This is a genomic window from Streptomyces sp. NPDC086787 (assembly GCF_044745865.1).
GTDB lineage: Bacteria > Actinomycetota > Actinomycetes > Streptomycetales > Streptomycetaceae > Streptomyces.
This window is the reverse complement of the sequence record NZ_JBIVBC010000002.1, coordinates 1-112,994: the sequence shown is the minus strand read 5'-3', so window position 1 is coordinate 112,994 and position 112,994 is coordinate 1. Positions and strand designations below refer to the sequence as shown.

At 71.3% G+C, this 112,994-nt stretch carries 100 protein-coding genes, 1 tRNA gene, 2 pseudogenes and 1 riboswitch (1 of these 104 running past the window's edge); of the genes and pseudogenes, 40 read left to right on the top strand and 63 right to left on the bottom strand.

What is annotated here, in order from left to right:
• The 6 genes from ACIPK3_RS06635 to ACIPK3_RS06610 all read left to right on the top strand — a co-directional run.
• Nucleotides 1-601, top strand: partial view of a lysophospholipase gene (locus tag ACIPK3_RS06635; RefSeq protein WP_402566964.1) — the 3' portion only. Its footprint begins 209 nt before the window's first position; only the last 601 of its 810 coding nucleotides appear in the window; its start codon lies beyond the left edge, outside the window; its stop codon occupies nucleotides 599-601.
• Nucleotides 602-798: 197 nt separating this feature from the next.
• Complete coding sequence (locus ACIPK3_RS06630; RefSeq protein ID WP_402566963.1) at nucleotides 799-1,605, top strand: SAM-dependent methyltransferase; 807 nt, start codon at nucleotides 799-801, stop codon at nucleotides 1,603-1,605.
• Nucleotides 1,606-1,695: 90 nt separating this feature from the next.
• Nucleotides 1,696-2,508: an SAM-dependent methyltransferase gene (locus ACIPK3_RS06625; protein WP_402566962.1), complete on the top strand. Its 813-nt coding sequence runs from the start codon at nucleotides 1,696-1,698 to the stop codon at nucleotides 2,506-2,508.
• Between the two features lie 37 nt (nucleotides 2,509-2,545).
• Nucleotides 2,546-3,949, top strand: a complete 1,404-nt coding sequence (locus tag ACIPK3_RS06620; RefSeq protein WP_402566961.1) for a glutamine synthetase — start codon at nucleotides 2,546-2,548, stop codon at nucleotides 3,947-3,949.
• A gap of 2 nt (nucleotides 3,950-3,951) precedes the next feature.
• The gene (locus ACIPK3_RS06615) at nucleotides 3,952-5,097 is read left to right on the top strand and encodes an amidohydrolase family protein (RefSeq protein ID WP_402566960.1); all 1,146 of its coding nucleotides are present in this window, start codon (nucleotides 3,952-3,954) and stop codon (nucleotides 5,095-5,097) included.
• Nucleotides 5,098-5,139: 42 nt separating this feature from the next.
• Nucleotides 5,140-5,667, top strand: a complete 528-nt coding sequence (locus ACIPK3_RS06610; RefSeq protein WP_402566959.1) for an NUDIX hydrolase family protein — start codon at nucleotides 5,140-5,142, stop codon at nucleotides 5,665-5,667.
• Between the two features lie 55 nt (nucleotides 5,668-5,722).
• Here ACIPK3_RS06610 and ACIPK3_RS06605 read toward each other — a convergent pair whose 3' ends face one another.
• The 3 genes from ACIPK3_RS06605 to ACIPK3_RS06595 form a co-directional block, all read right to left on the bottom strand.
• Nucleotides 5,723-6,523 (bottom strand): polysaccharide deacetylase family protein, encoded by an 801-nt coding sequence (locus tag ACIPK3_RS06605; protein ID WP_402566958.1) that lies wholly within the window; start codon nucleotides 6,521-6,523, stop codon nucleotides 5,723-5,725.
• A gap of 119 nt (nucleotides 6,524-6,642) precedes the next feature.
• A complete protein-coding gene (locus ACIPK3_RS06600) occupies nucleotides 6,643-9,324 on the bottom strand; it encodes a SpoIIE family protein phosphatase (protein WP_402566957.1) in 2,682 nt (893 codons plus the stop codon).
• 157 nt (nucleotides 9,325-9,481) lie between these two features.
• Complete coding sequence (locus ACIPK3_RS06595) at nucleotides 9,482-10,192, bottom strand: response regulator transcription factor (protein WP_402566956.1); 711 nt, start codon at nucleotides 10,190-10,192, stop codon at nucleotides 9,482-9,484.
• A 108-nt stretch (nucleotides 10,193-10,300) separates the two neighbouring features.
• Between ACIPK3_RS06595 and ACIPK3_RS06590 the strand changes: the two genes are divergently transcribed.
• Together ACIPK3_RS06590 and ACIPK3_RS06585 are read left to right on the top strand one after the other, a co-directional pair.
• The gene (locus ACIPK3_RS06590; RefSeq protein ID WP_402566955.1) at nucleotides 10,301-11,698 is read left to right on the top strand and encodes an ATP-binding protein; all 1,398 of its coding nucleotides are present in this window, start codon (nucleotides 10,301-10,303) and stop codon (nucleotides 11,696-11,698) included.
• Nucleotides 11,699-11,774: 76 nt separating this feature from the next.
• Nucleotides 11,775-12,560 (top strand): alpha/beta fold hydrolase, encoded by a 786-nt coding sequence (locus tag ACIPK3_RS06585; RefSeq protein ID WP_402566954.1) that lies wholly within the window; start codon nucleotides 11,775-11,777, stop codon nucleotides 12,558-12,560.
• A 114-nt stretch (nucleotides 12,561-12,674) separates the two neighbouring features.
• Here the strand turns inward: ACIPK3_RS06585 and ACIPK3_RS06580 are convergent, their stop codons facing one another.
• Both ACIPK3_RS06580 and ACIPK3_RS06575 read right to left on the bottom strand, forming a co-directional pair.
• Nucleotides 12,675-13,535, bottom strand: coding sequence for a hypothetical protein (locus tag ACIPK3_RS06580; protein WP_402566953.1), 861 nt, complete (start codon nucleotides 13,533-13,535; stop codon nucleotides 12,675-12,677).
• A gap of 472 nt (nucleotides 13,536-14,007) precedes the next feature.
• Nucleotides 14,008-14,081: transfer RNA gene (locus tag ACIPK3_RS06575), tRNA-Pro, on the bottom strand.
• Nucleotides 14,082-14,218: 137 nt separating this feature from the next.
• Here ACIPK3_RS06575 and ACIPK3_RS06570 point away from each other — a divergent pair.
• Nucleotides 14,219-14,932 (top strand): transketolase, encoded by a 714-nt coding sequence (locus ACIPK3_RS06570; protein WP_402566952.1) that lies wholly within the window; start codon nucleotides 14,219-14,221, stop codon nucleotides 14,930-14,932.
• A 52-nt stretch (nucleotides 14,933-14,984) separates the two neighbouring features.
• Nucleotides 14,985-15,896, top strand: a complete 912-nt coding sequence (locus ACIPK3_RS06565) for a transketolase family protein (RefSeq protein WP_402566951.1) — start codon at nucleotides 14,985-14,987, stop codon at nucleotides 15,894-15,896.
• 10 nt (nucleotides 15,897-15,906) lie between these two features.
• On the opposite strand, the gene ACIPK3_RS06560 is transcribed toward ACIPK3_RS06565, so the two are convergent.
• The 10 genes from ACIPK3_RS06560 to ACIPK3_RS06515 all read right to left on the bottom strand — a co-directional run bounded on the left by ACIPK3_RS06560 (nucleotide 15,907) and on the right by ACIPK3_RS06515 (nucleotide 25,343).
• Entirely contained in the window at nucleotides 15,907-16,266 is a 360-nt protein-coding gene (locus ACIPK3_RS06560; RefSeq protein WP_402566950.1) for an MmcQ/YjbR family DNA-binding protein, read from the bottom strand.
• A gap of 30 nt (nucleotides 16,267-16,296) precedes the next feature.
• A complete protein-coding gene (locus tag ACIPK3_RS06555; protein ID WP_402566949.1) occupies nucleotides 16,297-17,205 on the bottom strand; it encodes a LysR family transcriptional regulator in 909 nt (302 codons plus the stop codon).
• Nucleotides 17,206-17,271: 66 nt separating this feature from the next.
• Nucleotides 17,272-18,465: a glycine C-acetyltransferase gene (locus ACIPK3_RS06550; RefSeq protein WP_402566948.1), complete on the bottom strand. Its 1,194-nt coding sequence runs from the start codon at nucleotides 18,463-18,465 to the stop codon at nucleotides 17,272-17,274.
• Nucleotides 18,466-18,522: 57 nt separating this feature from the next.
• Nucleotides 18,523-19,551 carry an L-threonine 3-dehydrogenase gene (gene tdh, locus ACIPK3_RS06545; protein WP_402566947.1) on the bottom strand — a complete coding sequence of 343 codons (1,029 nt, stop codon included), beginning with the start codon at nucleotides 19,549-19,551 and terminating at the stop codon, nucleotides 18,523-18,525.
• A 251-nt stretch (nucleotides 19,552-19,802) separates the two neighbouring features.
• A complete protein-coding gene (locus ACIPK3_RS06540) occupies nucleotides 19,803-20,381 on the bottom strand; it encodes a GAF domain-containing protein (protein WP_402566946.1) in 579 nt (192 codons plus the stop codon).
• On the bottom strand, nucleotides 20,378-20,971 hold the full coding sequence (locus ACIPK3_RS06535; protein ID WP_402566945.1) for a GTP-binding protein: 594 nt from the start codon (nucleotides 20,969-20,971) through the stop codon (nucleotides 20,378-20,380). The genes ACIPK3_RS06540 and ACIPK3_RS06535 overlap by 4 nt, the downstream gene beginning before the upstream one ends.
• Nucleotides 20,949-21,320 carry a DUF742 domain-containing protein gene (locus tag ACIPK3_RS06530; RefSeq protein ID WP_402566944.1) on the bottom strand — a complete coding sequence of 124 codons (372 nt, stop codon included), beginning with the start codon at nucleotides 21,318-21,320 and terminating at the stop codon, nucleotides 20,949-20,951. The genes ACIPK3_RS06535 and ACIPK3_RS06530 overlap by 23 nt, the downstream gene beginning before the upstream one ends.
• 2 nt (nucleotides 21,321-21,322) lie before the next feature.
• Nucleotides 21,323-21,757, bottom strand: coding sequence for a roadblock/LC7 domain-containing protein (locus ACIPK3_RS06525; RefSeq protein WP_402566943.1), 435 nt, complete (start codon nucleotides 21,755-21,757; stop codon nucleotides 21,323-21,325).
• Nucleotides 21,758-21,861: 104 nt separating this feature from the next.
• On the bottom strand, nucleotides 21,862-23,799 hold the full coding sequence (locus ACIPK3_RS06520) for an ATP-binding protein (RefSeq protein ID WP_402566942.1): 1,938 nt from the start codon (nucleotides 23,797-23,799) through the stop codon (nucleotides 21,862-21,864).
• A 314-nt stretch (nucleotides 23,800-24,113) separates the two neighbouring features.
• Nucleotides 24,114-25,343, bottom strand: coding sequence for an MBL fold metallo-hydrolase (locus ACIPK3_RS06515; protein WP_402566941.1), 1,230 nt, complete (start codon nucleotides 25,341-25,343; stop codon nucleotides 24,114-24,116).
• A 138-nt stretch (nucleotides 25,344-25,481) separates the two neighbouring features.
• On the opposite strand from ACIPK3_RS06515, the gene ACIPK3_RS06510 reads away from it, so the two are divergent.
• Together ACIPK3_RS06510 and ACIPK3_RS06505 are read left to right on the top strand one after the other, a co-directional pair.
• On the top strand, nucleotides 25,482-26,660 hold the full coding sequence (locus tag ACIPK3_RS06510) for a Glu/Leu/Phe/Val dehydrogenase dimerization domain-containing protein (RefSeq protein ID WP_402566940.1): 1,179 nt from the start codon (nucleotides 25,482-25,484) through the stop codon (nucleotides 26,658-26,660).
• 103 nt (nucleotides 26,661-26,763) lie between these two features.
• A complete protein-coding gene (locus tag ACIPK3_RS06505; protein ID WP_402566939.1) occupies nucleotides 26,764-27,366 on the top strand; it encodes a TetR family transcriptional regulator C-terminal domain-containing protein in 603 nt (200 codons plus the stop codon).
• A gap of 54 nt (nucleotides 27,367-27,420) precedes the next feature.
• Here ACIPK3_RS06505 and ACIPK3_RS06500 read toward each other — a convergent pair whose 3' ends face one another.
• The 3 genes from ACIPK3_RS06500 to ACIPK3_RS06490 form a co-directional block, all read right to left on the bottom strand.
• Nucleotides 27,421-28,206, bottom strand: a complete 786-nt coding sequence (locus tag ACIPK3_RS06500) for an SGNH/GDSL hydrolase family protein (RefSeq protein ID WP_402567808.1) — start codon at nucleotides 28,204-28,206, stop codon at nucleotides 27,421-27,423.
• Nucleotides 28,207-28,447: 241 nt separating this feature from the next.
• On the bottom strand, nucleotides 28,448-29,380 hold the full coding sequence (locus ACIPK3_RS06495) for a peptidoglycan DD-metalloendopeptidase family protein (protein ID WP_402566938.1): 933 nt from the start codon (nucleotides 29,378-29,380) through the stop codon (nucleotides 28,448-28,450).
• A 4-nt stretch (nucleotides 29,381-29,384) separates the two neighbouring features.
• A riboswitch (cyclic di-AMP (ydaO/yuaA leader) is annotated at nucleotides 29,385-29,545 on the bottom strand.
• Nucleotides 29,546-29,811: 266 nt separating this feature from the next.
• On the bottom strand, nucleotides 29,812-31,902 hold the full coding sequence (locus ACIPK3_RS06490) for an alpha-galactosidase (RefSeq protein ID WP_402567806.1): 2,091 nt from the start codon (nucleotides 31,900-31,902) through the stop codon (nucleotides 29,812-29,814).
• 227 nt (nucleotides 31,903-32,129) lie between these two features.
• On the opposite strand from ACIPK3_RS06490, the gene ACIPK3_RS06485 reads away from it, so the two are divergent.
• Entirely contained in the window at nucleotides 32,130-32,927 is a 798-nt protein-coding gene (locus ACIPK3_RS06485) for a tyrosine-protein phosphatase (protein ID WP_402566937.1), read from the top strand.
• A 35-nt stretch (nucleotides 32,928-32,962) separates the two neighbouring features.
• Here ACIPK3_RS06485 and ACIPK3_RS06480 read toward each other — a convergent pair whose 3' ends face one another.
• The 20 genes from ACIPK3_RS06480 to ACIPK3_RS06385 all read right to left on the bottom strand — a co-directional run bounded on the left by ACIPK3_RS06480 (nucleotide 32,963) and on the right by ACIPK3_RS06385 (nucleotide 54,080).
• On the bottom strand, nucleotides 32,963-33,085 hold the full coding sequence (locus ACIPK3_RS06480; RefSeq protein ID WP_402566936.1) for a DUF6126 family protein: 123 nt from the start codon (nucleotides 33,083-33,085) through the stop codon (nucleotides 32,963-32,965).
• Entirely contained in the window at nucleotides 33,082-33,705 is a 624-nt protein-coding gene (locus tag ACIPK3_RS06475) for a helix-turn-helix domain-containing protein (protein WP_402566935.1), read from the bottom strand. The genes ACIPK3_RS06480 and ACIPK3_RS06475 overlap by 4 nt, the downstream gene beginning before the upstream one ends.
• 75 nt (nucleotides 33,706-33,780) lie before the next feature.
• The gene (locus ACIPK3_RS06470) at nucleotides 33,781-35,166 is read right to left on the bottom strand and encodes an aspartate aminotransferase family protein (RefSeq protein ID WP_402566934.1); all 1,386 of its coding nucleotides are present in this window, start codon (nucleotides 35,164-35,166) and stop codon (nucleotides 33,781-33,783) included.
• Nucleotides 35,163-37,085: a 1-deoxy-D-xylulose-5-phosphate synthase gene (gene dxs, locus ACIPK3_RS06465; protein WP_402566933.1), complete on the bottom strand. Its 1,923-nt coding sequence runs from the start codon at nucleotides 37,083-37,085 to the stop codon at nucleotides 35,163-35,165. The genes ACIPK3_RS06470 and dxs overlap by 4 nt, the downstream gene beginning before the upstream one ends.
• 35 nt (nucleotides 37,086-37,120) lie before the next feature.
• A complete protein-coding gene (gene ispG, locus ACIPK3_RS06460; RefSeq protein ID WP_402566932.1) occupies nucleotides 37,121-38,236 on the bottom strand; it encodes a flavodoxin-dependent (E)-4-hydroxy-3-methylbut-2-enyl-diphosphate synthase in 1,116 nt (371 codons plus the stop codon).
• 4 nt (nucleotides 38,237-38,240) lie between these two features.
• Nucleotides 38,241-39,266, bottom strand: coding sequence for an adenosyl-hopene transferase HpnH (hpnH, locus tag ACIPK3_RS06455; RefSeq protein WP_402566931.1), 1,026 nt, complete (start codon nucleotides 39,264-39,266; stop codon nucleotides 38,241-38,243).
• 5 nt (nucleotides 39,267-39,271) lie between these two features.
• A complete protein-coding gene (locus ACIPK3_RS06450) occupies nucleotides 39,272-39,913 on the bottom strand; it encodes a 1-hydroxy-2-methyl-2-butenyl 4-diphosphate reductase (RefSeq protein ID WP_402566930.1) in 642 nt (213 codons plus the stop codon).
• Nucleotides 39,913-41,958, bottom strand: a complete 2,046-nt coding sequence (gene shc / locus ACIPK3_RS06445) for a squalene--hopene cyclase (protein WP_402566929.1) — start codon at nucleotides 41,956-41,958, stop codon at nucleotides 39,913-39,915. Before shc ends, ACIPK3_RS06450 begins: the two co-directional genes overlap by 1 nt.
• 119 nt (nucleotides 41,959-42,077) lie before the next feature.
• The gene (locus ACIPK3_RS06440) at nucleotides 42,078-43,142 is read right to left on the bottom strand and encodes a polyprenyl synthetase family protein (RefSeq protein WP_402567805.1); all 1,065 of its coding nucleotides are present in this window, start codon (nucleotides 43,140-43,142) and stop codon (nucleotides 42,078-42,080) included.
• 68 nt (nucleotides 43,143-43,210) lie between these two features.
• Nucleotides 43,211-44,638, bottom strand: coding sequence for a hydroxysqualene dehydroxylase HpnE (gene hpnE / locus ACIPK3_RS06435; protein ID WP_402566928.1), 1,428 nt, complete (start codon nucleotides 44,636-44,638; stop codon nucleotides 43,211-43,213).
• Nucleotides 44,635-44,772 carry a DUF6380 family protein gene (locus tag ACIPK3_RS06430; RefSeq protein ID WP_402566927.1) on the bottom strand — a complete coding sequence of 46 codons (138 nt, stop codon included), beginning with the start codon at nucleotides 44,770-44,772 and terminating at the stop codon, nucleotides 44,635-44,637. Before ACIPK3_RS06430 ends, hpnE begins: the two co-directional genes overlap by 4 nt.
• Nucleotides 44,772-45,725, bottom strand: a complete 954-nt coding sequence (hpnD, locus tag ACIPK3_RS06425; RefSeq protein WP_402566926.1) for a presqualene diphosphate synthase HpnD — start codon at nucleotides 45,723-45,725, stop codon at nucleotides 44,772-44,774. Before hpnD ends, ACIPK3_RS06430 begins: the two co-directional genes overlap by 1 nt.
• Nucleotides 45,722-46,624, bottom strand: coding sequence for a squalene synthase HpnC (hpnC, locus tag ACIPK3_RS06420; protein ID WP_402566925.1), 903 nt, complete (start codon nucleotides 46,622-46,624; stop codon nucleotides 45,722-45,724). The genes hpnD and hpnC overlap by 4 nt, the downstream gene beginning before the upstream one ends.
• A 370-nt stretch (nucleotides 46,625-46,994) precedes the next feature.
• The gene (locus tag ACIPK3_RS06415; RefSeq protein WP_402567804.1) at nucleotides 46,995-47,789 is read right to left on the bottom strand and encodes an ABC transporter ATP-binding protein; all 795 of its coding nucleotides are present in this window, start codon (nucleotides 47,787-47,789) and stop codon (nucleotides 46,995-46,997) included.
• A 19-nt stretch (nucleotides 47,790-47,808) separates the two neighbouring features.
• Nucleotides 47,809-48,738 (bottom strand): ABC transporter permease, encoded by a 930-nt coding sequence (locus ACIPK3_RS06410; RefSeq protein WP_402566924.1) that lies wholly within the window; start codon nucleotides 48,736-48,738, stop codon nucleotides 47,809-47,811.
• An 82-nt stretch (nucleotides 48,739-48,820) separates the two neighbouring features.
• The gene (locus tag ACIPK3_RS06405; RefSeq protein WP_402566923.1) at nucleotides 48,821-49,705 is read right to left on the bottom strand and encodes a glycosyltransferase family 2 protein; all 885 of its coding nucleotides are present in this window, start codon (nucleotides 49,703-49,705) and stop codon (nucleotides 48,821-48,823) included.
• Nucleotides 49,702-50,481 (bottom strand): CDP-alcohol phosphatidyltransferase family protein, encoded by a 780-nt coding sequence (locus ACIPK3_RS06400; protein ID WP_402566922.1) that lies wholly within the window; start codon nucleotides 50,479-50,481, stop codon nucleotides 49,702-49,704. The genes ACIPK3_RS06405 and ACIPK3_RS06400 overlap by 4 nt, the downstream gene beginning before the upstream one ends.
• The gene (locus ACIPK3_RS06395) at nucleotides 50,459-51,520 is read right to left on the bottom strand and encodes an iron-containing alcohol dehydrogenase family protein (RefSeq protein WP_402566921.1); all 1,062 of its coding nucleotides are present in this window, start codon (nucleotides 51,518-51,520) and stop codon (nucleotides 50,459-50,461) included. Before ACIPK3_RS06395 ends, ACIPK3_RS06400 begins: the two co-directional genes overlap by 23 nt.
• Entirely contained in the window at nucleotides 51,508-52,260 is a 753-nt protein-coding gene (locus ACIPK3_RS06390) for a sugar phosphate nucleotidyltransferase (RefSeq protein WP_402566920.1), read from the bottom strand. Before ACIPK3_RS06390 ends, ACIPK3_RS06395 begins: the two co-directional genes overlap by 13 nt.
• Nucleotides 52,257-54,080 (bottom strand): DUF5941 domain-containing protein, encoded by a 1,824-nt coding sequence (locus ACIPK3_RS06385; RefSeq protein ID WP_402566919.1) that lies wholly within the window; start codon nucleotides 54,078-54,080, stop codon nucleotides 52,257-52,259. The genes ACIPK3_RS06390 and ACIPK3_RS06385 overlap by 4 nt, the downstream gene beginning before the upstream one ends.
• Nucleotides 54,081-54,357: 277 nt before the next feature.
• Between ACIPK3_RS06385 and galE the strand changes: the two genes are divergently transcribed.
• From galE to idi, 3 genes are all read left to right on the top strand, one after another.
• A complete protein-coding gene (galE, locus tag ACIPK3_RS06380; protein WP_402566918.1) occupies nucleotides 54,358-55,347 on the top strand; it encodes a UDP-glucose 4-epimerase GalE in 990 nt (329 codons plus the stop codon).
• A gap of 137 nt (nucleotides 55,348-55,484) precedes the next feature.
• Nucleotides 55,485-56,426, top strand: coding sequence for a cation diffusion facilitator family transporter (locus ACIPK3_RS06375; RefSeq protein WP_402566917.1), 942 nt, complete (start codon nucleotides 55,485-55,487; stop codon nucleotides 56,424-56,426).
• A 166-nt stretch (nucleotides 56,427-56,592) separates the two neighbouring features.
• A complete protein-coding gene (gene idi / locus ACIPK3_RS06370; protein WP_402566916.1) occupies nucleotides 56,593-57,186 on the top strand; it encodes an isopentenyl-diphosphate Delta-isomerase in 594 nt (197 codons plus the stop codon).
• 41 nt (nucleotides 57,187-57,227) lie between these two features.
• Here idi and ACIPK3_RS06365 read toward each other — a convergent pair whose 3' ends face one another.
• Entirely contained in the window at nucleotides 57,228-57,722 is a 495-nt protein-coding gene (locus ACIPK3_RS06365; RefSeq protein WP_402567802.1) for an ATP-binding protein, read from the bottom strand.
• Between the two features lie 267 nt (nucleotides 57,723-57,989).
• Between ACIPK3_RS06365 and ACIPK3_RS06360 the strand changes: the two genes are divergently transcribed.
• Nucleotides 57,990-58,745: an enoyl-CoA hydratase/isomerase family protein gene (locus tag ACIPK3_RS06360; protein WP_402566915.1), complete on the top strand. Its 756-nt coding sequence runs from the start codon at nucleotides 57,990-57,992 to the stop codon at nucleotides 58,743-58,745.
• Here the strand turns inward: ACIPK3_RS06360 and ACIPK3_RS06355 are convergent.
• Nucleotides 58,732-59,367: a DJ-1/PfpI family protein gene (locus ACIPK3_RS06355; RefSeq protein ID WP_402566914.1), complete on the bottom strand. Its 636-nt coding sequence runs from the start codon at nucleotides 59,365-59,367 to the stop codon at nucleotides 58,732-58,734. The genes ACIPK3_RS06360 and ACIPK3_RS06355 overlap by 14 nt on opposite strands.
• A gap of 205 nt (nucleotides 59,368-59,572) precedes the next feature.
• On the opposite strand from ACIPK3_RS06355, the gene ACIPK3_RS06350 reads away from it, so the two are divergent.
• Entirely contained in the window at nucleotides 59,573-62,032 is a 2,460-nt protein-coding gene (locus ACIPK3_RS06350; RefSeq protein WP_402566913.1) for a Tex family protein, read from the top strand.
• Nucleotides 62,033-62,082: 50 nt separating this feature from the next.
• Here ACIPK3_RS06350 and ACIPK3_RS06345 read toward each other — a convergent pair whose 3' ends face one another.
• Nucleotides 62,083-63,723, bottom strand: a complete 1,641-nt coding sequence (locus tag ACIPK3_RS06345) for an ABC-F family ATP-binding cassette domain-containing protein (RefSeq protein ID WP_402566912.1) — start codon at nucleotides 63,721-63,723, stop codon at nucleotides 62,083-62,085.
• Nucleotides 63,724-63,875: 152 nt separating this feature from the next.
• On the opposite strand from ACIPK3_RS06345, the gene ACIPK3_RS06340 reads away from it, so the two are divergent.
• Nucleotides 63,876-64,790 (top strand): FAD-dependent oxidoreductase, encoded by a 915-nt coding sequence (locus tag ACIPK3_RS06340; RefSeq protein WP_402567801.1) that lies wholly within the window; start codon nucleotides 63,876-63,878, stop codon nucleotides 64,788-64,790.
• 72 nt (nucleotides 64,791-64,862) lie between these two features.
• Here the strand turns inward: ACIPK3_RS06340 and ACIPK3_RS06335 are convergent, their stop codons facing one another.
• Nucleotides 64,863-66,818: a Xaa-Pro dipeptidyl-peptidase gene (locus ACIPK3_RS06335; protein ID WP_402566911.1), complete on the bottom strand. Its 1,956-nt coding sequence runs from the start codon at nucleotides 66,816-66,818 to the stop codon at nucleotides 64,863-64,865.
• 182 nt (nucleotides 66,819-67,000) lie between these two features.
• Here ACIPK3_RS06335 and ACIPK3_RS06330 point away from each other — a divergent pair, with 182 nt between their 5' ends.
• A complete protein-coding gene (locus tag ACIPK3_RS06330) occupies nucleotides 67,001-68,494 on the top strand; it encodes a M1 family metallopeptidase (protein WP_402566910.1) in 1,494 nt (497 codons plus the stop codon).
• A gap of 314 nt (nucleotides 68,495-68,808) precedes the next feature.
• Here ACIPK3_RS06330 and ACIPK3_RS06325 read toward each other — a convergent pair whose 3' ends face one another.
• Nucleotides 68,809-68,985: a hypothetical protein gene (locus ACIPK3_RS06325; RefSeq protein ID WP_402566909.1), complete on the bottom strand. Its 177-nt coding sequence runs from the start codon at nucleotides 68,983-68,985 to the stop codon at nucleotides 68,809-68,811.
• Nucleotides 68,986-69,027: 42 nt separating this feature from the next.
• On the bottom strand, nucleotides 69,028-70,494 hold the full coding sequence (locus ACIPK3_RS06320) for an amino acid permease (RefSeq protein WP_402566908.1): 1,467 nt from the start codon (nucleotides 70,492-70,494) through the stop codon (nucleotides 69,028-69,030).
• A gap of 256 nt (nucleotides 70,495-70,750) precedes the next feature.
• Between ACIPK3_RS06320 and ACIPK3_RS06315 the strand changes: the two genes are divergently transcribed.
• Nucleotides 70,751-71,473, top strand: coding sequence for a MerR family transcriptional regulator (locus ACIPK3_RS06315; protein WP_402566907.1), 723 nt, complete (start codon nucleotides 70,751-70,753; stop codon nucleotides 71,471-71,473).
• A 70-nt stretch (nucleotides 71,474-71,543) separates the two neighbouring features.
• Here ACIPK3_RS06315 and ACIPK3_RS06310 read toward each other — a convergent pair whose 3' ends face one another.
• From ACIPK3_RS06310 to ACIPK3_RS06295, 4 genes are read right to left on the bottom strand one after another with little or no spacing between them, the layout of a single operon-like run.
• Complete coding sequence (locus ACIPK3_RS06310) at nucleotides 71,544-73,721, bottom strand: 3-hydroxyacyl-CoA dehydrogenase NAD-binding domain-containing protein (RefSeq protein WP_402566906.1); 2,178 nt, start codon at nucleotides 73,719-73,721, stop codon at nucleotides 71,544-71,546.
• 46 nt (nucleotides 73,722-73,767) lie between these two features.
• Nucleotides 73,768-74,982 carry an acetyl-CoA C-acetyltransferase gene (locus ACIPK3_RS06305; protein WP_402566905.1) on the bottom strand — a complete coding sequence of 405 codons (1,215 nt, stop codon included), beginning with the start codon at nucleotides 74,980-74,982 and terminating at the stop codon, nucleotides 73,768-73,770.
• Nucleotides 74,983-75,010: 28 nt separating this feature from the next.
• Entirely contained in the window at nucleotides 75,011-76,024 is a 1,014-nt protein-coding gene (locus ACIPK3_RS06300; RefSeq protein WP_402566904.1) for an LLM class F420-dependent oxidoreductase, read from the bottom strand.
• A complete protein-coding gene (locus ACIPK3_RS06295) occupies nucleotides 76,024-77,238 on the bottom strand; it encodes a CaiB/BaiF CoA transferase family protein (RefSeq protein ID WP_402566903.1) in 1,215 nt (404 codons plus the stop codon). The genes ACIPK3_RS06300 and ACIPK3_RS06295 overlap by 1 nt, the downstream gene beginning before the upstream one ends.
• A gap of 222 nt (nucleotides 77,239-77,460) precedes the next feature.
• On the opposite strand from ACIPK3_RS06295, the gene ACIPK3_RS06290 reads away from it, so the two are divergent.
• Nucleotides 77,461-78,639: a saccharopine dehydrogenase family protein gene (locus ACIPK3_RS06290; protein WP_402566902.1), complete on the top strand. Its 1,179-nt coding sequence runs from the start codon at nucleotides 77,461-77,463 to the stop codon at nucleotides 78,637-78,639.
• 318 nt (nucleotides 78,640-78,957) lie between these two features.
• On the opposite strand, the gene ACIPK3_RS06285 is transcribed toward ACIPK3_RS06290, so the two are convergent.
• Entirely contained in the window at nucleotides 78,958-79,695 is a 738-nt protein-coding gene (locus tag ACIPK3_RS06285; protein ID WP_402566901.1) for an endonuclease V, read from the bottom strand.
• Between the two features lie 62 nt (nucleotides 79,696-79,757).
• On the opposite strand from ACIPK3_RS06285, the gene ACIPK3_RS06280 reads away from it, so the two are divergent.
• Complete coding sequence (locus tag ACIPK3_RS06280) at nucleotides 79,758-80,054, top strand: YciI family protein (RefSeq protein ID WP_402566900.1); 297 nt, start codon at nucleotides 79,758-79,760, stop codon at nucleotides 80,052-80,054.
• Nucleotides 80,055-80,149: 95 nt separating this feature from the next.
• Here the strand turns inward: ACIPK3_RS06280 and ACIPK3_RS06275 are convergent, their stop codons facing one another.
• On the bottom strand, nucleotides 80,150-81,265 hold the full coding sequence (locus ACIPK3_RS06275; RefSeq protein ID WP_402566899.1) for a WD40/YVTN/BNR-like repeat-containing protein: 1,116 nt from the start codon (nucleotides 81,263-81,265) through the stop codon (nucleotides 80,150-80,152).
• A gap of 207 nt (nucleotides 81,266-81,472) precedes the next feature.
• Between ACIPK3_RS06275 and ACIPK3_RS06270 the strand changes: the two genes are divergently transcribed.
• Nucleotides 81,473-81,889, top strand: coding sequence for an SsgA family sporulation/cell division regulator (locus tag ACIPK3_RS06270; RefSeq protein ID WP_402566898.1), 417 nt, complete (start codon nucleotides 81,473-81,475; stop codon nucleotides 81,887-81,889).
• 1 nt (nucleotide 81,890) lies between these two features.
• On the opposite strand, the pseudogene ACIPK3_RS06265 reads toward ACIPK3_RS06270, so the two are convergent.
• Nucleotides 81,891-82,729, bottom strand: a pseudogene (locus ACIPK3_RS06265) (isocitrate lyase/phosphoenolpyruvate mutase family protein).
• A 364-nt stretch (nucleotides 82,730-83,093) separates the two neighbouring features.
• On the opposite strand from ACIPK3_RS06265, the gene ACIPK3_RS06260 reads away from it, so the two are divergent.
• The 4 genes from ACIPK3_RS06260 to ACIPK3_RS06245 all read left to right on the top strand — a co-directional run bounded on the left by ACIPK3_RS06260 (nucleotide 83,094) and on the right by ACIPK3_RS06245 (nucleotide 87,317).
• Nucleotides 83,094-84,719: an ABC-F family ATP-binding cassette domain-containing protein gene (locus ACIPK3_RS06260; RefSeq protein ID WP_402566897.1), complete on the top strand. Its 1,626-nt coding sequence runs from the start codon at nucleotides 83,094-83,096 to the stop codon at nucleotides 84,717-84,719.
• Nucleotides 84,720-84,851: 132 nt separating this feature from the next.
• The gene (gene ddaH / locus ACIPK3_RS06255) at nucleotides 84,852-85,628 is read left to right on the top strand and encodes a dimethylargininase (protein ID WP_402566896.1); all 777 of its coding nucleotides are present in this window, start codon (nucleotides 84,852-84,854) and stop codon (nucleotides 85,626-85,628) included.
• A gap of 161 nt (nucleotides 85,629-85,789) precedes the next feature.
• On the top strand, nucleotides 85,790-86,764 hold the full coding sequence (locus ACIPK3_RS06250; RefSeq protein WP_402566895.1) for an acyl-ACP desaturase: 975 nt from the start codon (nucleotides 85,790-85,792) through the stop codon (nucleotides 86,762-86,764).
• Nucleotides 86,765-86,951: 187 nt separating this feature from the next.
• Nucleotides 86,952-87,317 (top strand): cupin domain-containing protein, encoded by a 366-nt coding sequence (locus ACIPK3_RS06245; RefSeq protein WP_402567799.1) that lies wholly within the window; start codon nucleotides 86,952-86,954, stop codon nucleotides 87,315-87,317.
• A gap of 91 nt (nucleotides 87,318-87,408) precedes the next feature.
• On the opposite strand, the gene ACIPK3_RS06240 is transcribed toward ACIPK3_RS06245, so the two are convergent.
• A complete protein-coding gene (locus tag ACIPK3_RS06240) occupies nucleotides 87,409-87,654 on the bottom strand; it encodes a WhiB family transcriptional regulator (RefSeq protein ID WP_402566894.1) in 246 nt (81 codons plus the stop codon).
• 213 nt (nucleotides 87,655-87,867) lie between these two features.
• On the opposite strand from ACIPK3_RS06240, the gene ACIPK3_RS06235 reads away from it, so the two are divergent.
• Nucleotides 87,868-88,656, top strand: coding sequence for a VOC family protein (locus tag ACIPK3_RS06235; RefSeq protein WP_402566893.1), 789 nt, complete (start codon nucleotides 87,868-87,870; stop codon nucleotides 88,654-88,656).
• 40 nt (nucleotides 88,657-88,696) lie between these two features.
• Here the strand turns inward: ACIPK3_RS06235 and ACIPK3_RS06230 are convergent, their stop codons facing one another.
• Together ACIPK3_RS06230 and ligD are read right to left on the bottom strand one after the other, a co-directional pair.
• A complete protein-coding gene (locus tag ACIPK3_RS06230) occupies nucleotides 88,697-89,761 on the bottom strand; it encodes a LacI family DNA-binding transcriptional regulator (RefSeq protein WP_402566892.1) in 1,065 nt (354 codons plus the stop codon).
• Between the two features lie 105 nt (nucleotides 89,762-89,866).
• Entirely contained in the window at nucleotides 89,867-90,880 is a 1,014-nt protein-coding gene (gene ligD / locus ACIPK3_RS06225) for a non-homologous end-joining DNA ligase (protein ID WP_402566891.1), read from the bottom strand.
• 73 nt (nucleotides 90,881-90,953) lie between these two features.
• On the opposite strand from ligD, the gene ACIPK3_RS06220 reads away from it, so the two are divergent.
• A complete protein-coding gene (locus tag ACIPK3_RS06220; RefSeq protein ID WP_402566890.1) occupies nucleotides 90,954-92,024 on the top strand; it encodes an ATP-dependent DNA ligase in 1,071 nt (356 codons plus the stop codon).
• A 29-nt stretch (nucleotides 92,025-92,053) separates the two neighbouring features.
• Here the strand turns inward: ACIPK3_RS06220 and ACIPK3_RS06215 are convergent, their stop codons facing one another.
• Complete coding sequence (locus ACIPK3_RS06215; RefSeq protein WP_402566889.1) at nucleotides 92,054-94,735, bottom strand: ATP-binding protein; 2,682 nt, start codon at nucleotides 94,733-94,735, stop codon at nucleotides 92,054-92,056.
• Nucleotides 94,736-94,988: 253 nt separating this feature from the next.
• Between ACIPK3_RS06215 and ACIPK3_RS06210 the strand changes: the two genes are divergently transcribed.
• Nucleotides 94,989-95,960 (top strand): DUF2510 domain-containing protein, encoded by a 972-nt coding sequence (locus tag ACIPK3_RS06210; RefSeq protein WP_402566888.1) that lies wholly within the window; start codon nucleotides 94,989-94,991, stop codon nucleotides 95,958-95,960.
• Between the two features lie 150 nt (nucleotides 95,961-96,110).
• On the opposite strand, the gene ACIPK3_RS06205 is transcribed toward ACIPK3_RS06210, so the two are convergent.
• On the bottom strand, nucleotides 96,111-96,725 hold the full coding sequence (locus ACIPK3_RS06205) for a TetR/AcrR family transcriptional regulator C-terminal ligand-binding domain-containing protein (protein ID WP_402566887.1): 615 nt from the start codon (nucleotides 96,723-96,725) through the stop codon (nucleotides 96,111-96,113).
• Nucleotides 96,726-96,974: 249 nt separating this feature from the next.
• On the opposite strand from ACIPK3_RS06205, the gene ACIPK3_RS06200 reads away from it, so the two are divergent.
• Both ACIPK3_RS06200 and ACIPK3_RS06195 read left to right on the top strand, forming a co-directional pair.
• Nucleotides 96,975-97,775, top strand: a complete 801-nt coding sequence (locus tag ACIPK3_RS06200) for a phosphatase PAP2 family protein (RefSeq protein WP_402566886.1) — start codon at nucleotides 96,975-96,977, stop codon at nucleotides 97,773-97,775.
• Nucleotides 97,772-98,725: a hypothetical protein gene (locus ACIPK3_RS06195; RefSeq protein ID WP_402566885.1), complete on the top strand. Its 954-nt coding sequence runs from the start codon at nucleotides 97,772-97,774 to the stop codon at nucleotides 98,723-98,725. The genes ACIPK3_RS06200 and ACIPK3_RS06195 overlap by 4 nt, the downstream gene beginning before the upstream one ends.
• A 121-nt stretch (nucleotides 98,726-98,846) precedes the next feature.
• On the opposite strand, the gene ACIPK3_RS06190 is transcribed toward ACIPK3_RS06195, so the two are convergent.
• The 3 genes from ACIPK3_RS06190 to ACIPK3_RS06180 all read right to left on the bottom strand — a co-directional run bounded on the left by ACIPK3_RS06190 (nucleotide 98,847) and on the right by ACIPK3_RS06180 (nucleotide 102,702).
• The gene (locus ACIPK3_RS06190; protein ID WP_402566884.1) at nucleotides 98,847-99,674 is read right to left on the bottom strand and encodes a phospholipid scramblase-related protein; all 828 of its coding nucleotides are present in this window, start codon (nucleotides 99,672-99,674) and stop codon (nucleotides 98,847-98,849) included.
• 66 nt (nucleotides 99,675-99,740) lie between these two features.
• Nucleotides 99,741-101,792, bottom strand: coding sequence for a phosphocholine-specific phospholipase C (locus tag ACIPK3_RS06185; protein ID WP_402566883.1), 2,052 nt, complete (start codon nucleotides 101,790-101,792; stop codon nucleotides 99,741-99,743).
• 238 nt (nucleotides 101,793-102,030) lie between these two features.
• Complete coding sequence (locus ACIPK3_RS06180) at nucleotides 102,031-102,702, bottom strand: hypothetical protein (protein WP_402566882.1); 672 nt, start codon at nucleotides 102,700-102,702, stop codon at nucleotides 102,031-102,033.
• Nucleotides 102,703-102,934: 232 nt separating this feature from the next.
• Here ACIPK3_RS06180 and ACIPK3_RS06175 point away from each other — a divergent pair, with 232 nt between their 5' ends.
• The 3 genes from ACIPK3_RS06175 to ACIPK3_RS06165 all read left to right on the top strand — a co-directional run bounded on the left by ACIPK3_RS06175 (nucleotide 102,935) and on the right by ACIPK3_RS06165 (nucleotide 104,495).
• A complete protein-coding gene (locus ACIPK3_RS06175) occupies nucleotides 102,935-103,591 on the top strand; it encodes a helix-turn-helix domain-containing protein (RefSeq protein ID WP_402566881.1) in 657 nt (218 codons plus the stop codon).
• Between the two features lie 14 nt (nucleotides 103,592-103,605).
• Nucleotides 103,606-104,169 carry a toxin-antitoxin system, toxin component gene (locus ACIPK3_RS06170; RefSeq protein WP_402566880.1) on the top strand — a complete coding sequence of 188 codons (564 nt, stop codon included), beginning with the start codon at nucleotides 103,606-103,608 and terminating at the stop codon, nucleotides 104,167-104,169.
• A 98-nt stretch (nucleotides 104,170-104,267) separates the two neighbouring features.
• On the top strand, nucleotides 104,268-104,495 hold the full coding sequence (locus ACIPK3_RS06165) for a hypothetical protein (protein ID WP_402566879.1): 228 nt from the start codon (nucleotides 104,268-104,270) through the stop codon (nucleotides 104,493-104,495).
• 5 nt (nucleotides 104,496-104,500) lie between these two features.
• Here the strand turns inward: ACIPK3_RS06165 and ACIPK3_RS06160 are convergent, their stop codons facing one another.
• A complete protein-coding gene (locus ACIPK3_RS06160; RefSeq protein WP_402566878.1) occupies nucleotides 104,501-105,187 on the bottom strand; it encodes a 4'-phosphopantetheinyl transferase in 687 nt (228 codons plus the stop codon).
• Nucleotides 105,135-106,043, bottom strand: coding sequence for a metallophosphoesterase family protein (locus ACIPK3_RS06155; protein ID WP_402566877.1), 909 nt, complete (start codon nucleotides 106,041-106,043; stop codon nucleotides 105,135-105,137). Before ACIPK3_RS06155 ends, ACIPK3_RS06160 begins: the two co-directional genes overlap by 53 nt.
• 314 nt (nucleotides 106,044-106,357) lie before the next feature.
• Here ACIPK3_RS06155 and ACIPK3_RS06150 point away from each other — a divergent pair, with 314 nt between their 5' ends.
• Nucleotides 106,358-107,479, top strand: coding sequence for an ATP-grasp domain-containing protein (locus ACIPK3_RS06150; RefSeq protein WP_402566876.1), 1,122 nt, complete (start codon nucleotides 106,358-106,360; stop codon nucleotides 107,477-107,479).
• A 142-nt stretch (nucleotides 107,480-107,621) separates the two neighbouring features.
• Nucleotides 107,622-109,304, top strand: a complete 1,683-nt coding sequence (locus ACIPK3_RS06145) for a carbohydrate binding domain-containing protein (RefSeq protein WP_402566875.1) — start codon at nucleotides 107,622-107,624, stop codon at nucleotides 109,302-109,304.
• 167 nt (nucleotides 109,305-109,471) lie between these two features.
• Here ACIPK3_RS06145 and ACIPK3_RS06140 read toward each other — a convergent pair whose 3' ends face one another.
• The gene (locus ACIPK3_RS06140; protein ID WP_402566874.1) at nucleotides 109,472-110,809 is read right to left on the bottom strand and encodes a 6-phospho-beta-glucosidase; all 1,338 of its coding nucleotides are present in this window, start codon (nucleotides 110,807-110,809) and stop codon (nucleotides 109,472-109,474) included.
• Between the two features lie 19 nt (nucleotides 110,810-110,828).
• On the opposite strand from ACIPK3_RS06140, the pseudogene ACIPK3_RS06135 reads away from it, so the two are divergent.
• Together ACIPK3_RS06135 and ACIPK3_RS06130 are read left to right on the top strand one after the other, a co-directional pair.
• A pseudogene (locus ACIPK3_RS06135) lies at nucleotides 110,829-111,281 on the top strand (DUF4981 domain-containing protein); the annotation flags it as partial.
• Nucleotides 111,282-111,495: 214 nt separating this feature from the next.
• Nucleotides 111,496-112,473 (top strand): IS481 family transposase, encoded by a 978-nt coding sequence (locus ACIPK3_RS06130; protein WP_402567798.1) that lies wholly within the window; start codon nucleotides 111,496-111,498, stop codon nucleotides 112,471-112,473.
• Here ACIPK3_RS06130 and ACIPK3_RS06125 read toward each other — a convergent pair.
• Nucleotides 112,462-112,994 (bottom strand): transposase family protein (locus ACIPK3_RS06125; RefSeq protein ID WP_402566873.1); only part of this gene is annotated, 533 nt, incomplete at its 5' end. The genes ACIPK3_RS06130 and ACIPK3_RS06125 overlap by 12 nt on opposite strands.

The following is a 112,994-nucleotide window of genomic DNA, read 5'->3' as shown; positions in this document are numbered from 1 at the left end:
CGAGCGCGTGCTGATCGAGGACTTCGAGGACGTGGTCACCGACGTGCACACCGTGGCGGGTCTGGCCCGTTCCGCCCACCCCGGTCTGCCGGTGGTGGTGATCGGCCATTCCATGGGCGGCCTGATCGCGGCCCGCCTTGCCCAGCGGTACGGCGGGGAACTCGCCGCGCTCGTGCTGTCCGGCCCGGTGATCGGAGTCTGGGAGCTGCCGGGGCGGCTGCTGGCCCTGGACGAGATCCCGGACGTCCCGGTCAGCCCGGCCGCACTCTCCCGCGACCCGGCGGTGGGCGCGGCGTACGCCGCCGATCCGCTGGTGTGGCACGGGCCGATGAAACGCCCGACGCTCGAGGCGTTCGTACGGACGCTGGGGACCGTCGCCGAGAGCGGCGGCACCGGCCCGCTCCCGGTGCTGTGGCTGCACGGCGACGACGACCGGCTGGTGCCGCTGCCCGGCAGCCGCGTCGGCGTGGCACGGCTCGGCGCCGGCCGCGCGGTCGAGCGGATCTACGCCGGGGCCCGCCACGAGGTGTTCAACGAGACGAACCGGGCGGAGGTCTTCGCGGACGTGACCCGCTTCCTCGACGGCGTACTGCCCGGCTGACCATACGGCGCCCACGACAACGGCTCGCACGCCGTTCGGGGCGGCGCGCCTGCCGACGCCCCTCGGTCACGACCGGCTCCGGCCGCGGGTGGCCGAGAAACAGGTGGCCGAAGTCCGTCTCTGCCGCGGTCCATGATCGTGCCAGACTGCTCGCACGCCCCGTACCGGGGCGGCGTCCGTCGAGCGGAGGAGCGTCTGTGACCGGGAGCGAGCCGGCCGTCCACGGGATCGACACGACGAAGCCGCACCCGGCCCGGGTGTACGACTGGTTCCTCGGCGGCAAGGACAACTACCCGGTGGACGAGGAACTCGCCCGCCGGATCACGGCGATCGACGGCGGGGCCCCGCGCGCGGCCCGCGCCAACCGCGCGTTCATGCGGCGCGCGACGCACCGGCTGGCCAAGGAGACGGGGATCCGCCAGTTCCTGGACATAGGCACCGGCATTCCGACCGAGCCCAACCTGCACCAGATAGCCCAGTCCACCGCGCCGGACGCCCGGGTCGTCTACGTCGACAACGATCCGATCGTCCTGGCCCACGCGGGCGCCCTGCTGCGGGGCACCCCGGAGGGCGTCACCGAGTACCTCCAGGCGGACGCCCGCGAACCCCGTACGATCCTCGAACAAGCTTCCCGGGTACTGGACTTCGGCCGGCCCGTCGCCCTGTCCCTGATCGCTCTCCTGCACTTCGTCGCGGACGACGACGGCGCCCACGACCTGGTCGCGACCCTGGTCGACGCGCTCGCCCCGGGCAGTTGCCTCGTGCTGTCCGCGCTGACCGCCGACTTCGACCCGGGGAACGTCCAGCGGGGCGTCCGTGACTACCGGGCCGGAGGCGTGACGCTGGTGGCCCGCTCGCACGCCGAGTTCTCCGCCTTCTTCAAGGGCCTCGACCTGCTGCCCCCGGGTGTCGTCCCGGTGACGGACTGGCACCCCGAGGAGGCTCCCGACGGCACGGATCCGGTCTCGCTGTACGGCGCGGTGGGCCGCAAGGCCGCCGCCTGAGCGCGTCCGAGTCGGTGTCGATTCCCGGGACATGACGATCGACGGACGGCACAATGGCGGCGGACGGCGCACGTGAGGAAGGGCAGTGACGTGAGCGAGAGCGACCCCGCGACGGGCGGACCCGCGCGACTCAACACCGCCGTGGCGCACAACGCACGGGTCTGGAACTACTGGATCGGCGGCAAGGACCACTACGAGGTCGACCAGCGGGTCGGCGAGCACATCGCCGGCATGTTCCCGGTGATCAGGGCCGTGGCGCGGGCGGACCGCGCCTTCCTGGGACGCGCGGTCCACCACCTGGCGGCGGAGCAGGGGGTACGGCAGTTCCTGGACATCGGTACCGGGCTGCCGACCGTCGACAACACCCATGAGATCGCGCAGCGGATCGCGCCCGAGTCACGGATCGTGTACGTCGACAACGACCCGATCGTGCTGCTGCACGCCCGCGCCCTGCTCACCAGCACACCCGAGGGCGTCACGGACTACATCGACGCCGATGTGCACGACCCGGACGCCATCGTCCGGCGGGCCGCCGAGACCCTCGATCCCGGCAGACCAGTCGCGGTGATCATGCTGGGCATCCTCAACTTCGTGCTCGACACCGGAAAGGCACGGGACGTCGTGCGCCGGGTCATGGCGGCGGTGCCCTCCGGCAGCTTCCTGGTCCTGACACACCCCACCTTCGACGCCGAGCTGGGCGGCGAGGGCAACGTCGCCGCGATGGACTTCTGGAACGAGAACGCCACTCCGGCGATCACCGCCCGCGGCCGCGCCGAGATCGCCACCTTCTTCGAGGGCCTGGAACTGCTGGAGCCGGGCCTGGTGCCGTGCTCGCAGTGGCGCGCCGAAGCAGGTGTTCCGGCCGTGGTACCGCAGTTCGGCGCGGTGGCCGTGAAACCCTGACCCCGAACGGCCGTACCGAGCCCGTCAAGGAGGACGTATGACCACCCTTGCCGACCCCGTGCCCGGCGGACGTCCGGGTGACGTTCCACGGGCCGACGCGTTCGTCACCGAGCTGTCGGCGCGAGGCGTGCGTGGCATCGTCCTGGCCCATGTCGACACGGCGGGTATCGGCCGGGTGAAGACGATCCCGGCGGAACGGCTGCCCGTCGCGGTCGCCTGGGGCGTGGGCATGTCCCCCGTCTTCGACACGTTCCTGGCGGACGACTCCATCGTCACCACCGACGTCCTCGGCTCCCCGGACGGCGATCTGCGCATGTACCCGGACCTGGACCGGCTGGTGGACCTGGCGGGACAGCCGGGCTGGGCCTGGGCTCCCGTCGACCGGATCACCCAGGAGGGCGCGCCGCACCCGGGGTGCGGCCGCACCTTCCTGCGCCGGGTCGTCAGCGACGCCCGGGAGCGGCTCGGGATCACCTTCCGGGCGGGCATCGAGATCGAGTGGTCCGTGGGACTCGACTCGGCGCCCGCCGGCGAGTTCGTCCCGGCGGCGGTCGGTCCGGCGTACGGCGCGATCCGGCAGGTGGAGCTGAGCGACTACGCCGCCGACCTGCTCGCGGCCTGCGCGGCACAGCGTGTGGAGGTCGAGCAGTTCCACCCCGAGTACGCGCCGGGACAGTTCGAGCTGTCGGCGGCCGCGCTGGACCCGGTGGCGGCGGCCGACCGGAGCGTGCTGCTGCGGCAGACGATCCGCGCGGTGGCCCAGCGGCACGGCCTGCGGGTGTCCTTCTCACCCGCGGTGACCGCCGAGGGGGTCGGAAACGGCGGCCATATCCACCTCTCCTGCCACCGCGACGGCACCAACCTGCACGCCGAGGGCAGCGGGCGGTACGGCATGACGCCGGACGCCGAGTCGTTCGCGGCCGGAGTTCTCGCGCACCTGCCCGCGCTGACCGCCGTGACCGCGCCCAGCCCGGCCAGCTATCTGCGGCTGAAGCCCTCCCAGTGGGCCGGGGTGTTCACCGCCTGGGGCCGGGAGACCCGGGAGGCCGCGGTGCGGGTGGTCACCGGCATGGCCGGGAACCGGGAAGCGTCGGCGAACCTGGAGGTGAAGCCGGTCGACCTGGCCGCCAACCCGTATCTGGCGCTCGGCTGTGTCATCGCCGCGGGACTCGACGGGCTGGAGTCGGCCATGCCGCTGCCCGAGGAAATCACCGGGGATCCGGCACGGTTCGCCGCCGAGGAGGCGGCGGCGCGGGGTGTGCACCCGCTGCCGACGTCGCTGCTGGAGGCCGTCGAGTGGTTCCGCGCGGACGAGGTGCTGCGCGCCGCGCTCGGCCCGGTACTCGCCGACGCGGTCATCGCCGTACGCCTCGGGGAGGACACGGCGGCTCACGGTCTGGACGACGCCCGGGTGGCGGCGGCCTACCGCTGGAAGTACTGACGATGGCGGGAGCGCTGCGCGCGGAACTGGACGGGCTGGCGCTGATCGACCACCACTGCCACGGTGCCGTCACCGCCGACCTCACACCCGGCGAGTTCGAGTCACTGATCACCGAGGGCGACGCCTGGCCCGGCGTGTCGTCGTTCGACAGTCCCGTCGGCGTGGCCGTACGGCGGCACTGCGCCCCCGTACTGGATCTGCCCCGGCACGCGCCCGCCGACCGGTATCTGGCCCGGCGTACCGAGCTGGGCTGGCGGGAGGTCAACCGGCGTTTCCTGGCCGCCGCCGGAGCCGAGGCGTTCTGTGTGGACACCGGCTACGCCCCGCACCGGCTGACCGGCCCGGCGGAACTGGCCGAGGCTGCGGGCGCGCGGGCCTACGAGGTCGTCCGGCTGGAGAGCGTGGCCGAGGCCGTGCTGGCCGGGGGCGTCGAACCGGGCGAGTACGCGGGTGTGTTCCGGTCGGCGGCACAGGCCGCGGTACGGCGGCCCAGCGTGGTGGGGGTCAAGTCGGTGGCCGCCTACCGCACCGGATTCGCGCTGGACCCGGCGCGGCCCACGGACGCCGAGGTGACGGCGGCGGTACGACGCCTGCTCGCGTCCGGCGGCGGCCGGCTGGCGGACCCGGTCCTGGTACGGCACCTGCTGTGGACCGCCGTGGACCTCGGGCTCCCGCTGCAACTGCACGTCGGGCTCGGCGACAACGACCTGCGGCTGCACCGCTCCGACCCCGCCCTGCTGACGGACTGGCTGCACGCGACGAGCGGCACCGTCCCGGTGCTGCTGCTGCACTGCTGGCCGTACCAGCGTCAGGCCGGCTATCTGGCCGCCGTGTTCGAGCAGGTGTACCTCGACGTGGGACTGGCCCTGCACTACACGGGTCCGGCCCGGTCCCGGGCGATTCTGGAGGAGGCCCTGGAGATCACACCGTTCCGAAAACTCCTGTACAGCTCCGACGCCTACGGTGTGGCCGAATTCCACCACCTCGGCGCGCTGTCCTTCCGGCAGGGGCTGGCCGCCCTGCTCCAGGAACGGGTGGACGCGGACGAGTTGAGCCTGCCCGACGCCCTGCGGATCGCCGCCTGGACGGGACGTGACAACGCCCGTCGGCTGTACGGGCTGCCCGTATCCGACCACGGCCGCGACTGAGCGCGCGCCCCGCCCGGAAAGTATGATCAAGCAATGTCAGACATGACCGAAACCACGCCCGGCTGGCTGTCCACGGACGAGCTGGAAATGGCCCGTGCCCGTATGCCGATTCTGTACGTCGAGGCGGTTCCCGTGCGGGTCGACGACAGCGGTGAGGTCACCAGCATCGGGCTGCTGCTGCGCATCGGGCCGGACGGAACGGTCAACCGGACCCTGGTCTCCGGCCGCGTCCTGCATCACGAGCGGGTGCGTGACGCGCTGCTGCGCCATCTGGAGAAGGATCTCGGCCCGGTGGCCCTGCCCAGGGTCCCGTCCTCGCTCCAGCCCTTCACGGTGGCCGAGTACTTCCCGACCCTCGGGGTCACGCCGTATCACGACCCGCGGCAGCACGCGGTGTCCCTCGCCTACATCGTCCCGGTGACCGGCGACTGCCGCCCCCGCCAGGATGCCCTGGACCTGGTGTGGTTCACCCCGCAGGAAGCCGTGTCCGAGGCGTTGCAGAACGAGATGCCGGGCGGCCACGGGGTGCTGCTGAAGCAGGCCCTCGCACACGTGGGGTACGTGGGCTGAGCAGGACACGACGGAGAGGCCCGGCCCGGTGGTCGGGTCTCCGTCGGCGCTGCCGCTACCCGGCTTTCGGAAAGCTGAAGGCGTACCCCTCCTCGGTCAGCCAGGGGAGCAGACCCCGGAGGGCCTCCAGCGTCTGGGAACGGTCTCCTCCGCCGTCGTGCAGCAGCACGGTCGGGCCCTGGCCTCTGGAGAGCTGGCTCTTCACCGCGGTCATGATGGTGTCCGCGCCCGGTTTCGCGTAGTCGCCGGGGTCGACGTTCCAGCCCAGGTTCCGCATGCCGTGGCTTGCGGCTATCCGGCGGCTCTCCGGGGTGAAGGCGCCGCCCGGTGCCCGGTAGTAGTGCACGCGGGCGTTGCCGGCCGCCCGCTCGATCAGGCGTTTCGCCTCGTCTATCTCCTTCTTCTGATACTCGACAGGCTTCTTGTCCATGGCGGTGTCATGGCTCATCGAGTGGTTGCACAGCCGGTGTCCGTCACTGACGATCTTCTTCACCAGGTCGGGGTGGGCGGCGGCGTTCGGTCCGGTCAGACAGAAGACGGCCTTGGCATGGAACCGCTTCAGCGTCTTCAACGCCTCCGGTGTCCAGCGAGGGTGCGGGCCGTCGTCCAGGGTGATGTTCACGGTCTTTCCCTCGTCCTCCGACGCCCTGACGATTCCCATGTCGACCCGAGGTGACTGCAGGGCGGGATCCGCGGGCGGATTCGAGGCCGCCCGACCGCTGCCGGTCGATTCGCGGCTGTCCGTGCTCCAGGGCACGGTGAGAGCCCAGACCGCACAGAGGGAGAGAGCCGTCGCCGGCCACAACCACCGGACCCTGCCCACCCGGACGCCACGCGGCCTTCTCTCGTCACGCATGGCTCGCACCTCCACTGGCTCAGGAAACCGGACTCCTGTCAAGCCTCCGGTACAGGTGCAAGAGGGAAACGAGAGCCGCATGTGATTTCCACAAGAAGCGCCGTCGGCCGCGTCGCTCACTACGGAACGAGCGACTGCTCCGTCCAGATGACCTTGCCCTCTCCTCCGTACCGGGTCCCCCAGCGATCGACGAGTTGAGAGACGAGGAACAGTCCTCGGCCGCCCTCCTCGCTGGACCGCGCGTAGCGAAGATGAGGCGACGTGGGACTGGCGTCCGCGACCTCACAGATGAGCGAGTCCCCGTTGCGGATCAGCTTCACCGAGATCGGATCGCGTCCGTAGCGGACCGCGTTCGTGGCCAGCTCGCTGACCACCAGCTCCGACACGGTGACCGTCTCCTCCAGCCCCCAGGACGTCAACTGCTCCCGCACCGCCGCTCTCAGCCCGCTGAGGGCGGCGGGCTCCGACGGAAGGTCCCAGGAGGACACCCGGTCCGCGCCCAGGGCGCTCGTGCGTGCGACAAGCACCGCGATGTCGTCCGTCGGGCTCTCGGACACGAGAGCGCTTCTGACCGACTCGCATATCTCCGCCGGGGAGGGCCGCGAACCGGCGAGCACGGCGGCGAGTCTGTCGAGCCCCGCTTCGATCGGCTCCTCACGGCTCTCGACCAGACCGTCCGTGTAGAGCACGATGTGGCTGCCCTCCGCCACGGTGAAGTCCACGGTGTCCATGGGAGCGGCGCCCATCCACATGCCCAGCGGTGGGTTCACGGGCACGTCGAGGAAGCGCACGTCTCCTGCGGGGTCCATCAGGGCGGGAGGCAGATGCCCGGCACTCGCCATCGCGCACTGCCGGGTGAGCGGGTCATAGACCGCGTACACGCAGGTCGCTCCCACCACCGCACGGTTGGATGCCGGGTCCATCTCGGAATCGATCCGTGAGACGAGATCGTCCAACCGCAGCAGCAGTTCGTCCGGCGGAAGATCGAGGCTGGCGAAGTTGTGGACGGCGGTGCGCAGGCGGCCCATGGTGACGGCGGCGTGGAGGCCGTGGCCCGTCACGTCTCCGACCACCAACCCGACCCGTGCGCCGGAGATCGGGATCACGTCGAACCAGTCTCCGCCCACTCCGCTGTGGGCGGGCAGATAGAGGCTCGCCCCCTCGACCGCCTGCTGTCTCGGCAGTGACTGCGGAAGGAGACTCCGTTGCAGGGCAAGCGAGGTCGCCTGTTCACGAGCGTACTGAGCGGCGTTGTTGAGGCACACCGCGGCCCTGCGGCAGATGTGCTCCAGCAGGGTGACGTCCTCCGGCTTGAAGCGTTCCGCCCTCGTGAAGGTCGCCGTTCCGATGAGGGTTTCCTGTGAGACCAGAGGGATCACCAGCAGGAAGTACCGGTCGCTTCGCCTGCCGAGGTCACGGGAAAGCCATGGATCAGCGGCCAGGTCCACATCCGTGCTTGCCGCGAGGAAGGGCTTCCTCGTCTCCCCGACATGGGCGAGGACCCTCGAATCGCCGCGATCGACCGATTCACCCGAAGCGACGGGGTGTTCCCACTCATGGTCGAACGCCACGGTTCGGCGCATCTCCCCCAGGGCCGCGTCATCACCGGAGACGAGGGAGCTGCGGACCTCGATGTCGATGAAGTCGGCCAGATCGGGCACCGTCGCACACGCCAGTTCCTTCGCGGTCTGTGTCAGGTCGAGCGAGTTCCCGACGGTGTGGCTCGCCTCGTGCAGGAGACTCAGGTTCCGCTGCGCCGCCTCCGACCGGTTCACCAGATGCAGCAGATCGGTCGAGTCGCGCAACGTGGCCACGGTCCCCAGGACGCGGTCTTCGCTGACCGCGACCTGTTGGTTGATCACGAGGAGCCGGTCCCCCGCGATGGCGACCTGGTCGCGTACGCATCGGCCGGAGCCCACGAGTTCGGCGATCGTCGCGGGCAGTCCGAGGCTTCGCAGCTCCTGACCTTCGCCGTGGCCGCTCAAGCCCAGCAGCCGCTGTCCCTCGTCGTTGATCAGAACCACCTTCCCCTGGCGGTCCACGATGACGATTCCCTCCCGGACCGCGTGAAGCATGGCGTCGTGATGCTCGTACAGCTTGGTTATCTCTATGGGCCCCAGGCCATGCGTTCTGGCTCTCAGCCGGCACTGGACGAGCTTCGCGCCGCCCGTGCCCAGGAGAAGCGCCCCTGCGGTCAGGCCGGTGAGTTCGGGAAGATCGTGCCGAAACGCCCGAGCGGCTTCCTCCGTCGTCACCGCCACCGAGACGAGCCCGGCGATCTCGCCCTCGACCTCGATGGGCGCCACTGTGCGCACCACCGGTCCATAGGCGCCGACACCGGTCTCCGTGAACGTCTCACCGGCGAGAGCCGGCTCCACCGCCCCCGAATATCTGGTGCCGACAAGGGACTTGTCGGGGTGGGTGAAGCGTGTGCCCTCGGCATCCATCACGGTGACCGAGGTGACGCTGTTCCGCCTGCTGACTTCCTCCGCTATGGGTTGCAGCGACTCACTCGGGTCCGCCGAGAGCAGCGCTCTTCTGACCGCGGGTGTACTGGCGATGGTCTCCGCGATGGCGAGGGTCCTGGCACGTGAACGCTCCGTGTTGAGTTCTCTGTTCTGCAGCATCAGCACGCAGGCGACGGCCACTACGAGAAGCGTGATGACGACCATCGTCATGAGCAGTACTTCCCCGGCGATGCTGCGGGGAACAAACCGCGCCGAGGCCACCCGCAACCGTGCGGTGAGGGAGGTGGTGACTGCGACGACTCTTGTGGTGACGGCTCTCGATATGGTGCCCATTACTTCACACAAGCACAGCCGTATTGATCACTTGGGGAATCTCGCGGGGGACTGCGAGGAGAGTCTTACGTTACCCGGCCGCATGTCCCGTGCTGCCCGGCGGATACCGACGGATGCCGAAGACAGGCTCTTGGACGTTTCTTGCAGAGCCCGCATCTCACAGCGCCTCGGCCGGATTCCTCAGGGTGTATCCGACGCCGCGCACCGTATGGATGAGCGGCAGCATGTGATCGGCTTCCAGTTTCCGACGGAGGTAGCCGATGTAGACGGCCAGGTTCCTCGACCCGTCACCGAAATCGAAGCCCCAGATTTCCGAGTAGATTATCGAGTGGGTGAGTACCACCCCTTGCCTGCTGGCCAGGAGGTAGAGGAGATCGAATTCGGTTCGGGTCAGCGTGATTTCCCGGCCGGCCCGCCAGCAGCGCCGACCGGCCGGATCGAGAACGAGGTCGGCAACCTGGACGACGTCTCCCTGGGCACGTACCGCCGCCCCCGTGGCGTCCGTTCGGCGAAGGAGCGCCCGAAGCCGGGCCAGTACTTCTTCCATTCCGAACGGCTTTGTGACGTAGTCATCGGCTCCCGCATCCAGTCCCGCCACTCTGTCGTCTATCTCGACATGTGCGGAGATAATCAGGATGGGAACCCTGTCCTCTTTGGCCCGGAGCACTTCGCACACCTGAAGACCGGTGAGCCGGGGCATTGCGACATCCAAAAGGATCGCATGGGGGCGTTCACGCTCGGCAAGCGTAAGTGCGGTCACTCCGTCGGCGGCCTCCGAAACCTGGTAGCCCTCCAATGACAGTGCGATGGATACGGATTCTCGGACGGCACGATCGTCCTCAGCGAGCAGCACTCGATAGGAACCCATATCATCGAGTATGCCACACAGGCCATTCGGCGGTCTGACCCGGTGCACCGCTTACATGATTCTCATGCAGTTCTTGCATGTCTCTTGCATATCAGAGGAACCTGCGCCATGCCCACGCTTCCCGTACCGCGCAGACTGAGGCGCTTCAGTCTGCGCACGACTCTTATTATTTCTTTCGTCGTGATGGCGGTATTCGTGTCCGTGGCGACCGATCGACTGGCCAACGATGCCGCGGCCGCGGCGATGCGCGACCATCAGCGAAGAGCCTTCGGTTCCATGGTGCAAAGCCTGCGCTCGCACGTCATGAAGCAGAAATGGTCGGCTGCGGACTATATTTCCGAGGGAAAGATGAGGGCCGGTTCTCCGGGTCTGGCCGATTCCACCCTCCAGGTGCTCTCACCCGACGGCACTACCACCGTCCTGCCGATTACCGGACTCAGCCCTCAATTGGATCCGGCCGACTGGCGGCTGGTGGCCGAAGAGAAGGCCGGAGAGACCCGGACGAAAGAAGCGGTTGTCCTCGGACAGACTCATCGAGTCGCCACCATCTCACTCGGCCGGCACCAAGGCGCCCTGCGGGTGATTCAGCAGTCCAGTGAATCCGAGAGAATGCTGAACGACTTGCAGCGCAGAAGTATGATCTCGGCGGCAGCCGTCGCCGTTCTGGCCGCCGCGATCGGTATTCTTCTGGCACGCTGGGCCACGCGCCAGCTGATCCTGTTGACGCGTACCGTGGAAACTGTTCCGTCCGAAGAGGCACTGGCCGCCCGCATTCCCGCCGACGGTCCCGACGAAGTATTTCGCCTGGGCCGGGCCTTCGACGGTCTGCTCGGCCGGCTCGCGCTCTCGCTGGAGGAACAGCGGCGACTCGTACAGGACGCCGGACACGATCTGCGAACGCCTATCACTTCGCTCCGGGTGAGCGTCTTCCTGGCGCGGCGCATTTCCGAGCTCTCACCCGAGAAACGTGCGATTCTGCTGCGCAACCTCGAGGCGGAGACCACTGAACTCGGGAACCTGGTCGACGAACTGGTCGACCTGGCCGCCGGCCAGCCGACGGGATACTTCCGGACGGACATCCGTCTCGGAAAGCTCGTTGAGAGTGCGGCCAGAACAGTGGAACGCCGCAGCGGGCATCCCGTGCGGGTGACAAGCGATCAGGCCATGGTGAGCGCGAACCCTGCGGCGCTCCAGCGGGCGGTGCAGAACATCCTGGAGAACGCGGTCAAATATGACGACGGCGGCCAACCCATCGAGGTCACGGTGGCCGACGGGCGGGTCGCGATCCGTGATCACGGCCCGGGAGTCCAGGACGACGACCTGCCGCACATCTTCGAGCGTTCCTACAGAGCCGACGCGACGGCCCATGTCCCGGGGTCCGGCCTGGGACTGGCCATCGTGGGACAGATCGTCAGGGACCACGGCGGCTCGGTCTTCGCCAGTCGGCATCCCGGTGGCGGGCTGATCGTGGGATTCGTGCTGTCACCGCTCCCGGAGACAGGGTGACGCCCTGCGGCTTCGGCCCAGGTCCTGATCCACAACTCTGTTGGCTCAGGCGTAGCCGCTCTGCGACCATCCAGGCATGCTCACGCTCAAAGACGACTTTGGATGTCTCGCCTACGACACGGCCGGTGAAGGGTCGCCCGTCGTGCTCGTGCACGCCGGTGTCGCCGACCACCGCATGTGGGACGCGATCGTGCCCGCCCTCGCGGAACGGCACACCGTGATCCGCTACGACCTGCGCGGTTTTGGCGAGTCCGCACCCCCCGGTGGCCCGTTCCGCGAGACCGACGACCTGCGCCGGCTCCTGGACCACCTCGGCTGCGAACGTGTCCGGCTCGTGGGCGCGTCCTGGGGTGGCCGGGTGGCCCTGGACTTCACGCTGACCCACCCGGACCGGGTGCACTCCTTGGCCATGCTCGCCGCGCCGTGGCCGCGCTACCACTGGTCCGCGGACATGATCGCGTACGACGAGGCCGAGACCGCGGCCCTGGAGGCGGGCGACCTGGACGCCGCCGTACGGATCAACCTGGACATGTGGCTGCGCGGACCCTCCCGCGGCTGGGACGAGGTGGCCGACGGACCGGCCGACCGGCTCCGTGGCGCGGTGCGGACATCGCTGGTGAACCAGGACATCGTCGGTCGGCACTCCCAAGGTCCCGCGACCGGCGACCTGGCTGACATCGCCGTTCCCACGCTGGTGGGCGTCGGCAAGCTGGACGTCACCGACTTCCAGGACATCGCCCGCCGCTATGTCGCCGAGATCCCCGGCTCCACCCTTGTCGAGTTCGCAGCCGCCGCGCATCTCATCGCCATGGACTCACCCGCCGAACTCAGCGCCGTACTGGGTCCGTTCCTCGCCCGTTAGGGCGTGTACCGAATCCGGTCGACCGTTTCGAAGCGCTTCCGCACTCACGGACGCCGTCGCCGGGGACAAGGCGTACTCGTCCCGCGGCAACCGCGCCCACCTGAGTGTCTCGCCCTAGAAGAGGGGTAGTGCCCGTCCTCGCTGAACCCACGTCACCGGGCTGGTGTTCTTCTCCGACTTGAAGAACACCTTGGCGGGCATGACCTGCCAGCCGCCGTCCGGGTCGGAGTTGTAGGTCACGCCATCGGAGTAGGCGATCCAGCCCACGTAGTAGCCGCCGTTCGGATAGCCCTCCATCCAGCCCGACGCCTTCTCGGGAATCTTCTGCACCTTCGCGTCCTGCGAGGAGGTCTGCACGGCCGTGGAGTCGGAGGACATCGTGCTGAAGGAGTAGGAGGCTTCGACCGAGGAACCCAGCCCCAGATCAGGAATTCCAAGACTCACCGACACCTTGGCTCCCGCGGTGTGGGTCGTCGACGACGTTGTCGTGTCCGTCACCTGATGGCCTGTGCTGTACGTGCGTTCCGCCTCCCCCGTATAGCCGTCGGAGGCCGCGATCGGCTTGAACTTCTTGTCCCAGACGCCGAAGAACTTCACTTCTCCCCGGTCCGCGGTGTTCGAGATCGCGCCCGCGTTGTGCCTTCGGGTGTCCTCACTGTTCATGAAGTGCTGGTCGCGGTACTTCTCGGCGTTGGGCGCATAGATCTGCTTCTTGAGCTCTTCCGCCGGATACAGACTCTCCAACTCCTCCTTGGTGAGGGAGAAGTCGATGGACTGGACGTTCACCATCTTCTCTTCACGCAGCTCGGCCGGCAGGTCCATCGCGGCGCCCAGGACGATCGGCACCTCGTCGTCCTCGTAGAGATTGCCTATCTTGGCCGAAGCCGGATTGGCGGTCAGGAGCAGAGAAGCGGTCACCACCGACACGGACGTGGCGACCAGCACCCCCCTGCGCATCACTTTACGAACTCCCACTGGGAAACCTCTTTCCGGTACGACCCGCGTTGCGGTTTCACTTGCGTGACCACCATGCATGGCCCCGGTTTGGATCCTCCACGGGAAGAGCACGAGGACTCGGCAAGATTCCCTTGCGGCAATCCAAGGTCTCTTGCACACGGTGGCCGTAGGGGAGGAACGACCGCGAGCCGCGCCCAGGTTGTGCTGGGACACCGCTGCATGTGCTGTTGGCATGAGGCACGACGAGCAGGCCGTGCAAGGGTTTCTGACCGACAGTGAGCCGGGCGCCATCGCTTGGCCGGAACCGGACGACGTGCGGAGCCACGTGGAGCAGACCGCGACGGGGCGCTTCCCCGGCTTGAGCGGACCAGTCATGGGGCGTGGTGGTGGACACCAGGTCCGGACACTGGTCCGCGGCCGGTGCCCGAAAATGATCGAGGGCCGGTTCCGGATTTCTCCGGAACCGGCCCTGATCTCCGACTTCCACAAGTCGGGACGACAGGATTTGAACCTGCGACCCCTTGACCCCCAGTCAAGTGCGCTACCAAGCTGCGCCACGTCCCGATGCCGTTTGACCTGGGATTTCCCCGGTCGAAACGCGCAGGGAAACAATACCGCACTCGGGTCCATGGTCGCGCACGCCTTTTCCGCCTCGGCTCGTGCTTGACCTCAACTTTGGTTGAGGTCGCAGGATCATCGGCATGACGATCACCGAGGAACACGGACGCGTCTCCGCGTACGGCTTCGCGGACCTGCCCGCGCTGATGGGCCGGATGACCGGCGACGAGAAGCACGGTCCGGCCGCCACTTCCACCCTCGACGTGCTGTGGGTGCTCTACGACCGGGTGCTCCGCGTGCGGCCCGAGACGCTGGACACCCCGGACCGGGACCGGTTCCTGCTCAGCAAGGGCCACGGGCCGATGGCCTACTACGCGGTACTGGCCGCGAAGGGTTTCGTACCGGTGGACTGGCTGCCCGGCTTCGGTTCGTACGACTCCCCGCTCGGCCACCATCCCGACCGGGTGCTGGTGCCGGGGGCCGAGATCGGCAGCGGGTCGCTCGGACACGGGCTGCCGATCGCGGTGGGCACCGCGCTGGGCCTGCGCGCCCAGGGGCTCACCGAACCGGCGGTCTGGGTGCTGATCGGGGACGCCGAACTGGACGAGGGCAGCAACCACGAGGCGATCGCCTTCGCGGGTCCCGCCGGACTGGAGCGACTGCACACCGTCGTCATCGACAACTCGTCCGCGAGCCATGCCCGTCCCGGTGGGATCGCCGCGCGGTTCGAGGCCGCGGGCTGGTCCGCGGTGAGCGTCGACGGCCGCGACCACGAGGCGCTGTACGCGGCCTTCACGGCCCCGCATCCGGGCCGGCCGCACGTGGTCGTGGCCCGCGTCGAGCCCAAGTACGCCTGACCCCGTTCACCGAACCCACCGAACCCCCGAACCCACCGAGGACGTGACCTCCATGGACACCATGCGTGACCGCTTCGCCCCCGTCGTCTCCCGGCTCCTGGACGAGGACCCACGGGTCGCGGTCGTCCTCGCCGAGATCGGCACCGACGGCTTCGCCGGAGCCCTGCGCCGGCATCCGGACCGGGTGATCAACGTCGGCATCCGCGAGCAGCTGCTGATCGGGGCGGCGGCGGGGCTGGCACTCACCGGGCTGCGGCCGGTCGTGCACACCTTCGCCAGCTTTCTGGTCGAGCGGCCCTTCGAGCAGGTCAAGCTGGATCTGGGGCACCAGGACGCGGGGGCCGTGCTGGTCAGCGCGGCCGCCTCCTTCGACTGGCCCGCCGGCGGCTACACGCACATGGCGCCCGGTGATGTGGCGCTGCTCGACACCCTGGACGGCTGGACCGTGCATGTGCCGGGCCACCCCGACGAGGCCGAGACACTGCTGCGGCATGCCGTGGCGGCGGGCGACGACAAGGTGTACGTACGCCTGTCGGCCCAGGCCAACCGGCAGGGGCTCGCGGTTGACGGGGCGCGCTTCCGTACCGCCCACGAGGGCCGCTCCGGGGTGGTCGTCGCGGTCGGCCCCGTGCTGGACGCGGTGCTCGCCGCCACCGAGGGCCTGGATGTGACCGTGCTGTACGCGACGACGGTACGGCCCTTCGACGGGGCCGCGCTGCGCCGGGCCACCGAGGCGGCGGGCACGGACGTGGTTCTCGTCGAGCCGTATCTCGCCGGAACGTCGACGCGTGCCGTGAGCGAGGCGCTCGCCGATGTGCCGCATCGGGTGCTCGGGCTGGGCGTGGGACGGCGCGAACTGCGGCGGTACGGAACCCCGGAGGAGCATGTCGCCGCCCACGGGCTCGACGCGCCGAGCCTGCGGGAGCGGATCGCGGCCTTCACCGGGGCCGGCGTCCGCGGGTGACCGCGGCGGTTCACGCGCCGCCCGGCAGCCCCAGCCGGGGGTGGGCCTCCAGCAGCCGGGTCGGGGCGGCCTGCCGCCAGGAGTCGGCGAGGATGTCATGCAGTTCGGCCTCGCCCTCCAGCGCCGAGAGCCTCACCCGCACCCAGGCGAACTGCGCCTCGTGACCGGCGGTCCAGAACTTCTCCGGCTCCGCGAGCACCAGTTCGTCGCGCTCCTCCTTGGGGCAGCGCACGGCGATGGAGGTCTCCTCCTCCGGCAGCGTGGCGAACATCTTGCCCGCCACCCGGAAGGTGGGCATGCTCCAGGCGATCTTCTCGGTGGTGTCCGGCAGGGACAGGGCGATACGGCGTACGTCTTCGGCATCCGGCATGCCACGCACGCTAGCCCGTGCCACTGACACTCAGCCGGCCGCCCGTGCGGCCTCCCCCAGCGCGGTCAGTACCGGGCGGATCAGGGGGTGGTCCTCGGCTCCCCGGCGCACCGCCGCGAAGACCCGCCGGGTGGGTGCCACGCCGTCCACGGGGCGGACGACCACACCGGTCAGGTCCATGCCGCGCAGGGCGGAGCGGGGGACGAGCGCGACGCCCGCCTCGGCCGAGGCGAGGGCCACTACGGCGCGGAAGTCGTCGGAGGAGTGCTCGAAGCGGGGCTGGAATCCGGCGTTCTCACAGGCCAGGACGACGACATCGTGGCAGGGATTGCCGGGATAGGGGCTGATCCAGGCGTCCTTGGCCAGCTCGGCCAGGGGCACCTCCGTGGCGTCGGCCAGCCGGTGGGTGACGGGCACGACGGCGTCGAAGGGCTCCGCGTACAGCGGCACATGGGTCAGGCGCGGGTCGTCGGCCGACGGGCCGCCCCGGTACTCCACGGCGACCGCGACATCGACCTGCCGGTCCAGGACCATGGGGAGGCTGGCGTCGCCCTCGGCGTCCTGGACCCGGATCCGGATCCCCGGCGCGGAGGCCGCGAGGCGGGCCACGGCGGGCGCGACGACCTGGGCGATCCCGGTCGCGAAGGCCGCGACCGTGACCGTTCCGGCCTCACCGGAACCGTAGGCGGCGAGTTCCGCCTCGGCCCGCTCCAGCTGGGCGAGGACCGCGTTGGTGTGCCCGAGGAGGATCTCGCCGGCCGGCGTGAGCCGTACACCCTTCGCGCTGCGCTCGACCAGCCGGTGCCCGGTCTCCTGCTCCAGCGCCGCCAGCTGCTGCGAGACGGCCGACGGGGTGAGATACAGCGCGGCGGCCGCCGCCGTCACCGTCCGGTGGTCCGCCACCGCGCGGAGAATGTGCAGCCGCCGTGCCTCGATCATGCGATTGATTATCGCAATATGTCGGGGACCCGCGGGCCCTCCCCCCCGGAAGGCCCGCCCCGGCCGTCAGCCGTCCAGCTCGGCCCGCGCCGCGACGAACGCGTCGACCGCGCGGTTCACGTCCTCCGTGGAGTGGGCGGCGGAGAGCTGGACGCGGATCCGGGCCTGCCCCTGGGGGACGACGGGGTAGGAGAAGCCGATCACATAGACGCCGCGTTCCAGAAGGAGCTCGGCCATACGGCCGGCGCGGGCCGCGTCGCCGATCATGACCGGGGCGATGGCGTGGTCGCCGGGGAGGATGTCGAAGCCCTCCTCGGTCATCCGGCGGCGGAACAGGGCGGTGTTCTCGGTGAGCCGGACCCGCAGTTCGTCGGCGGATTCCAGCAGGTCGAGGACCTTGAGGGAGGCCGCGGCGATGACCGGGGCGAGGGTGTTGGAGAAGAGGTACGGGCGGGAGCGCTGGCGCAGCAGGGCGACGATCTCGGCGCGGGCGGCGACATAGCCGCCGGAGGCGCCGCCGAGGGCCTTGCCGAGGGTGCCGGTGATGATGTCGACGCGGTCCATGACGCCGTGCAGCTCGGGGGTGCCGCGGCCGGTCGGTCCGACGAAGCCGACGGCGTGCGAGTCGTCGACCATGACCATCGCGTCGTAGCGGTCGGCGAGGTCGCAGATCTCGCGGAGCGGGGCCAGGTAGCCGTCCATGGAGAAGACGCCGTCGGTGACGATCAGGCGGCGGCGCGCCGACTGCGCCTCCTTGAGCTGCCGCTCCAGGTCGTCCAGGTCGCGGTTGGCGTAGCGGAAGCGGCGGGCCTTGGACAGGCGGATGCCGTCGATGATCGAGGCGTGGTTCAGCGCGTCGGAGATGACCGCGTCCTCCTCGCCGAGGAGTGTCTCGAAGACACCGCCGTTGGCGTCGAAGCACGAGGAGTAGAGGATCGTGTCCTCCTGGCCGAGGAACGCGGACAGCCGTGCCTCGAGCTCCTTGTGCACCTCCTGGGTTCCGCAGATGAAGCGCACGGATGCCATGCCGTAGCCCCAGCGGTCCAGGGCCGCGTGGGCCGCGGTGATCACCTCGGGGTGGTCGGCGAGGCCGAGGTAGTTGTTGGCGCAGAAGTTGAGCACCTCGCCGGCGCGGGCGCCCGCGCTGACGTTGACGGTCGCGGACTGCGGGGTGTCGATGACGCGCTCGGGCTTGTGCAGCCCGGCGGCACGGATCTCGTCGAGGGTGGCGCGCAGGTCGTCGCGCACGGAGTCGAACATCGGAAAGCTCCTAGAAACGTCCTGGAAGAGCGGGTGGCAGGGACCCCTGAGGTGGCCCTACGCGGTCCAGTCGAGGATGACCTTGCCGCCGCGGCCGCCGGCCGCGTCGGCGAACGCCGCCTCGTGGTCGCGGTAGTCGTACCGCCCGGTGATCACGGGGTTGAGGTCGAGGCCGCCCTCCAGCAGCACCGACATCGCGTACCAGGTCTCGAACATCTCACGGCCGTAGATGCCCTTGATGGTGATCATGGAGGTGACGATCCGGGCCCAGTCGACCGGGAACTCCTGGGTCGGCAGGCCGAGCATGGCGATACGGCCGCCGTGCGTCATGTTGCCGATCATGTCGCGCATGGCCTCGGGGCGGCCGGACATCTCCAGGCCGACGTCGAAGCCCTCACGCAGGCCGAGTTCGCGCTGTCCGTCGGCGATCGTCGCCTGGGACACGTCGAGCGCGAGGCTCACGCCGATCTTGCGCGCCAGCTGGAGGCGCTCCTCGCTGACGTCGGTGATCATGACGTGGCGGGCGCCCGCGTGCCGGGCCACCGCGGCGGCCATCAGGCCGATCGGCCCGGCGCCGGTGATCAGGACGTCCTCGCCGACCAGCGGGAAGGACAGCGCGGTGTGCACGGCGTTGCCGAACGGGTCGAAGATCGCGGCGATGTCGAGGTCGACGGGGATCCGGTGCACCCACACGTTGGCGGCGGGCAGCGCCACGTACTCGGCGAACGCCCCGTCGCGGCCCACGCCGAGCCCGACCGTGGCCCGGCACAGGTGGCGGCGGCCGGCCAGACAGTTGCGGCACCTGCCGCACACCAGGTGGCCCTCGCCACTGACCCGGTCGCCCACGTTGATGTCGGTGACGTCCCGGCCGGTCTCGACGACCTCGCCGACGAACTCGTGGCCGAGCACGAGCGGGGTGCGGATCGTCTGCTGCGCCCAGCCGTCCCACGACCGGATGTGCAGGTCGGTGCCGCAGATGCCGGTCCGCTGCACCTTGATCAGTACGTCACCGGGGCCGATGGCGGGCTCGGGGACGTCCAGGAGCCACAGTCCGGGCTCCGCCTTCTCCTTGACCAGCGCCTTCAACGGTACGGCTCCTGTGGGTGAGGTCCCGGGTCCTGGGACCCCGAAGGAGCCCTGCACCGGGGAAGCGGGGTGGAAAGAGGGGAAATCTGATCTGCAATCTGCCGCATTCGCGGGGCCCGGTCCATCGAGCTTTTCTTAACCGCCGCCTCAGCTTTCCTTCACGCCCCACGGATCCCTGCCGTCACGGGCGTGCGTTCACCCGCTCGCCCGTCACCCGGTTGCCCGTCACCCGAACGCCGCTTCCACGGGTCTCAGAGGGGCAGTCCGTCGTCCGTCCGCCGCTCCAGCCGTGCGGCGAGCTCCGCGGCCGTCGACTTGATCGTCTCCAGGCCGGCCCTCCCCCAGGGCCGCGGCGCGACGTCGGCGACACACACCGTGCCCAGGGCCATCCCCGTACTGTCGATCAGCGGGGCGCCGAGGTAGGAGCGGATGCCGTGCTCGTCGACGACCGGGTTGCCCGCGAACCTCGGGTAGTCGCACACGTCCTCCAGCACCAGCGCCTTGTGCCGGACCACCACATGGGGGCAGAAGCCGTGTTCGCGCGGCAGGGTACGGCCGAGTTCCGTCCGCCGTGTGCCGTCGGCCCGCGCCGGTGGTCCTTCGGCCGGGACGCGCAGGCCCGCGAAGAACTGCCGCTCCTCACCCACGAAGTTGACCATGGCGTACGGCGCGCCGGTGAGCCGGGCGAGGTGGTCCGCGAAGGCGTCCAGGGCGGGTTCCGCCCGTTCCCCCAGGCCCAGTGAGCACAGTCTGCGGGCGCGGGCGGGGGCCTCTCTGTCCTCGGGTGTGAGCAGCAGGCCCCTGATCGGCCTCGGCGGCTCGTAGCTCATGGCCGGGCTCCGGCGCTCTGGACCGGGGCGTGGGCGATGAGGTGGCGTACGAGGGTGAGCAGGGTCTGCACGCTCGAACTGGAGATACGGGCGTCGCAGCGGACGACCGGGATCTCGGGCGCGAGGTCGATGGCGGCGCGCACCTCCTCGGGGTCGTAGCGGTAGGACCCGTCGAACTCGTTGATGGCGACGATGAAGCCGAGTCCGCGCTCCTCGAAGAAGTCGACGGCGGCGAAGCACTCCTCCAGGCGGCGGGTGTCGGCGAGGATGACCGCGCCGAGCGCGCCCTCGGACAGTTCGTCCCACATGAACCAGAACCGCTCCTGTCCGGGGGTGCCGAACAAGTAGAGGACGTGTTCCGCGTCGAGCGTTATCCGGCCGAAGTCCATCGCCACCGTGGTCTCGACCTTGTTCTCGATGCCGTCGAGGTTGTCGGTGGCGGCGCTGACCGTGGTCAGCAGTTCCTCCGTGCTGAGCGGCGCGATCTCGCTGACCGCGCCCACGAAGGTGGTCTTGCCGACCCCGAAACCGCCCGCCACGAGGATCTTGAGCGCGGTGGGGAACGGGTCAGAGCTGTCGTCGTAGTCCATCGAGCACTGCCTCCAGAAGGGACCGGTCTGTCGGAATGTGGCGGTAGGCGGGGGGCTTGGCGGCCAGCGCCCCGCAGTCGACGAGGTCCGAGAGCAGTACCTTCGTGACCACCGCGGGCAGCTTCAGGTGCGCGGCGACCTCGGCGACCGGGACGGGCCCGGGGCACAGGTCGAGTGCCTGGGTGTGCTCGGGACCGAGATAGCCGAGCGGGGTGACCCCGGTGGCCATCACCTGTGACATCAGGTCGAGGGCGATGGTGGGCCGGGTGCGACCGTTGCTGACGGTGAAGGGGCGCACCAGCCGTCCGGCCGCGTCGTCGAGCCAGGGCTCGTCGCCGGCCGTCGGCATGCTCAAGGCCTCATCGCCGGGGGTTCGATGCCGTGCTGCCGGGGCGCGGTGGCCAGGTAGGGGCGCACGCTCTTGACCAGCATGGCCATCTCGTAGCCGAGGACGGCCGCGTCGGCCTCGCGGCCCGCGAGCACGGCGAGGCAGGTGCCGGAGCCTGCGGTGGTGACGAACAGCAGGGTCGAGTCGAGTTCGACGACGACCTGGCGGACGTCCCCGCCGTCGCCGAACCGGATGCCCGCGCTGCGGCCGAGGGAGTACAGGCCGGAGGCCAGGGCCGCCATGTGGTCGGCGCTGTCCGGGTCGAGGCCGTGGACGGACTTCACCAGTCCGTCGCAGGACAGGAGCACCGCGCTGGTGGTGTGCGGTACGCGCTGTACGAGGCCGCTCATCAGCCAGTCGAGGTCGGAGGCCTGGGCGGTCGGGACATCGCTCGCCATGGTGGATCGACTCCTTGGGGTAAGAAGGTCCGCTGGAGCGCGGGGCGTTGGGGTGGGCGGGAGGGTGCGGCTGGTGGTGGGGGTGGGGCCGGGGGTGGGGGTGGTCATCCGGCGGTTGCGCTCCCGTCGGGCCGGGCGGCGCCGGGTCCGTGCGGAGGGGTCCTGCGGGCGGGCGGCGTCGGCCCGGGGTGCTCCGGTTCGAGGTGCTGCTGCGCCTCGGCCAGGCCGACTCCGCGCTGGAAGGCGGCCATCAGGCCGGGGTCGTGGGCGGCGGGGGGCCCGTTGTCCGGGCGGGGCGCCGGGCCGCCCCGGAGCTGGGGCACGATGTGCTCCTGGGCACGGCGCCTCGGCAGTCCGGGCTTGTTCATGGTGCCGCGTACGGGGCCGGTGCGGGGGGTCGGCGGGGCGGTCGTGTTCCGCGCGACCGTCGGCCGCTCGTCGGGCCGGATCCCGGGCATGGCGGAGGCGGGGTTGGGCCGCGCCCCACGGGCCCCGCGCACTGGCAGCGGAGCGGGCGGCCCGCCGTGCGCCGCACCGGGAATCGCGGACTCGGCCCGTTCGTGACCGCCCGTCGGCTCCCCGGCACCGGTCCATTCTTCTCCCGCCGGAAACCCGACGCGGGGCATGGCACCGGTGTCCCCGAAGGGTGCCGCTCCTCGGTCCTCGCCGGGGGCCGGGCGCTGGGCGGCGGGTTCGGGCCGTTGGTGTCGTCCGGGTCGGGGCCCCGCTGCCGTCGGCGCCCCGGCGCGGGCCGCCGCGTCCCCGGGGGATGCGACCGGGCTGGCACCGGTAGGGTGCGCGTCGCCCGGCAGCGCTACGGCTCCGGGGACGGCCGGTGCGCTGCCGAGGAGTTCCTGCGGTACGACGAGTACGGCCTGCACGCCGCCGTAGATGTTGCCCTGGAGGCGGACGTCGATGCCGTGCCGTTTGGCGAGCTGGGAGACGACGAACAGACCGATCCGGCCGTCGGCCAGCAGGCTGGCGACGTTGACCTGGTCGGGGTCGGCGAGCAGGGCGTTCATCCGGGTCTGCTCGATGACGGGCATGCCGAGTCCGCGGTCCTCCACCTCGACGGCGAGCCCCGAGGTGACGAGGTTGGCGCGGAGCAGGACCTGGGTGTGCGGGGCGGAGAACACGGTGGCGTTCTCGACGAGTTCGGCCAGCAGGTGGATGACGTCGGCCACGGCGTGTCCGCGCAGTTCCCCGTCGACCGGGGGCACGAGCCTGACCCGGGAGTACTGCTCGACCTCGGCGATGGCCGACCGCAGCACTTCGGTCATGGGCACGGGGTTGCTCCACTGCCGCCGGGAGACGGCCCCGCCGAGCACGGCGAGGTTCTCGGCGTGCCGTCGGATACGGGTGGCGAGGTGGTCCACGTTGAAGAGGCCCTTGAGCAGGTCGGGGTCCTCGATCTCGTGCTCCAGCTCGTCCAGGATCGAGATCTCCCGGTGCACGAGGGACTGAAGCCGGCGGGCCAGGTTGAGGAAGACTTCGAGTTTCTGTTCGCTGCCCGTCTGGCTGGAGAGCTGTGCGGCCTGGACGACGGCGGCGGCGGCGCCGTCGTGGGCGCGGGCCAGGTCGGCGGCGAGCAGTTCGAACTCGTCGGCGTCCTCGGGCGGCCCGCCGCGCGGCTTGCGCTGCGGGGCCGACTCCCCGCGGCGCAGCGCCTCCACGAGGGAGCGCAGGTCGGCTTCGCCGCGCGCGGTGTTGCGCCGCAGGGCGCCGACGCGGTCGCGCACCGAGCGGGCGGCGCGGCCGGCGGCCACGGCGGCGATCACGATGCCGGCGGCCGTCACGCAGAACGCCCCGGCGATCACGGCCCACAGGGTGATGCCGGGCCGTGCTCCGGTGGAGCGGACGGTGAACAGGACGACCGCGCAGGCGCTGAGCGCGACCGCGGTGGGCGGCAGCACGGCGAGGCGCATCAGCTGAGGCCGTATGTGGGTCTCGGGCAGCGCGGGAACGGGGCGGGCGACCGGCCGGCCGTGCCGGCCGCCCTCGCGGCGGTCGGCGCGTGGGGCCGGTGCGCGGAGGTGAGACATCGGTGTCCTCGTACTGGTCCGTCGGGTCCGTCGGGCCTGGTTCCGCGCGCGTGGAGGCGCGTGGAGCGCGATGTGGCGGACACTCACCGTAGTCGTCCGTGCCACATGTGCGGTGGGCACTTGACGAACTCCCCCGGGCAGCGTCCCGCTCTGGTATGAGCGCTCGTACGACAGACCGATACTCGTCCCGGATCCACGCATCAGAATCGAAGCGAATCAATCCGACCTGCTCAGAAGCGGTCACGAACAAAAGGCGAGGGCCGGGGAGCCTCAGCTCCCCGGCCCTCGCCTCGCGTCGGACGCCCGGTCTCCGGTCAGCCCGCGGGGACGCTCTCGGCGTCTCCCTCGTCCTCGGTCACGGCGACACCGGCGTCACCGGCCGTGTGGGGCGGGGTGGTGACGGCCGGCCGCAACGCCGGCCAGCCGGCCGCGGGGGCGAGGGCCACACCGCGCCACCACGGCTCGGCCGGAACGGTCTCGCCGGTCGGTTCGAAGGGCTCCCCGGGCCGGGGCAGCGCGACCGGCGCACCGGCCGCGGCGGCGGCCTCCAACGTCCCCTCGCCGGGGTCGGACCAGGCGTGGGTGGCCAGGTTGAAGGTGGCCCAGTGGATGGGGAGCAGCACACCGTGCGGGCGGCCGCCCTGGAGGTCGAGGTGGGCGCGCACGCCCTCCTCGGGGGTCATGTGGATGTCCGGCCAGAACTCGCTGTAGGCGCCGATCTGGATCATCGTGGCGTCGAAGGGGCCGTGGTCGGCGCCTATGCGCTTGAATCCCTCGAAGTACCCGGTGTCGCCGCTGTGGTAGATCCGGTGCCGCTCCCCGGCGACGACCCAGGAGGCCCAGAGCGTGTGCTGGGTGTTGCGCAGGCCGCGGCCGCAGAAGTGGCGGGCCGGGGTGGCGGTCAGGGTGAGGCCGCCGACCTCGGTCGACTCGTTCCAGTCCAGTTCGCGCAGCCGGCTCTCGGCCACGCCCCAGTGCTCCAGGTGGGCACCGACGCCCAGCGGGACGGCGAAGAGGGTGTCCGTGCCGGCCAGCGCCTTGATCGTGGGCATGTCGAGGTGGTCGTAGTGGTCGTGCGAGATGACGACGACGTCGACCGGGCCGAGCGCCGCCAGCGGTACCGGGGCCGGGTGCAGCCGCTTGGGCCCGGCGAACGGGAACGGGGAACAGCGCTCGCCCCAGACCGGGTCGAAGAGCACGCGCTTTCCGTCGATCTCGGCGAGCACGCTGGAGTGTCCCATCCAGGTCAGCCGCAGCCCGGTGGCCGGCGGCCGGGCGATGTCGGCGAGCGTGGTGGCGTGTACCGGAACGGTGCCCCGCGGGGCACGCCTGGGGCGCTCCTCACGGTCGAAGAAGACCTTCGCGAAGTCCAGCGTGGAGCCGGACGGGCGGGTGCGCGCGAGGCCCCCCGGGTTCTGGAAGACACCGTCCTTGAAGTGCGGTGACCTGCGGATGCGCGCCATGCGCTCACCGCTCGGGTCCACGCCGAAGGCAGCGGGCTGCAGCGCGCGGAGCCCGGAGCTCAGGGAACGCAAACCGGTCACGGTACCTCCAGATGGACTCGCCGGGGGCATCCATTATGGTCGGCCCCTCCGGCAACCCTTCCGGCAGCCCCCACGACAGTCCGCCCCGCACACTTCGGACCGCCGCCGGGAGCCCGCGCACCGAGGAGAACCAACCCCATGACCGCCCCCCTCGTCTCGCTCGTGTGGACCGACCACGTCACCGGCCGCCAGGGCTTCCTGGTCGTCGACCGGCTGGTGCGCGGGGTGGCCAGCGGCGGTCTGCGCATGCGTCCCGGATGCACCCTCGACGAGGTGGCCGGACTCGCCCGCGGCATGACCATGAAGGAGGCCCTCCACTACGACCCCGAGAGCCGCTATGTGCCCCTGGGCGGTGCCAAGGGCGGCATCGACTGCGACCCCCGGGCGCCCGAGGCGTACGGGCTGCTGGTGCGCTACCTGCGCGCGATGCGGCCGTACGTCGAGAGTTGCTGGACCACGGGCGAGGATCTCGGCCTGACCCAGGACCTGGTCGACCGCGCCGCCGCCGAGGCGGGTCTGGTGTCGTCGATCCAGGCGGTGTATCCGCTGCTCGACGACGAGACCGCGGCGCGGCGCAGGCTCGCGGACGCCTTCGCGGTCGAGGTGGACGGCATCGGTCTGGGCGAGCTGGCCGGCGGCTGCGGGGTCGCCGAGTCGGTGCTCACCGCCCTGGACCGGGCCGGGGTGCCGCACGCCGGGACGCGGGTCTGTGTGCAGGGGCTCGGCACCATGGGCGGGGCGACCGCCCGCTTCCTGGCGCGGGCGGGCCTGACCGTCGTGGCCGTCGCCGATGTCAGGGGCACCATCGCCAACCCGGCGGGTCTCGACGTCGAGGCGCTGCTCACCGCGCGGGACGCGTACGGCGCCGTCGACCGGGCCGTGCTGCGTCCCGGCGACCGCGAACTGCCGGGTGACGCCTGGCTGTCCGCCGAGGCCGACGTGCTGGTGCCGGCGGCCGTGTCGTACGTGGTCGACGCCGCCGCCCAGCATCGGATCCGGGCACGCTGGGTCGTGGAGGCGGCCAATATGCCGGTGCTGCCCGAGGCGGAGGAGCTGCTGTCCGCGCGCGGGGTGACCGTGCTGCCGGACGTGGTGGTCAACTCCGGGACGAACGCCTGGTGGTGGTGGACGCTGTTCGGTGACATCGGCCCCGACGCGGACGAGGCGTTCACCCACATACGGCGCTCGATGCGGGCCCTGGTCGAACTGATGCTGGCGCGCGCCGAGGCCGACGCCACGACCCCGCGCGCGGCCGCCCACGCCATCGTGGCGGACCGGCTGCCGGTGATCGCCGAGCGGTTCGGGTGGTACCGGTAGGTCCACGGATCCGGGTGGTGGGCGGACGTTTGGACCAGGTCCTGTCACAAGGCATACGGGAGTTCGCATAGGGGAGTTCGACGACAAGCCCTAGGGTGACCGCGTGACGAGACGGCGGCTGAGTGTGGCGGAGCGGCGGGAGGAGCTGTTGCGGGCCGCCGTGGAGCAGATCGAGGCGCGGGGTGTGGCGGCGGTCAGGATCTCCGACGTGGCCTCGTCCCTCGGGGTGAGCAACGCGCTTGTGCTGTACCACTTCTCGACCAAGGAGAAGCTGGTCGCCGCCGCGTTCGCGTTCGCGGCCGAGGACGATCTGACGCGGCTGCGGGCACTGCTGGGCCGCCGTACGACCGCGCTGCGCCGACTGCGGGCCGCGATGCGGTGGTACGCGCCGACCGGGCCGGCCAAGGGGTGGCGGCTGTGGATCGAGGGCTGGGCGGTGGCACTGCGCGAACCGGCGCTGCGCGAGGTCGCCCGGGGCCTGGACAGGCAGTGGAAGGCGGCCATCGCCGGAGTCATCGCGGAAGGCGTGGCGGCGGGCGAGTTCGAGTGCCCGGACCCGGAGGGGGCGGCGCTCAGGCTGACGGCCCTGCTGGACGGGCTCGCCGTGCAGCTGACGTCGTACGCGGGCGCGGTTCCCCGATCCCGGGCGCGCCAGTGGGTGGACGAGGCTCTCGCCCGTGAACTGGGGCCCGTCCGGCAACGGTGAGCGGCGGCGCCCGGTCGAAGCGCCGCCGTTCGGTCACCGGTCGTCGTCGGGCCGTCAGGCCACCGAGGCGATCCGCGTTCTGATGTCATCGGGGGACAACGCCCCCTTGGCCGTCACATGGTCGCCCGACGACTCCCCGCGCAGCCGTCGTCCGATCCACGGCACCAGGTACTCGCGGGCCCAGTGGACGTCGTCGCGGCGCACGTCGAGCGTGCTGCGCGGCGGCAGCGGTGGCCAGGGCTGGTCCGGGTCGGCCGGGACCTCGAGGCCCAGGACCTGCCCGGCGCGCAGCGCCACCCGGGTGTGTCCCTCGGGTGAGAGGTGGAGCCGGTCGCCGTCCCAGGCCCGGCGGTCCTGCACGGTCTTCAGGGACCACAGGTCCAGCACCGGGCAGCCGTACCGGTCGGCGATGGCCCGGACATGCCCGTTGTACGTGGCGATCTTGCCACGCAGACGCTTCATCACGGGCACGTCGCGGGTGTCGAACCCGGTCGTCACCAGCACCGTGCCCGCCGCCTCGGTGAGCTGGGCCACCGCACGCTCGAAGCGTTCGGCCACCTCGTCCGGGTCGGTGCCGGGGCGGATGATGTCGTTGCCGCCCGCGCAGAAGGACACGAGGTCGGGCGCGAGCGCCACGGCCTGCGGGAGCTGGTCCGCCACGATCTGGTCGAGCAGTTTGCCGCGCACTGCGAGGTTGTTGTAGTCGAAGTCGCCCTCCGGGCGACGGTCCGCGAGCAGCACCGCGAACCGGTCGGCCCATCCGACGTATGCCCCGTCGGGGCCGGGGTCGCCGACGCCCTCGGTGAAGCTGTCCCCCACCGCCACGTACGACCCGATCACTGATCTGTTGTCACTCTTCGAATCGTCTGTCACATCGCCCCATGATTCACCTTCGCATGTGACTTACGCGATCGTAGGAAGGGGTTGACGAACGGTGAGATAAGCCACGCTTAAAGAATTTGTCAATGCCGGAATAGGGTGCACCCGGGGGGTGTTGACGGGCCCGGACACACCGAAGGCCGGACCCGGGGATCACAGGGATCGCGGGTCCGGCCTTTCGGTCCGTGACGGGTGGTGCCGGTCAGCCGACGGAGACGCCGTGGCCGCGGAGGTAGGCGACCGGGTCCACGTCGGAGCCGTAGTTCGGGGTGGTACGGATCTCGAAGTGGAGGTGCGGGCCGGTCACGTTGCCGGTCGCGCCGGAGAGTCCGAGCTGCTGACCCGCGGTCACGCTCTGGCCCGCCGACACGGAGAGCTGGGACAGGTGGGCGTACTGCGCGTAGTAGCCGTCGCTCAGCTTGATGACGACCTGGTTGCCGTACGCACCGCCCCACCCGGCGGAGACGACGGTGCCCGCGCCGACGGCCTTGACCGGGGTGCCGGTCGGGACGACGAAGTCGACACCGGTGTGGTAGCCGCTGGACCAGTGACTGCCCGCCACGTGGTAGGCGGTACCGATGCCGCCGCCCGACACGGGGCGGGTGTAACCGGTCGAGGCGGTGGCGGTCTGCTCCGGGGCGGCCTTGGCGGCGGGCGCCGGGGCCTCCTTGGCCTGCGGGGCGGCGGACGGCTTCGCGGCCGGGGCGGAGAAGGACGACTGCCGCGGCTGGGCCGGGGCCTCGTGGGCCGCCGTGGCCTTCTTGCCCAGGGTGAGCTTCAGACCGGGGTGGATCAGCGAGGGGTCGCCGCCGATGGCCTCGCGGTTGTCGTGGTAGATCCGCTGCCAGCCGCCGCGCACCTGCTGCTTGGCGGCGATCTTGGACAGGTAGTCACCGGACCGCACCGTGTACGTGCGTGCGTGCGAGTGGGCCGAGGCCGGGCGCTCGGGCTTCGTCTGCTTCGCGACGGCGGGAAGCGACTGGACGGCCTTCTCGGGAGCGGCCGCGGGGGCCGCGTGGGCGCCGGCGGCTCCCATCAGCGGCAGGGCCAGCGCGGCACCGCCGGTACCGGCGACCGCTATGGAGCGGGAGAAGCGGCGGGTCTTGGGACGGCGGTGCTTACCCTTCGCGGGCATGGCGAATTCCTCTCCGGCGCCTGCGAGGTGAGCTGTCGGGTTCGGACTGGAGATGCCCGGCCGCAGTGGAGACGCGGCTTCACCCCTAGCCTGTTCCGGAGACCGGAACAGGCGGTGTTGCCTGTGGGTCCCCCGCTTCCTGCCGTACACGGGTGAGTGTGTGGGGACTCCGGGCGGCGGCAGGATTCGGCGTTCCGTCCGGATTGATGGTGAACGTAAGCGAGCGCGCCGCGAACGGACAAGAAGAAAATTCCTTGTGTCCGGCTTTCGCTTGATCCGTTACCGGAATTCCCGGTCACCCTCCGTGAATTCCCCGCTCGATTCCCTCCTCAATTCCCGGGAACGGCACCGCGATTACGTGAACATGACGCACGACGGACGGTCACCATATGACCCTCCTCACGCACGCCCCCCCAATTCGGACATTCAACTCAGATGCGACGTAGTCGAAGAACTGTCGCGTCGAGGTCACCCCGGAGCCCAGTGCTCAGCCCGTGGTGCAGCAGCACGGCACCCCGATGGATATCACCGGTTTCGCGGCATTCGTACGATGCTGTCGGGTCGAGCCCGCGCAGCCGCGGCGCCGGGACCGGCTCGCCGTAGTGCTGTGCCTGGAGCCAGGCGAGTACGACCGTCTCGCCCCCGAGCGTGTACTGCACCGCGCTCAGTCCGCCCTCCGGGGGCCGCAGCCGGTACAGCTCGCCGTGCTGCACGACCGGGCGGATCTCCTTGTAGAGCCGCACCCACTCCCGGGCCGCGGTAAGTTCCGCCTCGGTCCACTCCGAGAGGTCGCCACCGATGCCGAGGACCCCGGCCATGGCGCTGACGAACCGGAGGCGCAGTGCGCTGACCCTGCCGTTGAGCTGTGTGTTCGGACTGTCGGTGACCCAGGCGGCCATGATCCGCGCGGGGTGGATCTGACTGAACCCGTGCTGGATGGCGAGCCGGTCCAGCGGGTCGGTGTTGTCGGAGGTCCACACCTGGTCCGTGCGGCTCATCACACCGAGGTCGATCCGGCCGCCGCCGCCCGAGCAGGACTCGAACGCCACACCCGGGTGGGCCGCCCGCAGCCGGTCCAGCAGGGCGTAGAAGGCACGCACATGGTCGGTCCAGAGCCGCTGCGGGTAGGGGTCGCCCGGCCAGCCCGGGTCGGTGAAGCAGCGGTTGAAGTCCCACTTCACATAGTCGATGGGCGCCCCGGAGAGCAGGCCGTCGAGCTGCTCCCACAGATACCGCTGGACGTCCTCGCGAGCCAGGTTGAGCACCAGCTGGTTGCGCAGCTCCGTGCGCTCGCGTCCCGGCTGGTACTGCACCCAGTCGGGGTGTGCGCGGTACAGGTCGCTGTCCGGGTTGACCATCTCGGGCTCGACCCAGATGCCGAACCGCATCCCCAGGGCGTGCACCTGGTCGGCCAGTGGTGCGAGGCCGTCCGGGAAGCGGTCGGGGTTGGGTGTCCAGTCGCCGAGTCCGGCCCGGTCGCTGACCCGGGCGCCGAACCAGCCGTCGTCGACCACGAACAGCTCCACTCCGATCGACGCCGCGCGGCGGGCGAGCGCGGTCTGCCGCTCCTCGGAGATGTCGAAGTACGTGGCCTCCCAGGAGTTGAACAGCACGGGCCGGTCCTGCTCGGCGTCCGGGATGACGTGGGCCCGCTGGTAGGCGTGCCAGGCGCGGCTCGCGCCACCGAAGCCGCCGTCGCTCCACAGCCCCGCGAAGACCGGGGTCGTGTACGACTCCCCGGCGCCCAGCATCAGCAGGCCCGAGTCGTCGTGGCCCGCCCCTCCGGTGATCTGCACGCGCGCGTCGGGCAGTTGGGCGACCGCGATCCGCCAGGACCCCGACCAGCCCAGCACGCAGCCGTACACCTCGCCGCGCTCCTCGGTGGCGTCCGTGTCCAGCGCGACCCAGGGCAGGTGCTGGTGGCCGGTGTGGCCGCGGCGGCTGCCGATCACCTTTTCCCCGTAGGTGAGCGGTGCCGCGGTGAGCCGGGACTCGGCGGCCCAGCGGCCGTGCAGCTGGGACAGCCGCCAGCCCTCCCGGTCGGGCAGGGTCCAGGTGGCCGCGTCGGCGCGGAGCAGTTCCACGCGCGCGGGACCCGCGTTGTCGACGGTCACCCAGCGCTCGATCACGTCCGCGCGCATCCGGTAGTGGAGCGTGACGGACAGCCCGTCGTCGTGGAAGCGCAACCGCAGTCCGCCGTCCTCGGTCTCGTACCCCGCGAAGGTCCACTCGGTGCCGCGCCGCTGGTCCGTGCGCACGGACAGGGCCGGGCGGACGAAGCGGGGGCCGCCCTCGACCGGGTACTCCTCGCGACCGTCGAGCGGCGACTCGAAGGGCCGGTAGACCGGCAGCGGGCGTACGGCGAGTGCCTCGGCGTCGGCGAGCGCGATCCTCGGCCCCCAGTGGAGGTGCAGCAGTTCGTCCGCCTCGGTGAGGTGCAGCGCGTAGCCGCTGGCCGGTCCGGACAGCAGCCAGGTGCGGCCGTCCTCCGCGATGTCCACCGTGTTTGCCGTGTCCACCATGTGCACCGTGCTCGCTATTTCCACCCTCTCCACCCTCTCCAGGACTTCCACGACGGAGCGCCCGCACAGGTCCAAACAGATCCGCTCAAGCCCGAACATCATCGAGGGTGGTGGGACTTCGGGGCAATGCCTGTGGACAACTCGTCGCCCGAGGAAACCCATGTCGTATCGTCAACGGAGTGCCCGTGGGCGAGCCGCGCCGACGGGGCAGACCGGGAGGAGCCCCCGTGACCCAGCAGGTCCCGTCGACCGAGCCCGAGCTGGCCGGTGTGCGCAACTTCCGTGACGTGGGCGGTCTGCCGACGACGGACGGGCGGCGGGTGCGGTTCGGTCTGCTGTTCCGCAGCGGTCACCTGGCACACGCGACCGAGGAGGACGCGCGGTTCCTCACCTCCCTGGGCCTGCACACGATCTTCGACTTCCGCAATTCGGCCGACCAGAAGCTGGAAGGCGCCGATGTGGAACTGCCCGGCGTGCGGAACGTGAACCTTCCGCTGAGCGACCCGGCGGACGGCGCCGAGTTCTGGAAGATGGTCCGCGACGGCGAGATCGAGCAGCTGCGCGGAATCCTGGCCGACGGCAAGGCTGCGGACCGGATGATCGCCTCCTACCGGAAGATGATCAAGGAACGGACCGCCGAGCACTCCCGGGTGCTGCACTCGCTCGCCGAGGACAGCGTGCCCGCCCTGATGCACTGCGCCGCGGGCAAGGACCGGGCCGGTCTGTCGATAGCCGTCACGCTGCTCGCCCTCGGCGTGGAGCGCGACGCCGTCCTCGCCGACTATCTGGAGTCGAACGCCAAGCACCGCCGGTACAAGGTGCATCGCAACGGCAGCTCGGCCGGCGCGTACTCCCCCGAGGTCATGGAGTTGCTGAGCCCTCTGTTCGAGGCGCGGGCCGAGTATCTGGCGGCGGCGCTGGAGACCCTTGAGGAGACCTGGGGCGGAGTCGACACCTACCTGGTGGAGGGACTCGGTCTCGCCCCGGCCACCCGGGAGCGGCTGCGCGAGCGTCTGCTCAACTGACGGCGGACGCGGCGGCGACGCGCGTCCGCCCGGCGTCAGCTCTTGGCGCCGACCGTGAACAGCACGTACAGGAACGCGGCGAAGACATGGCCGAGTGCGATGTAGATGATGAGCCGGATCCACAGGGATCGCGGGAACTTGTCCTCGAAGTCGCTCATGGCAGCTCTCCGGTCAGGGGTCCCAGGCACAGCGTGGCCGTGGGGCTCTGCAGCAGAGTGTGGACGAACAGCAGTTCCACGCCGTCGTGGTCCTCGGCGGCGAGGCGGTGCGGGGTCAGCGAGTCGAAGTGGGCGCTGTCACCGGGCCCGAGCAGATGCGCGGTGTCACCGAGGCGCAGCCTGAGCCGCCCGTTCAGGACGTACAGCCACTCCTCGCCGGGATGCACCCGCACGATGTCGCCCTGCGAGCCGTGCGGCACCCGTACCCGCAGTGCCTGCATCCCCCGCCCGGAGGCACCGGCCTGCCAGTAGGTCCAGCCGCCCGCCCGGGTGGGTTCCATGTCGGCGGCACGCACGATGGCGTCCCGGTCGGCGACCGTCTCGCCGAGCAGGTCCGATACAGTCGTGGCATAGACACGGGCGAGCGTGAGCAGCATCGGCAACGAGGGCTGGCGCTGCCCGGTCTCCAGGCGGGACAGATGGGCCGGCGACAGCCCGGCGGACCGCGCCGCGGCCTCCAGGGTGAGGCCGGTGCGTCGGCGCAGGGCTCGTAGTTGCGGGGCGACCGCGGGCAGGTCGTCGCCGGGGGCGGGCGACGGTGCCGGATCCGGGGCTTTCATGGTTCCATTGAGCCCGGAAATTGCCTCCACGGCAATTTTCTTGCCTCAGAGGCAAAGCCCCGGCGCCGCTCCCGCTCAGCGGTTGGCCACCGCCTGTTTGATCAGGGTCCTGCCGAAGTCCCACATCAGTCCGCCGCCGCTGTGGGCGTCGTCCATCACGGCCGTGAAGGCGTCGACGAAGCGGTCCACGTCGGCCTCGGTCAGGACCAGGGGCGGGATCAGTTTGATCACCTCCAGGTGGTCGCCGGAGACCTGGGTGAGGATCCGGTGGCGTTGCAGCAGCGGTACGACCACCATCTGCGCGAACAGGCCCTTGCGCGCGGCCTGGAGCATGGTCCACCGGCCGCGCAGCTTCAGCGACGCAGGCTTCCCGAACTCGATGCCGATCATCAGACCCCGGCCGCGGACGTCGGCGAGCAACTCGTACTTGCCGGTCAGCGCGGCGAGCCGGGACCGCAGCAGTTCGCCGGTGGTGCGCACGTTCGCGACCGTCTGCTCGTTCTCCATGACCGACAGCACGGCCAGGCCCGCCGCCATCGCCTGCGCGTTGGAGCCGAAGCTCGCCGAGTGCACCAGCACCCGGTCCATGGACGAGTAGACCTTCCGAAAGATCCAGTCCTTGCCGAGGGTGGCGCCGACCGGCACATAGCCGCCGGAGAGCGCCTTGGCCACGCACACCAGGTCCGGTTCGACGCCGTCCTCGTGCTGGTAGGCGTAGAAGTCCCCGGTCCGGCCGAGTCCGGTCTGCACCTCGTCGGCGATGAGCAGCGCCTTGTGCCGGTGGAGTAGTTCCTGGGCGGCGCGCAGGTAGCCGGTCGGGGCCTCGTGCACGCCCTTGCCCTGGATCGGCTCCACGATCAGCCCGGCCACGTCCCCCTTCTTCAGTTCACGGGCGAGGGCGTCGAGGTCACCGAGCGGTAGCGCGGTGTCGGGCAGCAGCGGGGCGAACCCGTCGCGGAAGCCGTTCTCGCCGTTGACCGACAGCGAGCCGGTGGTCAGGCCGTGGAACGCGTGGTCGCAGTAGAGGATCCTCGGCCGACCGGTGGCGTACCGGGCGAACTTGAGGGCGGTCTCCACGGCCTCCGTGCCGCTGTTGCCGAAGAACACCCGGTCCAGGTGAGGGCTGTGCGCGAGGAGCTTCTCGGCCAGCAGGCCGGGCAGCGGCTGACAGTCGAAGCGGGTGAGGTCGGCGAGGGAGGCGTCGAGGACGTCGTGCAGCGCCTCGCGGACGACGGGGTGGTGGCGGCCCAGGCCCATCACCCCGAACCCGGCGAGCATGTCCAGATAGTCGTTGCCGTCGGCGTCCCAGAAGTGGGCGCCCTCGGCGCGCTCGTAGACCTTGTCGAAGCCGATGGTGTGCAGCATCCGCGGGAGCTGCGGGTTGAGGTACTTGGCGTGCAGCTCGTAGCGTTCGGCTCCGCGCTCGGACAGCAGCGCGCCGAGGTCGAACTCGGTGCTCATTCAGCTCTCTCCTTGGCTGTGCCCCCCGTGTCGTCGGCATCGTGAAACGCGTCCTTGACGGCCAGGCTCGCGCTGATCCGTCCCGCGATCTCGACGGGTGTGAGGCCGATGTCGGCCAGGACCTCGGCGCGCTTGGCGTGCGCGAGGAACTGCTCGGGGATGCCGAACCGGCGCACGGGCACGTCCACGTCGGCGTCGCCGAGGGCAAGTGCCACGGCGGAACCGACCCCGCCGGCACGGCTGTTGTCCTCGACCACGGCCACCAGGCGGTGTCCGGCGGCCAGGCCCGGCAGGGCCGGGTCGACCGGCTTGACCCAGCGGGGGTCGACGACCGTGCAGCCGATGCCGCGCGCCGCCAGCAGTTCGGCGGTGTGGAGGCAGACCGATGCCATCACGCCGACGGCCACCAGCAGCACGTCGGTCCGGTCGGAGCGCTGCAGTACGTCCATGCCGCCGACCCGGTCGACCGCCGGGACGTCGGGACCGGCCGACTCCTTGGGGAAGCGCACCAGCGTCGGCGCGTCGTCCACGGCGACCGCCTCGCGCAGTTGGGCGCGCAGCTGGGCGGCGTCGCGCGGGGCGGCGATCCGCAGCCCGGGGACCACCTGGAGCACCGACATGTCCCACATACCGTTGTGCGAGGGTCCGTCGACACCGGTGACCCCGGCCCGGTCCAGGACGAAGGTCACCCCGCAGCGGTGCAGGGCGACGTCCATGAGGAGCTGGTCGAAGGCCCGGTTGAGGAAGGTGGCGTAGACGGCGACGACCGGGTGCAGTCCGCCGGTCGCGAGCCCCGCCGCCGACACGGCCGCATGCTGCTCGGCGATGCCGACGTCCCAGACCCGGTCCGGGAAGCGCGCCGCGAACCCGCCGAGGCCGACCGGGTGCAGCATGGCCGCCGTGATGGCCACGACGTCGTCGCGCTCCTCCCCGATGCGCACGATCTCGTCGCCGAACACGGAGGTCCAGGAGGGCCCGCCGGACGGTGCGAGCGGCTCGCAGGTCAGCGGGTCCATCACCCCGACGGTGTGGAAGTGGTCCTCCTCGTGGGCCAGGGCCGGCTCGTAGCCGCGGCCCTTCTCCGTGAGGCAGTGCACGAGCACCGGCCCGTGGAAGCGCTTGGCGCGGCGCAGCGCCGACTCCACGGCCATGATGTCGTGGCCGTCGATCGGGCCGACGTACTTGAGGCCCAGGTCCTCGAACATGCCCTGCGGGGCGAAGGCGTCCTTGAAGCCCTTCTTCGCGCCGTGCAGGGACTCGTACAGGGTGCCGCCGACCACCGGGGTGCGCAGGAGCACCTCCTTGCCCCAGGCGAGCACCTTCTCGTAGCCGTCGGTGGTGCGCAGGGTGGCCAGATGGTTGGCGAGCCCGCCGATGGTGGGCGCGTACGACCGCTCGTTGTCGTTGACGACGATGATCAGCGGCCGGTCCCTGGCCGCCGCGATGTTGTTGAGCGCTTCCCAGGCCATGCCGCCGGTCAGCGCGCCGTCGCCGATGACCGCGACGACATGCCCCTTCTCGCCCTGCACCTGCCGGGCCTTGGCGAGTCCGTCGGCCCAGCCGAGGGCCGTGGAGGCGTGGCTGTTCTCGATGACGTCGTGCTCGGACTCCTCGCGCGAGGGGTAGCCGGACAGGCCGCCCTTTCCGCGCAGCTTGGAGAAGTCCTGACGTCCGGTCAGAAGCTTGTGGACATAGCTCTGGTGACCGGTGTCCCAGAGAATGCGGTCGGCCGGTGACTCGAAGACCCGGTGCAGGGCGACGGTCAGTTCCACCACGCCCAGGTTGGGCCCGAGGTGACCGCCGGTCCTGGACACCGCGTGCACCAGGAACTCCCGTATCTCGTCGGACAGTTCACCGAGCTCTGGCTCGGACAGCGCCTTCAGGTCGCGTGGCCCCCGGATGTTGTCCAGAATCGTCATGTTCTGGCCCCCTCTCGGTCGTGCCTTGTCTCAACTCACTTCATCTGCTCGGCGAGCTTCATCGCTTCCTCGATGAGGGTCTCCACGATCTTCGACTCGGGGACGGTCCTGACGACCTCGCCCTTGACGAAGATCTGGCCCTTGCCGTTGCCGGAGGCCACCCCCAGATCCGCCTCGCGCGCCTCGCCGGGACCGTTGACCACGCACCCCATCACGGCCACCCTCAGCGGTACTTCCATGCCCTCCAGGCCCGCGGTCACCTCGTCGGCCAGCTTGTAGACGTCGACCTGCGCCCGGCCGCAGGACGGGCAGGAGACGATCTCCAGGCCGCGCTGCTTGAGGCCCAGGGACTCCAGGATCTGGTTGCCGACCTTGACCTCCTCGACGGGCGGGGCCGACAGGGAGACGCGGATGGTGTCGCCGATGCCCTGGGAGAGCAGGGCGCCGAAGGCCACGGCGGACTTGATGGTGCCCTGGAAGGCCGGTCCCGCCTCGGTGACACCGAGGTGGAGCGGGTAGTCGCACCGGGCGGCGAGCTGACGGTAGGCCTCGACCATGACGACCGGGTCGTTGTGCTTGACGGAGATCTTGATGTCCCGGAAGTCGTGCTCCTCGAAGAGCGACGCCTCCCACAGCGCCGACTCGACGAGGGCCTCCGGCGTGGCCCTGCCGTACTTCTGGAGCAGCCTGCGGTCCAGCGAGCCCGCGTTCACACCGATACGGATCGGTGTGCCGTGATCTCTCGCGGCGCGCGCGATCTCCTTCACCTGGTCGTCGAACTGCTTGATGTTGCCCGGGTTCACCCGGACGGCGGCGCAGCCCGCCTCGATCGCGGCGAACACGTACTTCGGCTGGAAGTGGATGTCCGCGACGACCGGGATCTGCGACTTGCGGGCGATGGTCGCGAGGGCGTCCGCGTCGTCCTGCGTCGGGCAGGCCACCCGCACGATCTGACAGCCCGACGCGGTCAGCTCCGCGACCTGCTGAAGGGTCGCGCCCACGTCGGACGTACGCGTCGTGGTCATCGACTGCACCGACACCGGCGCGCCGCCCCCGACCGCCACCGGCCCGACCTGGATCCGCCGCGACACGCGGCGCTCGGCGACCGGCCGGGCCGGCACCCCGGGGGTGCCCAAGGCGATGGCGGTCATGGTGTCAGTCCTGCTTCCCGCTCGTCATGGTCTCGCGGGCGGCGCGCAGCGACTCCTTGAGCGAGCCCATGGTGGCCAGGACGGCGGTCGGCTCATAGCCGCAGTGCGCCATGCAGTTGGCGCACCGGGGGTCCTTGCCCCGGCCGTACGCGTCCCAGTCGGTCTCCTCCAGGAGCTGCCGGTACGTGGGCACGTAGCCGTCACTCATCAGATAGCAGGGCTTCTGCCAGCCGAACAGGGAGTAGCTCGGGATCGCCCACGCGGTGCACGGGAAGTCGACCTTGCCCTCCAGGAAGTCCAGGAAGAGCGGGCTCTGGTTGAGCCGCCAGCGCCTGCGGTTGCCACCGGAGAACGCCTTCTTGAACAGCTCCCGGGTCTGCTGGACGCCGAGGAAGTGCTCCTGGTCCGGGGCCTTCTCGTAGGCGTAGGCGGGCGAGAGCATCATCTCGTCCACCTCCAGGTCGTCGTTGAGGAAGTTGAGTACCTCCACGATGGTCTGCGGGGTGTCGGTGTTGAAGAAGGTCGAGTTGGTGGTGACCCGGAAGCCGCGCCGCTTGGCCTCCTTGATGGCCGCGACCGCCTCGTCGAAGGTGCCCTCCTTGGCCACCGAGGCGTCGTGGCGCTCCCGAAGTCCGTCGATGTGCACCGCCCAGGCGAAGTAGGGCGAGGGCGTGAACTTCTCCATCTTCTTGCGCATCAGCAGCGCGTTGGTGCACAGGAAGACGAACTTCTTCTTCGCCACCAACTGCCGCACGATCTCGTCGATCTGAGGGTGCATCAGCGGCTCGCCGCCGGCGATGGACACCATGGGGGCACCCGACTCCAGCACCGCGCCCACGGCCTGGGCAACGGGCATGCGCTGCTTGAGCACGCCCGCCGGGTGCTGGATCTTGCCGCAGCCCTCGCACTTGAGATTGCAGGCGAACAGCGGTTCCAGCTCGACCAGCAGCGCGAACTTGTCGCGCTTCCGCAGCTTCTGTTCGAACAGATATGTAGCGACCTTGATGGACTGACGCAGCGGCATGGCCATCTGGCTCACCTCCGGGGGAGCAGCAAGGAACGGTGCCATTCGAAGAAAGCGGGAAGCACGGAACGCAGGACGCGGAAAGCAGATATTCCACCGCGCACGGTGCCGATACGGACGAGTTCGTGTTCCGGGGCGTCCACGACCACCCGTACGGCCGCAACCGGGCGTTCGCCCGCGCGTACGGCGCTCAGGAGGGTGGCCGCGGACTCCATGTCGACGGCGATCGCACCGGTCGCGAGCAGGCCGGAACGCTCCTGGCCGCGGACGACGTGATCGGCGCCGGTGACGGGACCGGTGTGGACGGCGCGGCCGGGCAGGCCGCGCGTGAGTTCCCTGACCAGCAGGTCGGTGCCCACGCACGGGACGGTTCCGCGCGGGTCGCGGGTCTCCTCGGCGACGATCAGGTCTCCGGGGTGCATGCCGGGGGCGAGGCCCGCGCAGAAGCCCGTGGCGAGGACGGCGGCACCGGCGAGGGCGGGGTCGGCCAGCCGTCGGGTGACGGAGCGTTCCGCCGCCCGGGGTCCCATGCCGGTGCGCAGGACGGTGACCGGGCCGCCGGCTCCGCCGTGGTCGCGTGTGCGCAGGGCGAGCCGCTCGATGCCGAGCGCGCAGGCGATCAGCAGCGGGGCCTGGGCGGGCTGTTCGCTCATCAGCCCCCCTTGGCCTCGGCGAGCGGCTTCTCGCCGGGCCGCGCGGCGGGTTTCGCCAGGTGCGATCCGGCGACCGGCTCGCCGTTCACATAGCGGCCGAGCGCGGTGAGCGGGAAGACCTGCCGGTAGAGGTGGTAGTTGATGGAGAAGTCCCAGGGAAAGCCGGTGCCGGTGAAGTACGGCTCGTCCCAGGAGCCGTCCTCCCGCTGGGTGGTGGCGAGCCATGTGATGCCGCGCTCCACCGCCTTGGACTCCCGCTCCCCCGCGGCGAGCAGCGCCATCAGCGCCCACGCGGTCTGCGAGGGGGTGGACGCGCCGCGGCCGCTCCACTCCTTGACGTACTTGTAGGAGCGCAGGTCCTCGCCCCAGCCGCCGTCCTCGTTCTGGGCGTTCTCCAGCCAGGTCACGGCCCGGCGGATCGCCGGGTGCGCGGTGGGCAGTCCGGCGGCGGTCAGCGCGGGCACCACGGAGCCGGTGCCGTAGATGTAGTTGACGCCCCAGCGCCCGAACCACGAGCCGTCCGCCTCCTGTTCGGCCAGCAGCCAGGTGATGCCACGGCGGGTGCGCGGGTCGTGGGCGAGGCCCTCGTAGGCGAGCATCTCGACCGCATGGGCGGTGACGTCGGCGGAGGGCGGGTCGACGACCTCGCCGAAGTCGCAGAACGGCAGCCGGTTGGGGAAGGGGCTGGTGTTGTCGGCGTCGAAGGCGCCCCACGCGCCGTTCCTGGACTGCATGCCGAGTTCCCAGCGGACCCCTCGGGCGATCGCCCGCTCCACCCGCTCCGGATCGTGATGCCTGACCCGGCGCAGCGCGAGGACCACCTCCGCGGTGTCGTCGGTGTCGGGGTAGTTGTCGTTGTGGAACTCGAACGCCCAGCCGCCGGGCGGCAGTCCGGGCCGTCTGACGGACCAGTCGCCGGGCCGTACGATCTCCTCGCCGAGCATCCAGTCGGCGGCCTTGACGAGTTGCGGGTGGTCGGCGGGGAGTCCCGCGTCGGCGAGCGCGATGACCGCCAGGCAGGTGTCCCACACGGGTGACTGGCAGGCCTCGATCATCCGGGCGCCGTCCTCGCGCCAGACGGCGTAACGATCCAGCGACTCGAGTCCGGCCCGCATCACCGGGTGTTCCAGGTCGTAGCCGAGCAGGTACAGCGCGATCACCGAGTACACGGCCGGCGGCTGGATGCCGCCCCAGCAGCCGTCGTTCTCCTGGCGCTCGACGATCCAGCGGGCGGCGGAGTTCATCGCGGCGCGGCGCAACCGGCGCGGCACGAAGGGGCGTACCCGGTGCAGTGCCTTGTCCAGCCGCTGGAAGGCGCCGTCCCAGGTGGTCGCCGGGGCAGCCGGCCGGGGCGGGTTGGGGCGGGCCGGGTCGGTGTGCAGTTCGTCGAGCGGGAACGGCGCGGGCCGCACCGGGCGTTTCGCGGAGACGACGGTGAGCGGCACGATCGTCTGCCGGGCCCAGCATCCGAAGTCGTAGATGTTGAGCGGCATCCACTTGGGGAAGTAGATGAGTTCCGGCGGGAGTTCGGGCAGGTCCTCCCACTTCCACCAGCCGAACAGGGCCAGCCAGATCCGGGTGAAGACCCGGGCCGAGGCGATGCCGCCCCGCTCGCGGACCCAGGCCGCGGCCCTTGCCATGTGGGGTGCGCCGGGCTCGTCACCGGCCAGCCGCAGGGCGACATAGGCTTCGACGGTGGCGGACAGCTCGCCGGGACCGCCGTAGAAGGTGGCCCAGGCGCCGTCCTCGCGCTGCTCGCCGCGGATGAACAGGGCGGCCGCATGGGTCGTCGCCTCGTCGAGGATGCCCAGGAACTGCCGGAGCATCAGGTCCTCGGCGTCCATGGTGACGTTGGTCTCCAGGTCGCCCTTCCACCAGCCCTCGGCGTCCTGGCCGGCGAGCAGGAATTCGGTGGCGCGCCGGACGGCGTGTGCGGCGGCTTCTTGTACCCCGGCCGCCTCGGGCGTGCTGATGTCGGTTTCGCTGGCCGCGGCTGCACGGGGCGGCAAGGGGGCCCCGGTGCTTCCGTCGGTCGTCGCTGTCATGGCTTCCCCTTCGTGCAGTCGTCATACGAGTCGTGCTGCTGTGGGTCCGCCGTCGGCCGGTGTGCGCTGCTCGCTCGCACCGGCCGGCGACTACGCGAGGACTATTCGACCGATAGTGATCATCTCTTTCGTACGACGACGAAGTCGGCGAGCGCCGCGAACCGGGCCCGCACCGGTGCGGGCATGTCGACGGCGTCCAGGGCCTCGATGGCGACGGTGTACTGGCGGCGTGCCTCCTCGGCGGTCCACTCGCGGCCGCCCGCCTCCTCGATGAGGGCGGCGCGGGCTGCGAACTCCGCCTCGGAGAAGTTCGCGAAGTCGGTGCTCTTGGCATCGGCGGCGAGCATCTCGCCGAGCCGCTCGGAGGCGGCGCCGCCCGCGGCGAGCGCGGCCACCACCGGCAGGGACTTCTTGCGCTGGCGCAGATCGCTCCAGGTCTGCTTGCCGGTGGCCTCCGGGTCTCCCCAGATGCCGAGCAGGTCGTCGACCGCCTGGAAGGCGAGGCCGAGGTGGTAGCCGTACTTCTCCAGCGTGTCGGCGGTGCGGTCGTCGGCACCGCCGAGCACCGCGCCGATGGAACTGGCGCAGGCCAGCAGCGCGCCGGTCTTGTTGCCCTCCATCTCCAGGCACTCCTCGACGCCGACCCGGTCGCGGTGCTCGTAGGAGATGTCCTGCGCCTGACCGTCGATCAGGGCGCGGGTCGCGGTGGTCAGCCGGCGGGTGGCGCGGCCCGCCTCGACGGTGCCGAGCTCCAGCAGGACCTCGTTGGCCAGGGCGAACAGGGCGTCGCCGGCCAGGATGGCCTGGGCGGGGCCGTGCACCTTCCAGACGGTGTCGCGGTGGCGGCGCTGCTCGTCGCCGTCCATCAGGTCGTCGTGCAGCAGCGAGAAGTTGTGGACCAGTTCCACGGCGACCGCACCCGGGATGCCGACCTCGGGCCCGGCCCCGGTCACCTCGGCGGAGAGCAGCGCGAGCGCCGGACGCACGGCCTTGCCGCCGTCACCGTCGGCGGGGTTGCCCTCGGCGTCGATCCAGCCGAAGTGGTAGGCGGAAACCGTGTCCATCGGCGAAGCCAGGCGGTCGACGGCCGACTTCAGTACCGGTTGGGCCAGGGTCCGACCACGCTCCAGGAGCGCGGCGACGTCCACCGCGGTCTCGCGAGCGGCCGTCGAGGCCGGGGGCACAGTGGGCACAGTCTCTCCTCTTGTTGCGGTACCGGGGGTGCGGGGGCCTGCCGCGTGCTGGTCGAGCATCAAGCTGCCTCCCCGAAGGCGAAGAGATGGCTCGGGCGGGGCCTGCCCAGAGTGCTCAGGGCGGCGTCGGCGGCGCTCACTCCACTGCGGACCGCGCTCTCCATGGTCGCGGGCCACCCGGTGGCGGTCCATGCTCCGGCCAGGTACAGGCCGGGGGTCCTGGTGCGGGTGCCGGGCCGGAGCCGGCCGACGCCCGGGGCGGGAGCGAACGTAGCCGTCCGCTCCCGGGTGACGAAGAAGTCCTTCACCCGTGCGCCGCGCGCGGCGGGCAGCAGCCGGGCCAGCTCGGGCAGATAGCGCTCGCGCAGCACGGCGACCGGCTCCTCGATCTCGTCCCGCGCGGCCGACTGGGAAAGGGCCAGGTACTGGCCGTCCGCCAGCCCGGACGCCTCGGTACGGTCGAACACCCACTGCACCGGAGTGCCGAGGGCCGCGAAGAACGGCTTGGCCAGCACCTTGCGGTCGTAGACGACGTGCACGTTGAGGATCGGCTCGGTGCCGATCGCGAGAAGGTTCTCCGGGGCGTCGAGGGCGCCGGGCGGCAGCAGGTCGTGGGCCTCGCGCTGGGGCACGGCGAGGACGACGGCGTCGGCCCGGAGCGTCTCGCCGGGAACCTGGACGCTCCAGCCGCCGTTCTCGTGGTGGGAGAGGGAGGTGACGCGGGTACGGAGCTCGGTGCGGACACCCGCCGAGTCGAGCGCCTTGCGGGCCAGGCGGTCGTGCAGGTCGCCCAGCGGGACCCGGGCCCAGCCGATGTCGGCCGCGCCCGGGGCGGACAGCAGACCGGTCTTGAACACCATCGCGGCGAGCGCCAGCGAGGCGTCGCCCGCGACCGCGTTGAGGGTGGCGACCCCGACCAGGTCCCACAGGGCCTCGACAGCGCGCGCCGACTGGCCGTGCCTGGCCAGCCAGCCGCCGAAGTCCTGCGTGTCCAGGGCCGGATCGGTGAGATCGAGCGACTTCAGCGCGAGCGCGGCGCGGCCCACGGCGGCCCGTTCGGCGAGCGACAGATGCGGGTAGGTGGCCAGGCTCCGGCCCAGGTGCAGGGGCACGGGCAGCGGGTCGCGCCGGAGTCTGCCCAGGCGCCGCCCCTCGGGCCCGGCCGCGTCGAGAACGGGCACGTCGAGACGATCCTGCAACGGCGCGAGCGCGCTGCCCTCGATCCGGTCGAGGAACCAGCGGTAGGCGGAGCAGCAGCGCAGATAGACGTGCTGGCCGTTGTCCACGGTCAGCTCGCCGCGCTGGAAGGAGAAGGCGAGCCCGCCGAGCCGCGGCCTGCCTTCGAGCAGGGTGACACGCACGCCCGCGTCGGCGAGCGCGAGCGCCGCCGTGACCCCGGCCAGTCCGCCGCCGACCACGACGGCGCCGTGTCCCTCGCCGCGCGGGGTACCGGCGCGCGGCTCCCCCGTCGGCGTGCCGTCCTTCATCGTGCGTCCTCCCGTGCGCGCCCGTCATGCTCGTTGAACGATGCACGGCAGGCCGTCGCAGTCAGGGACGCCGCACCGCACCGGAGGGTTGCGTGCCGTTTCCCTCCGGTGGAGTCACCGTGCACCGGGTCCATCAGGCGCGCCTCCTGACGGTTCGCCGCGACGCGTGTCTGCGGGTGTCCAGTCCGGACAGACCGCGCACTGCGACATAGGCCTTTTCGTGTCCGGGCAGCGAGACGCGGCCGCGCAGCACGGCCTCCGGGTCGCGTTCGATGCGGTCCAGCAGCCTGCGGTAGATGCCGGCCATGGCGGCGACACAGGCGCCGCTGCGCCGGTCGAGCATGGGCAGCAGCCGGTAGCCCTCGGCGAAGAGGGCGCGAGCCCGTCGCACCTCGAAGTGCACGAGGCCCGCGAAGTCGGAGCCCTGCGGTGGTGTCGGCCCGTTGAATCCGGCCGAGCAGCCGAATTTCGCCAGGTCGTCGGCCGGCAGGTAGGTGCGGCCGCCCGCGGCGTCCTCGCGGACGTCCCTGAGGATGTTGGTGAGCTGAAGGGCCAGGCCGAGCGTGTCGGCGTACTCGGGGGCGCGCTCGGCGCCGCGTGCGCCCGGTTCGGTACCGAACACACCGAGCGAGAGCCGGCCGATGGCGCCGGCCACGCAGCGGCAGTAGACCTTCAGGTCGTCCCAGGTCTCGTAGGTCTCGTCGCGTACGTCCATGAGGACGCCGTCGATCAGTTCGTCCAGGCCGTCCAGTGGGATCGGGAAGGCCTGGGCGGCGTGGGTCAGGGCGACGGCGACCGGGTCGGTGTCGTCCTCGGCGACGCCGCCCTCGCGGACCCGGGCGAGCAGCGCGCGGGTGTCCTCCAGGCGGGTGATCTTGACGTCGACGGCGAGTCCGCCGTCGCCGATGTCGTCGACACGCCGGGAGAACGCGTACAGCGCCGACATCGCCCGGCGCTTGGGCGTGGGCAGCAGCCTGATGCCGTACGCGAAGTTACGGGCCTGCTGCCCGGTGACGGCCTCGCAGTAGCTGTAGGCGGCGAGTACCGGTGCGGACACGTGTGGTGGAGACTCCACGGTCCGGATCACCCCTCTCCTCGCAGAGTCACGCCCACCTCGCGGAGCAACTGCATCTTGCCGGGCTTGGGCGGGCCGGGAAGTACGTCGTATTCGGCGGCGGCGATCGCGTCGATCGCCGCCCTTCCCCCCGCCACGAAGCCCGCCAGCAGCAGTCGCAGTCTGCCGTGGACGCTACCCACCAAGGGGGCGCCTTCATTCAGCAGATCGCGGGCGCGTTGTGCTTCGTACGCGACCAGCGCGCGCACCGGTGCGCCCGCGGTCCGCGTGGCGAGGTCCTCTTCCTGGACCTGAAAGCGCCTCATGTCCTCGGCGGGCAGATAGATCCGGTCGCGGCCGAGGTCCTCGGCGACGTCCTGGAGGTGTTCGACGAGCTGGAGGGCCGTGCAGACCGAGTCGGAGAGGCGGATCCGCTCGGGGGTCGAGGTGCCGGTGATGGCGAGCACGAGGCGGCCCACGGGGTTGGCGGACAGTTCGCAGTAGGCGAGGAGGTCGCCGTAGGTGTCGTACCGCCCGATGAGCTGGTCCTGACGGTTGGCGGCGATCAGGGCGAGGAAGGGACCCGGCGTCAGGGAGTGGCGGCGGACCGTGGGCTGGAGGCGGCGCAGGATCGGGTGGTGCGGGGTGGATTCGAACACCCGGTGCAGGTCCGTCTCGAAGGCGTCGAGCAGGCGCGGTCGGTCGTCGGCCTCCTCGGCCGGCACGCCGAGCAGGCGGGCGTCGGCGCCGCCGGGCGCGAGATCGCCGTCGCCGATGTCGTCGACGAGGCGTGCGAAGCCGTACACGGCCATCAGGTCGTCGCGCCAGGCCCTGGGGAGGAAGAAGGGGGCCACGGGGAAGTTCTCGTCCGCGGCCTTGTCGAGGGTGCCGCGCTCGGGATCCCCGGTGCTCGGCAGTTCGGTTGCCGTCACCGTGCGCTGCCCGTGGCGGGGACGGCACGTGCTGCGTTGAGCTGGGGAGTTTCCGTAGCCATTGCCGTCACATCTCCCGTTCTACACTGCCGACCCGATACTCACTATTTCGGACACGCCGCCTGCCCGCCCGCAGGGCGGCCCGGGCGGGGGGTGTCGCGCATTATCGCCCCACTTGCCGCTTTCGGGGACCCGTACAGCTTACGTTGTACAGCGCAGAGTGGTCCGTCGGGGTGTCCCGCGCATCACAACAACACACCGATCGGCGTCAAGATTCCTTGGCCGGGCTCGAGTTGACGCTTCCTTTGCATACGCGGAGCCCCGCCGGAATGGTTCCGGCGGGGCCCGGACGGACCGGCGGGACGGATCCCTACTTGCCCGTGAACTTCTCGTACTCCCGGAGCACGTCATCGGTCGGCCCGTCCATGCGCAACTCGCCGCGCTCCAGCCACAGGACACGGTTGCAGGTGTCGCGGATCGAGTTGTTGTTGTGGCTGACCAGAAACACCGTGCCGGCCTCCTTGCGCAGTTCCCGGATGCGTTCTTCGGAACGTTTCTGGAATTTGCGGTCACCGGTGGCCAGGGCCTCGTCGATCATGAGGACGTCGTGATCCTTGGCGGCGGCGATGGAGAAACGGAGCCGGGCCGCCATACCGGATGAATAGGTACGCATCGGAAGGGTGATGAAGTCGCCCTTCTCGTTGATACCGGAGAAGTCGACGATGTCCTGATAGCGCTCTTTGATCTGTTCGCGGGACATGCCCATGGCGAGGCCGCCGAGAATGACGTTCCGCTCACCGGTGAGATCGTTCATCAGCGCCGCGTTCACACCGAGCAGGGAGGGCTGGCCGTCGGTGTAGACCCTGCCGCTCTCGGCGGGCAGCAGACCGGCGATGGCGCGCAGCAGGGTGGACTTGCCGGAGCCGTTGGAGCCGATCAGGCCGACGGCCTCGCCGCGGTAGGCGACGAAGGAGACGCCCCGGACGGCGTGCACCTTGCGCACCCCGCGCGCCGCCTCGTCGGAGTCCCGCCGGAGCATGCGGCTCAGGGCGACGGTGGCGCTGCCCTTGCCGGTCTTGGCGCCGCTGACCCGGTAGACGATGTGCAGGTCGTCCGCGATCACGGTGGGACGCGGGTCCGGGTGCTCCCCGGCGCTCCGCCCGATGTTCTGCTCGGCGTTCTGCTCAGCCACGGCCGTACCGCTCCTCCGCCTTCCAGAAGTACACGAACCCGCCGACCGCGAACAGCGCGGCCCAGCCGGCGCCGACCGCCCAGACGTGGTCGGGCAGGTTCTCGGCTCCATAGCCCTCGATCAGCGCGAAGCGCATCAGGTCCATGAAGATCGCGGCCGGGTTCCACTGAAGCGCGTTCGACAGCCACTGGGGCTTGTCCGCCAGGAAGACCGGGATGGAGAACATCACACCGGACATGTACATCCACGTCCGCATCACGAACGGCATCAGCTGCGCCAGGTCCGGGGTCTTGGCGCCCGCCCGCGCCATGATCAGCGCGAGGCCGGTGTTGAAGAGGAACTGGAGCGCCAGGATCGGCGCGATCAGCAGCCAGGACAGGTCGGGATAGCTCCCGAACCCGATGACGACGAGGAAGAGCACCAGCATCGAGTACAACAGCTGCTGGAGCTGCTGGAGCGCGAACGAGACGGGCAGCGCGGCGCGCGGGAAGTGCAGGGCGCGGACCAGGCCGAGGTTGCCGGAGATCGCGCGCACACCGGCCATGACCGAGCTCTGTGTGAAGGTGAACACGAAGACGCCCGTCACCAGGAACGGGATGTACACGTCGTGCGACATGCCCCGGCTGGCGTTGAGGATCAGACCGAAGATGAAGTAGTAGACGGCCGCGTTCAGCAGTGGGGTCGCCACCTGCCACAGCTGGCCGAGCTTGGCCTGGCTGTACTGGGCGGTCAGTTTGGCCTGGGAGAAGGCGAGGATGAAGTGCCGCCGGTCCCAGAGCTGACGGACGTACTCGGTGAGTGAGGGCCGGGCGCCGCTCACGGCGAGTCCGTACCGGGCGGCCAGCTGGGCCGGTGTCAGCCCCGCGTCGGGCGGCTCGGACGCGGGCACCGCGGCTCCGGCGTCATGCGTGGTCTCACTCACGGGCGGAAACTTTCGTCATCGGGTTCGTCTTCCGAGGCCGTCCCGCGCGCCTGGCGACACACGGCGTCCCTCATCGAGCTTGTCAGATGACGGGAGGACGGCCCAGTCGAGTGAGCCGCCACACCGTACGCCACTTCATGGGCCGACGAGGGCCGCACGAGGTGGTCCAGCCCTCACGGAAGCCGCCGAACCAGGCCCGCAGGGCCGGGCCGGAGGGCCGACGCAGCAGGGTGAGCAGCAGCCAGACCCCGAGATAGACGGGGACCAGAAGGGCGGGGAGATTACGGCGGGCCAGCCAGACCCGGTTGCGTGCCACCATCCGGTGGTAGACCGCGTGCCGGGAGGGGGCGGTCGTGGGGTGGTGGAGCACCATGTCGGACCGGTAGTCGATCATCCAGCCCGCGTCGAGGGCCCGCCACGCCAGGTCGGTCTCCTCGTGGGCGTAGAAGAACTCGTCGGGCAGTCCGCCGACTTCGGCGAAGACCCGGGTGCGCACGGCGTTGGCGCCGCCGAGGAACGTGGTGACCCGGGAGGAGCGCATCGGGTCGGAGGCCCGCAGCCTGGGGACGTGCCGGCGCTGGGTGGCACCGGTGTCGGGGTCGGCGATACGGAAGCTGATGATGCCGAGCTTCACGTCGCCGGCGAAGGCCTCGCGGCACAGCTCGACGGTGTCGTGCTGTGCGAGCAGCCCGTCGTCGTCCAGGAAGAGAAGTATGTCGACGTCGCGACCGCCGGGCCCGAAGGCCTCTATCCCCACGTTGCGGCCGCCGGGGATGCCCAGGTTCTCGGGCAGCTCCACCGTCCGTACGCCCTCGGGGACGTCCGGGACGGGTGAACCGTTCCCGACGACGACCACCTCGACCGGGACACCCTCCTGCTTGGCGACCGAGTCCAGCAGGGCACGCAGTTCCTCGGGGCGGTTGCCCATGGTGATGACAACCGCGCCGACCTTCAGGGGGGCGCTCATCGCAGCCTGCTCGACACGAGGATGGACACGAGGTGCAGAACGGTCTGGAGCAGCGCGATGCCGGCCAGCACCGCGACGCCGAGCCGGGAGAAGAACAGGTCGCCGCGGATCTGGTCCACGATCGCGAGGACCAGGATCAGCAGGGACGCCTCGATGCCGAGGACGAGCCGGTGGAACTTCAGCGCGGCGGCGGCCCGGCGGGCCAGCGCCATGCCGGAGGAGCGCGGCTCGGCCGCCGACTCCTGGACCGGCGGGAGGCCGCCCTGGTGGCGGGCGACGCCGACGAGGTCGGTCTCGGCCTTGATCAGGATCGCGCCGAGCGCGGCCAGCGTGCCGAGGAACGCCCACAGCCAGTCGATACGGCCGCTGCCCCACAGGTCGGCGGCGCGCAGTCCGAAGCCGACCAATACGGCGGCGTCGGTCAGATAGGCGCCGACCCGGTCCAGGTAGACCCCGCCGAGCGAGTACTGCTTCTTCCAGCGCGCGATCTCGCCGTCGACGCAGTCGAGCAGCAGGTACATCTGGACGCACACCACGCCGAGTACGGCGCCCCAGACCCCCGGCACCAGCAACGCCGGGGCGGCGAGGACGCCGAAGACGGTCATCAGATACGTGAGCTGGTTGGGCGTGACCCTGGTGTTCACCAGGTAGCGGTCCACCCGCAGGGACACCTCTCGCATGTAGAGGCGCCCCATCCAGTGCTCACCGCTGCGCCGGTCCTTCACCCCCGCGGGGTGGACGACCGGGCGGAGTTCAGCTACCGATGGCCTTGACATAGTCCGCGTAGAAATCCTTGATCTGGTGGGTTTTGAGGTCGAGGTGTTCGAGGATCGTGTAGCGGCCGGGACGGGTCTCCGGGGCGAACTCGACGGCCCGGACGAACTCGTCCACGGTGAAGCCGATCTCCTCCGGCAGCACGGGCAGCCCGTGCCGGCGCAGGACCTCGGCCATGTACGCGGCCTCCTCGTGGGCGCCGCGCAGGTACATCGCGAAGGCCGCGCCGAGGCCGCACTGCTCGCCGTGGGCGGCGGCGCGCTTGGGGAACAGCAGGTCGAAGGCGTGGTTGATCTCGTGGCAGGCGCCGGAGGAGGGGCGGGAGTCGCCCGACACCGACATGGCGATGCCGGTCAGGACCAGCGCCTCCGCCAGCACCTGGAGAAACCCGTCGTCGCCGACTCCGCCCGGGTGCCGCAGCACCGCCTCGCCGGCCTGGCGGGCCATGGCCGCGGCGAGACCGTCGATCTTCTCGCCCTTGACGCGGTTGGCCAGCTCCCAGTCCGCGACCGCGGAGATGTTGGAGATGGCGTCGCCGATGCCGGAGCGCACGAAACGCGTGGGCGCCTCGCGGATCACGTTCAGGTCGATGACGACGGCGATCGGGTTCGGCACGCCGTAGGAGCCGCGGCCCGCGTCGTTGTCGAGGGTGGCGACCGGCGAGCACAGGCCGTCGTGGGCGAGGTTGGTGGCGACGGCGACCAGCGGGAGGCCGACGCGGGCGGCCGCGAACTTGGCACAGTCGATGATCTTTCCGCCACCGAGACCCACGACCGCGTCGAAGGTGCCGGCCTTTATGTCGCTCGCCAGCCTGACCGCGTCGTCGATCGTGCCGCCGCCGACCTCGTACCAGGTGGCGCCCGGCAGGCTCGGCGCCAGCCGCTCGCGCAGCTTCGCGCCCGAGCCGCCGCTGACGGCGACGGCGAGCCTGCCCGAGTGCGAGATGCGCTCGTCGGCGAGCACGCCGGCCAGGTCGTCCAGGGCGCCGGGGCGGATGTCGACGACGAGCGGCGAGGGAATGAGCCGGGTCAGTACTGGCACGCGATCTCCCGTCCCCGGGCGAGGTCGTCGTGGTTGTCGATCTCGACCCACCGCACGTCGCCGATCGGCGCCACGTCGATCCGGAAGCCGCGGTTCACCAGTTCCTGGTAGCCGTGCTCGTAGAACTGCTGCGGGTCGGTCTCCCAGACGGTCTTGAGCGCGTCGGCCAGCTCGGGGGCGGCGTCGCCCTCGATGAGGGTGACACCGATGTACTCGCCGGTGGCCTCGGCGGGGTCCATCAGCTTGGTGATCTTCGTCATGCCCCGCTCGGGGTCGACGACGACCTTCATCTCCTCGTCGGCCAGGTTCTTCACCGTGTCCAGCGCGAGGATGATCTTCTTGCCCTCGCCGCGGGCGGCGAGCAGCGTCTTCTCGACGGAGACCGGGTGGACGGTGTCGCCGTTGGCGAGGATCACCCCGTCCTTGAGGGCGTCACGGCCGCACCACAGGGAGTAGGCGTTGTTCCACTCCTCGGCCTTGTCGTTGTCGATCAGGGTGAGCTTGAGGCCGTACGTCGCCTCCAGCGCCGCCTTGCGCGCGTACACGGCCTCCTTGCGGTAGCCGACGATGATCGCGACCTCGGTCAGGCCGATCTCCGCGAAGTTGGCGAGGGTGAGGTCGAGAACCGTGGGCTCGCCCTCTATGCCCGCGGGCCCCACCGGCACCAGAGCCTTGGGAAGGCTGTCGGTGTAGGGGCGCAGACGCCGTCCGGCGCCGGCCGCCAGCACGAGGCCGATCATGCGGGTTCTCCTTCGTCGTGTACAGCGGGTGCGCCACCCTTGTGGGCGGACACCCAGAAGCGGATGCTCTCGGCGAGCACCACCAGGGCGACGGCCACGGCGAGGACCGTGAGCGCGAGCGTGAACTGCGCGGCGGTGAGCAGCGCGGCCAGCACGGTGACGAGCAGCGTCCGCCCTTCCTGTCCCCCGATGGCCCGGACCAGCCAGGCCGGGGGCGCTCCGGCGTCACCGCGGATGCGGTACACCGTGTCGTAGTGATGGTAGGCGACGGCGGCCACCAGACCGAAAGCCGCAGGAAGGGCTCCGTTTACCCCGGCTTTACTCGCCAGGACGAGCACGGTGCCGTATTCGGCGACCCGGAACAGCGGCGGGACCAGCCAGTCGAGGGCGCCCTTGAGGGGTCGGCTCAGGGCCAGTCCCGAGGTCACGGCGTAGACGACGGCACCGGCGACGGGTGCCCAGGTCACCCCGGAGAAGAGGGTGGCGGCGAGAACGGCCGTGCCGGCCAGCGCCACCAGCAGCGGGGCACCGGGGCGGACGCGGGTGAGGCGCGCCGCCAGTGCGGCGGCCGGCCCGTTGTCCGCGAGGTCGGCCAGCGCCCGGGCGGCCCGGTCGGTGCGCTTCGCCCTGCGGGTCAGCGACCGCAGTACACGGCCCGCCGTGGTGTACGTCGCGGCGAAGGCACAGCCGACGAGCAGCGCGTAGAAGGTGATCCGCGGGGTGGTGACCGCGGTCAGGACGGCGATCATCGCCCATCGTTCGCCGATGGGCAGGACTATCATCCGGCGCACCCAGACCGTCCAGCCGACGCTGTCCAGCTTGTCGGAGAGGGCGGCGGTGGGGCTGGAGTTGCCCTCGGCGTCGTGGTTGGCCTCGTTGAAGGAGAAGTCGACCACGTGCCGGCAGGTCTGGAGGATCATCGCGCCGAGGGCGAGGGCCCACACGTCGTCGCCGCCCCGGGCCGCGCCGAGGGCGAGGCCGGCGTAGTAGGCGTACTCCTTGGCCCGGTCGAAGGTGGCGTCCAGCCAGGCGCCGAGCGTCGAGTACTGGAGCGAGTAGCGGGCGAGCTGACCGTCGGTGCAGTCCAGCACGAAGGAGGCGATCAGCAGGACGCCGGCCGCGACGAACCCGGCCCGGGTGCCCGTCGCCGCGCAGCCCGCCGCGATCAGCGCGGTGAGCAGGGACGCGGTGGTGACCTGGTTGGGGGTGAGGCCGTGGCGGGCGCACCAACGGGCGATGTAGCGCGAGTAGGGGCTGATGAAGAAGGTGGTGAAGAAGCCGTCGCGGGCCTTCACGGCCGACTTGAGGCGTACGGCCTCGTCGTCCACGGCGTCGACGGCCTGCCGGGCCTCGTTGCGGGCCTGCGGCTCGGCGGGGACGGCTGCGACCAGGGCGCCCAGCTGGGGTCGGTGCACCGCGGCGCCGTCGGCGTCGAGCGCGTCGGCCAGCCGGTCGGGGAGGCCGTGCGCGGTGGACGCCGTCCCGCTGTCCGGGGTGGGCACCGTGGTCCCGCTGTCCCGGGCGGCCTGGCGTGCGAGGGCCCGGGTGAGGTCCTGGCGGCCGGCCGGCTGCGCGGTCACGGCGCCGGTCACCGCGGCGAGCGGGAAGCGGGGGTCGGTCAGACCGAGGCGCAGCGCGTGCGGGTGGCCGACGAAGCGGGCGTCCACCACGGCCACGCGCTGGTCGGCGGGGACGGCGGCGAGGAGGGTCTCGGCGTCGGTGGGGTCGGCGGCCGTGCGCACCTCGAAGCCGAGGGACCGCAGATCGTGTTCGAGCAGCGATCCGGGCACCGGCTGACCGGTGACAATGGCGGTCGACAACCGAACTCACTCCCTGGGTGTCGGCGTGTTCACGCCGGTCGGTCTGCGTGTGGGTGCGCCGCTGGTCGGTGGCACCCCGGCGACTGTCGGCAGAGGTTATCCGATGAGCGGAAGAACGTGTTCACCGCCCATTTACGGGTCGGTCCACGGGGTCTGGCTCCCAGTTGCCGCGATCATCATCGGTGATCGAGGGGCCGGCCCACAAACCGTGGCCGGGGCCGCCCGGCCACGGACCGCACGAACAAGTAAGGGCATCAAGGTCATAGGGTGGACAACCATGACCTGGCTGATCACCGGCGGAGCCGGATACATCGGGGCCCATGTGACGAGAGCCATGGCCGACGCCGGGGAGCACGTCGTGGCCCTGGACGACCTCTCTTCCGGGGTCCCCGGGCGGCTCCCCCGGCAGGTGCCGCTCGTCACCGGCTCCACCGCGGACGCCGAGCTGCTGAAGCGGGTCCTCGCCGAGCACGAGGTGACGGGTGTGGTGCACCTCGCGGCCCGCAAGCAGGTCGCCGAGTCGGTGGCACGCCCCACGTACTACTACGAGCAGAACGTCGGTGCCCTCGCCGGACTGCTCGACGCGGTCACCGGGGCCGGGATCGAGCGGTTCGTGTTCTCGTCGTCGGCGGCCGTGTACGGCAACCCGGACGTGGACCTCATCACGGAGGACACGCCGTGCGCCCCGGTGAACCCGTACGGCGAGACGAAGCTCGCCGGGGAGTGGCTGGTGCGGGCGGTGGGCCGGGCGCACGGCATGGCGACCGTGTGTCTGCGCTACTTCAACGTGGCGGGCGCGGGCGACCCGCTGCTGGCCGACACGGGCGTGTTCAACATCGTCCCGATGGTCTTCGACCGGCTCACCCGGAACGAGGCCCCACGTGTCTTCGGCGACGACTATCCGACCCCGGACGGCACCTGTGTGCGGGACTACATCCATGTCGCCGACCTCGCGGAGGCCCACCTGGCGGCGGCCCGGCGGCTGGCCGCGGGCGGCGTGGACGGCGACCTGACGGTGAACATCGGACGCGGCGAGGGGGTCTCGGTCCGTGAACTGATCACCGTCATCGGCGAGGTCACCGGCGACCGGCGGGCACCTCTCGTGGAGGGCCGCCGGCCCGGGGACGCGCCGCGCGCGGTCGCCTCGGCCGGACGGGCCGCCGAGGAGCTCGGCTGGCGTGCCCAGCGCGGGGTGCGCGAGATGGTGGAGTCGGCGTGGCAGGGCTGGCGGCTGCTCCACCCGGAGGGGATCCGCACCTCCGGATGAGACCCGCACCCTCCTGACCTGCGGTTGGTTTCCGCAGGTCAGGGCACATGACAACGGTGTTCGGTACCACGTTGCCCGATACCCCCCACCCGTAGTTGACTGTGGCCCCGGACGGAACGCAGGAGGGCGGATTTTCCATGGGCGCCGGTCACGATCACGGGCACGCGCACACCCACGCGCCGCCGACCGGTACGGCGGCGGCCGCGTACCGCGGGAGACTGCGGGTCGCACTGTCGATCACGCTCGCCGTCATGGTCGTCGAGATCGTCGGCGGTGTGCTCTCCGACTCGCTCGCGCTCATCGCCGACGCGGCACACATGGCCACGGACGCACTCGGTCTCGGCATGGCCCTGCTGGCCATCCACTTCGCCAACCTGCCGGCCAGCACCAACCGCACCTTCGGCTTCGCGCGCGCCGAGATCCTGGCCGCCCTCGCCAACTGTCTGCTGCTGCTCGGCGTCGGCGGCTATGTGCTCTACGAGGCGGTCCAGCGGTTCTTCACGCCCGCCGACACCGAGGGCGGGCTGATGATCGTGTTCGGCGCCATCGGCCTGGTCGCGAACATGATCTCGCTCACCCTGCTGGTGCGCGGGCAGAAGGAGAGCCTCAATGTGCGCGGCGCCTTCCTGGAGGTGGCGGCCGACGCCCTGGGCTCCCTCGCGGTGATCATCTCGGCGGTGGTGATCCTTTCCACCGGCTGGCAGGCCGCCGACCCGATCGCCTCGCTGCTCATCGGCCTGATGATCGTGCCGCGCACGGTGAAGCTGCTGCGCGAGACCCTCGACGTACTGCTGGAGGCGGCCCCGAAGGGGGTCGACATGCAGGAGGTGCGAGCCCACATCCTGGCGCTGGACGGTGTGGAGGACATGCACGATCTGCACGCCTGGACGATCACTTCCGGCCTGCCGGTGCTGTCCGCGCATGTGGTCGTGCGCTCGGACGTGCTCAACGCCATAGGGAACGAGAAGATGCTGCACGAGTTGCAGAGCTGTCTGGGCGACCACTTCGACGTGGAGCACTGCACCTTCCAGCTGGAGCCGGTCGGACACGCGGAGCACGAGGCGGGGCTCTGCCACTGACGGCGCCGCGCCTGTGTTCGAGTCCGCTGCGAGGTTCCCCGCCGGGGCCGCCGGGCACGATCATCTACCGGGTCCCCCTTTCGGCGTGGCCCTTGCGGTGAAGCGCCGGGAGTGCCGGGTTCGTACGGCAGACTTGGGACGCCAAGACCGAGGCAGAAGGATGGGTATGCCGATCACACCTGCAACCGCGGCAAACAGCTCGACGAGCGGCACCGCGGACGAGATCCTGCTGGAACTGGTCGACGAGAAGGGCATGACGACCGGTACGGCGGAGAAGCTCGCCGCCCACCAACCGCCCGGGCAGTTGCACCGCGCGTTCTCGGTGTTCCTCTTCGACGAGCGCGGCCGCCTGCTGCTCCAGCAGCGCGCGCTCGGCAAGTACCACTCCCCCGGCGTCTGGTCCAACACCTGCTGCGGCCACCCCTACCCCGGCGAGTCCCCGTTCGCGGCCGCTGCCCGACGGACGTACGAGGAGCTGCGGGTGTCCCCGTCGCTCCTCGCCGAGGCGGGCACGGTCCGCTACAACCACCCGGACCCGGCCTCGGGCCTGGTCGAGCAGGAGTTCAACCACCTGTTCATCGGCCTGGTGCAGGCCGTGCCGGAGCCGGACCCGGAGGAGGTCGCCGTGACCGCCTTCGTGACCTCGGCCGAGCTGGCGGAACGGCACGCCCGGGACATCTTCTCGTCCTGGTTCATGACGGTCCTGGACGCGGCCCGGCCGGCGGTCAGAGAGCTGACCGGCCCGTCCGCGGGCTGGTGAAGGGCCTCAGGCCCGTGCAGGCCTCGGGCTGCTGAAGGGCCTCACGGCAGCCGGGCGGGTTTGAGCGGCAGGGCGACCCAGATCACCTTGCCGCCCGTCGTCGTGTGCTCCACGTCGACCACCCCGCCGGTCTCCCGGGCCACCTCCCGGACCAGGAGCAGCCCACGGCCGCCGGTCTGGCCGTGGTCGGCCTCCAGGGCGGTGGGGCGGTAGGGGTGGTTGTCCTCGACCGACACCCGCACCCACTCGGCTCCGACCGCGACCTCCACGGCGAGCATCGGCGACAGCACCGCCGCGTGCTTGACCGCGTTGGTGACCAGTTCGGAAACGATCAGCAAAAGCCCGTGGACCAGGTCGTCCGAGACCGGGACCCCCTGGCGCAGCAGCAGGTCCCGTACGGCGTGCCGCGCCTGCGGGACCGAGGCGTCGACGGCCGGGGCGGTGAACCGCCACACTCCTTCGTACGGCAGCGGCTCCGGCGGTCGCGGGTCGCCTCCCTGTGGGCGCGGGCCGTACCCGCGCCCGTGGTTCTCCATCGTCCGGTCGCCACCCTCGCGCTCGATTGTCACCACACGTCGAGTGTTGGTAACGACCCGCCCCCCTCCGGATGTCTGACCATAAGTCAGCAGGTATCGAGCGGATCTGACCGCCTGCGTATGACCTGGCCAGTTATGGGACTGGTCCTGCCCTGGTCGGACCGCCTTCGCGAACTATTCGGGTTGTACGGGTAGGGCGGGATCGAGCGGCAGGGGGCGCGAAGGGGCGGAAGACCGGCTCGTCGGCGGGGCGGATAGCATCCGGGCATGGAGCCCCAGCTGCTGCACTCGGTCACCGACGCGGTCGCCACCGTGGTCGTCCACCACCCGGCCAAGCGCAACGCCATGACGGCCGGGATGTGGCGGGCGCTGCCGCCGCTGCTCGACACCCTGGCCGCCGATCCCGCCGTACGGGCTGTGGTGCTCACCGGCGAGGGCGCGACGTTCTGCGCCGGTGCCGACATCTCGACGCTGCGCGGCTCGCCCGAGGAGGCCCAGCGGCTCGCCGTGGCGGCGGAGGAGGCCCTCGCCGCGTTCCCCAAGCCGACGCTGGCGGCGGTGCGCGGTCACTGCGTGGGTGGCGGGTCGCAGCTCGCGGCCGCCTGCGACCTGCGGTTCGCGGAGGAGGGGGCACTCTTCGGGGTGACCCCGGCGAAGCTCGGCATCGTGTATCCGGCGTCCTCCACCCGCCGGCTGGTGTCGCTGGTGGGTCCGGCCGCCGCCAAGTACCTGCTCTTCTCGGGCGAGCTGATCGACTCGGCGCGGGCGCTGCGCACGGGGCTGGTCGACGAGGTGCTGCCGGAGGGCGAACTCGACAAGCGTGTCGCGGAGTTCACCCGGGTCCTGGTCTCCCGCTCGCAGCTGACGCAGGCCGCGGCGAAGGAGTTCGCGAACGGGCGCGCCGACCGGGACGCGCACTGGACCGAGCAGGCGCGCGGCAGCGGCGACACCGCGGAGGGGGTCGCCGCCTTCCTCGAGCGCAGGCAGCCGCGCTTCACCTGGCGCGTGCCTACGCCGGACTGAACCGGCTGTTCGAACGGAGCTCCTCGACCAGGTGGGCGGGCGCCTTGTGCGGTGACCCGGCGTCGTACGGCGGCTGCGGGTCGTACTCGATCAGCAGCTGTACGGCCCGGGCGTGTTCGTCGCCCGCGATCCGGCCGACCAGGGTGAGCCCCATGTCGATGCCGGCGGAGACGCCCGCGGCGGTGACGTACTTCCCGTCGAGCACCACCCGCTCCCCCGTGGGCTCGGCGCCGTAGTCCTTGAGGAGGTCGAGGGCCAGCCAGTGGCCGGCCGCCCGGCGGCCCGTGAGCAGCCCGGCGGCGGCCAGCAGCAGGGAGCCGGTGCACACGGATGTCGTCCAGGTGCTGGTGGCGTCGGCGGTGCGCAGCCAGTCCAGGAGGATCCCGTTCTCCATCTGCGGGGTCTGCCCGGGGCCGCCCGGCACGAGCACGATGTCCGGGCTCGGCACCTCGGCCAGGGTCCGGTCCGCCGTGAGCGCGAGATACCCGGTGTCGGAGCGGACGGGGCCCGCCCGTTCCGCGACGAAGACGATTTCCGCGTCCGGGAGTCTGCCCAGGCTCTCGTACGGGCCCACGGCGTCGAGTGCGGTGAAGCGGTCGTAGAGCACGACGGCGATCTGCATGGTTCCCCTTCGGTTTCGGCCAGCGTTCTCGGTAGCGGTAGCGGTTCAACTCGATTCTTCGCGGGTGGATCAACGGTCGCAGCGACAGGTTTCCCACCCTTTCCGCCACGCCGGTCCGGCGACGTGCGAGCGCCCTGAGCCCCGGTTGCCGATGCCGCCTGACACAATTGCGGCGCAACCTCAGTGAAGAAGGCGGTACGGGATCGTGACGACACCCGGGTCCATCGAAACAGGGTCCATCGAAGGCAGGATCGCCGAGGAACTCGGCGTACGGGAGCGGCAGGTCAAGGCCGCCGTGGAGCTGCTCGACGGCGGTTCGACGGTTCCCTTCATCGCCCGCTACCGCAAGGAAGCGACCGAGATGCTCGACGACGCGCAGCTGCGCACGCTCGAGGAGCGGCTGCGCTATCTGCGGGAGCTGGAGGAGCGTCGGGCGGCGATCCTGGAGTCGGTGCGCGAGCAGGGCAAGCTCACCGCGGAGCTTGAGGCGCGGATCCGGGGAGCCGAGACCAAGGCGCGCCTGGAGGACATCTACCTCCCCTACAAGCCGAAGCGGCGCACCAAGGCGCAGATCGCACGCGAGGCGGGCCTGGAGCCGCTCGCCGAGGGCCTGCTCGGGGACGCCACCGTCGATCCGCTGGCCGCTGCCGCCGCCTTCGTCGACGCGGACAAGGGCGTCGCCGACCCGCAGACCGCCCTGGACGGCGCGCGGGCGATCCTCACCGAGCGGTTCTCGGAGGACGCCGACCTGATCGGTGAGCTGCGTGAGCGCATGTGGGTGCGCGGGCGGCTGGCCGCGAAGGTCCGGGACGGCAAGGAGGAGGCGGGCGCCAAGTTCGCCGACTACTTCGACTTCGCCGAGCCCTTCACCGAGCTGCCCTCGCACCGGATCCTCGCCATGCTGCGCGGTGAGAAGGAGGAGGTCCTGGACCTCGTCCTGGAACCGGAGGAGCCGGCCGACCCGGCCTCGGTGCCCACGGCGACACCGGTGCCCACGGCATACGAGGGGATCGTCGCCGCGCGGTTCGGCATCGCCGACCGCGGCCGCCCGGCGGACAAGTGGCTCGCCGACACGGTCCGCTGGGCCTGGCGCACCCGCATCCTGGTGCACCTGGGCATCGACCTCCGGCTGCGGCTGCGTACGGCCGCCGAGGACGAGGCGGTCGGTGTCTTCGCCGCGAACCTCCGGGACCTGCTGCTCGCCGCCCCGGCGGGCACCCGCGCGACCCTCGGTCTCGACCCCGGCTTCCGTACGGGTGTGAAGGTGGCCGTGGTCGACGCGACCGGCAAGGTCGTCGCCACCGATGTCATCCACCCGCACGTCCCGGCCAACCGCTGGGACGAGGCCCTGGCGAAACTGGCCCGGATCGCCGAGGAGCACGCGGTCGAGCTGGTCGCGATCGGCAACGGCACGGCCTCCCGGGAGACCGACAAGCTGGCCGGTGAGCTGATCACCAGGCATCCCGAGCTGAAGCTCACCAAGGTGATGGTGTCCGAGGCCGGCGCCTCCGTGTACTCGGCGTCCGCGTTCGCCTCGCAGGAGCTGCCGGACATGGACGTGTCGCTGCGCGGCGCGGTGTCCATCGCGCGCCGGCTCCAGGACCCGCTGGCCGAGCTGGTGAAGATCGACCCGAAGTCGATCGGTGTCGGGCAGTACCAGCACGACCTGTCCGAGGTGAAGCTGTCGCGTTCGCTGGACGCGGTGGTGGAGGACTGTGTGAACGGCGTGGGCGTCGACGTGAACACCGCTTCGGCGCCGCTGCTGGCCCGGGTCTCCGGCATCACCTCGGGCCTCGCGGAGAACATCGTGGCCCACCGGGACGCCAACGGCCCGTTCAGTTCGCGGTCACAGCTGAAGAAGGTGCCGCGGCTTGGCCCGAAGGCGTACGAGCAGTGCGCGGGCTTCCTGCGGATCCGCGGCGGCGACGACCCGCTGGACGCCTCCAGTGTGCACCCCGAGGCGTACCCGGTGGTCCGGCGCATGGTGAAGACCTCCGGTCAGGAGGTGGCCTCCCTCATCGGCAACACGTCGGCGCTGCGTTCGCTGCGGCCGGCCGAGTTCGTGGACGACACGTTCGGTCTGCCGACCGTCACCGACATCCTGCGGGAACTGGAGAAGCCGGGCCGCGACCCGCGTCCCGCCTTCAAGACGGCCACCTTCAAGGAGGGCGTGGAGAAGCTCTCCGACCTCGTCTCCGGGATGGTGCTGGAGGGTGTGGTCACCAACGTGGCCGCCTTCGGGGCGTTCGTGGACATCGGTGTTCACCAGGACGGTCTGGTGCACGTCTCCGCGATGTCGAAGACGTTCGTCAAGGACCCGCGTGACGTGGTGAAGCCCGGTGACATCGTCAAGGTGAAGGTCCTCGACGTGGACATCCCGCGCAAGCGGGTCTCGCTCACACTGCGCCTGGACGACGAGGCCACGCCGCAGGAGCGGCCGCAGCGCGGCGGAGGCGGACGGCCGCCGCAGCAGCGCCAGCAGCAGCGTCAGGGACAGGGCCAGGGCCGGCAGGGGCAGGGTCCGGTCCGGCAGGGTCAGGGTGGACAGGGGCAGGGACGCGGTGGTGACCGCGGCGGACGCCAGGCGCCGCCCCCGGCCAACTCCGCCATGGCGGACGCGCTGCGGCGCGCGGGCCTGCTGGACCAGGGGAACGGCCGCCGCTGACCCTGAACACCTGTGGGGTGCCCCCGGCCGGGGGCACCCCACAGGTGGCCCTAGTGCTCGGTGAGTTTGCCGTCCGCGACCTCCAGGCGGCGGGTCACATGGACCGCGTCCAGCATCCGGCGGTCGTGGGTGACCAGGATCAGCGTGCCCTCGTAGGAGTCGAGGGCCGACTCCAGCTGTTCGATCGCGGGCAGGTCGAGATGGTTGGTCGGCTCGTCCAGGACCAGCAGGTTGACGCCGCGGCCCTGGAGCAGGGCCAGCGCGGCCCGGGTGCGCTCGCCCGGGGAAAGGCCGGCCGCCGGGCGCAGCACATGGTCCGACTTGAGGCCGAACTTGGCGAGCAGTGTGCGCACCTCGACCGGTTCGGTGTCCGGGACCGCGGCGCAGAAGGCGTCCAGCAGCGAGTCGGAGCCGAGGAACAGTCCGCGGGCCTGGTCGACCTCGCCGACCAGGACGCCCGAGCCGAGCGCGGCGTGCCCGGCGTCCAGCGGGACACGGCCGAGCAGCGCGCCGAGCAGGGTCGACTTGCCCGAGCCGTTGGCGCCGGTCACCGCGACCCGGTCCGCCCAGTCGAGCTGGAGCGACACCGGTCCGAGGGTGAAGCCCCCGCGCCGTACCTCGGCGTCCCGCAGTGTCGCGACCACCGCGCCCGAGCGCGGCGCTGCCGCGATCTCCATGCGCAGTTCCCACTCCTTGCGGGGCTCGTCGACGACCTCCAGGCGTTCGATCATGCGCTGGGTCTGCCGGGCCTTGGCGGCCTGCTTCTCGCTGGCCTCGCTGCGGAACTTCCGGCCGATCTTGTCGTTGTCGTTGCCCGCCTTGCGCCGGGCGTTCTTGACGCCCTTGTCCATCCAGGAGCGCTGCGTCAGCGCCCGGTCCTGGAGGGCGGACTTCTTGTCGGCGTACTCCTCGTAGTCCTCCCGGGCGTGCCGGCGGGCCACCTCCCGCTCCTCCAGATAGCCCTCGTAGCCGCCGCCGTAGAGATTGATCTGCCCCTGGGCGAGGTCGAGTTCGAGGACCTTGGTGACGGTGCGGGTGAGGAACTCGCGGTCGTGGCTGACGACGACCGTGCCCGCCCGAAGTCCGGTGACGAACCGCTCGAGCCGCTCCAGTCCGTCCAGGTCGAGGTCGTTGGTGGGCTCGTCCAGGAGGAAGACGTCGTAGCGCGAGAGCAGCAGCGAGGCGAGTCCGGCGCGGGCCGCCTGGCCGCCGGAGAGGGAGGTCATCGGTTGGTCAAGGCCGACGGCCAGACCGAGCGAGGCGGCGACCTCCTCCGCCCGCTCGTCCAGGTCGGCGCCGCCCAGGGCGAGCCAGCGCTCCAGGCTCGTGGAGTAGGCGTCGTCGGCGCCGGGCGCGCCGTCGACCAGCGCCTGCGTCGCCCCGTCCATGACGTGCTGTGCCTCGGCGACCCCGGTACGGCGGGCCAGGAACTCCCGCACGCTCTCGCCGGGCCGCCGCTCGGGCTCCTGGGGCAGATGGCCGACGGTCGCGGACGGCGGGGACAGCCGCAGTTCGCCCTGCTCGGGCGTGAGCAGCCCGGCGAGCATCCTGAGCAGCGTGGACTTGCCCGCGCCGTTGGCGCCGACCAGCCCGATCACGTCCCCGGGGGCCACGACGAGGTCGAGCCCGGAGAAGAGCGAGCGGTCACCGTGTCCGGCGGCGAGGTTCTTGGCGACGAGGGTGGCAGTCATCAGGGAGCCGATCCTAATGCGCGCCGGAATGGACGCCGAGGTCCAGGTCACCGTCCCGCCCGACGGCGGGGTACCCGCACTCGGAGCAGCCGTGGATGTGGCATGACACATTCCGCTGGCGTCGTGGTGTGGCGCATGAGTGGGACGACGCAGTGATCGTGGTCGGCGCCGGGATCATCGGGCTGACCACGGCCGTGGTGCTGGCGGAGCGGGGCGTGCGGGTGCGGGTGTGGGCGCGGGAGCCCGCCGAGGACACCACCTCGGCGGTGGCCGGTGCGCTGTGGTGGCCGTACCGCATCGAGCCGCAGCCGCTCGTCGGTGCCTGGGCGCTGGAGTCCCTCGGTGTGTACGAGGAGCTGGCGGCGCGTCCGGCGGAGACCGGGGTACGCCTGCGCGACGGGGTACTCCGGGGGACACGGCTGGACGGGCTCGACGCGTGGGCGGCCCGCGTGCCGGGGCTGCGGCAGGGCGACGAAGGGCTGCTGGCGCGGCTGCCGTTGATCGACATGCCGGTTCATCTGGCTTGGCTGCGGGCGCGGTTGCTGGCCGCGGGCGTGGTGGTCGAGGAGCGGACGGTGACGGACCTGTCCGGGGTACCTGCGCCGGTCGTGGTGAACTGCGCCGGGCTGGGGGCCCGCGAGCTGGTGCCGGACCCGGCCGTGCGGCCCGTGCGCGGCCAGTTGGTCGTGGTGGAGAACCCGGGGGTGACGTCGTGGTTCGTGTCGGCCGATCACTCCTCGGGCACCTCCGCCTACTTCTTTCCGCAGCCGGGCGGACTGATCCTGGGCGGTACGGCGGAGGACGACGCCTGGTCCCTGACGCCGGATCCCGCGGTGGCCGAGGGGATCGTGGCCCGCTGCGCTGCCGTCCGGCCGGAGATCGCCGACGCGCGGGTCCTCGCCCACCGGGTGGGTCTGCGCCCGGCACGACACGCCGTACGCCTGGAGCGCCACCGCCTGCCGGACGGCCGGCTCCTGGTGCACAACTACGGCCACGGCGGAGCCGGGGTGACGGTGGCCTGGGGCTGCGCCCGGGAGGCCGCGGGGCTGGTCCGTCCGGCGGGGTGAGCGCGGGGCGTGCGACGAGCGGGGCGTAGGAGCAGGGCGGCCGGCCGGTGTGGTCGGCCGCCCCAGGTCCTGTCAGGCGGCGGGGAGCCGCGGTGTGTGGTGGGTCCGCGCGACGCCCTTCAGGGGTGTGGCCGCGGGTGCGGCCGGGGTGCCCGCGGTGGCGCGGGCGAACTCCCGTGCTCCGCCGGTGAGCGGGAGGCTCGCCGTGGTGCGGGACAGGTCCACGGTGAGCGTCGGGGTGCTCGACGGCGGGTCGATGAGGTCGCGGTCGGTGCCCGCGAGGATCAGGGCCAGGCGGTGCCCTCTGGGGACGACGTGGTCGGTGGCCGCCAGGTCGAGCGTGATGGAGTAGGCCCTGCCCGGTGTGAGCGGGACGCCGTGGCGTGCCGAGGCGTAGTGGCCGAGGTCGGCCCAGCCGCGGCTGAACACCGTGTAGTCGACGGCCTTCGTCGCCGCCCGCGTGTTCTTGAAGCAGGCGCTGTCCCCGGCCGTGCTCTCGCCCCAGCAGGTGCGGTCGTTGAGCGTGGTGATGCCCTCGTCGTCGGCGGCGTAGTCCCGGATGGTGTCCGGGCCGAGGTCGACGAGGACCGCGGAGAGGTGGGCGCTGGTGGTGGTCGGGGTGACGGTCGTCGTGACCGTGGAGGAGCCGGACAGGCGCAGGTCACGGGTGAGCGGCCGGGTGACGAAGCCTGCCTTCTCGGGTGTGGCGGAGCCGATCCGGGCGGCCCAGTCGGTCTCGCTCAGCGCCGGGTCGTCCGTGAAGGTCTCGGTGCCGCCGGCCGGCCGCAGGCCCAGGGTGCCGACGCCCGACCCGGCTCCGGTGGCCGGGTGCAGCGTGGTGGAGCGGGTGGCGCTCGGCGGCCACACCTTGGAGGTGACCCACTGGTCGGGGTGGCGTTCGATGTCGGCCATCGGCTCGCGGTCCACCCCGTTGTCGTAGCCGAGGAGTTCGTGGTCGAACCAGCGGTGCAGGGTGTCGACCCAGGTGGCGCGCCGGAAGTCGAAGGGGTCGACGTGGCCGGTCTGGGAGAGCCAGATCTTGCGCTCGACGCCGTTCCTGGCGAGCGCGTCCCACCACTGGCCGAAGTGCTTGGTGCGCACGTTGAGGTCCTGCGTGCCGTGCACCAGGAAGACACTGGCCTTCACCCGGGAGGCGTCCTTGACGTAGTCGCGTTCGCTCCACAGGCCGGTCCAGTCGCCGGTGCGCGGTGCCCCGTCGACTAGCTTCCGCTGGACGGCGGCGCACCGGGCACGGGCGCCGTCGCTCTCGACGGCGTCGGACAGCCAGTCGGGGCCGGAGTCGTAGAGCGGGGCGCCCTTCGCGAAGTAGTAGTCGTACCAGGAGGAGATGGCGCTGATGGGGACGATGGTCTTCAGGCCCCTGACGCCGGTGGCGGCGACGCCGTTGGCGATGGTGCCGTCCCAGCTCTTGCCGATCATGCCGGTCCTGCCGTTGGTCCACCCGGCCTTGACCGTGGTGGTGCCGGTGCGGCTGGTGTAGGCCCTGGCGCGGCCGTTCAGCCAGTCGATCACGGCTTTCGCGGACTGGATGTCGGAGCGGCCGCCGATGTCGACACAGCCGTCGGAGCGGTTGGTTCCGGCGAGGTCGACGCCGACGAACGCGTAGCCGCGGGGCACGAAGTAGTTGTCGTAGAACAGCGGCATCTGGACGACGTCGCCGTTCGCGTCGTAGGTCTTCAGCTGGCTCTCGTTGCCGCGCCCGCAGCAGGAGTAGTAGGGGCTGGCGTCCATGATGACCGGGACCTTGCGGCCCTGCCGGGCGGGTTCGGCGGGGCGGACGATGTCGGCGGCGACCCGGTCGGTCTTCCCGTCGCCGTCGCCGTCGAGGCCGGTGTCCACCCAGACGGCCTCGCGGACGGCGTCGGCGTAGGAGTAGACGGGCCGGCTTTCGCGTGGGGCGCCGGGGGCGGCCTGGGCCGCCGTGGGGGCGAGGAACGCGGCCAGGAGGGCCGCGACGGCGAGTGCCGTGAGCGTTCTCCAGCTCGCGAAGCGCGTGCGTTTCGGCATGCGCGGACGGTACCCCGGTCAACTCATGTACAGAAGAGGGCAGCTGACGGCGTGTTGAGTCAGGAGGGAATCATGTCGGCCGGATGGCGATCGTGTGACACGAGGTGCTGTGGACAGGCCCGGGGGCACAGCGACTGAATAGCCTTCGAACAGACTTCGTGGCCCTACGACTTGGAGTTCTCGTGCACCGCAGAATCTTCGCACCGGGCGCACTCGCGGCGGCTTCCCTTCTGTTGGCGGTCCCGGCATCGGCCGCGGGCGTCACGGCCGGAGCACCGGGCATCGGCGATCCCTACTACCCGTCGTACGGCAACGGCGGATACGACGTGTCCCACTACGACCTGCGGCTCACCTACCAGCCGAAGACGGACGAGCTGGAGGGTACGGCGACGATCGAGGCGCGGACCACCCAGGACCTGTCGAGCTTCGACCTGGACTTCCTGCTGGACGTGAGCGAGGTGCGGGTCAACGGCGCCAGGGCGGGTTTCACCACGTCGGACCAGCACGAGCTGGTGATCACCCCGAAGACCCCGCTGGCGAAGGGCGCGCCGGTGACCGTGGTGGTCCGCTACCGCGCAGTGCCCTCGACGAAGAGCGCCTACGGCTTCACCACCTGGCACCGCACCCCGGACGGGGCCGTCGCGGCCGACGAGCCCGAGGCGGCCTGGTGGTGGTTCCCGAGCAACGACCATCCGCTGGACAAGGCCACCTACGACGTGTCGGTGGCGGTCCCGGACGGCACCCAGGTCATCTCCAACGGCACGCTCCAGTCGGCCGCCTCCAAGCTCGGCTGGACCCGCTACAACTGGCGCCAGAACAAACCGCAGGCGACCTATCTGGCCACCCTGGCGATCGGCCGGTTCGACATCACGACCGGCACCTCGGAGGGCGGTGTGCCGATCGTCAACGCGTACAGCAAGGACCTCGGGGACAACGACGGGGCGGCGCGGGCGAGCGTGGAGCGGACCGGAGAACTGGTGGACTGGCTGAGCGGCTACTTCGGGCCGTACCCGTTCAGCTCGGCCGGTGGCTATGTCCCCAACACCACCACGGGCTTCGCGCTGGAGACGCAGACCCGCGTCTACTACAGCCCCCGGCAGTTCGCGAGCGGCTCCAACACCTCGGTGGTCGTGCACGAGCTGGCCCACCAGTGGTACGGCGACGCGGTGTCGCTCAAGGGCTGGAAGGACATCTGGATCAACGAGGGCTTCGCGCGGTACGCGCAGTGGCTCTGGTCGGAGCACGAGGGCGAGGGCACCACGCAGGCACTCGCCGACTACGTGTACGGCTCCCACCCCGCCGACGACGCCTTCTGGACGGTGAAGCCGGGTGACCCGAGCCCGGACGACCAGTTCGACGCCGCCGTCTACGACCGGGGGGCGCTGGCCATCCAGGCGCTGCGCAACGAGATCGGCGACGACGCGTTCTTCGCCATTCTGAAGGGCTGGCCCAAGGAGCACGCGTACGGCAACGCCTCGGTGGCCGACTTCCGGAGGTATGCCGAGCAGGTGTCCGGCAAGCCGCTGTCCGCCCTGTTCGACACCTGGCTGTTCCAGCCGTCGAAGCCGACGGCGTCCGCGGCACGCACGGCGTCCCTCGCACCGAGGGCGAAGGCTTCCGTACAGCCGAAGTCGTGGCGGAAGGTCGAGGCGACGAACGACGTGCACGGGGGCTGAGCCCTCCCGGGAGGGCGGGAGCCGGGCGGATGTCCCGGCTTCCGCCCCTCGCGGCGTCCGGCCCACCAGCCGTTCGCCGGTCAGCGGCCCGGTGGCGTCGCGGTGCCGGCACCGGGGAGGGCCGTCGCGGTCGTCACGCCGTAACGCGTCGGGGCGCTGACACCGGCCCGCTTGAAGGCGACCTGGCGTTCGGCGCACTTGTCGCACACTCAGCAGTGGACGAGGCCATGGGCATCGGAGGTGGGAGCCATGCAGGTGAGGGTGAGATCCAGCGGAAGGTCCCGGAACTCCGCGACGACCTCCGCCTTCGTCCGCTAGCGGTACGGCGTGAGGATCTCGATGCGGTGCGGTGCCAGACCGGCGCCGAGGCACCGTGCGTAGTCCCGGAGGAACTCGGGCGCGGCATCGGGGAAGGGGTTCGCGAGTCGCGGCCGGGGTCGTCGCGCCGCCCAACGGCGCGGTGGCGCCACCCCGGACGTGATCTCCGGCATGACGCCACCGTGGGCGTTGCCACTGACAGTGGCTGTGACCTGCTACTTCGTGAGTTCGCCCAGCTCCTGGTCGGCCGTCTGGGAGACCCGGCGGCGTACGCCGAACCAGCCGGCGACCAGCAGTGCGGCGATGACCGGGATGAGCAGGAGGGTCTTGCGGCCGACCTCGGGGTCCTTCCACATCATGCCGAGGCAGACCAGCAGGAAGACGACGGTGGCGATCTCGGTGACGGGGCTGCCCTTGAGCTGGAAGTGCGGCCGGGTGACCAGGCCCTCGCGGGCCCGCCGGACGAAGACCAGGTGACAGACCATGATGATCACCCAGGTGCTGATGATGCCGAGGGAGGCGACGTTCAGCACGATCTCGAAGGCCTGGCTGGGCACGAGGTAGTTCAGGCCGACACCGAGGACGCACACCGCGCAGGTGAGCAGGATGCCGCCGTAGGGCACCTGGCTGCGGTTCATACGGGCGGTGAACTTCGGCGCGGAGCCCGCCATGGCCATGGAGCGCAGGATGCGGCCGGTGGAGTACAGGCCGGAGTTCAGCGACGACATGGCGGCGGTCAGGACGACCAGGTTCATCACGTCACCGGCACCGGAGACGCCGATCTTCGAGAGCACCGTCACGAAGGGGCTCTGGTCGGCGGAGTACACCGAGCCCGGCAGCAGCAGGGCCAGCAGTACGACGGAGCCGACGTAGAACAGGCCCACCCGCCACATGATCGAGTTCACCGCGCGCGGGACGACCTTCTCCGGCTCGGCGGTCTCGCCGGCCGCGACGCCGACCAGTTCGAGCGCGGCGTACGCGAAGATCACGCCCTGCATGACCAGGACGACCGGCATCATGCCGTGCGGCAGGAATCCGCCGTTGTCGGTGACGGCGCTCAGGCCCGGGGTCTCGCCGCCGACCTTGTGCTGGGTGGCGAGCAGGAAGATGCCGATGAGCATGAAGCCGACCAGGGTCGCGACCTTGATGATCGCGAACCAGAACTCCATCTCGCCGAAGATCTTCACCGAGATCAGGTTCACGGCCAGGACCACCGCGAGGGCGGCCAGGGCGAGCACCCACTGCGGGATGCTGGTGAACATGCTCCAGTAGTGCGTGTAGAGCGCGATGGCGGTGATGTCGGCGATGCCGGTGGTCGACCAGTTCAGGAAGTACATCCAGCCGGCGACGTAGGCGCCCTTCTCGCCGAGGAACTCACGCGCGTACGACACGAAGGAGCCGGAGGACGGGCGGTAGAGGACCAGCTCGCCCAGGGCGCGTACGACGAAGAAGGCGAAGACGCCGCAGACCAGGTAGGCCAGGGCGAGCGCTGGTCCCGCGTTGTGCAGTCGGCCGCCCGCGCCGAGGAAGAGTCCGGTGCCGATGGCGCCGCCGATGGCGATCATGTTGACGTGGCGGGCCTTGAGGTCCTTGCTGTATCCGGCGTCGCCCGCGTCCGCGGGTGTCCCGGTCGCCCGAGTGTGCGCGGCGACCTGTGCCGATTCCACGGCGTCCTTGCTCACGGGTGGTACCACTCTCTGGTGCGCACCGGGCGTCGTGGGCCCGGGTGTCCGTACAGTGCCAGGCCCGCACCACCCTTGTGTCGCGGCACAGACCAAGGCAGCACCTTCCCAGAGGTCGCGCCGGTACGCGGTGGCTCACATCACAGAGCGGCGCTTTTCACACAGGTAATCCACCATTCATATTCTGTTCACTCACGCGTGGGCGCGTCTCGCTCATGTGTGGGCGCGGCATGGTGTGACAGCGATACTGTTAAACATGACGACCGACACCGGAGAGCCGACCCTCACCGTCGACGAACTGGCCGCACGGTCCGGCCTCACGGTCCGGACCATCCGCTTCTACAGCAGCAAGGGCCTGCTGCCGCCACCGGTGATCGGTCCGCGTCGGGTGGGGCACTACGGGCGCGAGCATCTGGCGCGGCTGGCACTCATCGAGGAACTCCAGCGGCAGGGGATGACGCTGGCCGGCATCGAGCGCTATGTGCGGCAGCTGCCGCCGGGCCTGAGCGCGCGCGAACTCGCCGTGCACCGGGCGGTCGTGTCCTCCTGGGCCCCGGAGGCGGTGGAGACGCTGTCCGACGAGGAGCTGCGGCGGCGCGCCGGACGGTCGCTGGACGAGGACGACCTGGAGCGGCTCGCAGCGATGGGGGTCCTGGCCCGGGACGGTGACGGCCACCGGGTCGACCTCGGGCTGCTGCGGCTCGGCGTGGAACTGCTGGACGTGCCCCTTTCCCAGGAGGCCATCGTCACGGCCCGCACCGTCCTGCTGGAGCACTCCCGCGCGGCCGCCCAGGAGCTGTCGGGGCTGCTGCGCGGCGAGGTGGCCGAGCGGGACGCGGCCGACGTGCGGTCGCTGTCGGCCCATATGCGTCCGCTGGTGGTCCAGGCCCTGCTGACGGCCTTCCAGCGGTCGCTGCGGGAGGAGCTGGGCACATGGCTGGGCCCGGCAGGGGCGGATGCCTCCGCCGCCGAGAGCTGACTCGACGCCACGGGGGCGGGGCACCTCCGGGTGCCGAACCCCGGAAGCGCCCCGCCCCGTGACCGTCGGCTCAGCGGCCGTCCGTGAAGGTCTCACCCTTCTCCGCCTTCGCCACGAGCAGCGCGGGCGGCGTGAACCGGTCGCCGTACCGCTCGGCGAGTTCGCGCGAGCGGGCGACGAACCCGGGCAGGCCGCCGTCGTAACCGTTGATGTACTGGAGGATGCCGCCGGTCCAGCCCGGGAAGCCGATGCCGAGGATGGAGCCGATGTTGGCGTCCGCCACGGACGTCAGCACGCCCTCTTCGAGGAGCCTGACGGTGTCGAGCGCCTCCGAGAAGAGCATGCGCTCCTTCAGGTCCTCGAACGGGACCTCGTACCCGGGCTTGGTGAAGTGCTCCCGCAGGCCCGGCCACAGCCCGGCACGCTTGCCGTCCTCGCCGTACTCGTAGAAGCCCGCACCGCCGCTGCGCCCGGGGCGGCCGAACTCGTCGACCATGCGGTCGATGACGGCCTCGGCGGGGTGCCCCTGCCAGGTGCCGCCCGCCTCCTCGACGGCCTTCTTCGACTCGTTGCGGATCTTGCGCGGGAGGGTGAGGGTCAGCTCGTCCATCAGGGAGAGCACCTTGGCCGGGTAGCCGGCCTGGGCGGCCGCCTGCTCGATGGAGGCGGGCTCGATGCCCTCGCCGATCATCGCGACACCCTCGTTGATGAAGTGCCCGATCACCCGCGAGGTGAAGAAGCCGCGCGAGTCGTTGACCACGATCGGGGTCTTGTTGATCTGCCGGACCAGGTCGAAGGCACGGGCGAGTGCCTCGTCCCCGGTGCGCTCGCCCTTGATGATCTCCACCAGCGGCATCTTGTCGACGGGCGAGAAGAAGTGCAGGCCGATGAAGTCGTCCTGGCGCTGCACTCCTTCGGCGAGGGCGGTGATGGGGAGGGTGGACGTGTTGGAGCAGAGCAGCGCGTCGGGCTCGACGACGGCCTCGATCTCCTGGAACACCTTGTGCTTGAGCGACGTGTCCTCGAAGACCGCCTCGATGACCGCGTCGCAGCCCGAGAGGTCGGCCGCGTCGCCGGTGGGCGTGATGCGGGCGAGCAGCGCGTCCGCCTTCTCCTGGCTGGTGCGGCCCCTGGCGACGGCCTTGGCGCACAGCTTCTCGGAGTAGGCCTTGCCCTTCGCGGCCGCCTCGGCCGACACGTCCTTGAGGACGACGTCGATGCCCGCGCGGGCGCACGAGTAGGCGATACCCGCGCCCATCATGCCGGCGCCGAGCACGGCGACCTTGGTGACCTTGCGGGGCTCGATTCCCTTGGGCCGGTTGGCGCCGGAGTTGACGGCCTGGAGGTCGAAGAAGAACGCCTGGATCATGTTCTTCGAGGTCTGCCCCGCGGCCAGCTCCACGAAGTAGCGGGCCTCGATGACCTGGGCGGTCTCGAAGTCGACCTGGGCGCCCTCGACGGCGGCCGCGAGGATGTTGCGCGGGGCCGGGTAGGGGGCGCCGTTGGTCTGCTTGCGCAGGCTCGCCGGGAAGGCGGGCAGGTTGGCGGCGAACTTCGGGTTCGAGGGCGTGCCGCCCGGGATCCGGTAGCCCGGCTTGTCCCAGGGCTGCTGGGACTCGGGGTTGGCGTCGATGAAGGCGCGGGCCTTGGCGAGCAGTTCCTCGGGCGTGGCCGCGACCTCGTGGACGAGGCCGTTCTCCTGGGCGCGCCGCGCGTTGTACTGGGTGCCCTGGAGGAGCACCTTCAGGAGGGCGTCGGTGATGCCCAGCAGTCGTACGGTGCGGACGACTCCGCCGCCGCCGGGGAGCAGGCCGAGGGTGACCTCGGGGCAGCCGATCTTGGTGCCGGAGGTGTCGAGGGCGACCCGGTGGTGGCAGGCGAGCGTGAGTTCGAAGCCGCCGCCGAGGGCCGCGCCGTTGATGGCCGCGACGACCGGCTTGCCGAGGGTCTCGATGCGGCGCAGGTTCCGCTTGATGGCGAGGCCGCCGTCGAACAGGTCCTGGGCGGTCTCGGGGGTGACCCGGATGAGGTCGCGCAGGTCGCCGCCGGCGAAGAAGGTCTTCTTGGCGGAGGTGAAGATGACGCCTCGGATCGAGTCCTTCTCGGCTTCGAGCCGGTCGGCGATGGCGGCGAGGGACTCGCGGAACGCCGCGTTCATGGTGTTCGCGGACTGGTTCGGGTCGTCCAGGACGAGGGTGACGACACCGGTGTCGTCCTGTTCCCAGCGGATGGTGGTGCTCTCGGTCATGTCAGGGGTCTCCGTTGAGGTCTGAAGTCGCTGCTGCCGCTGGGAACTAGAGGCGCTCGATGACGGTGGCGATGCCCATGCCGCCGCCGACGCAGAGCGTGGCGAGGCCGTAGCGCTTGTCCTGGCGCTCCAGTTCGTCCACGAGCGTGCCGAGGATCATGGCGCCGGTGGCGCCGAGCGGGTGGCCGAGCGCGATCGCGCCGCCGTTGACGTTGACCTTGTCGAGGGACAGGCCCATGTCCTTGACGAAGCGCAGCACGACGGCCGCGAACGCCTCGTTGATCTCGACCAGGTCGATGTCGTCGATGGTCAGGCCGGCCTTGGCGAGCGCCTTGCGGGTGGCGGGCGCGGGCCCGGTGAGCATGATGGTCGGCTCGGAGCCGGACACGGCGGCGGAGACGATCCGCGCGCGGGGGGTGAGCCCGTAGCGCTCGCCGACCTCCTGGGAGCCGATCGCGACGAGCGAGGCGCCGTCCACGATGCCGGAGGAGTTGCCCGCGTGGTGGACGTGGTCGATCTTCTCGACCCAGTGGTACTTCTGGAGGGCCACGGCGTCGAAGCCGCCCAGTTCGCCGATGTCGGCGAACGAGGGCTTCAGCTTGGCCAGGGAGTCGGCGGTGGTGCCGGGGCGCGGGAACTCGTCGTGGTCCAGGACCACCAGGCCGCTGCGGTCCGTGACGGGGACGACGGACCGCTCGAAGCGGCCCTCCTTCATGGCGGCGGCCGCGCGCTCCTGCGAGAGGGCCGCGTACTCGTCGACCTCCCGGCGGGAGAAGCCCTCGATGGTGGCGATGAGGTCGGCACTGATGCCCTGCGGCACGAAGTTGGTGGCGAGGTTGGTCATCGGGTCGTTGAACCAGGCGCCGCCGTCCGAGGCCATCGGCACCCGGGACATCGACTCGACGCCGCCGGCGAGGACGAGGTCCTCCCAGCCGGAGCGCACCTTGGCGGCGGCCATGTTGATGGCTTCCAGGCCGGAGGCGCAGAAGCGGTTCTCCTGGACGCCCGCCACGGTGTCGGGCAGTCCGGCCGCGACGGCGGCGGTACGGGCGATGACGGACCCCTGGTCGCCGACCGGGCTGACGACGCCGAGCACGATGTCGTCGATGGCGGCCGGGTCGAGGCCCGGGAAGCGGTCGCGGATCTCGTGGATGAGGCCGACGACCAGGTCGATGGGCTTGGTGCCGTGCAGGGCGCCATTCGCCTTGCCGCGGCCGCGCGGGGTGCGGATCGCGTCGTACACGTACGCTTCGGTGCTCACTGACGGGCCTTTCCGGGTGGGTGAGGGTTCACAGCCAGTTCTTTACGGTCTCGATCAGCCGGGCCGGGTCCGGGCCCACGGGAATGACGTTCAGCATCGTCACCCCGGCCTCGCGGAAGGCGGCGACGCGCTCGCGGACATAGCCCTCCGGGCCGCACAGCGACACGAGCTCGACCAGTTCGTCGGGTACGGCCGCCGCGGCTTCCTTCTTGCGGCCGGACAGGTACAGCTCCTGGATGAGGGCGGCTTCCTTCTCGTAGCCGTACGCGACGGCGAGCGAGTTGTAGAAGTTCTTGCCTGGCGCGCCCATGCCGCCGACGTACAGGGCGATCTGGGGGCGGGCGAAGTCGCGTACGGCGGCCGCGTCGTCGCCGATGGCGAGGATGCCGCCCGCGACGACCTGGAGCGGCCCGAGGGACGGGTCACGGCGGGCGGCGCCCTCCGCGAGCGCGCTCCCCCAGACGTCCTTGGCCTTCTCCGGGACGAACAGCGTCGGCAGCCAGCCGTCGGCGATCTCGGCGGTCATGCGGACGTTGGCGGGGCCGAGGGAGGCCACGTACAGCGGAACCTCGGGGCGGACCGGCTGGGTGAGGATCTTCAGGGGCTTGCCGAGGCCGCCGGGCAGGGGCATGTCCGTGATGCCGTGGTGGTCGATGACCTCGCGGCGCAGGATGCGCCGGATCAGCTCGATGGCCTCGCGGGTGCGGCCGAGCGGCTTGTCGTACGGCTTCCCGTGCCAGCCCTCGACCACCTGGGGGCCGGAGGCACCGAGCCCGATGATCGCGCGGCCGCCCGACATGGCGTCGAGACCGGCGGCGGTCTGGGCGATGAGGGCAGGGGTGCGGGAGTAGACGTTGAGGATCGCCGAGCCGATCTTCATCCGCTCGGTGCGGGCGGCGAGGTAGCCCATGATGGAGGGCGCGTCGAAGCCGTAGGCCTCCGCCACCCAGACGGCGTCGAGACCGGCCCGCTCCAGTGCGGCGGCCTGGTCGGCGGCCCCACGCGGGTCGGTCGCGTAGTCGAGTGGGATCGAGAGTTCCATCAGCGGCCGTCCTTGTCGGGGTTCTCGGGGTTCTCGGGGTTCTCGGGGGTCCCCGGATGCGCCGTGTCGCGGTCGCCGCGGTCCCCGAGCAGTGCGGGTGCGTCCCAGTCGCGGGCCACGTCCGTCGTGTCGCCGCCCGGCCGGGCGGGGCCGGTCCGGACGGTGGTGGGGGTCGCGGAGAAGCGTGGCGCGGGTGCGGGCTGGGTGATCCCGGAGTGGTCCGTGAAGGTGCCACGGGCGGCGAGGTGCGGGTGGTGCGGTGCCTCTCCCAGGGACAGCACGGGTGCCACGCAGGCGTCGGAGTCCGCGAAGACGGCCGTCCACTCGTCCCGGGTGCGGGTCCTGAAGCGGTCGGCGACGCGGTCACGCAGCTCGCCCCAGCGTGCCCAGTCCTTGCGGGCGTCGGCCAGGTCGTCGAGGTCCATGAGACGCAGGAACTCCGCGTAGAACTGCGGTTCCAACGCGCCGACGGCCATGTGCCTGCCGTCGGCGGTCTCGTAGGTGCCGTAGTAGGGGCAGCCGCCGTCCAGCAGGTTGACACCGCGCCGGTCCTGCCAGCCGCCCGCTGCGAGCATGCCGTGGATCATCGCGGCGAGGTGTGCGGCGCCGTCCACGATGGCGGCGTCCACGACCTGGCCGGTGCCCGTGGCGCGCGCGTGGTGGAGCGCGGCGAGGACGCCCACGACGAGATAGAGGGAGCCGCCCGCGTAGTCGCCGACCAGGTTGGCGGGGACGGCCGGGGGCTCGTCCGGAGCGCCGATCATGCCGAGGGTGCCGGTGACCGCGATGTACGCGATGTCGTGGCCCGCGCGCTGGGCGAGAGGGCCGTCCTGGCCCCAGCCGGTCATCCGGCCGTAGACGAGCCGCGGGTTGCGGGCGTGGCAGTCGGCGGGACCGACGCCGAGGCGCTCGGCGACGCCGGGGCGGTAGCCCTCTATGAGGATGTCGGCCCGTTCGGCCAGGTCGAGGACGCGCGCGGGGCCGTCCGGCGACTTGAGATCGACGAGCACGGAGCGCTTGTTGCGGTTGGTGATGTCGTACGCCGGGTCGATGGACAGTGCGGCGCCGCCGGGCCGGTCCACCCGGACGACGTCCGCGCCGAGGTCGGCGAGGAGCATCCCGGCGAACGGTCCCGGCCCGATGCCGGCCAGCTCGACCACGCGCACGCCCGCGAGCGGGCCGTGTGCCGGCGCCGGCGTCCCTGCCGTCGTCATGCCGCCCCCAAGTCGTGTGACACAACCGATGTAACACCAGTGATGCTAAGAACGTGTTCCACCGGGCACAAGACCTGGACGAGCAAGCGCTTAGCCAAGTTACCCGGAAGTTAGGTTTGGCGGTGACCACCCGGGGCCCGACGCGGGACTCCCCGCCGACCACGCTAGCCTCGGCCACTGACAACGGCGCGGGTTGTACCACCGAGAGGTGGGAGGAATGTCATGAGCAGGCTGAAACCGTCCGATCGTCCCTACGACATCGTGCTCTTCGGCGCCACGGGCTTCGTCGGGACGCTCACCGCGGAGTACCTCGCCGCGCACGCGCCCGCGGGGCTCCGCTGGGCGATCGCCGGACGCGACCTCGAGCGACTGGAGTCGCTGCGCGAACGCCTGCCCGGCGGCGCCGACATCGGCGTGCTGCACGCGGACGTCCAGTCGCCCGGCACGCTGCGCGCTCTCGCCGAGCACGCGCGCGTGGTGGCCACGACTGTCGGCCCCTATGTGCGCCACGGCGAGGAACTCGTCGCCGCCTGCGCGGACGCCGGCACCGACTACCTGGACATCACCGGCGAGCCCGAGTTCGTGGACCTCATGTACGTCCGCCACGACGCCCGCGCGCGGGAGACCGGCGCACGGCTGCTGCACGCCTGCGGCTTCGACTCGGTGCCGCACGACCTGGGCGCGTACTTCACCGTCCGGCAGCTGCCCGAGGGCGTGCCGCTGACGGTGGACGGATTCGTCACCGCGGACGCCGCCTTCTCGGGCGGCACCTGGGCCTCGGCGCTCGGCCAGTTCGCCCGCGCGCGGCAGATGACGGCCGCCTCGAGGGACCGGCGGCGGCACGAACCGCGGCTGGTCGGGCGGCGAGTCTCGACACCGACGGGCACGCCGCGGTTCGCCGGTGAGGTCGGCTCCTGGGCTCTCCCGCTGCCGACCATCGACCCGCAGATCGTGGGGCGTTCGGCGCGGGCCCTGGAGCGCTACGGCCCCGAGTTCCGCTACCGCCACTACGCGGCCGTGCGGCACCTCCCGGTCGCGCTGGGCGGGATCGCGGCCGTCGGCGGGATCGCGCTGGCCGCCCAGCTCCCGCCCGCCCGGCACTGGCTGTCCGGCCGGCTCAAGCCCGGCGAGGGGCCGAGCGCCGAGAAGCGCGCGCAGAGCTGGTTCCGGGTCCGCTTCGTCGGCGAGGGCGGCGGCCGCCGGGTGTTCACGGAGGTCTCGGGCGGCGACCCCGGCTACGACGAGACAGCGAAGATCCTTGCCGAGGCGGCCCTGTCCCTGGCCTTCGACGACCTGCCACCGACAGCCGGCCAGGTGACACCGGCCCAGGCCATGGGCGACGCACTGACGAACCGGCTACGGACGGCGGGAATCACGTTCCGCGTGGCGACGAGCAGCTGACCGGAGCCAAGGGCCCCGGTCCGGGCGGTCCAGTCGGCGGGGCGCCGTTCAGGGTTGCCACTCGGGAGGCGGCCAGTCCCCCAGTGCCTGGGTTGTGGGCGACCTTGGCGACCAGCTCAGCGAGGCGGTCGAGCGACCGGCGCTCCTCGGTCTGCTGGTCCCAGTCCGTGCAACCGGACGCACGAGCCGGCTCGAACAACTCGCGCCCCCGCTCCCATCGGGCGCGGTCGTCCGCCAGGTCCGGCACGGCCTCGATCTCCGGTGTCCCTGGCCGACCCACACGACGAGAAGGGGCCGGCGTTCGAAAATCGTCCGGCCTCAGCTCCGTTCAGGATCCCCGGCCGCGCGCTCGGCGAGCGGACTGCGTGCCCGTGTCGATGCCCGCAGTGCGCGCCTGCACAGGGCGTCGGCCCGGCGGGTGGTCTCCGGGAGCCGGTAGCGCGGGGTCAGGGCGAGGGTGTGGGCGCAGGCGTTGGCCAGGCTCATCCGGTGGCCGACGGAGACGAACACGGGCTTGACGTCGTCACTGGTGCGCAGGGCGCGGCCGACCTCCTCGTCGTCCGCCAGGAGCGGTGAGGACGCGCCGCGTTCGACGGCCGGGGCGTCGTGGGTGAAGGTGAACGGGTTCTTCGCGACGCCGATGGTGGGCAGGCCGGTGAGCACGCCGAGGTGGCTCGCGAGACCGAAGCGGCGCGGGTGGGCGAGCCCGTAGCCGTCGCAGACCACCAGACCCGGCGGGCAGGGCAGGGCGTCGAGCGCGGCCAGGACCGTGGGGATCTCGCGGAAGGCGAGCAGCCCGGGGACGTACGGGAAGGAGATCTGCCCGACGGCGGTCGCCTCGGCGACCACGTCGAGCGTCGCCGCGTCGAGCACGACGGCCGCGGCCGCCACGACGTCCCGTTCGTCGTCGTAGGCGACGTCGACGCCCGTGACGTACCCGGCCCCGGGCGGCGGGCCCGGCTCGTCGAGCACCACCTGCCCGCGCAGTTCGTCCTGCACGGCGAGAGCCTGCTCCTCGGTCGCGGGCCAGCCCGCCGGAACGCGTACGGTCGTCATGGTGCCGCCGACTGTACGCGTCCGAGGAGCCGCCCGGATCGGCCGCGGGTAATCTCGCGATCATGTTCGTACTGGAAGTGACCTACAACGCCCCGCTGGACACCGTGAAGGCCGTCCTGCCGGCACACAAGGCCTGGCTCGACGAGCACTTCAAGACAGGCACGTTCCTCGCCTCCGGGCGCAAGGAGCCCCGCGACGGCGGGATCATCATCGCCGCGGGCAAGGACCGCGCACGGATCGACGAGATCCTTGCCAAGGACCCGTTCGTCACCGAGGGCGTGGGCACCTACCGCGTCGTCGCGTTCACCGCGACGACGACCGCTCCGGAACTGGAGCGGTACCGGGAGACGCTCGACTGACCGGTGCCCAAGTGGTGGGGAGGATGAGCGCATGGCAGCTGACGGATGACGCACGGGGGGGGGCGCCCTCTCGTCGGGGCCCCCGGATCCGTCCGTCAGCGTTCCAGGCGCGCCACTCGGCCCTTCTCGCCCGCGGCCCAGCAGCCCCGGTCGGGGGCGCAGTCCACGGTGTCGTAGGAGCCGGTGTCGACGGTTCGCCAGGTGCGGCCGGCGTCGGTCGTGAGGTCGGTTCCGGTGGGGCCGACGGCGAGTGCGGTGGTCCGGCTGTGCGGCAGCCAGGTGACGCCGGAGCGGTAGGCGGGCGGGGACGCGGCGGCGGGACGCCAGGTGCGGCCGCCGTCCGGGGTGGCCGCCGCCGCCTGCGGGGAGGGCTGGTCGGCGCGGTAGTCGCCGCCGACGGCGAGGCCGTGGGCGCGGTCCCGGAAGGCGAGCGCGAACACGCCGCGGGCCGGGTCGGCCGCCGGGACCGGCGTGTCGCCGGCCGTCCAGTTCAGGCCACGGTCCGCGGAGTGCAGCACCCGCGCGCGGGCGCCGCCGCCGGTGGCCAGCCAGACGTCCTTGCGGCCGGCGGTGACCAGGCACTGACCGCTCGCCGCGAAGCCCGCCTCGCCGTCGAGCGCGGCGGGCATCCCGTCGGCGGGCAGCACCCGCCAGGTGCGGCCGCCGTCGCCGGTGGACAGGATGCGGAACCTGCCGTCCACCGGATCGCTCATGGCGAGGCCGTGGTGGCGGTCGAAGAACGCGACGCAGTCGTAGAACGCCTTCGGGTCGGTGTTGCGGAACGACTCGGTCCAGGTCGCGCCGCCGTCCTCGGTGCGGTAGACACGGGAGTCCTCGCCCTCGCCGATGGCCAGCACCACGGCGTGCCGGGCGTCGAACGCCTCGACGTCCCGGAACTCCAGACCGGTCGCGCCCGGCGGGGAGACGTTCCGCCAGCGTGTCCCGCCGTCGGTGGTGCGCAGGACGGTGCCCCCGGTTCCGGCCAGCCAGGCCGTCTCGCGGCTCACGGCGGCCAGCCCCCGGAAGCGGACACCGGGGGTTCCGGTGTCGTACGACTGCCAGTGCGGTGCGCGGTGGCCGGGCGGCGGTGCCGCCTCGGCGGATCCGGTGGTCAGGGCGGCGAGCGCGGCCCCGCAGGCCAGTCCCGCGGCCAGGACCCGGCTCGTTCGGCTCGTACGTATCGTGCGTCGCGTGCTTCCCAAGCGCCTCATGGCGGGCGAAGCTAGCCCACGGCCCCGGTGCCGTCCAGGGGGCCTCGTGCCGTTCGCGACCGAGCGGCGCCCGGCTCCGCGCGAGCGGACGCGGTGACCGAGGTCACTCGGAATCGGTGTGCACGCATTGGCTGATTCCGACGTCTCTTCCAGTGCCAGGTCACCGCAACCCGGAAGTTCGTCCAGCCGTCACGAGGGAGCAAGGCGTTGTCCACCGTCATCGAGCAGCCCGTAGAGGCCCGCCTCGTCGCCGCCGCACCGCGCATGCCGAACATTCCCGCCACGCTGCGCTACGACCGGCACGACCCGTTCGCCGTCCAGATGACCTTCCCCGCCCCGGCCACCCTGGAGGGCGTCGAGGTGTGCTGGACCTTCTCCCGCGAGTTGCTCTCGGCGGGCCTCCAGGCCCCGGAGGGCCACGGCGACGTGCGCGTGCGGCCGTACGGGTACGACCGCACCGTGCTGGAGTTCCACGCCCCCGAGGGCACCGCCGTGGTGCACGTCCGCACCGGTGAGGTGCGACGGTTCCTGCAGGCCACGAGCGATCTGGTGCCGGTGGGCCTCGAACACCTCCAGCTGGACCTCGACCACCACCTGGCCGAGCTGATGCGGGACACCCGCTGACTCAACTCCACTGTGTCAACAGGCCGTTGAGCTCCGTGTAGCCGACCGCACCCGTCGGCGCGGTGAACGTGCCCGCTTCCAGCAGCTCCCGCGCGGCGCGGCCGAAGGCCCCGTAGGCGCCCTGGGCCAGGCTGGATCCGGCGCTCACCCGGGCCACGCCGAGATCGGCCAGGGCGGAGACGGACGGCGCCGCCGGGCCCACCAGGATGTTGAGCGGCCCGTCGATTGCGGCGACCAGTTCCCGGACTGTCGCCGGGTCGACGGTCCCGGGGACGAAGATCCCGTCGGCGCCCGCGGCGCGATAGGCCGCCGCCCGCTCCAGAGTGGCGTCCATTCCCCCGGCTCCCGTCGACAGGTGTCGACGCGGGCGTTCACGAACAGCGGCACTCCCTCCGCGTCGGCCGCCTCGCGGGCCGCGGCGATCCGCTCCGCCTGCTGGGCCACCGGCCGCAGCGGCCCGTCGCCGTCCCGGGCGTGCGCCGAGTCCTCGATGTTGACGCCCACCGCGCCCGCCGCGAGCACGGCACGCACGGTGTCGGCGACGCCCGCCGGATCGTCGGCGTATCCGCTCTCGATGTCGGCGCTGACCGGGACCCGGACCGTGGCGGTGACGCGCGCGACGGCGTCCAGCGCGCGGTCGCGACCCAGCCGGTCGCCGTCGGCGACGCCGAGGGACCAGGCGAGCCCCGCGCTGGTGGTCGCCACCGCCGCGGCGCCGGCATCCTCGGCGAGCCTCGCGGTCATCGCGTCCCAGGCGTTCGGCAGGACGAGCGGACGCCCTGGCACGTGCAGGGCGTGGAAGGCGAGGGCTAGGTCGTGCAGGGTGCTCCGGTTCGTCATGGGGCCCACTCAACCAGCGGGAGTGGGCGGGGGCTGGCGGATATCCGCCACAACCGTGCCGGGCCCGAACGTCCCCGGCAGGCGCGGTTAATCGCGTTGACGGCCCACCGCTCCCCCTCCTACCTTGTCGAACGGTCCTGTTGCCGTCGATTGGAGAAGGACGTTGCTCGTCTGAGGTTCTGGGACACCGCGTCACCCGTGTGAGGTGTGCGCACAGTCGACCTCGACGTTCGAGCCGTCCTCCGGCACAGGGCTCTGTCATGCCCGGGCCCCGCCCGGCCCTCCGGCTGCCGCCGCGTCACTTGGTCACTTGGTGTCCCGACACGCACCCGTCCCGACCGCACCAAGCAACCGCGAGGCCTGTATGTCTTCTGCCCTCACCCTTACCTCCCTCTCCTTCACCTGGCCCGACGCCACTCCCGTCCTCGACGGCCTGGACACCGCGTTCGGCCCCGGCAGGACGGGGCTCGTCGGCGTCAACGGGTCCGGCAAGTCGACCCTGTTGAAACTGATCGCCGGTGAGCTGACCCCGACCGGCGGCACCGTCAGGGTGTCCGGCGAGGTGGGCTACCTCCCGCAGAACGTGACCCTCGACACCGCCCTGCGCGTCGACGAGGTGCTCGGCATCGCCGCCCGCCGGGCCGCTCTGCACGCCATCGAGGCGGGCGACGCGTGCGAGGAACACTTCGAGACGCTCGGCGACGACTGGGACGTGGAGGAGCGGGCCCTGGCCGCCCTCGGCGAACTCGGCCTGGGCCGCGTCGGCCTGGACCGCACGGTCGGCGAACTGTCGGGCGGCGAGTCGGTGCTGCTGCGGCTGGCCGCGCTGCTGCTGCGCCGCCCGGACGTGCTGCTGCTGGACGAGCCGACCAACAACCTCGACCTGTACGCGCGCCGCCGGCTCTACGCGGCCGTGGAGTCCTGGCCGGGCGTGCTGATCGTCGTCAGCCACGACCGCGAACTGCTGGAGCTCGTCGACCGGATCGCCGACCTGCGCTCCGGCGCGATCACCTGGTACGGCGGTGGCTTCACGGCGTACGAGGAGGCGCTCACCGTCGAGCAGGAGGCCGCCGAGCGCATGGTTCGGGTCGCCGAGGCGGACTTCCGCAAGCAGAAGCGGGAACTGACCGACGCCCAGGTGAAACTGGCCCGCCGCAAGCGGTACGGCCAGAAGATGTGGGACCAGACCCGCGAACCGAAGATCGTGATGGGGGCTCGCAAACGTGCGGCTCAGGTGTCCGCGGGCAAGCACCGCATCATGCACGAGGAGAAGCTCGCGGAGGCCAGGGAGCGTCTCGACGAGGCGGTGGAGGCCGTACGGGACGACGACGAGATCCGCGTCGAGCTGCCGTACACGGCAGTGCCACCGGGCCGGGAGGTGCTCACCCTGCGGAACCTGGAACTGGCACACGGGGCACGCGTCGACGGCCTGTTCGAGCTGCGCGGCCCGGAGCGGATCGCGCTGGTCGGGCGCAACGGCGCGGGCAAGACGACGCTGCTGCGCACCATCGCCGGTGACCTGGCGCCGGTGGCGGGCGAGGCGCGGGCTCAGGTGCCGCTGCGGTTCCTGCCGCAGCGTCTCGACGTCCTCGACGGCGGGCTGACCGTCGCCGAGAACGTCGCCCGTTTCGCGCCGGACGTCACCGGCAACAGGATCCGGGCCCGGCTGGCCCGGTTCCTGTTCCGGGGCGCACGGGCCGACCAGCCGGTGGCGACCCTGTCCGGCGGCGAGCGCTTCCGGGCGACCCTGGCGGCGCTGATGCTGGCCGAACCCGCGCCTCAGCTGCTCATGCTCGACGAGCCCACCAACAACCTCGACATGGCGAGCGTGCGCCGACTCGTCTCCGCCCTGGAGTCCTACGAGGGCGCGCTCCTCGTGGCCAGTCACGACCTGCCGTTCCTGGACTCGCTCGGCATCACGCGCTGGCTGCTGCTGGAGGAGGGGGTGCTGCGCGAGACCTCACCGGGGGAACTGCACGAGGAGGCCTGACGGCCCGGCGGCGGATCTCGGGAGGAGCACAGACCGGCCGGAGGGGTTTTGTCCGGGCGGACCCGCCCTGCATGATGGCGGACCGGCGTCGCGTCGTGGGCGCCGGTCCCTCCCGCCGATACGGAGTCCGCCGTGCCCAGCCAGAAGGCCCTCGTCCGCCGCCCCAGTCCGCGCCTCGCCGAAGGTCTGGTGACCCACATCGAGCGGGAGAAGGTCGATCTCGAACTCGCCGTCGAGCAGTGGGAGGCGTATGTCGAGGCGCTGCGCGCGCACGGCTGGGAGACGGTCGAGGTGGACCCGGCCGACGACTGCCCGGACTCGGTGTTCGTCGAGGACAGCGTCGTCATGTACAAGAACGTTGCGCTGATCACCCGGCCGGGCGCCGAGTCCCGACGGGGCGAGACCGCCGCCGTCGAGGAGGCCGTGGCCCGTCTCGGCTGCTCCGTCAACTGGGTCTGGGAGCCGGGCACGCTGGACGGCGGCGACGTCCTGAAGGTCGGCGACACGATCTACGTGGGCCGGGGCGGGCGTACCAACGCGGCCGGGGTGCAGCAGGTACGGGCGGCCTTCGAGCCGCTGGGCGCCCGGGTGGTCGCCGTCCCGGTGACCAAGGTGCTGCACCTGAAGTCGGCGGTCACGGCGCTGCCGGACGGCACGGTGATCGGGCACATCCCGCTGGTGGACCGGCCCTCGCTGTTCCCGGGGTTCCTCGCGGTACCCGAGGAGTCGGGCGCGCACGTGGTGCTGCTCGGCGGCGACAAGCTGCTGATGGCCGAGAGCGCGCCCAAGACCAGGGAACTGCTCACCGATCTGGGCCATGAGGTCGTCACCGTGGACATCAGCGAGTTCGAGAAGCTGGAGGGCTGTGTGACCTGCCTCTCGGTCCGGCTGCGGGAGCTGTACGCCTGACCAGGTCAGCGCGACTGGGACACATGGTCTGATCAGCGGCCTTTACGGCACACTTAACCTACGGTCTCGTAACCTACGGCGTCGTAGCCTACGATCTCGTAGGTTCCGGCACCGCTCGCCGGACCACGCACCTCTGTTGTTCGGCGTTCCCTGGAGTTCTTGTGACGATCATTTCCCCCCGTCTCGGCAGCCCGTCCACGTGGACCGACGCCCGGCTGCTCCACGCGCTGGAGGAAGTGGTCGAGACCGAACTCAACCGGCACCTGAAGATCGCCAAGGACTGGATGCCCCACGAGTACGTCCCGTGGAGCGACGGCCGCAACTTCCCCGGCCTCTTCGAGGACGGCGAGGCCTGGGGCAAGGAGCAGTCCAAGGTCACCGAGATCGGCCGTATCGCGCTGGTGGTGAACCTGCTGACCGAGGACAACCTCCCCAGCTACCACCACGAGATCGCGTCGCTCTTCGGCCGGGACGGCGCCTGGGGCACCTGGGTGCACCGCTGGACGGCCGAAGAAGGCCGACACGGCATCGTCATGCGCGACTACCTGCTCACCTCGCGCGCCGTGGACCCGGACAAACTGGAACAGTTCCGTATGTCCCACATGAGCGAGGGCTTCGAGTCCGACAACCGCCACTCGATGCTGCACTCGGTCGCCTACGTCGCCTTCCAGGAACTCGCCACCCGCATCTCGCACCGCAACACCGGCCACCAGTCGGGCGACCCGGTCTGCGACCGCATGCTGGCCCGCATCGCGACCGACGAGAACCTGCACATGGTCTTCTACCGCAACCTCCTGAAGGCCGCGTTCGAGATGGCCCCCGACCTCACCATGCGGGCGGTGCGCGACGTCGTGGTCGACTTCCGCATGCCCGGCCACGGCATCCCCGGCTTCGAGCGCGCCGCGGCCCAGATGGCGATCGGCGAGGTCTACAACCTGCGCATCCACCACGACGACGTCCTCCAGCCGGTGCTGCGCTTCCTGAAGGTCATGCAGATCGACGGCCTCGGCCCCGAGGGGCTCAAGGCACAGGAGGAACTCGGCCTGTTCCTCGACGGACTCGACACCGAGGCCAGCCGCTTCGACGAGAAGCTGGCGGCGCGCAAGGCGCGCATGGCGGCACGCGCCGGAGCCTGACCGGCGCTGACCGCACCGAGGCCGTCCCTCGACACCCGACCCGGCACCTCGACTTCCACGTCGATCCGCCCCAATTCCGGCACGATGGCATTTTCCGGACGGAATTCGTGGAGGGTGCTGCGCAGTGTCGAACGAGAACTCGGGGACGGGCGGGCCACGGTCCGAGGCCTGGAAGACGGCGGTCACGATGCTTCAGGACGCCAGGCCGCCCTTCGTGCCGGACGGCGCGTCCGGCATGACCATCCTGGTGGAGTGGCCGCCCGGCGATCCCGGGACGCCTCCGCACCGGCACTCAGGACCGGCCTTCGGATACGTGCTGGAGGGCGCGGTCCGCTTCGAGCTGGAGGGCGAGCCGGAGCGCGTGGTCGACGCCGGCGGCACGTTCTGGGAGCCGGGCGGTGACGTGATCCACTACCAGGACGGCAACGCCCTGCCGGACGCACGGACCCGGTTCGTCGTGACCATGCTGTGCGCACCGGGCGAGCCGATGCTCACCCTGGTCGACGAGGAGGAACTCGCCCGGCGGGCGCATCTGCGCGCTCCGCGCCCGTGACCGCTCGCGGGCGAGGCCCGAAGGGGGCGGGGCGGCCGGATTCGCACCGGCTGTCCGCCTGCGGAGGCGGGGCGGCTGCCTCCGCGTCGGATCAGGACGAGGCGCGCCGGAGGTGCAGGCGTTCCTTCTCCGACATGCCGCCCCAGACGCCGAAGCGCTCGTCGTTGTCGAGTGCGTACTCCAGGCAGGCGGAGCGCATCGGGCACAGGCCGCAGATCCTCTTCGCCTCGCGTACCGAGCTACCGGGCTCCGGGAAGAAGAAGTCGGCGCCCGTCTGGGCGCACAACGCCTCCTGCTGCCAGGTGAGGTCGGACGAGGTGATCGTGTCGAAGTACATGACTGAGATCGTGCCGGGCGGCGAAAAACGTTCGATCAACGCGAGGTCAACGCCGTTTTCGCGGAGCTCGCGGACATCGTGATGATGCTCCCTCGCGCACGGCGACGCACAGCGGCGCGCCGCGTGCTGTCACGGTGATTGTCAGTGGGCGGTGCGAGACTCGGCAGTGCACGGAGAACGGGTCCCCTGTGGTCCCCTGTGAGGAGGGCGAAGATGCTCACCACCCGTTTCGTCAACGGCGCTCCCAACTGGATCGACCTCGGCACCGCCGACATCGAGGGCGCCACCACCTTCTACGGCGGTCTCTTCGGCTGGCGCTTCCGGTCGGCGGGTCCGGACGCCGGCGGCTACGGCTTCTTCCAGCTGGACGGCAGAACGGTGGCCGGCGGTATGCAGACCGGCCCGGAGCAGGGACCGCCGTCCTGGACGGTGTACTTCCAGAGCGCCGACGCCCAGGCCACGGCCAAGGCCGCCGAGGCGGCGCACGGCAGGGTGCTCGCACAGCCCATGGACGTGATGGGCAAGGGCCACATGGCGATCCTCGCCGACCAGGCGGGCGTGTCCTTCGGGATCTGGCAGCCGGGACAGACCAAGGGCGTGGACCTGGCGGGCGAGCCCGGTTCGCTGTGCTGGGTCGAGCTGTACACGCCGGACGAGGCCGCGGCCGCCGCGTTCTACAACCGGGTGCTCGGCATGGAGACGTCCGCTGTGCCGTTCCCCGGCGGCACCTACACCTGTGTGAACCCGGCGGAGGGTGGTGAGGGCGCCATGTTCGGCGGGGTCGTGCCGCTGGCGTTCGATCCGGCGGAGGCCGAGGCCGGCGCCTACTGGCTGCCGTATTTCGAGGTCGAGGACACGGACGCCGTGGTCGACCGGGCGCAGGGCCTGGGCGGCAGGGTGCGGATGCCGCCCACGACGATGGAGGGAGTCGGCCGCATGGCCAAGCTCAGCGATCCGTACGGCGCCCGCTTCGCGGTGATCAGAAGCGCGCAGCCGGGCTGATCACCGGGTCTGCCCTGACCCGCTCCGCCCTGCCCTGCTGTCAGGCGGAGGCGCGTCGTATCAGTGTGGTCGGCAGGATCATGCCGGACGGCGCGTCCCCCGCGGGCACCGGGTGGTCGGCGGTGGCGGCGTGGCCGGCGGTGGCCGGGTGGTCGGCGGTGCGCAGCAGGAGGCGGGCCATCAGCCGCCCCATCTCCTCTATGTCCTGACGGATCGTCGTCAGGGGCGGGTCGGTCTGTTCGGCGACGGGCAGCATGTCGTCGAAGCCGATCACGGCGATGTCCTCGGGTACCCGCAGCCCACGCTCGCGCAGCACCCGCAAGGCACCGGCGGCGGTGAGGTCGTTGGCGGCGAACACGGCGTCCAGGTCCGGGGACCGGTCGAGGAGTTCGCGCGTGGCGCGTTCGCCGCCGGCCGGGGTGAAGTCGCCCACCGCGATCAGCCGCGGGTCCGGGGTGGCGACGACGTCCCGGTAGCCGTCGAGGCGGTCCACGGCGGAGGTCTGGTCGAGGGGGCCGGTGATGTGCGCGATGCGGCGGCGGCCGAGGCCGACGAGGTGCCGTACGGCCTCGCGGGCTCCGCCCCGGTTGTCGCTGTCCACGTACACCGCGCCGTGCGGCCGGTCGGTCCAGCCGGGCCGCCCCCCGAACACCGTGGGCACACCGGCGCCGTTGATCAGTGCGGGCAGCGGGTCGTCGAGGTGCAGCGAGAAGACCAGCGCGCCGTCGACATGACCCCCGGCGAGATAGCGGGCCACCCGCGTGTGGTCGTCCCGACCCTCGGTGAGCAGCAGCACGAGCTGGTTGTCATGGGCGGTCAGCTCCTTGCTGATCCCACGCAGTTGAAGAGCGAAGAAGGGGTCGGCGAAGACCCTGGTCTCGGGTTCGGCGATGACCACGGCGACGGCGTCGTGACGCTTCGTCACCAGGCTGCGTGCCGCCTGGTTGGGGACGTAGCCGAGTTCCTCGACCGCCTCGCGGACCCGCTGTGCGAGGGGTTCCCTGACTCCGTCGCCGCCGTTGACCACCCGGGACACGGTGGCCCGTGACACCCCCGCCCGAGCGGCCACGGCCTCCAGCGTGGGACGTGACGCTGTCTCGGTCACTTCGGGACTCCTCACCGCGGCTGCGGGTCAGCATAGTCCCGTGCGGACGGAGCGGACGGAGGGGTGAGAGCGCTCTCTGCGGCCGTTGCCCCAGGGCGTGGCCGGTTATTCGGCGCGCCTGGCCCGGCTGGGCTGCACCCGTTTGGGTTCTCCGGGCATCTTCGGGTACTCGGGCGGGTAGGGCAGGTCGCCGAGACCGTGGTCGTGCTCGTCCCGGCGGGCGAGTTCGAGCAGGACGTCCAGGGAGAAGGCCTGGTCGTCCATGTTGGCGTGCACATCACCGAGTTCGGCGAACCGCGCGGGCATGGTCGCGAGGTCGAAGTCCCGGGGGTGGGCGTCGCCGATTTCCGCCCAGCGCAGCGGGGCCGAGACGGGGGCGTGCGGATGGGGGCGTACGGAGTAGGCGGACGCGATGGTGCGGTCCCGGGCGGTCTGGTTGTAGTCGACGAAGATGCGCTCGCCGCGCTCCTCCTTCCACCACTTGATCGTCACCTGGTCCGGCATCCTGCGTGCCAGCTCGCGGCCGACGGCGATGGCGGCCCGGCGCACCTGGGTGAAGGTCCAGCGCGGTTCGATGGGCACGAAGACGTGCAGTCCGCGCCCGCCACTCGTCTTGGGCCAGCCGCGCAACCCGCCGAACTCGTCCAGCACCGCGCGCAGTTCGTGGGCCGCGCGCACGGCGTCCGCGTAGTCGGTGCCGGGCTGCGGGTCGAGGTCGATGCGCAGTTCGTCGGGGTGGTCCACGTCCGTGCGCCGCACCGGCCAGGGATGGAAGGTGAGCGTGCCGTACTGCGCGGCCCACAGCACGGCGGCCTGCTCGGTCGGGCACATCTCGTCGGCGGTGCGGCCGCTGGGAAAGGTGATGTGGGAGGTGGGGATCCAGTCGGGCATGTTCTTGGGCGCCCGTTTCTGGAAGAAGGACTCGCCGGTCACGCCGTCCGGGTAGCGCTCCAGGGTGGTGGGCCGGTCGCGCAGGGCACGCAGAATGCCGGGGCCGACCGCGATGTAGTAGCGGGCAAGGTCCAGCTTGGTGAATCCGCGCTCGGGAAAGAACACCTTGTCCGGGCTGGACAACCGCACGGTCCGGCCGCCCGCCTCCAGTTCCACCGCGTCACCCATGCGGCCACGGTAGGCGTCCCGCACGCGGCGCGCACACCGGGCGGCGGCCGCCGGGGGCGCGCAGAATCAAGGCATGGATCTTCCGGTCATGCCGCCCGTGAAGCCGATGCTCGCCAAGTCGGTGGCGAGCATTCCGCCGGGTATGCACTACGAGGCGAAGTGGGACGGGTTCCGCGCGATCGTGTTCCGGGACGGGGCCGAGATCGAGGTCGGCAGTCGCACCGGGAAGCCGCTCACCAGGTACTTTCCCGAGCTGGTGGCGGCCTTCACGGAGCGGCTGCCGGTGCGCTGTGTGATGGACGGCGAGATCGTGATCGCGCGGGAGGGGCGGCTCGACTTCGACGCGCTGACCGAGCGGATCCATCCGGCGGACTCCCGGGTGCGGACGCTGGCGGAGCGGACGCCCGCCTCCTTCGTGGCGTTCGACCTGCTGGCGCTGGGCGACGAGTCGCTGTTGGAGATGCCGCTCGCGGACCGGCGCACGCTGCTCGCCGAGGCGTTGTCCGGGGTGACGGCACCGGTTCATCTGGCGCCGGCGACCACCGATGTCGGGGTGGCCCGGCGGTGGTTCGAGCAGTACGAGGGCGCGGGGCTGGACGGAGTGGTCGCCAAGCCGCTGGACCTGCGCTATCTGCGGGACGAGCGCGCCATGTTCAAGATCAAGCACGAGCGCACGGCGGACGTGGTGGTGGCGGGCTACCGCTTCCACAAGAGCGGCCCGGTGGTGGGTTCGCTGCTGCTCGGCCTGTACGACGACAGCGGCGCCCTGCAGCACGTCGGGGTGTCGGCGGCCTTCACGATGAAACGGCGGGCCGAACTGGTCGAGGAACTGGAGCCGCTGCGCATGGCGGAGGTGGCCGGGCATCCGTGGGCCGCCTGGTCGGACGAGGCGGCCCACGAGTCGGCGCGGCTGCCCGGCGCGCCGAGCCGCTGGTCGGGCAAGAAGGACCTGTCCTGGGTGCCGCTGCGGCCCGAGCGGGTGGCCGAGGTGGCTTACGACCACATGGAGAACGGGGCCCGCTTCCGCCACACGGCCCGCTTCCGCCGCTGGCGCCCGGACCGCACCCCCGAGAGCTGCACCTACGCCCAGCTTGAGGAGCCGGTCCGCTACGACCTCGGGGAGATCCTGGGCACGCCCGGCTGAGTGGCGCCGGCCACGCCGGTGCCGGTGTGTCAGCGCGGCTCGTGCAGGGCGTCCAGCGCCTCCCTCGCCTGGGTCACCAGGCCGTCCGCGCCGCAGGAGCGGGCGAGGGCCAGGCCGCGGTTGAGTTCGGTGACGGATCGGGACACGATGCCGTACTCGACGCGGGCGGCCGCGTGTTCGTACTGGCAGGGTGAGGCTTCCAGGTAGGCGGCCGCCTGCCCGGCGAGCCGTACCGCGCGCTGTCCGGTCTCGAGGGCCGCCGCGCAACGCAGGGCCTCGCCGATGGCGGTGTCCGTGCCGAACCGCTCGGCCTGACGGCGAGCCTCGGTGGCGAGCTGGGCGGCCCGGGACGGATCCCTGGTGGCGAGGGCCCGCGCCAGGTCGGCCATCCAGGTGACCATCACCGGGTTGTGGTGGCCGCGGACAGCCGCCGCCTTCCCCGCGGCCTCCAGTTCTTCGATGCCCTCGTCGGTGCGGCCGACCGCGAGCAGCAACCGGCCGCGCACGGTGCGCGGGTCGGGGAGCACGATCGTGGACGGGTACGGGGGTGCGAACCCGTACCGCTCGGCGACCGACCAGGCCTCGTCGACCCGGCCGCGGGCGAGCAGCGTGTCGACGAGGTTGCAGGAGGCGGTCCAGTACAGGGGCAGCCCGCGGCCGACCCGTTCGGCCACCCGCAGCGACTCCCGCTGGGAGGCCTCCGCCTCCCGGAGCCGGCCGCGCCTGCGGTGCCCGACACCGACGTAGGCGTGGGCCAGGGCGAGGTGGCCGCCGTTCCAGCGGGCGGTCTCATAGGTGCGCAGCGCCTCGTTGTGGAGGGCTTCGGCGCGGTCGAGGCGGTCGGCGAAGGCGTACGCGCTGGACAGCATCAGCAGCAGCTCGATGCCCCACTCGGTGTCGGTCCAGCCGAGCCCCGGAGCCAGCCTGCCGTTGACGAGGGCGCGGTCGCACAGCTCGGCGACCTCCTCCGCGCTCTCCCCGTGGGTCATGGCGTCGAAGCCGCGCAGGATCAGCAGCGCGCGCTCGGAGTTGTCCCTGCCGGTGCAGGTCCGGGCGAGTTCGGCGAGGTGTTCGGAGCGTCCGGAGGAGATCGCCTCGCCGGCGTGGATGCCCTCCCACATGTACTGCACGGCCCGCAGCCGCAGTTGAGCGGGGCCGGCCTCGTGCCGGGCGGCCTCGGCCTCGACGGTGCGGACCGCTTCCTCCAGCTGGTTGTTGTGGAGGAGCGCCTGGGAGAGGCGGATCACGGCGTCGATGCGTGTGTCACCGTCGAGTCCGCTCATGGCGAGGGCGTTCTGGAGGTGCTCGATGGTGGTGGCGGGCGCGGTCAGCAGGGTGGCGCAGCCCAGTTCGTGGAGCACGCGCGCGTGGACGTCGGGACGCGGCGGTTCGAGCAGCGCGCGTTCCAGGCAGCGGCGGGCCGCGTCGGGGGCGCCGACCGCGAGGTGCTCCCTGGCCGCCTCGCGCAGCTGCTCGACGAGTTCCGCGTCGTCGTCCGGGTGCACCTGGAGCAGATGGCGGGAGGCCGCGGCGGCGCCGCGCCCCGATTCGGTGACGACCTGGGCGGCGATGCCGTGCATGCCGGTGCACGTCTTCTCCGGGATGGAGTTGTAGACGGCGGAGGCGATCAGCGGGTGGACGAACTCCAGGTCTCCGTCGCCGTGCTGGTCGGCGGGGTCGGGTTCGGTGAGGATCCGGGCCTCGCGCAGCCGTTCGGCGCAGCGCTCCGCGTCGTCCGGGGCCATGGTGGCGAGCTGGGCGACCAGTTGCACGGTGATGCCGGTGTCGAGGATGGCGGCCGCCCAGGCGAACCGGGTGGCGTCGCTGCCGAGGTTGTGCAGGCGGGCGACGAGTCCGCCGCCGCGGGCGGAGCGGTTGAGCGGGCGCAGTTCACCGGCCTGGGCCTCGACCGGTTCGAGTTCGCTGTCCTGCACCTTGGCGAGGAGTTCGACGGTGTCGTACGGATTGCCGCCGGTGACGGCCCACACCTCGCGGCAGAACGGGTCGTCGGCGTGCCGGCCGAGGGTGGCCCGGGTGAGTCCGGCGGTGGCGCCCGGGGTGAGGGCGCTCAGATCGGTGACGGGGTGGTCGACGGTGGCCGCGACGGCGTCCAGATGGCGGGCGGTGTCGCCGCTGATGTCGTGGGAGCGGCGGGCGACCACGACCAGTACGGAGAGGTCGTCGAGCCGTTCGGCGAACGCGGAGAGCCAGCCGAGGGTCTCCTGGTCGGCCCAGTGCGCGTCGTCGATGAGCAGCACCAGGGGCCATTCCCGTTTGGCGAGCCTGCGTACGGCGGCCACCAGGCCCTCGCAGACGCCCTGCGGGTCCGGCTGCCGGCCGCTGGGTTCGGCGATGCCTAGCGCGGGACCGGCGATGCCGTACCAGTCGCCGAGGTACTCGCGGGCCTCCTCGGGCATGAGCGAGACGAGTGCGGGCTGGAGCAGTTGGCGCAGCACGTTGAACGGGACGGACCTGAGGGTCTCGCCGCCCCGGGCGGACCACACCGTGCAGCCTCGGCGTTCGGCGATCCGGCGGGTCTCCGCCAGCAGTGCCGTCTTGCCGATGCCGGCCTCGCCGCGCAGGATGAGCAGATTTCCGGAGGAGGAGCCCTCCGCGCACAGGGCGTCGAGTGCCCGCTTCACGGTGGCGATCTCCGCGTCACGCTCCCACAGGGAGGCCGAGGTGGCCGCTGGGGGCCGTACCTCCGTCATCCTGCTACCTCCCCAAAGTCGCCCGGACGACGTACACAGCACGAGCGTAGCCGTCGGGGAGGCCGGGTGGGGCCGGTCCGGACAGGTGTTGCCGTCACGGGTGAACGGACGTACGCGAAGGCGACGCGGGACGGCTCGAATCGGCCACCACCAGGGAGCCGACGGGCCGTCAGTACCGGGCCGTGGGGTCGCGGGCCGCGCCGTCGGGTGGGCCGCTCATCTGGTTTTCACCGAGGCCTCATACGGTGGGGGCATGACGCAGGTGACTCCTCCCGGGTGGTACCCCGACCCCGGGCAGACGAATGACGGTGCCCCCACCGAGCGCTGGTGGGACGGCACGGCGTGGACGGACCGGACCCGCCCCGCGCAACCGGCCGCCGCATGGGGTCCCCCGGTTCAGCCGCAGGGCACCGGCCCGTACGCGGCGCAGCACGGGTATCCGGCCTACCCGGGGTACCCCGGCTACCCGGCCGTGCCGCCGCCCGGTGGCCGGCGCGGTGTGCGCACGGGCATAGCGGTCACGGTCGCCGTCGCGGTGCTCGCGAGCATCGGGTTCGGTGTGTACGCGCTCACCAGGGGTGACTCCGGCGACGGCAACCGGGCCGACTCGCGGCGGGGCGCCGACGGGCCGGGCGGACCCGAGGGCCGGGGCGACGGGCCGGGCGGGGAGTCGCCCTCGCCGGAGTCGAGCAGGCCGCCGGCGATCCCGGGCGGCGGCACGGTGCACGACCCGCTCAACGGGATCAGCCTGCCCGTGCCGAAGGGCTGGACCGGGCAGGAGACCGGGCAGGGCGCGTGGCTGACCTCGGGCGACACCTACAAGTGCCCCGGTGACACAGCCAAGTCGTGCACCGCAGGGGGTGCCTATTCGATGCCCGTGCTCAACGGCAGCACGGCCGAGGAGATCGCCAAGGGGGACATCGCGAAGAATGCCGAGGAGTCCTACGGCGGCGCCACCTACGGCAGCATCACCTCGCACAAGGTGCTCGCCTCCCAGGCGGTGACCGTGGCCGGGCAGAAGGGCTACCTGATCCGCTGGAAGGCGGTCACCAGCCAGGGTGCCGACGGCGTCGTCGAGTCGCTCGCCTTCCCCTCCCCGGCGAATCCGCGGCGGTTCGTCGTGGTCCGCTTCGGCATCGACGCCGGAAAGCAGGAAACGGTCATCGAGGAGATCACGAACGGGATCAAGGTGTCGTCCGGCGGCGGCGACGGCCAGAGCGTCTGACCGCGCCGGTGAGCGAATCATGCGGCCGGGTGGGGCGCCCCTCCGCTCAAGGGGAACCCCACCCGGCCGGGGGGTGTGCGCCGCCCCCGTCCCCACGGTGCGGCGCGGACAGGCCGCCGTCCGGTCATCCTGCGGACGGCGTCCTGCGTCTCAGGTGAGCCCGAGTGCGGGCAGCACGGCGGCCTCCACGAACCGGAGCAGATAGTCGGAGTCGGCGTACTGGCCGGTGAGCACCGGCCGGGCGCGCACCACGCCGAAGATCATCGCGGGCACGTACTCCAGCGCCGGGTTGTCCGGCCGCACCTCGCCCCGCTCCGCACCGCGCCGGAGGATCTCCCTGAGCGCGGCGATCTCGGGATCGACCAGGGTCTCGCGCAGCGCCTGCTGCAACTCGAGGTCCTGGGTGACGGCGTGGCCGAGGGCCTGGAACAGCCGGGTGTCCTTGTCGGACCAGTCCCCCGCCGCGCGCGCGGCCTGGCGCAGGTCCTCCCTGAGCGATCCGGTGTCGATACCGCTGAAGCGCACCTTGCGGTTGGCGCGCAGGGCCGCCGCGACGAACTGGGGTTTGGTCTTCCACTGGCGGTAGAGGGTGGACTTGCTGCACCGGGTGCTGGAGGCGACGCCCTCCATGGTGAGCGACTCATACCCGCACTCGCGGATCTGTTCGAGGACGGCGTCGAAGAACTCCCGCTCACGCTCGGGCGTGATCTTGGAGCGGCGCGAGGCGGCGACCGTCTCCGGGTCCTCCGCGGCCTGCGACGTCATGCGCTCTCCCTCACTCGCGTACGGCTCGCGCGTCCTGCCGTTTCTCAACCCTGCCTGAAGCGGGGCTCTAGCGCGGCTGCGAAGCCTGTATCCAGTGTGTCGTACGTCAATCGATACGTCAGTGTACCGGTACTCCCACGTATCGGTACACTGACGTATCGGTACGGCGACGTATCGATGAGTTCGGGCCTCGGTCCGGGTCTCACCACGCACCACCACACGCACCACCGTCAGCGAAGGGGCCGGGGGATGAATGCCCGAACCGAGCCTGTAGAAGCCGAGCCGGCCGCCTTGTCCCGGCCGCGGCTCGTCCGTGAGCTCCTGCTCGTCGCAGGGCTCTTCCTCGTCTACAAGCTCGGCCGGCAACTGGCCACGGGGCACACCGGCGAAGCCCTGCGCAACGCCCGGGACGTGTGGAGCCTGGAACGGGCCGTCCATCTGCCCGGCGAGGGCTCGGTGCAGTCCGCGCTGCTGCACAGCGACTCCCTGGTGCACCTCGCGAACACCTACTACGCGACCATCCACTTCCCGGCCACGCTGGCGTTCCTGGTCTGGCTGTACCTGCGGCGGCCGGCGCACTACGTCTGGGCCCGCCGGGTGCTCGCGGCGGTCACCGCGGCCGCCCTGGTGCTGCCCTTCACGTTCCCGCTCGCCCCGCCGCGCATGCTGGCCGCGACCGGCCTGGTGGACACCGCCCGGGTGTACGGCCCGTCGGTGTACGGGCCGCCGAGCAGCGACCATCTCTCCAACCAGTTCGCCGCGATGCCGTCGCTGCACTTCGGGTGGGCGCTGATGGTGGCGATAGGCCTGATCGTGGCGACCCGGTCCCGCTGGCGCCTGCTGTGGCTGCTGCACCCGGCGGTCACCCTGCTGGTGATCGTGGGCACGGCGAACCACTACTGGCTGGACGCGATCGCCGCCACGGCCATGCTGGGGGTCGCGCTCGCGCTCATCCACCCGCCACGGCATACGACAGCCGCGATCGGGCGCGGGCACGGCATCCCCGTGTTCGCCCCGCAGGAGCCGGTTCTCGTGGGAGCGGGCCGATGAACGCCGTCCTGATCGCCGTAGCCCTCTCGCTGGTCTCGGCCGTCGCGTACGCGGCCGCCGCGGTCGCCCAGGAGCGGCTCGCCTCGCGCGCGTCCGGCGCCGGCCTGGTGCGGCTGCTCGGCACCGGCGCCTGGTGGTCGGCGGTCGGGCTGAACGCGGGCGCGGCCGTGCTGCACGTCGCGGCCCTCAAGTACGGCCCGCTGACCGTGGTGCAGCCGCTCGGCGCGCTCACCTTGGTCGCGGCGGTCCCGATGGGGGCGCGGGCCGCCGGACGGCCGGTCTCCCCGGCCGAGTGGCGGGGCACGGCGCTGACCCTGCTGGGGCTGTCCGCCGTGCTGGTGAGTGCCTCGGGTCCGGCACCGGAGCGGGTGCTGAGCCTCACCGAGGCACTGGCGGTCGCCGGTACGACCGCCGCTCTGATCGGCGCGCTGTCCCGGCCCGGCGCCCGGCCGGGCCTGCGGCACGCGACCGCGGCCGGCTTCGCCTCCGGTGTGGCATCGGCGCTCACCCAGACGGTGACCGTGGCGGCGACGGACCGCACGAGCCCGGCCTTCGGCCCGGAGGTGATCGTGGTGGCGGTGCTCGTCGCCGCGTTCGCGGCTGGCGGGCTGCTGCTGTCGCAGACGGCCTACCGCGGCGGCCTCGGCGCCCCGCTGGCGGTGGTGACGCTGACCAACCCGGTGGCTGCGGCGGTGATCGGGCTGACCCTGCTCGGGCAGGGCCTGCGGGGCGGCGCGGCGGGAGTGCTGCTGGCCCTGGCGGGCGCGGCACTGGCCGCCAGGGGCGTGGTGCTGCTGACCCGGGCGACCGCCCCGGCCGCGCACGGCGCCGGGCCCGGCGAGGACCATCCGGTGGCCGCGGTACTGGCGCTGGAGCCGGGGTCGGCCGCGTCGGAGCCGGCCCTGATTCCGAGGCAGCGGGACCCCGGCCGACGACTGACCCGGTTGTAGGGCCGCCGGCCAGGACGCCGTAGGTCCGTCGGCCCCCTCGTGAGGTCACCTCACGAAAGAACGGCGGCCGGTGCGCGCGGGAATCGCGCGCACCGGCCGCCGTCGCCGTGCGGGGGTCCGGTCAGCCCCAGCCCCGCGCGTCCTGCTTCAGCGCGGTGTCCACGGTGAGCGCGGTCGCCACCACGAGGCTCAGCAGCGGCTCGGGCAGCTGGTAGTGGACCTGGAGAACGTAGTTGTCCGCGGTCGTGAACAGCGTCTTGGCGAGGCCTTCCCAGGTCTTGGTGATCCGGGCGACCTCGTTGTCCGCGTGGTCGACGATCGCAAAGTTCCAGGCCCGCCAGTTCTCCGCCTTGATCGCGCCGACCTGCTGGCCGTTCGCGTTCATCGCGAAGTTGATCTTGCCGATCATGTTCTTCTGGACGATCTCGCCGACCTGCGACCCGTCCGGACGCGACACGATCACCCGGGACTTGAAGATCTTCGCCGGGCGGGTCAGCAGCAGCTGCGGCTGGCCGTAGGCGTCACGGATCTCCAGCTTGTGCGTCATGAACTGGTCGAGGCTGGAGACGAACCGGAGGATCTTCTTCAGCACACCCTGGCCGACCTGGACGACCGAACCGATCTCGCGGCCGCCCTGATCCATGACCTTGTACTCGTTGGTCAGCTCGATCAGCTTGGCCTTCTGGTTCACCACCAGGACGGGCTCGGTGAACAGGGTGCCGCCGCCGGGGCCACCCGCGGCGACTCCGGCCTGCTGCACCTGGCGCTGCACCTTGGCGTCAGGGCCCGCCTGATGCGGGACGGCGGCCTGCGGCGCGCCCTGCGGGGCGCCCTGCTGGGCCGGGCTGGTGTGGTCGGTCCACTGCGCGCCGTCCCAGTAACGGAGCGTCTGGGCTGCCCCGTGCGGATCCGGGTACCAGCCTGCAGGAGTGTTCGATTGCGTGGTCACCGGGGCACACTACCCCGAGGTGACCGGTACCTGACCAGCCCGTACTTCACGGTGTTCATCGCCCCGTCACTCCGTGACGATCGCGGGGTCACTGACACCGGCGCACCCGTTCTCGACATGTCCGGCGAACCGCCGCACAAAGGACGGGTCGGCCTCGGAGGTGACGGTGACGTCGTACCAGCGGCGGCTCGCCGTGAGGTCGACCGTGTGCCGCACCGTGGCACCGGGACGCACCCGCAGCGACCGCGAGCGCCCGGTGTAGCCGTCGCCGAGCGTCAGGACGGCCGTGCCGGTGCCGCGGTTGGTGAGGGTCAGTTCGATGTCGTCGCCCGAGTGCCGGGCGGTCACCTCGGGGCCGGCCGTCCGGCCCGGCCCCTTGAAGACGCGCAGGAAGCCGTTCGGGCCGTGCACGGTGAGGTCGTACGACCCGTTCGAGTAGGCCGAGTTCCATGTGTCGGAGATCCGCTTGCCGGCCTCGGTGGTGTAGCTCCAGGGGCCGTCCGTGCGGTTGCCGGAGGTGATGAGGAAGGCGGCGCCGGCCTTCGGGCCGGAGGCGAAGGTCAGGGTGAAGGTCCCGGCCCTGCTGTCCGCCGAACCGTCCACCAGGGGGGCGTAACGGAGCGGGCGGGTGGGCCGGTGTCCGCGCTCCTGCTTGGGCAGGGCGGGGTCGGCGGGCGGCTTCGGCACATAGTCGGGGTGCCGGTCGTGGTCCCTCGGCTGGTATCCGGCCGTGTCCGGCAGCCGTACCGGCCGGGCGTCCGTGCGGGAGAAGTCGAACGCGGTGGTCAGGTCACCGCATATCGCGCGCCGCCAGGGCGAGATGTTGGGCTCGCGCACACCGAATCGACGCTCGATGAACCGGATGACCGAGGTGTGGTCGAAGGTCTCGGAGCAGACGTAGCCGCCCTTGCTCCACGGGGAGACGACGAGCATCGGGACCCGCTGGCCGAGGCCGTAGGGACCGGCCACATGGCCGGCGTCGCCCTTGAAGAGGTCCGGGCCGACGTCGACGGTGGACCTGCCCTGCGCGGCGGAGGACGGCGGGAAGGGCGGGACGACGTGGTCGAAGAAGCCGTCGTTCTCGTCGTAGGTGATGAACAGGGCCGTCTTCGCCCAGACCGCCGGGTCGGAGGTGAGCGCGTCGATGACCTGGGAGATGTACCAGGCGCCGTAGTTCGCGGGCCAGTTGGGGTGCTCCGTGAACGCCTCGGGAGCGGCGATCCAGGAGACCTGTGGCAGCTTTCCGCCTCGCACGTCGGCCTTCAGCCGGTCGAAGAAGCCCTCCCCCTTGCGGGCGTCGGTGCCGGTGCGGGCCTTGTCGTGGAGCGGGTCGCCGGGCTGGGCGTTCTGGTACTGCTTGAAGTAGAGCAGTGAGTTGTCGCCGTAGTTGCCGCGGTAGGCGTCCTTGATCCAGCCCCAGGAGCCGCCCGCGTCCAGGCCGTCGCCGACGTCCTGGTAGATCTTCCAGGAGATCCCGGCCCGCTCCAGGCGTTCGGGGTAGGTCGTCCAGGCGTAACCCGCCTCGTCGTTGCCGAGGACCGGGCCGCCGCCCTGGCCGTCGTTGCCGGTGTAGCCGGTCCACAGGTAGTAGCGGTTCGGGTCGGTCGAGCCGATGAACGAGCAGTGGTAGGCGTCGCAGATGGTGAAGGCGTCGGCGAGTGCGTAGTGGAACGGTATGTCGTCGCGGTTCAGGTACGCCATGGTCGTGGACCCCTTGGCGGGCACCCACTTGTCGTACGCGCCCTGGTTGAAGGCCGCGTGCCCGTCGTTCCAGCCGTGCGGCAGGTCCTGGATGAAGGCGAGCCCCAGGTCGTCGGCGTCGGGGTGGAAGGGCAGGACGTCCTTGGTGCCGTCCGACTGGTGCCAGACGGACCTGCCCTTCTGCGGGGACGCCGGGCGCGGGTCGCCGAAGCCCCGGACGCCGCCGAGCGAGCCGAAGTAGTGGTCGAACGACCGGTTCTCCTGCATCAGCACGACGATGTGCTCGACGTCCTCGATCGATCCGGTGCGGTGATGCGCGGGCAGCGCGGCGGCCCGCTGGACGCTCCCGTTCAGTGCGGTGAACGCCGTTGTGGCGCCCGCGAGTTGGAGGAATCGGCGGCGGCTTGCTTCGGTCATGGCTGACGGACCTCTCGTCCTGACGTACGGGGGTGGCCACAACGTGACACATGGTGCGCGTGCGAGTGTTCCAACCGCGGCGAACGTCCGGGAAGGGTCCGGTGACGTAGGCGTGAAGGCCACCGGTACATGAGTGGTTGGGGGCAGTCCGTGGCGGCCCGGTCGACGCCCGCGCCGGCCGTGGGCGCGTGCCGAGAAGTCGGCCGGATTCCGCCCGCCCCGGGAACCGAGGGCCGGGTCAGGCGTCCCGTGCCGGTACGACGGTCAGGTGGGCGGCCGCGCCACGCGGACGCCGGGTGCGGCGGGGGGCCGTGGCGGGGCGGCGGGGGTCGCGCACCACCAGGGTCAGCCGCGTGAAGCCCATGGTCTGAAGCATCTTGGGGGTGTCACCGACGATGCGGCACTCGGTCGCGCCCCAGCGCGGGTCGGGGTGCAGCAGGGGCCGGACGGAACCGTCGTACTCCAGGGCCGTCTCCCCCATCACCCGGATCCAGTGCGGCAGACCGTGCCGGTAGGCGGCCTCCATGATGGGGTCCTGGGCGATCTCCCGGCGGATGGCCTGGAGTTCGTGGTCGTGGCCGTACCGCTCCAGAGCCGCCTTGAAGTGCGCCAGCATCGGCAGGCACCAGCGGGGCTCGTGCTCCCCGAGCACCGTGCCCGCGTCGGGGTGGAACAGTACGAACCGCAGGAGGTTGTCGCACGGCATGGCGGTGGGATGCGGGCCGACACCGCGGAACAGGGCCTCGAAGGCGCTGTTGGCCAGCACCACGTCCCAGCGGTGGTCGAAGACCACGGACGGGAAGGCGACCGCCTCCAGCAGCGTGGCGTAGTCCTGGAGATACGCCTGGGCCTCGAGGCCCCCGGGGACGGGCCGCGGCGCCCGCCGCTGCCCTCCTGCCTGATATGCCATCGGGAGGTCACCCCTCTTGCCTATGCGGCCTTCACGCGGCGAAGTGATCCTGCTGCCCCGACGAGAGTGATGTCAACTATCGTGGCATTCCATGCCGGTTGACGGCTGAAATTGGCCACAGTTGTGGCGAGACCTGGATGCGGGTTCGAACCACCCGCTACTCTCCGGGAAGTTCACGGCAATCCCTTGTGAGAAGCCACTGAAACCCCTGAGAGACGTAGGAGTTCTGTCGGTGACGGATGGCTACGAGGATCCGGGCGCCACGGCGAACGCCCAGTTGCCGGCCGTCGCCGCCCGCGTCTCCGCGCTCGCCGACCGGCTCGGCGTGACGCACCCCGAGGTCTTCGACATCGCACGGCTGTCGGTCGCCAGCGGCGTACCCGAACCCGTGGTCAAGGCCCTGCTGAGCGGACGGCCCGCGGGTGAACCGGACGTGCAGGCGAGATTCCTGCAACGGCTCGATCTGCTGCGCCGCACCCGGCTCAAGCCGAACGGGCGCCGGTACACCCAGCAGGAGATAGCCGACGGCGCGGGCATGTCCCGGCAGCAGGCGGGCGCCCTCATCAACGGCGACCGGCGCCCCACCATGGAGCACTGCGACGCGATCCAGCGCTTCTTCCGGGTGCACGCCGGTTTCCTCACCGCGGAGGACCCCGAGGCGCTGGCGGGCGCCCTCCAGCGCAGCGAGCAGGAGCTGTTGCAGAAACTCGCCGACCGGGAGCGGGCGGCGGCCGACCCGGCGGAGGATCCACTGGAACGGCTGCTCCAGGACCACGGTGTGCGCGGAATCGCCTGGCGGGCCGCGCAGCTGCCCACCGACCAGCACCGGGACAAGGTCGCGGAGTGGCTGGACATGCTCCTGGAGAGCGTCAAGCGGCCCGACTCGTGAACCGGGGGAGGACAGTGAGCATCGGCAAGGACATGCGCAGGCTGTGCGGCGAGCTGGTCGGGGAGCTGACGCTGCCCGCGCCGGTGCCGCCGGACCACCTCTACGCCGCGCTGTGCGAGGCGATGAGCCGCCGCCGCGGCCGTCCCGTCCGTTTCCGTACGGCGGTCTTCCCGCCGGGTACCGCCAGTGGGCTGTGGCTCGACATGACCGAGCAGGACCTCATCGTCGTCGAGGAACGCACCGCGCCGGACCATCAGCTGGTGATCCTCGGCCATGAGCTGTGGCACATGACCGCCGGGCACGGCAGTCACCACGTCGAAGGCGTGTCCGTCGCCACCCGGCTGCTCGGCGACGGCGTCGAGACGGACCGGGCGGCCCTCCAGGCGACCGTCCAGCGGGCGGCCGCCCGCACCCGCTTCGACCTGGACGAGGAGCGCGACGCGGAGACCTTCGGGCTGCTGCTGGCCAGCAAGTGCCGTACGCTGCTCGCCGGTTCGGCCCAGCGCGGCCCGGTCAAACGGGACCATCTGGCGGGCCGTATCGAGGCGTCGCTCGGGTATCTGAGGCCGCAGGGCTGACGCCGGGCGGGGCCCCGTTGTCAGTGCCGGGCGGCAAGCTGGAAACGCGCGTCCGACGGGCGCGCGCGACCTTGCAGCCGAACGGGGAGAGCCGACCGATGCCCACCGCCGTACTGACCGACCGTGAGCGCACCGCGGTACGAGCCTATCTGCGACTGCTGCACACGGTGCGCGCCGCCTTCGACGGTCCGCCCGGGGGCGCGCGACCACCCGCCGTCCCGCCGTCCGTGCTCGCCGAGGCCGAACAGGCCCTGGCGGACGCGGGCCTGACGGGCAACGAGGAGGAGTTCTTCCAGCTGCTGCGCCTGTGGTGCCCGCACCCGTGAGCGGGTCAACCGTCGGCGTGGGGCACGGCGACGGCTGTCGTGACGACGCCCTGCCGCACGCTCCAGCGGCCCTCGAACCGCTGCACGCGCCGGTCGCCCACCCAGGGGCCGGGGACGAGCAGTTCGGCATGCAGCCGGCCGTGCGGCGGTTCGCCGGGGTCCGCGTGGAGCTGGATGTCGGCCTCCGAGAAGTCCAGCCACTTTCCGGTGAGGGGGAACCACGCCTTGTAGACGGACTCCTTGGCGCTGAACAGGATCCGGTCCCAGTGCACGGCGGGGCGCTCCTCGGCGAGCCGGCGCAGCCGCTCGCGCTCCGAGGGCAGGAAGACGTAGGAGACCACTTCTCCCGGGAGGGGTTCGTCGGGTTCCGCGTCGATGCCGAGGGAGGCGAGGTCTGCGGCCCGCACCAGGGCCGCGGCGCAGTAGCCGTCGCTGTGGGTCATGCTGCCGACCACCCCGTCCGGCCAGCGCGGGGCTCCGCTGTCGCCGGGCACGATGGGCTGCGCGGGGACGTCCAGCTTCTCCATCGCCCGCCGGGCGCAGAGGCGCACCGACGAGAACTCGCGGCGGCGCTTGGCCACCGCGCGAACCATGAGCGCCTCCTCCTCGGGATAGAGCGGGAACTCCTGGATCGCGTCGTCACCGCGCAGTTCCACGGCGACGACCGAGTCCGGGAGCAGCTCCTCGATCAACGGATCCGACCTCCATCGGCAATATGCGGCGCAGCTTTCCCGGGGGTTCCGGGCGCTTGCGCCACTCGCGGGGATATCCCACGGACACCTCCTCGAAGCGGACGCCGTCGAGCCAGGTGGTCCGGGGTATGTGCAGATGACCGTAGACCATGGTGTCGACCCGGAATCTGCGGTGCCAGTCGGCGGTGAGCCGGGTTCCGCACCACATGGCGAACTCGGGGTACCACAGCACGTCGGTGGGATGCCGGTCCAGCGGATAGTGGTTGATCAGCACGGTGGGCAGGTCGTCCGGGATCTCGGCGAGTCTGCGTTCCGTGGCGGCGACCCGGGCACGGCACCAGGCCTCGCGGGTGGGGTAGGGGTCGGGGTGCAGCAGGTACTCGTCGTTGCAGACGATGCCGGTGCCGTGCGCGTAGGCGAGGCCCTCCTCCTTCGTCGCGGATCCGGCCGGCAGGAACGAGTAGTCGTACAGGAGGAACAGCGGGGCGACGGCCACCGGGCCGCCGGGGCCGTCCCAGACGGGGTAGGGGTCCTCGGGGGTGATGACACCGAGGCCCCGGCACATCTCGACCAGGTAGTCGTACCTGGGGACGCCGCGCAGGGTGACGGGGTCCTTGGGGTGGGTCCACAGGTCGTGGTTGCCGGGCACCCACAGGACCTTGCGGAAGTGGCCGGTGAGGGTCTGGAGCGCCCAGCGGATGTCCGCCACGGTCTCCGCGACGTCCCCCGCGACGATCAGCCAGTCGTCGTCCGTCTCCGGGCGCATCGCCTCGACGAGCGCGCGGTTCTCGGCGTATGCGATGTGCAGGTCGCTGATGGCCAGCAACCGCCCGGCACCACCCGCCGTCGACTCCACCCCGTGCCCCCTCCTGATCAAGCCAGTGCCCACACGAGAACACACGCACCCGCACCGGTACAAGGGCGAACCAGGACGAGTGGCGTCCGGCGGCGGAAAGCGGGGAGCGGGAGGGCGGCGGGAGCGGGGAAGAGGGCGGCGGAGAATCCGTAACACGCGCGTTGCACGCCGGGCCCTTTGAAACCCGTATGATCCGACCGACACCACCGCCCCCGAACCTCCCTTCGCACAGGGCGTTTTGGCGTCCCCCCAAAACATCCCTTCCCGGGCACGGGCTGCTCCGCCCTGCCCGGAATCCCCGAAAGGCGGCCTGCATGGTCTCTCGCGTACGCGTCTGGCTGAACCGCACGTACGCGGAGAACGTGTTCTTCATGGATCAGCTGCGGCACAATCCCAGCGACCGGGCGGTCGAGATCCACGCCACGCACGGCGACGCCGACTCGCCCGTGCTGGCCGCCGCCGACACCGCCGACCTGGAGCCGGAGGGCCTGTCCCCGGCCGCTTACGTCGAATACGCCCTGGACCAGTGCGCGCGGCGCGGCATCGACGTGTTCGTGCCCCGGCTGCACCAGGGGGCCGTCGTGGCGCACCGCGCCGAGTTCGAGGCGGCCGGTACGGCACTGCTGGCGCCGACGCCGCAGGCGGTGGCCGTCTTCGAGGACAAGGCGACGGCATACGAGGCGGTCCGCTCGGTCGGCGTGCCGGTACCGCCGTGGTGGCGGGTGCGGACGGCGGACGAACTCGTCGCGGCCGTGGAACGGCTGGAGGCGGACGGCCACAAGGCGTGCTTCAAGCCGGCGTCCGGTGCCGGCGGGGTGGGCTTCCGGGTGATCACGCGCGCCCCGTTCTCCCTGCTCGACCTGGACGGCTTCCCGGGCCCGCAGGTGCAGCTCGATCTGGTGGTCGAGGCGCTGGAGCGGTCCGGGGAGTACGTGGACTGGCTGGTGATGCCGCGTCTGGGGCAGCCGGAGGTGTCGGTCGACTGCCTCACCGGCCCCGACAACCGTGTCCGGCTGGCCGTGGGCCGCACCAAGCATGGCCGCCGCCGCGGCTTTACCCTGCACGAGCAGTGGCTGGCGCCGGCACGGCTGATCGCGGAGGGCTTCGGACTGCACTATCTGTCCAACATCCAGTTCCGGATGTACGGCGACCGGCCGGTGCTGCTCGACGTCAACACCCGTCCGGCGGGCGGCCTGCACCAACTCGCCCTGTGCGGGGTCAACGCGCCATGGGCGGCGGTGCGACTGGCGCTCGGGGAGGATCCCGGCGTGATCGAGGCGCCGTTCCTGGGCCAGGACTACACAGTGGTCGCCGGGTCGCGTCCACTGCGTCCGGTGACGATGCCCCAGCAGCGGACGGGGGACGCGGAACCGCTGCTCCCGGCGGTCCCCGCGCCGACGCCCCGGACCGCCACCGCGGCCGCCCCGGCCCTGTAGCACCGGTCTGGACCAATCACGGCGCAGCCCCTTGACACCGTGATTGGTCCAAACCAACTTGGTTGCGCGCCACTTCGTATTCCCCGCACTCCCCTGCACTCCCGAAGCACTCCCGAAAACCCCACTTCTTCAGGGAGATCGCGTGCGCAACACACTCGGACGACTCAGACACCGCCTGCTCGCCCTGACCGGGGCCGCGGCCCTGGCACTGGCCGGAGCCATCGCCCTGCCCGGTACGGCCCAGGCGGCCAACATCCTCACCAATCCCGGCTTCGAGTCGGGCGGCCTCTCCCCCTGGACCTGCTCCGGCAACCTCGGCTCGGTGGTCTCCTCCCCCGTCCACGGCGGCTCCCGGGCCCTGGCCGGCGCGGCGACCGACAGCGACAACGCGCAGTGCGCCCAGACCATCACGGTCAAGCCCGACACCGCCTACACGCTCAGCGGCTGGGTGCGCGGCTCCTACGTCTTCCTCGGGGTCACCGGCGGCCCCTCGACCTGGACCACGTCCCCGTCGGCCTACAGTCGACTGACGGTCTCCTTCACCACCGCGGCCGCGCAGACCAGCGCCACCGTCTACGTCCACGGCTGGTACGGGCAGGGCACCTACCAGGCCGACGACATCGGCCTGGACGGGCCGGGCGGCGGAGGCGGGGGCGACACCCAGGCACCCACCGCGCCCACCGGCCTGGCCTCGACCGGCAAGACCTCGTCAAGCGTGTCCCTGAAGTGGAACGCGGCCACCGACAACACCGGCGTCACCGGCTACGACGTCCACAGCGGCTCGGGCCAGGTGCTCAGCGTGTCCGGTACGACCGCCACGGTCGGCGGGCTCGCGCCGAGCACGTCGTACTCCTTCACCGTGAAGGCACGCGACGCGGCCGGGAACACCTCCGCGGCCTCCAACTCCGTGTCCGTCAACACGAACGCGGGCAGCGGCGGCAGCGGCTTCAAGCAGGCGGCACCGTACCTGTACGAGGGCTGGGGCGACCCGCCGAACCCCGGAACGGTGATGAGCGCGACCGGCGTCAAGTGGTTCACGATGGCGTTCGTGCTGGACTCCGGCGGCTGCACCCCCGCCTGGGACGGCAGCCGGGCGCTGACCGGCGGCGTCGACCAGAGCGCGATCAACCAGATCCGTTCCGCGGGCGGTGACGTCGTCCCGTCCTTCGGCGGCTGGCAGGGCAGCAAGCTCGGCGCCAACTGCTCCTCCGCGAGCGCGCTGGCCGGAGCCATCCAGAGGGTCGTCGACGCCTACGGCCTCAAGTCCGTCGACATGGACATCGAGAACACCGACGAGTTCGAGAACGAGGCCGTGCAGGCGAGGATCCTCACCGCCCTGAAGACGGTCAAGGCCAACAACCCAGGTCTGCGGACCATCGTCACCTTCGGCACCTCGACCACCGGCCCGACGTACTACGGCAACCGGCTCATCGAGCAGGCCAAGTCGCTCGGCGCAGACATCGACGTGTTCACCATCATGCCGTTCGACTTCGGCGGCGGCTCCGACATGTACGGCAACACCGTGGCCGCGGCCGAGGGGTTGAAGGCCAAGCTCAAGTCGACGTTCGGCTGGGACGACGCCACCGCCTACGCCCACATCGGCATCTCCGGCATGAACGGCCTGTCCGACCAGCAGGAGACAACGACCCCGGCGATCTGGACCAGCGTCCGCGACTGGGCCGACTCCCACCACATCGCCCGGCTCGCCTTCTGGTCCGTCAACCGCGACCGGCCCTGTCCGGGCGGCGGTGTGGTGAGCAACTGCTCCGGCATCAGCCAGAACAACTGGCAGTTCACCTCGATCACCGCCGGCTTCACCGGCTGAACGGAGCGGCCCCGGAAAGGTATTTTCCGCGAGGGTGTATCAGGGGCCGGGCAGCGAACTCATATAGGTGAGAAACAACGGGGGAACGGGGGATCCCACGGGGGAACGGGGGATCGGGCCGGCCGGCCGCTGTCACGGGGAGCGACCGGCCGGCCCGAATGACTCGCCTACCGAAGGTAGGCCAGTCCCGGGTGAACGGCGGTGTAGCCGTCGACCAGCCTGCGGGCCACGTTCACCGAGTCGACCAGCGGATGCAGTGCGAACGCCTGCACCGCCCTCGCGCGCGACCCCGACTCCGCCGCCGCGAGCACCTCACGCTCGACCGCCTTGACCGCGCACACCAGTCCGGTGGCGTGACCGGGCAGCGGGTCGACCGCGACCGGATGGGCGCCGTCGGCGTCGACCAGGCAGGGAACCTCGATGACGGCCTCGGCGTCCAGCGCCGACAGGGCCGACCGGTTGCGTACGTTCAGGATCAGCGTCGTACGCTCGTCGCGGGCAATGGCCCGCATCAGCGCGAGCGCGACCTTCTCGTAGCCGCCGGACAGATCGTCGGCGTCGCGCTCGCCCGCCCCCGCCGTCTCACGGTTCTCGGCCATGTAGGTGGCCTCGCGTTCGGCGCGGGTGCGGTCCCAGGCGGCGAGGGCCGGTGCGCCCGGGTCGCGCAACTCCTCGTAGAAGCGGGCCTGCTGGTCGTGCAGGAAGGCGCCACGGGTCCGTTCCGCCCGCTGGTAGGCGTCGACCGTCTCCCGGTTGAAGTAGTAGTAGTGCAGGTACTCGTTGGGCACCGCGCCCAGGGACCGTACCCATTCCGCGCCGAACAGCCGGCCCTCCTCGAAGGAGCCCAGCAGGTCGTCGTCGGCGAGCAGGCGCGGGAGTTCGTCGCGTCCCGCGACCCGCAGGCCGCGCACCCAGCCGAGGTGGTTGAGGCCGACGTAGTCGATCCACGCCCGGCCCGGATCCGCGCCGAGCACCCGGGCGATACGGCGGCCGAGGCCGACCGGTGAGTCGCAGATGCCGATGACACGGTCCCCGAGGTGGCGGGACATCGCCTCGGTCACCAGACCGGCCGGGTTGGTGAAGTTGATGAGCCAGGCGTCGGGCGCGAGGCGGGCCACCCGGCGGGCGATGTCGACCGCGACCGGGACGGTGCGCAGACCGTACGCGATGCCGCCCGCGCCGACCGTCTCCTGGCCGAGGACCCCCTCCGCGAGCGCCACCCGTTCGTCGTCGGCCCGGCCCCGCAGCCCGCCGACACGGATCGCGGAGAAGACGAAGTCGGCACCGCGCAGCGCGTCGTCCAGGTCGGTGGTGGCCCCGACCGCCGGGGCGTCGGGCACTCCGGCGGCCTGTTCGGACAGCACCCGGGCGATCGCGCTCAGCCGCGCGTCGTCCGTGTCGTGCAGTACGACCTCGGTGACCCGCCCCTCCGCGCGGTCGGTCAGCAGCGCCCCGTACACGAGCGGCACCCGGAATCCGCCGCCGCCCAGAATCGTCAGCCTCACGCCGTCACCCTACGTCGGCGAGCGGTCCGCGCGGGTTCAGGGCGGGTTCATCCGGGAGTTCCGGAGGCACGGGATGCTGCGACGCGTGAGCGACGCGACCATCCACCACCTCGTCTTCCGCACGGACGTGCGGATCGGGTGCTTCCGGCACGAGGGGATCGTGCTCGGCAATCATCGGCGCGTGCGGGGGTTGGGCGGGCTGACCGGCCGGTGGGAGCTGTCGCTGGCGGACGGCAGGACGCTCACCGGGCCCGCCGAACTGCCGGACCTGCGGCCCGGTGAGACGGCGGCCGTGCCGCTGCCCTTCGCGATACCGCAGGACGGCGGCGAGGCCTGGCTGACCCTGCGGCTGACCACCTCCGAGGACCTGCCCCGGGCACCGCGCGGCACCGTGGTGGGCCTGGCCCGGCTGCGACTGCGCGGCCCGGGCCCGCACGAGGCCGCCCTCGCCCCCTCGCCACGCGTCCCGGTGGCCGTCGGCGGCAACGCCGTCTGACGTGGCCTCCTGCGTCCAGGTCCGGACGACAGGATCCCGCGTCCGCGGCCTGGCCCGTTGAAGTCGTTCGTGTGGAGGTCGGCCGCCTAGGTGTATTGATCACGAGCGTTGTTGACACGAACGGGGCTTGATCATGGCGAAGACCTCCGGTGTGGTGGAGGTGTCTAGGCTTCACCGCACGGAGGTCTTCGTGTCCCACCGTAATGCCCGGCTGACCGTTCACGGCAGACGGATCCTGGTCGAACGTGTCCTGTCCGGCCGCCCCGTCGCGCACGTGGCCGCGGAGATGGGCATATCCCGTCCCACGGCCCACAAGTGGGTTCGCCGCCGGCGGACCGAGGGCGACGCGGGCCCGCACGACCGCTCGAGCAAGCCCCGCAGCACCCCGCACCGCACGCCGCCGGTGGTCGAGACCGAGGTGTGCCGGCTGCGTTCCGAGCGCAAGCTCGGCCCGGCCCGGATCGGCCCGATCCTGGGCCTTCCCGCCTCCACCGTGCACCGGATCCTTCTCCGGCACGGCCTGAACCGACTGGCCTGGCTCGACCGGCCCACCGGCCGGCCGATCCGCCGCTACGAACGCGACCGGCCCGGCGAACTGGTCCATGTCGACATCAGGAAACTCGGCAACATCCCCGACGGCGGCGGCCACAAGGTCATGGACCGCCGCACCGCGATGGACAACAAACCCACCACCACCGACCAGCGCAAGAGCTGCAAGCCGGTCATCGGCCACAGCTACATCCACTCGGCCGTAGACGACCACTCCCGCCTGGCCTGCAGCGAGATCCTGCCCGACGAACGCCAGCACACCGCCATCGCCTTCTGGCAGCGGGCGAACGCGTTCTTCGCCACCCATGGCATCACCGTCGAACGCGTCCTGACCGACAACGGATCCTGCTACAAGTCCAAGCTCTTCACCCAGACCCTCACCACGGCCGGCATCGCCCACAAGAAGATCCGGCCCTACCGGCCCCAGACCAACGGCAAGGTCGAACGCTTCAATCGCACCCTCCTCGACGAGTGGGCCCACCTGCGGCCCTACACCTCGAACGACGAGCGGACAGCGGCCCTGGCAGACCGCGCCGAACGGCCGACCAGTGGCTGCCAGGGATCCTTTGCCGAGGCGGAGCTGCACGAACTTAGGGCTCGCAGAGAATCAACATGCTGACTTGATCTCTGTGGGGTTGCTGTTTTCGAGGAACGTGGTGATGTCAGCGGGCGTCCGGAACCTGGCTGTCGAGGGTCGAACCGTGCAGCCGTCCTCGGCGAGGAGGGGCTGGACTTGGTGAATGGCCCTGGTGAGGGTGCTGCCGTTGACTCCGAAGAGCTGGGCGATCAGGTCTCGGGTGCCAAGTCTACGCAGGTAGAGCACGGTAGCCAGGAGTCTGTCGGCGGTGGTCAGCTTGTCCTTGGCGCCGGCTCCGCGAGCCCGGATGCGGTCACCTCCTCGCTGCCGGGACCGCCCGTGTTCACGTAGCTCCTCGAGTCTCTGGGACAGCTGGTCGACCAGTGCGTCCAGCGCCGGCTCGGTCATGCCGGTCAGTTCCGGGTTGCGGAGACCACCAGCGCGGGACTGCGAGGGCAGGCCCTCGGTCGGCCGCGGGTCCTCGGCCGCGCCGGCCGTGTCGCGCAGTTGTGGGTGGAGGGTGTAATTCCAATCGCCGTGGAAGCGGTGCCGGTGCATGGGCA

Coding starts and splice junctions, on each gene's coding strand:
- ACIPK3_RS06365 (WP_402567802.1), bottom strand. CDS start 57,722: ATGGAGAACCACGGGCGCGGGTACGGCCCGCGCCCACAGGGAGGCGAC.
- ACIPK3_RS06205 (WP_402566887.1), bottom strand. CDS start 96,725: ATGACGTCGCAGGCCGCGGAGGACCCGGAGACGGTCGCCGCCTCGCGC.
- ACIPK3_RS06520 (WP_402566942.1), bottom strand. CDS start 23,799: ATGTCTCACCTCCGCGCACCGGCCCCACGCGCCGACCGCCGCGAGGGC.
- ACIPK3_RS06195 (WP_402566885.1), top strand. CDS start 97,772: ATGAACGCCGTCCTGATCGCCGTAGCCCTCTCGCTGGTCTCGGCCGTC.
- ACIPK3_RS06390 (WP_402566920.1), bottom strand. CDS start 52,260: ATGATCGGCCTCGTGCTGGCGGCCGGCGCCGGACGGCGTCTGCGCCCC.
- ACIPK3_RS06185 (WP_402566883.1), bottom strand. CDS start 101,792: ATGACCGAAGCAAGCCGCCGCCGATTCCTCCAACTCGCGGGCGCCACA.
- ACIPK3_RS06570 (WP_402566952.1), top strand. CDS start 14,219: ATGACGATCACCGAGGAACACGGACGCGTCTCCGCGTACGGCTTCGCG.
- ACIPK3_RS06525 (WP_402566943.1), bottom strand. CDS start 21,757: ATGGCGAGCGATGTCCCGACCGCCCAGGCCTCCGACCTCGACTGGCTG.
- ACIPK3_RS06260 (WP_402566897.1), top strand. CDS start 83,094: ATGTCTTCTGCCCTCACCCTTACCTCCCTCTCCTTCACCTGGCCCGAC.
- ACIPK3_RS06470 (WP_402566934.1), bottom strand. CDS start 35,166: ATGAGCACCGAGTTCGACCTCGGCGCGCTGCTGTCCGAGCGCGGAGCC.
- ispG (WP_402566932.1), bottom strand. CDS start 38,236: ATGACCGCCATCGCCTTGGGCACCCCCGGGGTGCCGGCCCGGCCGGTC.
- ACIPK3_RS06240 (WP_402566894.1), bottom strand. CDS start 87,654: ATGTACTTCGACACGATCACCTCGTCCGACCTCACCTGGCAGCAGGAG.
- ACIPK3_RS06295 (WP_402566903.1), bottom strand. CDS start 77,238: ATGACGACGGCAGGGACGCCGGCGCCGGCACACGGCCCGCTCGCGGGC.
- ACIPK3_RS06565 (WP_402566951.1), top strand. CDS start 14,985: ATGGACACCATGCGTGACCGCTTCGCCCCCGTCGTCTCCCGGCTCCTG.
- shc (WP_402566929.1), bottom strand. CDS start 41,958: ATGACAGCGACGACCGACGGAAGCACCGGGGCCCCCTTGCCGCCCCGT.
- ACIPK3_RS06560 (WP_402566950.1), bottom strand. CDS start 16,266: ATGCCGGATGCCGAAGACGTACGCCGTATCGCCCTGTCCCTGCCGGAC.
- ACIPK3_RS06490 (WP_402567806.1), bottom strand. CDS start 31,902: ATGGTGGACACGGCAAACACGGTGGACATCGCGGAGGACGGCCGCACC.
- ACIPK3_RS06600 (WP_402566957.1), bottom strand. CDS start 9,324: ATGGGCACCATATCGAGAGCCGTCACCACAAGAGTCGTCGCAGTCACC.
- ACIPK3_RS06495 (WP_402566938.1), bottom strand. CDS start 29,380: ATGCCCGCGAAGGGTAAGCACCGCCGTCCCAAGACCCGCCGCTTCTCC.
- ACIPK3_RS06220 (WP_402566890.1), top strand. CDS start 90,954: ATGGATCTTCCGGTCATGCCGCCCGTGAAGCCGATGCTCGCCAAGTCG.
- ACIPK3_RS06335 (WP_402566911.1), bottom strand. CDS start 66,818: ATGCCGAAACGCACGCGCTTCGCGAGCTGGAGAACGCTCACGGCACTC.
- hpnH (WP_402566931.1), bottom strand. CDS start 39,266: ATGGCCATGCCGCTGCGTCAGTCCATCAAGGTCGCTACATATCTGTTC.
- ACIPK3_RS06605 (WP_402566958.1), bottom strand. CDS start 6,523: ATGCGTGACGAGAGAAGGCCGCGTGGCGTCCGGGTGGGCAGGGTCCGG.
- idi (WP_402566916.1), top strand. CDS start 56,593: ATGCCGATCACACCTGCAACCGCGGCAAACAGCTCGACGAGCGGCACC.
- ACIPK3_RS06200 (WP_402566886.1), top strand. CDS start 96,975: ATGAATGCCCGAACCGAGCCTGTAGAAGCCGAGCCGGCCGCCTTGTCC.
- ACIPK3_RS06430 (WP_402566927.1), bottom strand. CDS start 44,772: ATGGACCCGGTGCACGGTGACTCCACCGGAGGGAAACGGCACGCAACC.
- ACIPK3_RS06215 (WP_402566889.1), bottom strand. CDS start 94,735: ATGACGGAGGTACGGCCCCCAGCGGCCACCTCGGCCTCCCTGTGGGAG.
- ligD (WP_402566891.1), bottom strand. CDS start 90,880: ATGGGTGACGCGGTGGAACTGGAGGCGGGCGGCCGGACCGTGCGGTTG.
- ACIPK3_RS06235 (WP_402566893.1), top strand. CDS start 87,868: ATGCTCACCACCCGTTTCGTCAACGGCGCTCCCAACTGGATCGACCTC.
- ACIPK3_RS06315 (WP_402566907.1), top strand. CDS start 70,751: ATGACGACCGACACCGGAGAGCCGACCCTCACCGTCGACGAACTGGCC.
- ACIPK3_RS06275 (WP_402566899.1), bottom strand. CDS start 81,265: ATGAGGCGCTTGGGAAGCACGCGACGCACGATACGTACGAGCCGAACG.
- ACIPK3_RS06345 (WP_402566912.1), bottom strand. CDS start 63,723: ATGACTGCCACCCTCGTCGCCAAGAACCTCGCCGCCGGACACGGTGAC.
- ACIPK3_RS06610 (WP_402566959.1), top strand. CDS start 5,140: ATGACCGAAACCACGCCCGGCTGGCTGTCCACGGACGAGCTGGAAATG.
- ACIPK3_RS06405 (WP_402566923.1), bottom strand. CDS start 49,705: ATGAGCGCCCCCCTGAAGGTCGGCGCGGTTGTCATCACCATGGGCAAC.
- ACIPK3_RS06530 (WP_402566944.1), bottom strand. CDS start 21,320: ATGCCGACGGCCGGCGACGAGCCCTGGCTCGACGACGCGGCCGGACGG.
- ACIPK3_RS06375 (WP_402566917.1), top strand. CDS start 55,485: ATGGGCGCCGGTCACGATCACGGGCACGCGCACACCCACGCGCCGCCG.
- ACIPK3_RS06620 (WP_402566961.1), top strand. CDS start 2,546: ATGACCACCCTTGCCGACCCCGTGCCCGGCGGACGTCCGGGTGACGTT.
- ACIPK3_RS06475 (WP_402566935.1), bottom strand. CDS start 33,705: ATGAAAGCCCCGGATCCGGCACCGTCGCCCGCCCCCGGCGACGACCTG.
- ACIPK3_RS06300 (WP_402566904.1), bottom strand. CDS start 76,024: ATGGAACTCTCGATCCCACTCGACTACGCGACCGACCCGCGTGGGGCC.
- ACIPK3_RS06595 (WP_402566956.1), bottom strand. CDS start 10,192: ATGGGTTCCTATCGAGTGCTGCTCGCTGAGGACGATCGTGCCGTCCGA.
- ACIPK3_RS06540 (WP_402566946.1), bottom strand. CDS start 20,381: ATGAGCTACGAGCCGCCGAGGCCGATCAGGGGCCTGCTGCTCACACCC.
- ACIPK3_RS06355 (WP_402566914.1), bottom strand. CDS start 59,367: ATGCAGATCGCCGTCGTGCTCTACGACCGCTTCACCGCACTCGACGCC.
- ACIPK3_RS06480 (WP_402566936.1), bottom strand. CDS start 33,085: ATGAGCGACTTCGAGGACAAGTTCCCGCGATCCCTGTGGATCCGGCTC.
- hpnE (WP_402566928.1), bottom strand. CDS start 44,638: ATGAAGGACGGCACGCCGACGGGGGAGCCGCGCGCCGGTACCCCGCGC.
- ACIPK3_RS06615 (WP_402566960.1), top strand. CDS start 3,952: ATGGCGGGAGCGCTGCGCGCGGAACTGGACGGGCTGGCGCTGATCGAC.
- ACIPK3_RS06285 (WP_402566901.1), bottom strand. CDS start 79,695: ATGACGACCGTACGCGTTCCGGCGGGCTGGCCCGCGACCGAGGAGCAG.
- galE (WP_402566918.1), top strand. CDS start 54,358: ATGACCTGGCTGATCACCGGCGGAGCCGGATACATCGGGGCCCATGTG.
- ACIPK3_RS06150 (WP_402566876.1), top strand. CDS start 106,358: ATGGTCTCTCGCGTACGCGTCTGGCTGAACCGCACGTACGCGGAGAAC.
- ACIPK3_RS06585 (WP_402566954.1), top strand. CDS start 11,775: ATGCTCACGCTCAAAGACGACTTTGGATGTCTCGCCTACGACACGGCC.
- ACIPK3_RS06360 (WP_402566915.1), top strand. CDS start 57,990: ATGGAGCCCCAGCTGCTGCACTCGGTCACCGACGCGGTCGCCACCGTG.
- ACIPK3_RS06550 (WP_402566948.1), bottom strand. CDS start 18,465: ATGTTCGACTCCGTGCGCGACGACCTGCGCGCCACCCTCGACGAGATC.
- ACIPK3_RS06310 (WP_402566906.1), bottom strand. CDS start 73,721: ATGACCGAGAGCACCACCATCCGCTGGGAACAGGACGACACCGGTGTC.
- ACIPK3_RS06210 (WP_402566888.1), top strand. CDS start 94,989: ATGACGCAGGTGACTCCTCCCGGGTGGTACCCCGACCCCGGGCAGACG.
- ACIPK3_RS06555 (WP_402566949.1), bottom strand. CDS start 17,205: ATGATCGAGGCACGGCGGCTGCACATTCTCCGCGCGGTGGCGGACCAC.
- ACIPK3_RS06290 (WP_402566902.1), top strand. CDS start 77,461: ATGAGCAGGCTGAAACCGTCCGATCGTCCCTACGACATCGTGCTCTTC.
- ACIPK3_RS06325 (WP_402566909.1), bottom strand. CDS start 68,985: ATGCCGGAGATCACGTCCGGGGTGGCGCCACCGCGCCGTTGGGCGGCG.
- ACIPK3_RS06450 (WP_402566930.1), bottom strand. CDS start 39,913: ATGAGCGAACAGCCCGCCCAGGCCCCGCTGCTGATCGCCTGCGCGCTC.
- ACIPK3_RS06165 (WP_402566879.1), top strand. CDS start 104,268: ATGCCCACCGCCGTACTGACCGACCGTGAGCGCACCGCGGTACGAGCC.
- ACIPK3_RS06280 (WP_402566900.1), top strand. CDS start 79,758: ATGTTCGTACTGGAAGTGACCTACAACGCCCCGCTGGACACCGTGAAG.
- ACIPK3_RS06510 (WP_402566940.1), top strand. CDS start 25,482: ATGACCGCCCCCCTCGTCTCGCTCGTGTGGACCGACCACGTCACCGGC.
- ACIPK3_RS06245 (WP_402567799.1), top strand. CDS start 86,952: ATGCTTCAGGACGCCAGGCCGCCCTTCGTGCCGGACGGCGCGTCCGGC.
- dxs (WP_402566933.1), bottom strand. CDS start 37,085: ATGACGATTCTGGACAACATCCGGGGGCCACGCGACCTGAAGGCGCTG.
- ACIPK3_RS06180 (WP_402566882.1), bottom strand. CDS start 102,702: ATGGCATATCAGGCAGGAGGGCAGCGGCGGGCGCCGCGGCCCGTCCCC.
- ACIPK3_RS06535 (WP_402566945.1), bottom strand. CDS start 20,971: ATGGACTACGACGACAGCTCTGACCCGTTCCCCACCGCGCTCAAGATC.
- ACIPK3_RS06590 (WP_402566955.1), top strand. CDS start 10,301: ATGCCCACGCTTCCCGTACCGCGCAGACTGAGGCGCTTCAGTCTGCGC.
- ACIPK3_RS06400 (WP_402566922.1), bottom strand. CDS start 50,481: ATGTCAAGGCCATCGGTAGCTGAACTCCGCCCGGTCGTCCACCCCGCG.